100 protein-coding genes, 1 tRNA gene and 5 pseudogenes (2 of these 106 running past the window's edge) are annotated in these 115,343 nt (G+C 61.0%); 46 read left to right on the top strand and 60 right to left on the bottom strand.

Annotated elements, in window-relative coordinates:
• The 7 genes from CO660_RS01595 to xylF form a co-directional block, all read right to left on the bottom strand.
• On the bottom strand, positions 1-538 hold the start of the coding sequence (locus CO660_RS01595; protein ID WP_097597069.1) for an acyltransferase family protein. Its footprint begins 1,445 nt before the window's first position; only the first 538 of its 1,983 coding nucleotides appear in the window; the start codon lies at positions 536-538; the stop codon falls past the left edge of the window.
• A 290-nt stretch (positions 539-828) separates the two neighbouring features.
• Positions 829-1,074 (bottom strand): hypothetical protein, encoded by a 246-nt coding sequence (locus CO660_RS01590; RefSeq protein WP_141504768.1) that lies wholly within the window; start codon positions 1,072-1,074, stop codon positions 829-831.
• Positions 1,075-1,552: 478 nt separating this feature from the next.
• Positions 1,553-1,882: a hypothetical protein gene (locus tag CO660_RS01585; RefSeq protein ID WP_097597137.1), complete on the bottom strand. Its 330-nt coding sequence runs from the start codon at positions 1,880-1,882 to the stop codon at positions 1,553-1,555.
• Between the two features lie 253 nt (positions 1,883-2,135).
• Positions 2,136-2,212: transfer RNA gene (locus CO660_RS01580), tRNA-Arg, on the bottom strand.
• Between the two features lie 204 nt (positions 2,213-2,416).
• Positions 2,417-3,199 carry an ATP-binding cassette domain-containing protein gene (locus CO660_RS01575; protein WP_088393066.1) on the bottom strand — a complete coding sequence of 261 codons (783 nt, stop codon included), beginning with the start codon at positions 3,197-3,199 and terminating at the stop codon, positions 2,417-2,419.
• 14 nt (positions 3,200-3,213) lie between these two features.
• Complete coding sequence (locus CO660_RS01570; protein ID WP_097597067.1) at positions 3,214-4,527, bottom strand: sugar ABC transporter permease; 1,314 nt, start codon at positions 4,525-4,527, stop codon at positions 3,214-3,216.
• A gap of 260 nt (positions 4,528-4,787) precedes the next feature.
• Positions 4,788-5,828, bottom strand: a complete 1,041-nt coding sequence (xylF, locus tag CO660_RS01565) for a D-xylose ABC transporter substrate-binding protein (protein ID WP_003581351.1) — start codon at positions 5,826-5,828, stop codon at positions 4,788-4,790.
• A 273-nt stretch (positions 5,829-6,101) separates the two neighbouring features.
• Here xylF and CO660_RS01560 point away from each other — a divergent pair, with 273 nt between their 5' ends.
• Entirely contained in the window at positions 6,102-7,325 is a 1,224-nt protein-coding gene (locus tag CO660_RS01560) for an ROK family protein (RefSeq protein WP_097597066.1), read from the top strand.
• 312 nt (positions 7,326-7,637) lie between these two features.
• Here the strand turns inward: CO660_RS01560 and iolG are convergent, their stop codons facing one another.
• Positions 7,638-8,630, bottom strand: coding sequence for an inositol 2-dehydrogenase (iolG, locus tag CO660_RS01555; RefSeq protein ID WP_097597065.1), 993 nt, complete (start codon positions 8,628-8,630; stop codon positions 7,638-7,640).
• A 157-nt stretch (positions 8,631-8,787) separates the two neighbouring features.
• Between iolG and CO660_RS01550 the strand changes: the two genes are divergently transcribed.
• The gene (locus CO660_RS01550) at positions 8,788-9,072 is read left to right on the top strand and encodes a hypothetical protein (RefSeq protein ID WP_097597064.1); all 285 of its coding nucleotides are present in this window, start codon (positions 8,788-8,790) and stop codon (positions 9,070-9,072) included.
• A gap of 182 nt (positions 9,073-9,254) precedes the next feature.
• Here CO660_RS01550 and CO660_RS01545 read toward each other — a convergent pair whose 3' ends face one another.
• The 7 genes and pseudogenes from CO660_RS01545 to CO660_RS01515 form a co-directional block, all read right to left on the bottom strand.
• Positions 9,255-10,106 carry a Hint domain-containing protein gene (locus tag CO660_RS01545; protein ID WP_097597063.1) on the bottom strand — a complete coding sequence of 284 codons (852 nt, stop codon included), beginning with the start codon at positions 10,104-10,106 and terminating at the stop codon, positions 9,255-9,257.
• A 302-nt stretch (positions 10,107-10,408) separates the two neighbouring features.
• Positions 10,409-10,648, bottom strand: a pseudogene (locus CO660_RS01540) (hypothetical protein); the annotation flags it as partial.
• Between the two features lie 182 nt (positions 10,649-10,830).
• Entirely contained in the window at positions 10,831-12,057 is a 1,227-nt protein-coding gene (locus CO660_RS01535; RefSeq protein ID WP_097597062.1) for a biotin/lipoyl-binding protein, read from the bottom strand.
• Positions 12,058-12,059: 2 nt separating this feature from the next.
• Positions 12,060-12,539, bottom strand: a complete 480-nt coding sequence (locus tag CO660_RS01530; protein WP_245421270.1) for a hypothetical protein — start codon at positions 12,537-12,539, stop codon at positions 12,060-12,062.
• A 65-nt stretch (positions 12,540-12,604) separates the two neighbouring features.
• Positions 12,605-14,755 (bottom strand): mechanosensitive ion channel family protein, encoded by a 2,151-nt coding sequence (locus CO660_RS01525; RefSeq protein WP_097597061.1) that lies wholly within the window; start codon positions 14,753-14,755, stop codon positions 12,605-12,607.
• A 35-nt stretch (positions 14,756-14,790) separates the two neighbouring features.
• Positions 14,791-16,005: an alpha/beta hydrolase gene (locus CO660_RS01520; protein WP_245421278.1), complete on the bottom strand. Its 1,215-nt coding sequence runs from the start codon at positions 16,003-16,005 to the stop codon at positions 14,791-14,793.
• A 240-nt stretch (positions 16,006-16,245) separates the two neighbouring features.
• Positions 16,246-18,042 (bottom strand): hypothetical protein, encoded by a 1,797-nt coding sequence (locus CO660_RS01515; RefSeq protein ID WP_097597060.1) that lies wholly within the window; start codon positions 18,040-18,042, stop codon positions 16,246-16,248.
• 260 nt (positions 18,043-18,302) lie between these two features.
• On the opposite strand from CO660_RS01515, the gene CO660_RS01510 reads away from it, so the two are divergent.
• Complete coding sequence (locus tag CO660_RS01510) at positions 18,303-18,767, top strand: hypothetical protein (protein WP_085779046.1); 465 nt, start codon at positions 18,303-18,305, stop codon at positions 18,765-18,767.
• A 35-nt stretch (positions 18,768-18,802) separates the two neighbouring features.
• Positions 18,803-19,330 carry a CYTH domain-containing protein gene (locus CO660_RS01505; RefSeq protein ID WP_085779045.1) on the top strand — a complete coding sequence of 176 codons (528 nt, stop codon included), beginning with the start codon at positions 18,803-18,805 and terminating at the stop codon, positions 19,328-19,330.
• Here CO660_RS01505 and CO660_RS01500 read toward each other — a convergent pair.
• The 3 genes from CO660_RS01500 to CO660_RS01490 form a co-directional block, all read right to left on the bottom strand.
• Positions 19,293-20,231, bottom strand: coding sequence for a DUF2950 family protein (locus CO660_RS01500; RefSeq protein ID WP_097597135.1), 939 nt, complete (start codon positions 20,229-20,231; stop codon positions 19,293-19,295). The two genes, CO660_RS01505 and CO660_RS01500, sit on opposite strands and share 38 nt — an antisense overlap.
• Positions 20,232-20,259: 28 nt before the next feature.
• The gene (locus CO660_RS01495; protein ID WP_245421276.1) at positions 20,260-21,624 is read right to left on the bottom strand and encodes a DUF3300 domain-containing protein; all 1,365 of its coding nucleotides are present in this window, start codon (positions 21,622-21,624) and stop codon (positions 20,260-20,262) included.
• Positions 21,625-21,741: 117 nt separating this feature from the next.
• Complete coding sequence (locus CO660_RS01490; protein ID WP_097597058.1) at positions 21,742-22,056, bottom strand: hypothetical protein; 315 nt, start codon at positions 22,054-22,056, stop codon at positions 21,742-21,744.
• Positions 22,057-22,623: 567 nt separating this feature from the next.
• On the opposite strand from CO660_RS01490, the gene CO660_RS01485 reads away from it, so the two are divergent.
• From CO660_RS01485 to CO660_RS01475, 3 genes are read left to right on the top strand one after another with little or no spacing between them, the layout of a single operon-like run.
• A complete protein-coding gene (locus tag CO660_RS01485) occupies positions 22,624-24,345 on the top strand; it encodes a SulP family inorganic anion transporter (RefSeq protein WP_097597057.1) in 1,722 nt (573 codons plus the stop codon).
• Between the two features lie 17 nt (positions 24,346-24,362).
• Entirely contained in the window at positions 24,363-25,205 is an 843-nt protein-coding gene (gene ppk2, locus CO660_RS01480) for a polyphosphate kinase 2 (RefSeq protein ID WP_097597056.1), read from the top strand.
• A gap of 38 nt (positions 25,206-25,243) precedes the next feature.
• Positions 25,244-26,386, top strand: a complete 1,143-nt coding sequence (locus CO660_RS01475) for an AI-2E family transporter (protein WP_097597055.1) — start codon at positions 25,244-25,246, stop codon at positions 26,384-26,386.
• Between the two features lie 16 nt (positions 26,387-26,402).
• On the opposite strand, the gene CO660_RS01470 is transcribed toward CO660_RS01475, so the two are convergent.
• Positions 26,403-26,639: a hypothetical protein gene (locus CO660_RS01470; RefSeq protein WP_097597054.1), complete on the bottom strand. Its 237-nt coding sequence runs from the start codon at positions 26,637-26,639 to the stop codon at positions 26,403-26,405.
• Positions 26,640-26,919: 280 nt separating this feature from the next.
• On the opposite strand from CO660_RS01470, the gene CO660_RS01465 reads away from it, so the two are divergent.
• On the top strand, positions 26,920-28,695 hold the full coding sequence (locus CO660_RS01465) for a hypothetical protein (RefSeq protein ID WP_097597053.1): 1,776 nt from the start codon (positions 26,920-26,922) through the stop codon (positions 28,693-28,695).
• Positions 28,696-28,700: 5 nt separating this feature from the next.
• Here the strand turns inward: CO660_RS01465 and CO660_RS01460 are convergent, their stop codons facing one another.
• From CO660_RS01460 to CO660_RS01425, 8 genes are all read right to left on the bottom strand, one after another.
• The gene (locus CO660_RS01460; RefSeq protein WP_097597052.1) at positions 28,701-29,660 is read right to left on the bottom strand and encodes a hypothetical protein; all 960 of its coding nucleotides are present in this window, start codon (positions 29,658-29,660) and stop codon (positions 28,701-28,703) included.
• A gap of 165 nt (positions 29,661-29,825) precedes the next feature.
• Positions 29,826-30,131, bottom strand: coding sequence for a potassium channel family protein (locus CO660_RS01455; RefSeq protein ID WP_097597051.1), 306 nt, complete (start codon positions 30,129-30,131; stop codon positions 29,826-29,828).
• A 153-nt stretch (positions 30,132-30,284) separates the two neighbouring features.
• A complete protein-coding gene (gene cax, locus CO660_RS01450) occupies positions 30,285-31,379 on the bottom strand; it encodes a calcium/proton exchanger (RefSeq protein WP_097597050.1) in 1,095 nt (364 codons plus the stop codon).
• A 104-nt stretch (positions 31,380-31,483) separates the two neighbouring features.
• Positions 31,484-32,410: an amino acid ABC transporter substrate-binding protein gene (locus tag CO660_RS01445; protein ID WP_097597049.1), complete on the bottom strand. Its 927-nt coding sequence runs from the start codon at positions 32,408-32,410 to the stop codon at positions 31,484-31,486.
• A gap of 16 nt (positions 32,411-32,426) precedes the next feature.
• A complete protein-coding gene (potE, locus tag CO660_RS01440; protein WP_097597048.1) occupies positions 32,427-33,785 on the bottom strand; it encodes a putrescine-ornithine antiporter in 1,359 nt (452 codons plus the stop codon).
• 105 nt (positions 33,786-33,890) lie between these two features.
• A complete protein-coding gene (gene speC, locus CO660_RS01435) occupies positions 33,891-36,254 on the bottom strand; it encodes an ornithine decarboxylase (protein ID WP_097597047.1) in 2,364 nt (787 codons plus the stop codon).
• Positions 36,251-38,512 carry an Orn/Lys/Arg decarboxylase N-terminal domain-containing protein gene (locus CO660_RS01430; RefSeq protein ID WP_097597046.1) on the bottom strand — a complete coding sequence of 754 codons (2,262 nt, stop codon included), beginning with the start codon at positions 38,510-38,512 and terminating at the stop codon, positions 36,251-36,253. The genes speC and CO660_RS01430 overlap by 4 nt, the downstream gene beginning before the upstream one ends.
• Before the next feature lie 160 nt (positions 38,513-38,672).
• Entirely contained in the window at positions 38,673-39,599 is a 927-nt protein-coding gene (locus tag CO660_RS01425) for a cation transporter (RefSeq protein ID WP_097597045.1), read from the bottom strand.
• 194 nt (positions 39,600-39,793) lie between these two features.
• On the opposite strand from CO660_RS01425, the gene CO660_RS01420 reads away from it, so the two are divergent.
• Positions 39,794-41,161, top strand: coding sequence for an amino acid permease (locus CO660_RS01420; RefSeq protein ID WP_097597134.1), 1,368 nt, complete (start codon positions 39,794-39,796; stop codon positions 41,159-41,161).
• A gap of 12 nt (positions 41,162-41,173) precedes the next feature.
• Here CO660_RS01420 and arcC read toward each other — a convergent pair whose 3' ends face one another.
• From arcC to CO660_RS01395, 5 genes are all read right to left on the bottom strand, one after another.
• Complete coding sequence (gene arcC, locus CO660_RS01415) at positions 41,174-42,112, bottom strand: carbamate kinase (protein ID WP_097597044.1); 939 nt, start codon at positions 42,110-42,112, stop codon at positions 41,174-41,176.
• A 1-nt stretch (position 42,113) separates the two neighbouring features.
• On the bottom strand, positions 42,114-43,118 hold the full coding sequence (locus CO660_RS01410; protein ID WP_097597043.1) for an ornithine carbamoyltransferase: 1,005 nt from the start codon (positions 43,116-43,118) through the stop codon (positions 42,114-42,116).
• A 35-nt stretch (positions 43,119-43,153) separates the two neighbouring features.
• Positions 43,154-44,383 carry an arginine deiminase gene (gene arcA / locus CO660_RS01405; protein WP_097597042.1) on the bottom strand — a complete coding sequence of 410 codons (1,230 nt, stop codon included), beginning with the start codon at positions 44,381-44,383 and terminating at the stop codon, positions 43,154-43,156.
• A gap of 156 nt (positions 44,384-44,539) precedes the next feature.
• Entirely contained in the window at positions 44,540-44,749 is a 210-nt protein-coding gene (locus CO660_RS01400) for a hypothetical protein (protein WP_097597041.1), read from the bottom strand.
• Positions 44,750-44,920: 171 nt separating this feature from the next.
• Positions 44,921-45,271, bottom strand: coding sequence for a hypothetical protein (locus tag CO660_RS01395; RefSeq protein WP_097597040.1), 351 nt, complete (start codon positions 45,269-45,271; stop codon positions 44,921-44,923).
• 266 nt (positions 45,272-45,537) lie between these two features.
• Here CO660_RS01395 and CO660_RS01390 point away from each other — a divergent pair, with 266 nt between their 5' ends.
• The 4 genes from CO660_RS01390 (at position 45,538) to CO660_RS01375 (ending at position 48,638) form a co-directional block, all read left to right on the top strand.
• Positions 45,538-46,785, top strand: a complete 1,248-nt coding sequence (locus CO660_RS01390; protein WP_097597039.1) for an ATP-binding protein — start codon at positions 45,538-45,540, stop codon at positions 46,783-46,785.
• On the top strand, positions 46,751-47,419 hold the full coding sequence (gene fixJ / locus CO660_RS01385) for a response regulator FixJ (RefSeq protein ID WP_097597038.1): 669 nt from the start codon (positions 46,751-46,753) through the stop codon (positions 47,417-47,419). Before CO660_RS01390 ends, fixJ begins: the two co-directional genes overlap by 35 nt.
• A gap of 121 nt (positions 47,420-47,540) precedes the next feature.
• On the top strand, positions 47,541-48,185 hold the full coding sequence (locus CO660_RS01380) for a helix-turn-helix domain-containing protein (protein WP_097597037.1): 645 nt from the start codon (positions 47,541-47,543) through the stop codon (positions 48,183-48,185).
• A gap of 108 nt (positions 48,186-48,293) precedes the next feature.
• Positions 48,294-48,638, top strand: a complete 345-nt coding sequence (locus tag CO660_RS01375; protein WP_085779022.1) for a hypothetical protein — start codon at positions 48,294-48,296, stop codon at positions 48,636-48,638.
• A gap of 196 nt (positions 48,639-48,834) precedes the next feature.
• On the opposite strand, the pseudogene CO660_RS01370 reads toward CO660_RS01375, so the two are convergent.
• The 3 genes and pseudogenes from CO660_RS01370 to CO660_RS01360 form a co-directional block, all read right to left on the bottom strand.
• Positions 48,835-49,149, bottom strand: a pseudogene (locus CO660_RS01370) (calcium/proton exchanger); the annotation flags it as partial.
• A 123-nt stretch (positions 49,150-49,272) separates the two neighbouring features.
• The gene (locus CO660_RS01365; protein WP_097597036.1) at positions 49,273-49,734 is read right to left on the bottom strand and encodes a hypothetical protein; all 462 of its coding nucleotides are present in this window, start codon (positions 49,732-49,734) and stop codon (positions 49,273-49,275) included.
• Positions 49,735-49,841: 107 nt separating this feature from the next.
• Positions 49,842-50,849, bottom strand: a complete 1,008-nt coding sequence (locus tag CO660_RS01360; protein WP_085779019.1) for a LysR family transcriptional regulator — start codon at positions 50,847-50,849, stop codon at positions 49,842-49,844.
• A gap of 271 nt (positions 50,850-51,120) precedes the next feature.
• Between CO660_RS01360 and chvE the strand changes: the two genes are divergently transcribed.
• From chvE to araD, 6 genes are all read left to right on the top strand, one after another.
• Positions 51,121-52,185: a multiple monosaccharide ABC transporter substrate-binding protein gene (gene chvE / locus CO660_RS01355; RefSeq protein WP_085779018.1), complete on the top strand. Its 1,065-nt coding sequence runs from the start codon at positions 51,121-51,123 to the stop codon at positions 52,183-52,185.
• Positions 52,186-52,281: 96 nt separating this feature from the next.
• On the top strand, positions 52,282-53,820 hold the full coding sequence (mmsA, locus tag CO660_RS01350) for a multiple monosaccharide ABC transporter ATP-binding protein (RefSeq protein WP_097597035.1): 1,539 nt from the start codon (positions 52,282-52,284) through the stop codon (positions 53,818-53,820).
• Positions 53,817-55,028, top strand: coding sequence for a multiple monosaccharide ABC transporter permease (gene mmsB / locus CO660_RS01345; RefSeq protein WP_085779016.1), 1,212 nt, complete (start codon positions 53,817-53,819; stop codon positions 55,026-55,028). Before mmsA ends, mmsB begins: the two co-directional genes overlap by 4 nt.
• 116 nt (positions 55,029-55,144) lie before the next feature.
• Entirely contained in the window at positions 55,145-56,140 is a 996-nt protein-coding gene (araD1, locus tag CO660_RS01340; protein ID WP_097597133.1) for an AraD1 family protein, read from the top strand.
• Between the two features lie 66 nt (positions 56,141-56,206).
• Positions 56,207-57,640 (top strand): aldehyde dehydrogenase family protein, encoded by a 1,434-nt coding sequence (locus CO660_RS01335; protein ID WP_097597034.1) that lies wholly within the window; start codon positions 56,207-56,209, stop codon positions 57,638-57,640.
• Between the two features lie 59 nt (positions 57,641-57,699).
• On the top strand, positions 57,700-59,439 hold the full coding sequence (araD, locus tag CO660_RS01330) for an L-arabinonate dehydratase (RefSeq protein ID WP_097597033.1): 1,740 nt from the start codon (positions 57,700-57,702) through the stop codon (positions 59,437-59,439).
• A gap of 474 nt (positions 59,440-59,913) precedes the next feature.
• On the opposite strand, the gene CO660_RS01320 is transcribed toward araD, so the two are convergent.
• Genes CO660_RS01320 through CO660_RS01310 form a run of 3 tightly spaced genes read right to left on the bottom strand, consistent with a single transcriptional unit; the run spans position 59,914 to position 63,101 of the window.
• Complete coding sequence (locus CO660_RS01320) at positions 59,914-60,738, bottom strand: transglutaminase family protein (protein WP_085779011.1); 825 nt, start codon at positions 60,736-60,738, stop codon at positions 59,914-59,916.
• A gap of 12 nt (positions 60,739-60,750) precedes the next feature.
• Positions 60,751-61,692: an alpha-E domain-containing protein gene (locus CO660_RS01315; RefSeq protein ID WP_085779010.1), complete on the bottom strand. Its 942-nt coding sequence runs from the start codon at positions 61,690-61,692 to the stop codon at positions 60,751-60,753.
• On the bottom strand, positions 61,692-63,101 hold the full coding sequence (locus tag CO660_RS01310; RefSeq protein ID WP_041678724.1) for a circularly permuted type 2 ATP-grasp protein: 1,410 nt from the start codon (positions 63,099-63,101) through the stop codon (positions 61,692-61,694). Before CO660_RS01310 ends, CO660_RS01315 begins: the two co-directional genes overlap by 1 nt.
• A 518-nt stretch (positions 63,102-63,619) precedes the next feature.
• On the opposite strand from CO660_RS01310, the gene CO660_RS01305 reads away from it, so the two are divergent.
• A complete protein-coding gene (locus CO660_RS01305) occupies positions 63,620-64,519 on the top strand; it encodes a DMT family transporter (protein ID WP_097597032.1) in 900 nt (299 codons plus the stop codon).
• Positions 64,520-64,652: 133 nt separating this feature from the next.
• On the opposite strand, the gene CO660_RS01300 is transcribed toward CO660_RS01305, so the two are convergent.
• From CO660_RS01300 to CO660_RS01280, 5 genes are all read right to left on the bottom strand, one after another.
• Positions 64,653-65,861, bottom strand: coding sequence for an MFS transporter (locus CO660_RS01300; RefSeq protein ID WP_097597031.1), 1,209 nt, complete (start codon positions 65,859-65,861; stop codon positions 64,653-64,655).
• 58 nt (positions 65,862-65,919) lie between these two features.
• Positions 65,920-66,909, bottom strand: coding sequence for an AraC family transcriptional regulator (locus CO660_RS01295; RefSeq protein ID WP_085779007.1), 990 nt, complete (start codon positions 66,907-66,909; stop codon positions 65,920-65,922).
• Between the two features lie 309 nt (positions 66,910-67,218).
• Positions 67,219-68,952, bottom strand: coding sequence for a DEAD/DEAH box helicase (locus tag CO660_RS01290; RefSeq protein ID WP_097597132.1), 1,734 nt, complete (start codon positions 68,950-68,952; stop codon positions 67,219-67,221).
• Between the two features lie 247 nt (positions 68,953-69,199).
• Complete coding sequence (locus tag CO660_RS01285) at positions 69,200-70,315, bottom strand: DNA alkylation repair protein (RefSeq protein WP_097597030.1); 1,116 nt, start codon at positions 70,313-70,315, stop codon at positions 69,200-69,202.
• Positions 70,316-70,383: 68 nt separating this feature from the next.
• Entirely contained in the window at positions 70,384-70,692 is a 309-nt protein-coding gene (locus CO660_RS01280) for a hypothetical protein (RefSeq protein ID WP_097597029.1), read from the bottom strand.
• 322 nt (positions 70,693-71,014) lie between these two features.
• On the opposite strand from CO660_RS01280, the gene CO660_RS01275 reads away from it, so the two are divergent.
• Positions 71,015-74,434 (top strand): response regulator, encoded by a 3,420-nt coding sequence (locus CO660_RS01275; RefSeq protein WP_097597028.1) that lies wholly within the window; start codon positions 71,015-71,017, stop codon positions 74,432-74,434.
• Positions 74,435-74,460: 26 nt separating this feature from the next.
• Here the strand turns inward: CO660_RS01275 and mnmD are convergent, their stop codons facing one another.
• Positions 74,461-75,189, bottom strand: coding sequence for a tRNA (5-methylaminomethyl-2-thiouridine)(34)-methyltransferase MnmD (gene mnmD / locus CO660_RS01270; RefSeq protein WP_097597027.1), 729 nt, complete (start codon positions 75,187-75,189; stop codon positions 74,461-74,463).
• On the opposite strand from mnmD, the gene CO660_RS01265 reads away from it, so the two are divergent.
• The 8 genes from CO660_RS01265 to CO660_RS01230 all read left to right on the top strand — a co-directional run bounded on the left by CO660_RS01265 (position 75,188) and on the right by CO660_RS01230 (position 80,685).
• Positions 75,188-76,366: an FAD-binding oxidoreductase gene (locus CO660_RS01265; protein ID WP_097597026.1), complete on the top strand. Its 1,179-nt coding sequence runs from the start codon at positions 75,188-75,190 to the stop codon at positions 76,364-76,366. The two genes, mnmD and CO660_RS01265, sit on opposite strands and share 2 nt — an antisense overlap.
• A 114-nt stretch (positions 76,367-76,480) precedes the next feature.
• Positions 76,481-77,188: a DUF1045 domain-containing protein gene (locus CO660_RS01260; protein ID WP_097597025.1), complete on the top strand. Its 708-nt coding sequence runs from the start codon at positions 76,481-76,483 to the stop codon at positions 77,186-77,188.
• A gap of 114 nt (positions 77,189-77,302) precedes the next feature.
• A complete protein-coding gene (puuE, locus tag CO660_RS01255) occupies positions 77,303-78,226 on the top strand; it encodes an allantoinase PuuE (RefSeq protein WP_085779000.1) in 924 nt (307 codons plus the stop codon).
• Entirely contained in the window at positions 78,226-78,726 is a 501-nt protein-coding gene (gene uraD / locus CO660_RS01250; RefSeq protein WP_097597024.1) for a 2-oxo-4-hydroxy-4-carboxy-5-ureidoimidazoline decarboxylase, read from the top strand. Before puuE ends, uraD begins: the two co-directional genes overlap by 1 nt.
• Positions 78,723-79,085 carry a HepT-like ribonuclease domain-containing protein gene (locus CO660_RS01245; protein WP_097597023.1) on the top strand — a complete coding sequence of 121 codons (363 nt, stop codon included), beginning with the start codon at positions 78,723-78,725 and terminating at the stop codon, positions 79,083-79,085. The genes uraD and CO660_RS01245 overlap by 4 nt, the downstream gene beginning before the upstream one ends.
• A 5-nt stretch (positions 79,086-79,090) precedes the next feature.
• Positions 79,091-79,591 (top strand): ureidoglycolate lyase, encoded by a 501-nt coding sequence (locus tag CO660_RS01240; protein WP_097597022.1) that lies wholly within the window; start codon positions 79,091-79,093, stop codon positions 79,589-79,591.
• The gene (uraH, locus tag CO660_RS01235; RefSeq protein WP_085778997.1) at positions 79,588-79,944 is read left to right on the top strand and encodes a hydroxyisourate hydrolase; all 357 of its coding nucleotides are present in this window, start codon (positions 79,588-79,590) and stop codon (positions 79,942-79,944) included. Before CO660_RS01240 ends, uraH begins: the two co-directional genes overlap by 4 nt.
• Complete coding sequence (locus CO660_RS01230; protein ID WP_097597021.1) at positions 79,945-80,685, top strand: metallophosphoesterase family protein; 741 nt, start codon at positions 79,945-79,947, stop codon at positions 80,683-80,685.
• A gap of 22 nt (positions 80,686-80,707) precedes the next feature.
• Here CO660_RS01230 and CO660_RS01225 read toward each other — a convergent pair whose 3' ends face one another.
• The 4 genes from CO660_RS01225 to CO660_RS01210 form a co-directional block, all read right to left on the bottom strand.
• On the bottom strand, positions 80,708-82,474 hold the full coding sequence (locus CO660_RS01225; protein WP_097597020.1) for a flotillin domain-containing protein: 1,767 nt from the start codon (positions 82,472-82,474) through the stop codon (positions 80,708-80,710).
• Positions 82,471-83,118 (bottom strand): OB-fold-containig protein, encoded by a 648-nt coding sequence (locus CO660_RS01220; RefSeq protein WP_097597019.1) that lies wholly within the window; start codon positions 83,116-83,118, stop codon positions 82,471-82,473. Before CO660_RS01220 ends, CO660_RS01225 begins: the two co-directional genes overlap by 4 nt.
• Positions 83,119-83,123: 5 nt before the next feature.
• Complete coding sequence (locus tag CO660_RS01215) at positions 83,124-84,260, bottom strand: PspA/IM30 family protein (RefSeq protein WP_097597018.1); 1,137 nt, start codon at positions 84,258-84,260, stop codon at positions 83,124-83,126.
• A gap of 193 nt (positions 84,261-84,453) precedes the next feature.
• Complete coding sequence (locus CO660_RS01210; protein ID WP_097597017.1) at positions 84,454-85,065, bottom strand: CDP-alcohol phosphatidyltransferase family protein; 612 nt, start codon at positions 85,063-85,065, stop codon at positions 84,454-84,456.
• Positions 85,066-85,267: 202 nt separating this feature from the next.
• Between CO660_RS01210 and CO660_RS01205 the strand changes: the two genes are divergently transcribed.
• Genes CO660_RS01205 through CO660_RS01195 form a run of 3 tightly spaced genes read left to right on the top strand, consistent with a single transcriptional unit; the run spans position 85,268 to position 88,829 of the window.
• Positions 85,268-87,052, top strand: a complete 1,785-nt coding sequence (locus CO660_RS01205; protein ID WP_097597131.1) for a bifunctional alpha/beta hydrolase/class I SAM-dependent methyltransferase — start codon at positions 85,268-85,270, stop codon at positions 87,050-87,052.
• 53 nt (positions 87,053-87,105) lie between these two features.
• The gene (locus tag CO660_RS01200) at positions 87,106-88,392 is read left to right on the top strand and encodes a phosphatase PAP2/dual specificity phosphatase family protein (protein WP_097597016.1); all 1,287 of its coding nucleotides are present in this window, start codon (positions 87,106-87,108) and stop codon (positions 88,390-88,392) included.
• A complete protein-coding gene (locus tag CO660_RS01195; RefSeq protein ID WP_097597015.1) occupies positions 88,389-88,829 on the top strand; it encodes a hypothetical protein in 441 nt (146 codons plus the stop codon). The genes CO660_RS01200 and CO660_RS01195 overlap by 4 nt, the downstream gene beginning before the upstream one ends.
• A 69-nt stretch (positions 88,830-88,898) precedes the next feature.
• On the opposite strand, the gene CO660_RS01190 is transcribed toward CO660_RS01195, so the two are convergent.
• The 3 genes from CO660_RS01190 to puuD form a co-directional block, all read right to left on the bottom strand.
• Complete coding sequence (locus CO660_RS01190; RefSeq protein WP_097597014.1) at positions 88,899-90,041, bottom strand: alpha-hydroxy acid oxidase; 1,143 nt, start codon at positions 90,039-90,041, stop codon at positions 88,899-88,901.
• A 125-nt stretch (positions 90,042-90,166) separates the two neighbouring features.
• Complete coding sequence (gene guaD, locus CO660_RS01185) at positions 90,167-91,474, bottom strand: guanine deaminase (RefSeq protein ID WP_097597013.1); 1,308 nt, start codon at positions 91,472-91,474, stop codon at positions 90,167-90,169.
• Positions 91,471-92,715 (bottom strand): urate hydroxylase PuuD, encoded by a 1,245-nt coding sequence (gene puuD, locus CO660_RS01180; RefSeq protein ID WP_097597012.1) that lies wholly within the window; start codon positions 92,713-92,715, stop codon positions 91,471-91,473. The genes guaD and puuD overlap by 4 nt, the downstream gene beginning before the upstream one ends.
• 352 nt (positions 92,716-93,067) lie before the next feature.
• On the opposite strand from puuD, the gene CO660_RS01175 reads away from it, so the two are divergent.
• The gene (locus CO660_RS01175) at positions 93,068-93,400 is read left to right on the top strand and encodes a hypothetical protein (protein WP_085778989.1); all 333 of its coding nucleotides are present in this window, start codon (positions 93,068-93,070) and stop codon (positions 93,398-93,400) included.
• 54 nt (positions 93,401-93,454) lie between these two features.
• On the opposite strand, the gene gcvA is transcribed toward CO660_RS01175, so the two are convergent.
• Positions 93,455-94,351, bottom strand: a complete 897-nt coding sequence (gcvA, locus tag CO660_RS01170; protein WP_085778988.1) for a transcriptional regulator GcvA — start codon at positions 94,349-94,351, stop codon at positions 93,455-93,457.
• A 101-nt stretch (positions 94,352-94,452) separates the two neighbouring features.
• Here gcvA and CO660_RS01165 point away from each other — a divergent pair, with 101 nt between their 5' ends.
• Complete coding sequence (locus CO660_RS01165; RefSeq protein ID WP_097597011.1) at positions 94,453-94,656, top strand: hypothetical protein; 204 nt, start codon at positions 94,453-94,455, stop codon at positions 94,654-94,656.
• Here CO660_RS01165 and xdhC read toward each other — a convergent pair.
• The 5 genes and pseudogenes from xdhC to CO660_RS01140 form a co-directional block, all read right to left on the bottom strand.
• Entirely contained in the window at positions 94,632-95,447 is an 816-nt protein-coding gene (gene xdhC / locus CO660_RS01160; protein WP_097597010.1) for a xanthine dehydrogenase accessory protein XdhC, read from the bottom strand. The genes CO660_RS01165 and xdhC overlap by 25 nt on opposite strands.
• Before the next feature lie 295 nt (positions 95,448-95,742).
• Positions 95,743-96,114, bottom strand: a pseudogene (locus CO660_RS01155) (DUF559 domain-containing protein); the annotation flags it as partial.
• A gap of 24 nt (positions 96,115-96,138) precedes the next feature.
• Complete coding sequence (gene xdhB / locus CO660_RS01150; RefSeq protein ID WP_097597130.1) at positions 96,139-98,478, bottom strand: xanthine dehydrogenase molybdopterin binding subunit; 2,340 nt, start codon at positions 98,476-98,478, stop codon at positions 96,139-96,141.
• Positions 98,479-98,674: 196 nt separating this feature from the next.
• Positions 98,675-100,138 (bottom strand): xanthine dehydrogenase small subunit, encoded by a 1,464-nt coding sequence (xdhA, locus tag CO660_RS01145; protein ID WP_097597009.1) that lies wholly within the window; start codon positions 100,136-100,138, stop codon positions 98,675-98,677.
• A 26-nt stretch (positions 100,139-100,164) separates the two neighbouring features.
• Positions 100,165-100,941 (bottom strand): 3-hydroxybutyrate dehydrogenase, encoded by a 777-nt coding sequence (locus tag CO660_RS01140; protein ID WP_097597008.1) that lies wholly within the window; start codon positions 100,939-100,941, stop codon positions 100,165-100,167.
• Positions 100,942-101,096: 155 nt separating this feature from the next.
• Here CO660_RS01140 and glpK point away from each other — a divergent pair, with 155 nt between their 5' ends.
• The 9 genes and pseudogenes from glpK to sbmA all read left to right on the top strand — a co-directional run bounded on the left by glpK (position 101,097) and on the right by sbmA (position 110,388).
• On the top strand, positions 101,097-102,590 hold the full coding sequence (gene glpK / locus CO660_RS01135) for a glycerol kinase GlpK (RefSeq protein ID WP_097597007.1): 1,494 nt from the start codon (positions 101,097-101,099) through the stop codon (positions 102,588-102,590).
• Between the two features lie 110 nt (positions 102,591-102,700).
• Positions 102,701-103,075 (top strand): YciI family protein, encoded by a 375-nt coding sequence (locus CO660_RS01130; protein ID WP_008530596.1) that lies wholly within the window; start codon positions 102,701-102,703, stop codon positions 103,073-103,075.
• Positions 103,072-104,331: an RNA polymerase sigma factor gene (locus CO660_RS01125; protein WP_097597006.1), complete on the top strand. Its 1,260-nt coding sequence runs from the start codon at positions 103,072-103,074 to the stop codon at positions 104,329-104,331. The genes CO660_RS01130 and CO660_RS01125 overlap by 4 nt, the downstream gene beginning before the upstream one ends.
• A 90-nt stretch (positions 104,332-104,421) precedes the next feature.
• A complete protein-coding gene (locus CO660_RS01120; RefSeq protein WP_097597005.1) occupies positions 104,422-104,889 on the top strand; it encodes an SRPBCC family protein in 468 nt (155 codons plus the stop codon).
• Positions 104,890-105,066: 177 nt separating this feature from the next.
• Positions 105,067-105,355: pseudogene (locus tag CO660_RS01115) on the top strand (GIY-YIG nuclease family protein); the annotation flags it as partial.
• 260 nt (positions 105,356-105,615) lie between these two features.
• Entirely contained in the window at positions 105,616-106,677 is a 1,062-nt protein-coding gene (locus CO660_RS01110) for an LLM class flavin-dependent oxidoreductase (RefSeq protein WP_097597129.1), read from the top strand.
• Between the two features lie 81 nt (positions 106,678-106,758).
• The gene (gene map / locus CO660_RS01105; protein WP_085778980.1) at positions 106,759-107,517 is read left to right on the top strand and encodes a type I methionyl aminopeptidase; all 759 of its coding nucleotides are present in this window, start codon (positions 106,759-106,761) and stop codon (positions 107,515-107,517) included.
• Positions 107,518-107,786: 269 nt separating this feature from the next.
• Complete coding sequence (locus tag CO660_RS01100; protein WP_097597004.1) at positions 107,787-109,001, top strand: YbfB/YjiJ family MFS transporter; 1,215 nt, start codon at positions 107,787-107,789, stop codon at positions 108,999-109,001.
• A 121-nt stretch (positions 109,002-109,122) separates the two neighbouring features.
• Positions 109,123-110,388 carry a peptide antibiotic transporter SbmA gene (sbmA, locus tag CO660_RS01095; protein WP_097597003.1) on the top strand — a complete coding sequence of 422 codons (1,266 nt, stop codon included), beginning with the start codon at positions 109,123-109,125 and terminating at the stop codon, positions 110,386-110,388.
• 65 nt (positions 110,389-110,453) lie between these two features.
• Here the strand turns inward: sbmA and CO660_RS01090 are convergent, their stop codons facing one another.
• A complete protein-coding gene (locus tag CO660_RS01090; protein WP_097597002.1) occupies positions 110,454-111,443 on the bottom strand; it encodes a polysaccharide deacetylase in 990 nt (329 codons plus the stop codon).
• A gap of 121 nt (positions 111,444-111,564) precedes the next feature.
• Here CO660_RS01090 and CO660_RS01085 point away from each other — a divergent pair, with 121 nt between their 5' ends.
• The 3 genes from CO660_RS01085 (at position 111,565) to der (ending at position 114,375) form a co-directional block, all read left to right on the top strand.
• Positions 111,565-112,149: an NnrU family protein gene (locus CO660_RS01085; protein ID WP_097597001.1), complete on the top strand. Its 585-nt coding sequence runs from the start codon at positions 111,565-111,567 to the stop codon at positions 112,147-112,149.
• A gap of 104 nt (positions 112,150-112,253) precedes the next feature.
• The gene (locus CO660_RS01080; protein WP_097597000.1) at positions 112,254-112,937 is read left to right on the top strand and encodes a tetratricopeptide repeat protein; all 684 of its coding nucleotides are present in this window, start codon (positions 112,254-112,256) and stop codon (positions 112,935-112,937) included.
• A 16-nt stretch (positions 112,938-112,953) separates the two neighbouring features.
• Complete coding sequence (gene der, locus CO660_RS01075) at positions 112,954-114,375, top strand: ribosome biogenesis GTPase Der (RefSeq protein WP_097596999.1); 1,422 nt, start codon at positions 112,954-112,956, stop codon at positions 114,373-114,375.
• Positions 114,376-114,438: 63 nt separating this feature from the next.
• Here the strand turns inward: der and CO660_RS34435 are convergent.
• Positions 114,439-114,736, bottom strand: a pseudogene (locus CO660_RS34435) (MarR family transcriptional regulator); the annotation flags it as partial.
• A 73-nt stretch (positions 114,737-114,809) separates the two neighbouring features.
• A protein-coding gene (locus CO660_RS01070; RefSeq protein ID WP_097596998.1) for a glycosyltransferase family 1 protein crosses the window boundary here: on the bottom strand, positions 114,810-115,343 show its 3' portion. 648 nt of this gene lie beyond the right edge of the window; only the last 534 of its 1,182 coding nucleotides appear in the window; its start codon lies beyond the right edge, outside the window — the gene reads right to left on this strand; it ends in the stop codon at positions 114,810-114,812.

Genomic DNA, 115,343 nt, shown 5'->3' with positions numbered 1-115,343 from the left:
GGGCTGCCGCCACCAACACGCATGGCAAAAAGTTCGATTTCAAGTATCGGCGCACGATCAGCAACAAGATCGGAAAGGCGATATAAAACTGCTCTTCGACGCTCAACGACCAGGTGTGCAGAAAAGGCTTGAGAAGGGTGTTGGGCTCTCCGTACTGAGCCGCAGTAAAATAAAAATAGATATTCGATCCAAACAGGAGCGAAGAACCTACGGAGTTGGCGTAGTCCGTGAGTTCCAACGGCAATAAAAAGTAATAGGCGAAAGGCATCGTCGCGAAAATGACTGCGAACAACGCTGGCAGAATTCGGCGCGCACGCCGGGCATAGAATTTAAGGAAATCGATACGCCCCGTCGCTTCGATCTCCGTCAGCAAAATCTGGGAAATGAGGAAGCCGCTGATCACAAAAAATACATCGACGCCGATATACCCACCGGAAAGCAGCGTGTGGCCAGCCACCGTGAACTCGGCGTGATAAAGGATAACCGCGATCACCGATATGGCCCTGAGGCCATCAATCTCTGGTCTGTAAGCCTTCAATGCCCGCGGCCTTCATATCGAGAGCGTACTTGGTCGTGCGCAAGATTGGCGCTTTTGGGGCTGCCTAACACAGAGATCTCGGAGGGAGAACAGTATGGCCCGATAAAAGATTTGCGGGCGGGGTCGATTTCAGTCGTTATTTTATGCGCTGTTGTAAATCAGCATTCAGGGGCGCTCATTTGTTTTCCCGGTCGGCCCGCGCAGCGCGGCTCCCCGTCTGGCGTGCCTGGACTCGTTGAGTTGGGAGGCAGCAGTGGCAGGGCGTCCTCCGGCAGGGGCACGATACTGTTCTACTCGTAGGCCATTCGCTCGGCGGTAACATTGCCATCCAGCTTGCCGCCGAAAGAGATCGAGACATAGTCGGTCTGGTTACGGTCAATGCTGTCGCGCCCGTTGTGGCGTTTGTCCCCGCCTATATCTGCCGCTTCGTAACAGATCGATTTGAAGCAGCTCCCAAAGCTCGGCTCATTACGGTTCCATGGACAATCGCGCACGATATCGGTGATCAGGTCGTGCCACTTACGCAGGATTGGCACTTTGCCATCATGCATTTCAGAACGTAAATATACGTTGGTAACCCCCAATAATCGGCGACACGATTTTGTCGTTGAGTCTAATGCTCCACTTATTTCCAGCTTTCGATCTTGGCTGAGGGTAGCCCTGTTCAGGCATGGAGTCTCTTACTTGAAAAGCGCGGCGGTCGCCGCCTGTTTTCAACAAGTGCCGCGACGGTGTACCTCCGGCGCGGGGGCGGGGAATCGTGGGGATTGAAAGCCTTAGCGATCACGAATAATGTCAACGAAATCAAGGGTGATTTCACACTTCCAATCCCCGCCGGGAGGTAAATGGGGTATTTCTGGAGCAGGCGTCGCACTGTTTTCGGGAGATCGTTTTCCAAGGGTTCGCGGACACCTGGACGGTCTTGAGGCCCGGGCCGACCGGTCGCGTCGTCCGATGCGCTATGCAATCAGTTGCCGGAGCCAGTTACTGCGAGAGTCGGCTTTAACCATGCCCTCAGAAGTTCGGGCTTTCCTCATAGCCTTCCAACTCAGGGCATCCCCTGATGTTGCCGAAACCGATCGTTCGCCGGTCGCCCGATTCATCCAGACCTCTGAGCACGATGATATTCTCATCCTGCTGCATGATCTCGCTGCGATAGATGCCGGCCCGACGCGCACGGTTTTTCGCCTGACTTATATTGCATTGCCCGGGCGGCGGGGTGACATGCCAATATCTCGTGCCTTGCCCATCCGACTGCCATCCGCCAGAAGCGGCAAATCCAGACGCGCTGGATAGCAGCAGCATTGCAGACGACAATATCAGGCTGGCTAGAACCGGTTTCATGCAATCTCCGTAAGCCGTGGCGTTTCCGGGATCCCCAGCGTCCATTTGTCCCTGTTGCAACGGACAAACCGGTTTTCCGATAGTGTCGCTATGGTAGATGACTTACGCTAACACCGTGCTAACGCCGGCTGCGGCCGCTATTCGCCGATATTGAAAATAACGAGTTTTCCGGAGCGGTTAGCATTGCGCTGCCGATATTGCCGTTATGAGGAAGAGCGCAAAAGCCGATAATTCAACAATTTCGATAAGATGATGGCGCACCCGACAGGATTCGAACCTGTGACCTTTGGAATCGGAATCCAACACTCTATCCAGCTGAGCTACGGGTGCATGCCTGAGGCGGTTTGAATCGCCTGTCCGATGGGTGGTTCTTAGCCTAGCTTGCGGCCGGCTTCAATCGCGAAATCTCGGAAATACCGATGCTTGCGATTTGACGGGCGTTTTTATCCGTCAGCCTGAGGAATGCCACATAAAAAACTCCGCCGGCCTTGCGGGCGGCGGAGCTTGGTTGTCTGGGGCAGGGCGCAGGAGGCGTCAGATCTGCATGGCGCCGGGGCCGGGGATGGCTTTTGGGGGCACCTTGCCGAGGATGATCATGCCGAGCACCTCGTCCTTGGTCACGTCCTCGGTGCGGGCGTGGCCCACCACCTGGCCGTTCTTCATCACCGAGACGCGGTCGGCGAGGTCGAAGACGTCGTGGATGTCGTGGCTGATGAGGAAGATGCCGATGCCTTCCTTCTTCAGCTGCTTGATCAACTCGCCCACCTGCGCCGTCTCCTGGGGCCCGAGGGCCGCTGTCGGCTCGTCCATGATCAGGATGCGGGCGTTGAAGAGGATCGCGCGGGCGATCGCCACCGATTGCCGCTGGCCGCCCGAAAGCGCCTTCACCGGCTCCTTGAAGCGCTTGAAGTTGGGGTTCAACCGCCCCATCACCTGGCGGGCCGAGGCTTCCATCGCCACGTCGTCGAGCGTGCCCCAGCGGGTCTTCAGCTCACGGCCGAGATAGAGGTTGGCGGCAGCGTCGACATTATCGGCCACGGCAAGCGTCTGGTAGATCGTCTCGATGCCGTATTTCTTGGCATCGCGCGGATTGCGGATTTCGGCCGGCTCGCCATTGATCAGGATCTCGCCGCCATCGCGCTTGTAGGCGCCGGAGAGGATCTTGATCAGGGTCGATTTTCCGGCGCCGTTGTGGCCGAGCAGGGCCACCACTTCGCCGGGGTAGAGATCGACCGAGGCGTTGTCCACGGCGTGGATGCCGCCGAAGGAGATCGAAATGTTTTTCAGTTCCACGAGGGGAGTGCGTTGATCAGCCATATCTGGAGCTCCTCTCACTTGGCACGGGCGCGGTAGACGGTGTCGAGCCAGACCGCCACGACAAGGACGGTGCCGACGACGACGCTCTGCAGCGGTGTGTCGACATGCGCGAGCACCATGCCGGATTGCAGCGATTGCATGACGAGCGCACCGAGCATGGCGCCGGCGATGGTGCCGGTGCCGCCTGCGAGCGACGTCCCGCCGATCACGGCGGCGGCGATGGTGTAGAGCTCGTCGAGCGTGCCTTGCGAGTTCGTCGCCGCATTGAGGCGGGCGGTGGAAATCGCCGCCGCAATGGCTGCGAGCACGCCCATCAGCGCGAAGATGCGCACCGTCACCCAACGTGTCTTGATGCCGGCGAGTTCGGCCGCTTCCGGGTTGCCGCCGATCGCGAAGACATAGCGGCCGAAGCGCAGGCGGGTGGCGATGAAGGTCATGATGATGCCGACGACGATGGCGATCAGCACCGGCACGGCGATGCCGTAGGGAATGTCGAGGCCGGTTTCCGGCCAGGGGATATTGTTGGTCTCGGCATATTTCTTGGCGATGTTAACAGGCCAGTAATAGCTGTTGGCGATCGAGACGGCGCCGAGGATCAGCACGCAGCTCAAGGTCGCCAGGAAATATTCCGCCCAGATCGGCCGGCGCGGAAAGCCGAAGCGGCGGCGCTGGTGGCGCGAGCCGATGATGCTGGCGATGACGAAGAGGCAGGCGGCGATGCCGACGACCCAGCTCCAGGTGGCGCCGATCGAGCCCTCCGCGCCCCCGCCCATGATGCGGAAGGTCTGGTCCATGGGGGCAACCGTCTGGCCGCTGGTGACGAGCCAGGTCGCGCCGCGCCAGACGAGCAGGCCGCCGAGGGTGACGATGAAGGACGGCACGTTGAGGAAAGCGATGATCATGCCCTGAAAGGTGCCGATCAGGCCGCCGGCGATGACGCCGATCAGCAGCGTGATCACCCAGGTGAAGGGGCTGTCGAAGCCGATATATTCCGGCAGGATCTTCGCCTGCATCACGCCCATGATCATGCCGCAGAGGCCGAGCACGGAACCGACCGAAAGGTCGATGTTGCGGGTGACGATGATCAGCACCATGCCCGTCGTCATGATCGCGATGTCGGTCGTCTGGACCGAGAGGTTCCAGAGATTGCGCGGGGTCAGGAACAGGCCGCCGGTGATGATGTGGAAACCGATCCAGATGATGACGAGCGCGCCGATCATGCCGAGCAGGCGGGTGTCGATCTCGGTCGCGCGGAAGAAGCGGGTCACCGGATTGGCTTCCGCCGTTCGCGGCCCGCTTGAAGTCGTTGATTTTAGCATGTCGGCCATGGGTTTGCCGTTCCCCCATTCTTGTTTAGACGGGCGCCTGCGTGCTGGAGCTTGGCCAAAGGCGTCATTCGTCTGTCTTCAACTGACCACCGCGATGCTTCCGGAAGCCGGTCGCGTGGCGTCGCGACGCTCTTCCGGCAGGGAATGCAAGTCTGCGATGGTGTGGCGAGGCGGAGAAAACTTCGTCTTGGAATTCCCGTCCGCATCCGGCGCCGCAGCGGTGTCCGCTGCGGCGCCGGTCATTCTAGTTCAAAGCTGGCTTACTTGCAGGCGGCAACCGTGCCGGCCTTGACGCCCTGGCAGGCTTCAGCCTTGGAGATCCAGCCGGCGTCGATGACGACGTTCAGATTGTCTTTGGTGATCGCAAGCGGCTTCAGGAAGACCGACTGCATTTCCACGCCCTTCGGTCCCCCCTTGAAGGCCTGAGCGCCGTCGATCTTGCTCATGTCCTTGCCGCCGGCGAGGTCGAGAGCGATTTCAGCGGCGCGCTTGCCGAGTTCGCGGCTGTCCTTCCAGACGGAAACCGTCTGCGTGCCGAGCGCGATGCGGTTCAGCGCCGCCTTGTCGCCGTCCTGGCCGGAGACCGGAACGGAGCCGGCGAGGCCCTGGGCGTCGAGCGCTGCGATCGCGCCGCCGGCCGTGCCGTCGTTGGAGGCGACGACGGCGTCAACCTTGTTGTTGTTGGCGGTCAGGAACTGCTCCATGTTGCGCTGAGCATTCTCCGGCAGCCAGCCGTCGGTATAGGCTTCGCCGACATTCTTGATCTTGCCGGCGTCGATCGCAGCCTTCAGCACTTCCTGTTGGCCCGAGAACAGGAAGTCCGCGTTCGGGTCGGAAGAAGAGCCCTTGATGAAGACGTAGTTGCCTTCCGGCTTGGCCTTAAAGACGCCCTCAGCCTGCAGGCGGCCGACTTCCTTGTTATCAAACGTGATGTAGAAGGCAGCCGGGTTTTCGATCAGGCGGTCGTAGCCGACGACCGGAATGCCTTCGGCGGCGGCCTTTTCGATCGCCGGGCCGATAGCGTCGGAGTCCTGGGCGAGAATGATCAGCGCGTTGGCGCCCTGCGAGATCAGCGATTCGACGTCGGTCAGCTGCTTGGCGGCAGAGGACTGCGCGTCAGCGGAAATATACTTGGCGCCTTTGGCTTCCAGAGCCTTCTTGATGGCGGCTTCGTCGGTCTTCCAGCGCTCCTCCTGGAAATTCGACCAGGAAACGCCGACGACGAGATCAGCAGCCATGGCGGCGGTATGCACGGAAACGAGAATGGCAGCACCTGCCATCAGTTTCAAAATAGACTTCATAAATTGTCCTCCCGAGTGAGTTGCGACCGGCCCAGCCCATGCTTCCTCCGGCCACCGCGAAAGCTGTCGAGATTTTTTTCTCGACAGTCGAGAAATTAACTGTCAGAGATTTTTTCAACTGTCAACTCTGCATCGCCGGCTTAATTCGCTTGCGCGAGAGCGGCCGCAGATGCAGTGGAAGGTGAGGGCGATGAAGGCATGATGCCGAAAACCGTGAGCGGTTTTTCGGGTAACATCATGCTCTGACGAAAGCAGGAGGAGAGGGCGGCATCCATGCTGACCAAGTCGAGCACGGAGCTGGTCCGGCAGAGAAACAGCGTGCTCGTGCTGTCCGTGCTGCGGCGCCACGGTGCGCTCGCCCATACCGAAATATCCGATTTCACCGGCCTTTCCTCGGCCACCATTTCGGCGATAACAGCCGATCTGGAACGCGCTCAGATCATCGAAAAATCCGAGCAGCAGGCGGCAAGCGGCCGCGGCCGGCCGCGTGTGCTTTTGCGCCAGCGGCGCGATTGCGGCTATTTGATCGTCGTCATCATCTCCTCGGATGCCGTGCAATATTCGCTTGTGGATTATGCAGGCAAGCTGATCGACCGTTTCAGCGAGGAGCGCTCGCGTGATCCGTCCGGTGCCGCCCGGTTCGTCGCCGGGGTGCAGGCCGGGCTCTTGCGCATTCTCGATCGCTCGAGGATTTCGCAGGAAAGGGTGCTGCTGATCTCGATCAGTTCCAAGGGGCTGGTCCATTCCACCGAGCCGGTGCTTCTGTGGTCGCCGATCTTCGGCAGCGACCAGATCGATTTCGAATCGGCGCTGCGGCCCTCCTGGCAGGCGAAGGTCATTCTCGACAACGAGACGCTGCTCGTCGCCGCCGCGCTCGGCGCCCGCGAGGAGATCGCCAAGGGCGCTGATTTCCGTTCGCTCGCCGCACTGTCGCTCGGCCACAGCATCGGGCTCGGAATCGTCCGGCGCGGCGGCCAGGCCGGCCAGGAGATCTCCGCCCCCAATTTCGGCCACATGCTGCATATGGCGGGTGGCGGTCTCTGCCGTTGCGGCACTCGCGGCTGCATCGAAGCCTATGCCGGCTTCTACGCTATCCTGCGCAGCGCCTTCGAAGTGCCGCTCGATACGATCCCGGCCAAATTCGTGCCGGTCGCCGAACTCGACAAGATCGCCGCCCGCGCCCGCCAGGGCCACCGCACCTCCGCCTTCGCCTTCCGCCAGGCGGGGCTCGCGCTCGGCAACGGCCTGTCGCGCATGCTCAGCCTGACCGAACGCATGCCGATCGCCATCACCGGCCCCGGCACCCGCTATTACGACCTGCTGCGGCAGGGCATCGAAGAGGGCCTCGGCCAGTCGCATATCGTGCGCATGGAAGGCATGCCCGAAATCCGAGTCGTCCCCGACGAACCCATCCTCGTCTTCGAAGGCCACCTCAACCGGGCGCTCTCGGTGATCGACCAGGACATCGTGCTGTCGGGGGGGCAGGGGACGGATTAGGGATAGATGCTGTCGGCGCCTCGGCGTTAATGGCTGCCCCTCACCCTAACCCTCTCCCCGTAAAAAACGGGGCGAGGGGACGTGCCAAACGCAACGTCGAGATGGAGAAAGAGGGCGCGGCATGTCGCTTCGCCCCGCCTGCGGGGAGAAGGTGCCGGCAGGCGGATGAGGGGCAGCCACAGACACGAATTTTAGCAACCGTGGCTCGGCGGGGAAGGGTCTTGGTTCACGCACCTGCGAGTGCCATCAAACGCAAAACGGCCGGGCAGAGCCCGGCCATCTCATGCACGACTTCCGGTCGGGAGAGGACCGTCAGCCGATCTTGATCAGCTTGCCTTCCTTGACCGACTGGACGGCGGCGTCGGCGAGAGCCAGCGCTGCCAGGCCATCCGCGCCGGAGGGGGTGATCTTCGAACCCTTTTCGATCGCGGCGATGAAGGCGGCGATCTCGTTGGCGTAGGCTTCGGTGTAGCGGGTCATGAAGAAATCATGCAGCGGCGGGCGGGTATAGCCGTCGCCGTTCGCCACTTCGATCGAGACCGGGCGCTGGTTTTCGGCTGCCGCCATGCCCTTGGAACCGTGCACTTCGATGCGCTGGTCGTAGCCATAGGTGGCGCGACGGGAGTTGGAGATGACGGCCTGCTTGCCTGAAGCGGTCTGCAGGATGACCGACACGCTGTCATAATCGCCGGCTTCGCCGATCGCCTTGTCGACCAGCACGGCGGCGGTCGCCAGCACCGAGACCGGCTCTTCGCCGAGCAGGAAGCGGGCCATGTCGAAATCGTGGATCGTCATGTCGCGGAAGATGCCGCCCGAACGCTTGATATAATCGACAGGCGGGGCGCCGGGGTCGCGCGAGGTGATCGTCACCATTTCAACGTCGCCGATCTTGCCGTCGTCGATCACCTTGCGCACCGCCATGAAATGCGGGTCGAAGCGGCGGTTGAAGCCGACCATCAGCTTGGCGCCGGTCTCTTCCACCACCTTGATGCAGGCCTTGACGCGGTCGACGTCGAGATCGATCGGCTTTTCGCAGAAGATCGCCTTGCCGGCGCGGGCGAAGCGTTCGATCAGGTCGGCATGGGTGTCCGTCGGCGTGCAGACAACGACGGCGTCGATGTCTTTGGCGGCTTCGATTGCCTCGATGGTGCGGACTTCGCAGCCATAGGCCGAAGCGATGGCTTCCGCCGCCTGCGGAAAGGCGTCGGCGACGGCGACCAGCGTCGCATTGGCATCGCCGCTGACGGCCTTGGCGTGAACCTTGCCGATACGGCCGGCGCCGAGCAGACCAAATCTTACAGTCATTTCAATCTCCCTTGAATTCGGAACAAATAAACCGAATTGCCAACAATCTGGAATTTTCATTCCATCATCTGCGCGTCTCGTCAAGCCCGCGACTCTTTCACATTTGCAAGATTCAAACTAAAGGACAGTGCGACAAAATGCGACCGCGGGGACAGACATGCAGCTTATCGATCCGAACCATCCGGCATACCAGCGCCTCTGGGTGCGTGTCGGCATCGTTGCAGTCTGTTTCGGCTGGGCGGCGATCGAGATCATCGGCGGCGATCCCTTCTGGGCGGTAATCTCCGCTGCAGCCGGCGCCTATGCCTTCTATATGCTGTTCTGGACCTTCAAGCCGCAGCCGCAGTCGGCCGAGCCGGTTGCGCAGCCCGACGCCGGGGGAGAGGACGAGGCCGATGAGACATCAGCCGAAAAGCCTTCGAAAGACGGGCAGGCGGAATAGTAGCGGGCGATTCGCCGATCAAGAGATCGGCGAGTATCATCGGCTTCGTCGCAGCCGAACAATCGAAGCGCGCCGCGCTCTTTCCGATGCGCGCCGCACTTGACATCTTTGTTCGATATTATCGCAAAACCGGCGCACGGCTTCGCGTGCAGCGAGCCTGGTCTATGCGCATTCCCGTCCCGTCAGAGCGACAATTCCCTGGCCTGCGCGTCGATCTTTTCGCAGGCATCGCCGAATGGATCGCTTGTCGGTACCAACGGCGAAACGCCGAGCAGGAGAAGCGCTTTCAAGTGTGACCAGCCACCTCCGAGCAACGGCGCAAAGGGTGTCATCATGCTGTGTTCACCGCCATAGAGACGCTGGTACTCTGCAAAGTTGCAGAAGTTCTCGTGATTGCTGTTCTTCAGATGGAAGGACTCGGCCGCAGCACCTTCGGCTAGGATAACCTCGTGCGCATCGAGCATGACGGCATAATAGTCGATCGAGGCGTCGGGCGCGGGAGCGACCGGTGCGATCGTCGTGCCGTTCACGAGCTCCTTCACCTGGATCAGAATGCCGTTCAGGTACAGCCCATGGCCAGGCGACAGGTAGAGATCCGAATGGGGTGTGTGCCCGTCCAGCGCGTGGCGGCAAACCCGGATCGGCACCACGTCTTTCTGCCAGCGTGCGCCGCTCTTCTTGAAGCTTTGGCGGCCGACCCACTTGACCGCACGGGTGCTGCCGTCCGGAAGGGCAACGCGATCGCCGATGCTGAGATCCTCGACGGGCTTCTCACCGCAATCGGTGAGGATCGCCGTTCCGCGCAGGAAGCAATTTGCGCCGCTGCCGCCATGGCCACCTCTTCCGCCGGAGCCTCCGTGTCCACCGGAGCCGCCCCGCCCCCAGCGCCGACCCATCGCTTTGGCCGGAGAGATTGAAATTGCCGTGGCCATGGCCGCCGCGCCGGCGAGACGAGCGCCGGCGGCCGCAACCACTCCTAGAAAATGTCTGCGCGCAGTGTTGCGTGGCTGCTTCGGATCTTCCGTAGACGACATGTGGGCGATCTCCTGAGAACATTAAACCGCCCGATGCTACAACATGTTGTATCGCATTCAATTTCGCCAGTTAGCGCTGTGCCTTACTGAAAAGGACGTAGGCATGGGTTAGGGGGTCCCGAAATACGCTATGTCAGATACCAAAAAGCGGGAGGTTTATCTGCTACCCCAACGCGAAAGAATCGAACTGAGTACCCTGGTGGGCGGTTGAATCGCTGGAAAACAGCACATATAGCGTGCGCGGACCAAGCCGGATGGCGGCTCCTCCGTGGCGTCGGAGTGTTTACCCGCTCGAGATAGCTTCAGCTACGCGGCAGGCGGCGCATTGCCTCGTCGATCAGCAGATTGGCGATCATCATGCGCCTGTTGGCATTGTCGGGGAAAGGCGCTGCGACACCATCAGGATGGTTGGCCTTGGCAAAGGCGCGCCGCTTCTCGTTCACCGTCTGTTGCGTATCGGCGGCAGCGATCGCCAGTTCGATGGCGATCTCTTCGGGGGCAATGCGGGCGAGATGATCCGGCATGACGGGTTCCTGCGGCGGGAACCAAGGCCTTTGTGCGGGGTTGATTAAAGATCGTAAAACCTGACCCTCGTTGAAACGGTCGAGCCCATGAAGGGCGTTCGCGGGTTCGCCCTCCATGAAATCTCAACCGCCTGATATCCGCCAAGCCATGTTTCAGAGTCCCGAGCGAGGGCGGGAAACTGGAGAAGCTGACTTCGAACTCAATGTCCGGCGAATACCAGAGTCTGAACCGGCAGCAACATCGCCTGTATACGCAGGATCATCGCATGCACGACACCCACCGTGTCGACGACATGCAGGAACATCCAGCGCGGCGTGCTGATATTGGGATCGGCGAGCGCGTCGTGGTTGTTGGTATAGGCATTGGCAATGCAGCTGCTGCCCGGCGGCACATCAGCGAGGCCGCCGTCGAAGAGCGGCTGCAGGAACACCGTCAGAGTGCCGGGTTTTGCCATCTGCTGAACATCGACCAGCTGGTCGGTGGGGCGCAACTGGCCGGCCGCGATCACGTCCTGCACGTCGGTCACGACGAGCGGGATGATGGTGAACGGCTTGCCGACACAGACAGCCTCCGCGACCATTCCGGGTTTCATCACCTGCGCCTCGATCTGCCCGAAACCGGCGATCAGCGTGCCGCGGCCCGCTTCGCTCGGCACCAGGATGCCGGCAGGACGCAGCATGGTGTTCAGCACATCCCCGGGCCGCAATGTGAATTGCTGGACAGTGCCCGAAACCCCAGCCTTGACGATTGTCTTGTCGAGTTCCACCTGCGCTTCGGCCCGGGCCGCCTCGGCGCTCGCCTTCTGCGCGGGTAGGAGAACGCTGAGCTTGGTTTCCAGCGTCTGTTTCTTGGCGAGCGCAGCACTCACGGAACCCTTGCGACTGTCGACCGTATTGGTGAGGCGGACCACTTCCCGGCGAGCGACGGCATCGTTCTTCAGGAGCTGGGTCTTCATCTCCAACTCGTCCTCAGCCACTTTCAGGGCGCCTTCGGCCTCCTGGATCTGGCCGTCCATGCTCGCAAGCTCGGTCTGCGCGACCTTCGCTTCGGCTTCGACTTCGGCGATTTGGCGGCTGGCAGTTTCGAATGCTGCCTTCTGCTGTGAATCGTCGAGGCGGAAGAGCGGCGCGCCGGCGGCGACCTTTTGGTTAACGCCGACAAAGACTTCATCGACCCGGCCGGAGGCCTCCGGCAGGATCGTGACGGTGCGGAAAATGGCCGTGACCGTTTTTGTCGAGGGATGGAAATAGAAGATCATGGTGATCAGAGAAACGGTCAGGATCAGGCAGGCCGAGATTCCCCAGCGCAGTTCGTACCACATGCTGTAAAGGGTGATCTCCTGGCCGATGCGCTTGCCCTGGACATAGCGCCTGTAGAGATAGTCCGGAAAGATCGTCAGCATTGAGCAGAGCAACAATTCGAGCATGATCAGATCCCCTCTTCGTGCAGTGTCTTGGCGGGCGCCCGGGCGGCAGGTGCATCCGCCACCGGTTCTGGCGCCGGCGCTTGGACTGGTTCAGGGCGATCGGCTGCAACCGGCGCCTCCTCCTGCTCGAGTTCAGCCGGGTTGCGACCGGCAAGCCTGGCGAGCGACCGCGCGATCGAATAAAGCGGCGTCGCAAAATCGGGAAACCGAACGAAGGCCAGGAGCAGACCGAGGATCCAGTAGAGATGGTTGTGGGTGAAGAGCGAGATCAGCGCCAGAACCGCGACGATCTCCATCTGCACCTTGTTCGTGTGATGGGCGATGCGTTCGGGAACGGCGTGCAGCTGAAAGTAGAGGTTGCCGACCACGAGAATCACCAGGAGCAGAAAGACGATGACGCCGACGAACAAATAGTCCGTCTGACCCGGCGCGGTGATGAAGCCGGGCACGTGATCGGTGAGAGCGGAGTGATAATCATTCATCGAAATCTCCTTTCCTGAACGCCATATTGGCCAGGCCCGCCTGCCGGCAGGCCGCGTGGATCATGTCAGCCAGCGCCTGCCGCCAGGGCCTGCTTGTGCGCCGTCAGTACCTGCTGGGCGGCCGCGGCCGTATCGGCAACCTTGTCGCCGGCAACCTGGACGGTCGGAACGGCGATCCGGATGCCGTTTTCATTGAAGGCCTGATAGATCATCCGCAGCGCCCGGCGCTTCAGCGTGAACTGTTCTCCGGGAAGCGTCATGACCTTCATGCGCAGCAGCAATCCGGAGTCGCCCAGGCTGTCGATGCCCTGCATCTTCAGCGGCTCGATCGTGATGGGCTTGAACTCGGGGTCGGCGAACAGTTCCTGGCCGATCTTCTTGATGATCTTCCGGGCCTTTTCGACATCGGCATCATAGGCGACGGTGATCGTCATCTTCTCGATCACCCAATCGCGGCTCATGTTTTGAATCGCGCCGAGTTCGCTGAAAGGCACGATGTAGACGGCGCCGCGGTGATGCCTGAGTTTCACCGACCGGAGGCTGAAGGATTCAACGCTTCCCTTGTAATTGCCGCTCTGAATGTATTCGCCGACGCGGAAGGCGTCGTCGAGTAGGTAAAACACACCGCTGATAATATCCTTGACGACGGTCTGGGCGCCGAAGCCGATCGCAACGCCGACGACGCCGGCGCCGGCGATCAGCGGCCCGATCTCGACGCCGAGCGAAGACAGCGCCATCATCACCGCAATGGCGGCGAAGAGGATCATCAGCACGTTGCGCAAAATCGGCAGCAGCGTACGGATTCGCGCCCGCCGGCGTGCCCTGTCGGTGCCTGCCTCTTGGGTCGTATCGGTCTCGCGAAGCTTGCGGTCGATGACAACACGCACGAGGCTCCAGGCGAGATCGATGACGAGAAGGATGATACCGGCGCTCAGCATGCCCCTGACGATCCGCAGCATCGGGGTGTCCTGCATCGTTATGCGGGTCAACTCGACATCGAGAGCCTTGGCAAGCAGGAGGATGGCCCCGACGATGACGGCTGCCCGTACGCCGCGCTCCACCAGCACTGAGGTGACGCTCGCCTGCTCGGCCTTTTCCTCGCCGGCAGGAGAGGACAGAATATTGGCGATGGAGACGCGAGTGAGCGCAAGGATGGCCGGCACGGCAGCACATACCGCGACGATCCAAAAGAGTCTCATCGCACCGACCACCCAGAGAGCCCAGAGACCGATGAAATAGGCGGTCCATAGCGAGTTGCGGATCGTGTGGCCGATGCGGGGCGTTTGGCTCTCGGCCAGCTCTTCCACGGGTCGGCGCCACAGGCTTTCGATGGCGATGGCCAACAGTACGACACCCAGCATATAAGCGACGAGCAGCCGCGAGGCGGGGGGAAGGCCGAGCGTTGCAAGCAGCCGCACCGTCACCCAGCCGAAAGCGAACCAGCCGCAGAGATAGGCGAGGCGGCGCGCCCAATAGGTCGCGACCGGATCGCTGACGGGGACCACGCGAAATGCTGGCTGTACGGCGGCGGGGGGCGCGAGCCAAGCGCGCAGAAGCGCGGCCGCGAGCCGGAAGGCGACGAAGGCGAAGAGGTAGCCGACGACGATTTCGCGCACGAGCGGCGGCCAGTCAAAGGCGAGGAAAAAGCCGATGCTGCCGAGCGCGAAAGCCAGCACATGGCATGCTTCCCAGAGAAGCTTGGCGCCGAGAAGGACAAGCCGCTCCCGGACGGTCGAAAAGGGCGCCCCCTCCATCCAGGCGCGCCAGCCGCCGCTGATCCGCCGGAAAAACCATTGGGCGGCAAAACCTGCCGCCATGAAGGCGATCAAGAGCACTACCGGCCGGGTGCCGCCGTTCGCCTGGATATCACGCTCGAGCACGGCCGCAGCAGCCATCAGCTGCGATGGAAACGAGGTTGCAGCCTCCATCAGATCCGAAGAATGCCGGCGGAAGCGTGTGGCGAATTCGGCGAAAGAGGGATCGCTTGGCTTCGCCTCGCCTGTTTCGGCAGCCGCTTTTGCCGCCGCCTGCTGCTTCAGCCATTCCTGCACCGCAGGATCGGTGGACAGGGTTATGAACTGCTCGATCCGTTCGGCCGGCAGTCCGGCCGGCGGCGTCTGCGACATCGCGGGAATGGCCGTCAGTGCGGCGGCGAGGGATGCCATCACCGCCAGGAGCAGCGTGCGAAGACCATTCCTTGATGATACTATCGGCATGATCCCTCCCAATCCCGAGTATCGAATACGGCGCCCTATGGCCGGCATTCCGTCCTGAACGCATTGCCACATGCCGGTTTCGACTTGCCGCCGGGCCCGGCAACCGCGCTGACATCGGCGGCATAGGCGTCGCGTGTGTCCTGATCGACGACGGCGGCAGGCGCCGCCAGTACCAGGCCCGCAGCACTGCCCGCGGCGGCCGCCGTTTCAGTCGTCGCCGCAAGAATTCTCTCGCCGAGGCCGACGCGGCTGTCGGTCAGCGTCTGTCCTTCCGAAATCCGGGCGCCGATCAGCTGGACGATCGCGGGCGAGGCTGCGAATTTGGCGTGGTTGAGCCGGTCGCTGGTCTTCACCTTCGTCAGGTCGATGACATTGATGTCGTATTCCTCGAGCTCCTGCTTGTAAGGCGCCTGTTCCGGATCGATTGAGCCGAGACGGGCGACATCGCCCCAGACCCTTCGGGAGACGGCGAGCGCCTTATCGTCACGCGATACGAAGAGGGTGAATTGGGGGTGCTGCTTTCCCATGTCGGCGATCTGCTGGCGGAACACGTCGACATCGACGTCGGGAGCCGCGAGCATGACATTCTTGAATTTCGCTGGCAGGCGGCCATTGCGGATCGCCATCTGCCGCAGGCCTTCCATGGCAAGCCAATTGCCCATCGAATGGGCAAGGATCGAGACTTCCTTGATCTCCGGATCATGGTAGAGATACTGAAACAGCTTCTCCAGCGCATTGCGGGTGTAATTGGTACTCTCCCGATCATAACCATAGGCGAGCAGCCGGCCGCGCGAGGGCCACGTCACCAGCACTGGCGCGCTGTGCACGCCGGAATCATGAACGATCTGGGCAAAACGGTAGACGGAGTCCTCGAAGCGGGTGTTGTAGCCGTGGATGAAGACGAAAACGCTCCTGTCGGGGCTTTTGCGCACGCTGGCGCTGAGCCAGGCCTTTGCGGCGTCGACATCCAACTCCGTTGCCTTGAGCGTCGCAAAATCGGTCTTGGGGTTGGACGGCAACTTCTTCGGCCAGGCGACTTCACCGGCTTTGCGGCCAGGCGGAATCGATACGGTGATATCGGCAAAGGTGGGCTGGCGGGCGCGCTCGCCGCTGAACATCTCTCCGGGAACAGGCGAGCGGCTGCGCGTCGTGGCGACCAGCATGTCGACACGATCGGCGCGAGGAGCAGTCTCTGCGACCGGGGTCAGCACGCCTTTCGGATGCCCGCCGCAGCCTGACAGGCACATCATCGTAACGCAGATCAGAAGCCGTCGCAGCGTCTGCCGAAAAGCGGCCTGACTGCCGCGCATGTTGCTTATGTTCACACTGCTCCCCACCCTGACGCATGCTGCCGGGGGCTGACCCGGTCCTGCATGGAAGAGATTGGGCCAAAGACGAAGCCGCAGGCATGTATGATCCTGTATGTTACAGGTAACAGCACCCTGCGCTTCGTTTGGTCGATGGCGAGGACAGCCGGTCGCACACCGCCGTCAATTCGCCGGCCGGTCGGTTGGAACGGGCAGGCCGGCAGCCTCCAATCCGGCAAAAAAACGTTCCTGGTCCTCGATCCTTGCCAGCCGCCGGACGACCTCACGCCGGACATTAAGGATCAAGGCGGGCGATCGGGCCTCGATCCAGTCGATTTGCTCCTTTGCCTCCGCCGATTTTCCGAGGGTGCCGAGGATCGAAAGCAGGACGAGGCGATGCATCGGATTGTAGTTGAGGTCCGACATGCGGGACCATAATTCGGCAGCCTGGGTATCGCCCCGCATGAAGGCACAAAGCGCCATCCCAACTTCATAATATCCCTGCGGTCCCGCATTCTTGCTGACCGCCTGCGAAATCAGCTCGCAGCCCCTCTCCCAATTCCCCGACATTGCCAGGCGCAGGCCGTATTCGCCGGCAACTTCGGTGTCGTTCGAATTGCTGGCGTAGGCCGCTTCGCCGGCGCGCAGGGCCTCGGTCGGGTCATTGCCGAAAAAATTGGCAAGCATCAACGCCTGCAGAGCTCGGGCATTCTTCGGATCGAGCCGCACGGCTCGTTCGGCAAGCTCCATGGCAGTTGCCAGCGTGGCAGCGGTCGGTTTCGTGTCCAGCTGATATGGAAAGCGGAATTCGTCGAGATAGGTGAGCGAAAGAAAAGCCGCGATATTGGAATCATCGGGCATCTTTTCGGCAGCATGCTTCAGGCAGGATTTTGCCGTTTCCTGCGCCTGCGGGTTCATTTCGCTCCGGTAGCTGTAGTAGGACAGGATGCAGGAAAACGCGTCTGCGTTTCCTGCGATGCTGGCGGTGTCCGCCTGAAATATCACGCCGAACGGTCGCGCAACTGCCGTCGCAATGTCCTCGGCAAGACTTGCCTGCGTTTGCAGGAGACCCTGGACTTTCATGTCGGCGTCGTAATTATTGGCCCAGATGACGGTCCCATCGGCTCGCCGCACAAGCCGGGCCGTCGAGCGCAGCGTTTCGCCTTCCAGCCTGATACTGCCCTGCAAGGCATAGATCGGTTGCGACGACAACTGACCACCGCGATTGCGCGGCAGAACGGCGGCGACGACGATATCGTTGAAGGGAACCAGTTTTTCGATGATGTCGTCGGTGATGCCCTGGGAGATGTCGGATGCTACCCCGCTGCCGGAGGCGCTTTCGAAGCGCTCGACGACGATGATTGGGCGGCCGACAGCTCCGGACGGCATCTCTTTCCCGGTATCGAACAGCCTCACATGCTGAAGCGCCGCGGCAGCGGCGACAAACACGACCACCGCGCCTCCGGCGAGCCAATATCGGGACCATGACACACGCCGGTCCGCCTTATCCCGGCGGCGCCCATCCGCTGCCGGAGGGACCTGCTGCGCGTAGTCTGGGGAGGGCCGCAGCTCAGCGGACTGTCCCGTTTGCGGCCTTTCTGCAGGCTCGGCTCCTCGCCTTACCTCGAAGATGGGCGCATAGCCGCCTCTGGGAATTGTGATGATAACCCGGTCGCTGGCTCCGGCGGTCAGGTAATAATGTTCCAGTTCCCTGCGCAGTCGTCCTGCTTCGATACGGACACACGGATCCTGCTGAGCATCGAAACTTGCATCTCGGCCGAAAACGGCCTGTGCGATGGTAAACGCCTTCAGGTAGTCGCGATGGCCGGCAAGCGTCTCGGTCACCACGAATTCAAGGAACCTTCCTGCCCGCTCCGGAAGACGAAACTCCGGACTGGACAGAATACGCTCAAGTTGCTGCTGCACCTCTTCAGGTGAAGAAATGTCGCTGCCTGCCCTGTCAGCGCCTGCATTTTGCATCGGCTCCCCCAGGACTCCGATTGCGATCAACCTGCGGTATTAGCCATCGACGATAGACCTGAGTCGGCATAACGGCAATGCGATTTGCAAGAATGTGCTAATTAAGGATCACCTTAGTCGATGGTCGCCAATAGCCAATGCAGGCCAGTATAACCCTGATCAGCGTAGGATACCGTATCCTACCGGCGCGGACATGTATTTTACTGCCATCGTCACCCCGTGCGCTCTATCATCGCCTAAACATTCTGGAGGAGGCGACGATGACATCACCCGAAGCGTCCACATCATCCATGACGAGCGCTGAGGACTTGCGCAAACGCGCTTTGGAACTCCAGCTTCTGGAAATCGAGCGCAGCGAAAAGATCAAGTCGCGCGAAGCGAAGAAGCATGCTGACTTCGTCGAGGATTTCTTCCGCAAGCAGATCGGAGAAGCGGAACGCGCTGTCATCAAACGCCTCGTGATGAAGGCGGCCGCGGACGGCAAATACGAGGCGCTGATCTACAGCTTTCCATCGACGTTCTGCACGGACAGCGGCCGGGCCATCAACAATAACCTTCCTGGGTGGCAGAAGACGTTACAGGGAAAGGCGAAGGAACTGCATGGACTGTTCGAGGAGGTCGCCAAGCCGCAAGGCTACGGGCTCAAGGCGATGATCATCAATTTCCCCGACGGCATGCCCGGCGACGTCGGCTTCTTCCTCACCTGGGAACCCCCCGTCGAGTAACGGCAAAGAGCAGGCGTGAGCAAGGAAATATCCTATTGAAAGCGATAGAGATCGAGCGAAAGTTCCTGGTCCGGGACGACAGTTGGCGCGCTTGCGCCGACGAGCCGCACGTTCTGCAGCAGGCCTATCTCTGCCTCGATCAGAACTGCATACGCGTCCGCCTGATCGACGGGCATTCCGCGCGCCTGACGATCAAATTCCGCTCGCCAGGCCTCGCTCGCGAGGAATTTGAGTATGACATTCCGGTCGAGGAGGCACGCGACCTCCTGCTCCATGCAGGTCATGTCCTTGAAAAGACGCGATACCGCGTCCTGCATGACGGCCGGAGCTGGGAGGTGGACGTATTCGCCGGCGCTTACCAGGGATTAACGCTCGCCGAAATCGAAATGGCGAGCGAGAATGACCGGTTCAATCTGCCGCAATGGCTGGGGCGCGAGGTCACGGGCGAGAAGCGATACTCAAACCGCGCCATGGCAGCTGCTCCCCGTACTCAGCTGGCGGCGCAGGGCACTGCTGGCTGGCCTCTCAATCCTTTACCACAGTCCAGCTTGCGTCCGGATTGAAATCCTTGATCGCCGCGGCACGCTCTTCCGTTGTCGGACCCAGATCGCGCTGGTAGATGACGCTCATCCCGTTGACCATGAACGTCTGCACGCCGGTGACCCTGTATTTGACCGGCCAGGCGATCAGTGCAAAGCCGCCGGTCATATAGCCGTTGATGATATAACTTTGCTTGCCGCCAAGCACGTTGTCGCCCTGGGATGTCAGAATGCGGTAGCGATATCCGTAATAGCCCTCGCCGCGTTTGGCGGCTCCGAAAGCGGCCGTTTCGACCAGCGCGCTTGCCGGGCTTTCCTCGGGGTATACGCTGGGATCCCAGTAAAGACCATCGAGCTTGCCGGGGCTGCTGATCAATTTCTTCGCGAACTCGTAGATGCCGTCGCCGTCACGATCCTCGGATGCGAACCAGTACTGGGCAGCCACATATTCACGCATGGTATCGATGGTGGCGAGCTCGTTCTCGCCGACGCGGCGATTGATGATTTCTTCAAGGCCACGCTGAGTATCGAAGAACCATTTGCCATCCTTGTCTTCGGTCAGCGGAAACGGCAGCGGCCAAAGCCGATCGCCGATCGCAGCGACCTTCAGATTGCCGAGATCCTTCAGAACCACTTGGCGCTCTGCGCCCTCGCGGATCAATCCGTATGCGATCATCGCCTCGTTGCTTGAACGGAGCTTGTCGGCGTTGAGGCCCAGCAAGGCGGCAAGATCGTCGATGTTGTTGGAAGCCAGCACCGACTTCAGTTTGTCGATCGCAAGCTGCGCACTGTCGAACTTGGGCGAGGACATCGCCGCCTTGTAGGCGGAGAGATCCGCCTGCGCCAGTGAGAGCGTCGGCGTTGCCGAAAAAGCGCAGAGCGCTGCTGCGAACATGAGCGAAATTACAGTCGATTGGCGTCTCATGATGTCACTCCCTGAGCTGAAACAGGTGTTACCGCCGTCCACCGCCGCCACGGCCGCCGCCGCCACGACCACCGCCACCGCCACCGCGGCCACCGCCGCCGCCTGGCGGGCGGCGATACTGAGGTGGACGGGCCGAAGGACGCTGGCCCATGCTCTGCGAGCCGCGGTGTGAGGAGACGGCCTCCCGGCGACCCGACTGCGGGTTGCCGAGAGCGCTTGGCTGGCGTCCGCGATTGTCTGGTCTCGCAGCCATTTGCGGCTTGTTGGCTTTCTTGACGGATTTCTGGGCCGGTTTGGCGGGGCGATTGGCGGCCTTCTGAGGACGGGCCTCAGGCCTCGACGCTCCCTGCCGATCGCTTGCCGCCGGTCGATTGGAGGCGGGCTTGGCCTTCAAACCTTGCGCCGTGTTTCTGCGGATGTCTTCAGCGCGTGCGGCGTTACCGCGATTGCCGGGCCTCTGGCTTGCCTGGATATCGTTGGCCCTGTTGCGCAGCTGGTTGCGATTGTCGCTCTGGAGACTGGATTTGATCGACGACCGGTCCAGCTTCGAAAACTGGTCCTTGCCTATACTCAGTTTGCTGCGATCGACATTGCTCCAGTCGACGTCGTTAAGCTTGAGCTTCCCATTGAAATTGCGGTCGTTCAGGCAATTGTTGCAGTCGATGTCGATATCGCCGCCATCCCAACGGCCGCCCCAGACGCCCCAGTCGTCCCAGTTGACGATGGCCGCCCACGTCAACCCGGTTACCGCAGCCGCAAAAAAACCCGCCCCGGGGTAATAGTAGCTGTCGTAATAATCCGGATAGTAGGAGATAGGCTCCGAGGCATAACCCGGTTCGTAGAGCATTTCCGGTGGATATTGCGGGATATAGATCTTCTCGGGATCGGTCGGCCGGATGATGATATTCTCGTTGTCGGTAACGACGGTCACCTTGTCATCCGTCTTGATGATGTTCTTTTCCACCGCTTCGTCGCGAAGCTGCTGGATGGCAATCAGAACATCCTTTTGCTGATTGGTGAGCGCATCCGCCAACGATTGCGTCCAGTCGAGGTCCTCGCTCATCATCTTGACGATATCGGGATAGTTGAGCAGCGAAATGACGCTGCCGTCCCACTCGCTCTTCGGCTTGAGGTCGGAATTCTTCTTTTTTGTCTCCAGGAAACGCTGCGCCTCGATAATCTGCAGCGGAAAGAGCGAGGCAGCCGAGATTGCTGCGACCAACTCGTCCGGATAAAGGGCAATGCGCGCCACGAGCACTTCCAGTTCATCGTCCGACAGAAGCGCCGCAGCGGGCTGTTCGGCAGCAGTCTGGGTCGGCGCGGCCGCTGGTGCAGGCGCCTGGGCGCGCGCGGGCAGGGCCGGCTGCAACGCGATGATCGCGACAGCCGACAATCCAGCAATGACTTGGCCAGCGAGGAGTTGGCCAAGTGGGAACCGGCCCCCAAACACTTTGCGGGAAATGGCTTTCATCGCATCGACCTCCCTTAGATCAAACAATGACGGATGCCTTTATGAAGACTTCGGCCTGATGAGAGGCGGTCGCCCCAGCACGACGACTTTCGATTGGGCGATTGCCTCCCCCATCTCTTTCAGCAGAGCCTCTAGCAGGCTCGCATATTCCTGCCGCCGCGCCTCTCGAACCGCCTCCGGCAGACCTTCGAGATGCGCCAGAGCCTGGGCGGCGGCCGCGAGATCCTCACACATGCTGTGAAAGGACTCGTCGACGTAGAAAAGCCGCTGTACCAGCCGCGTCTGGTTGGGAAAATAAGTCTCGGCCGTCTCAAGGGCGGATAGATATGTCGAACCTTTATCTCCCGACGCCATCTCCACCCCCGCCGCCGACTGCGCTCAGCAGATGTTAAGACTATACAACAGCCGCACCCGCGGCTGACGTAAAATACGCGATCCTCTACGGTAGCCGGCTTTTGAGTCACCGGGGGAATTCGAGGCTGCGGCCGAATGGCAGGAATCTAGACGATCGAGTCGCGCCGCTCCTCAGGCGCTGACGATCACCGCAAGGGCCTGGCGGCTAGCGATCCGATAGAGATTACACGATGCTACGAGCCTCCACGCCGAAACGGGCCTAATATCGACCGTTGATAGAGATAAAGGGTGAGGCCAGACCGGTCGGAAGGAGCGGCCGTGTTTCGACTATCTTGCCTTGAGCCTCCCTGATTTCGTCGTCACCATCCTTGTCTGAGACGTGATGGCGATCGGCGTTCAGATCTGATTGCTAACGTATCAAACCACCCTCATCAGCACGCCGCGAACGCTGCCAAACGGGCGGTCTCAACTCGCGGTCTTGCGATTTGGCTATCGTAGTTGACGCCACCGTGCGGCCAAGCAGCGCGATGATCGGGAAGAACAACGGTAAGAGCATAGGAGCCAGCGGTGATAGGTAGCATTCCGATGTTGCGAGGCCTGAGCGGTTTCAGCTGGGATTGGCTTCGCAGCGATATCCCGGCCGGGCTGTCGGTCGCTGCCGTCGGCCTGCCAAGCGCCATCGCCTACCCGGCGATCGCCGGTCTGCCGCCGGAAACCGGCATCTATGCCAGCATTCTTGCGCCGATTGCCTATGCGATTTTCGGGCCGTCGCGGTTGCTGATCGTCGGGCCGGATGCCGCGACGATGACGGTGCTTGCCGCTGCCATGGGCGCCATCATCGCGGCCTTGCCTGCCGATACCGCTGTCGATCGGGTTGCGATCGCTTCGGCGCTTGCCATCGGTGTCGGCCTCTTCTGCATCGCTGCGAAACTATTGAAGCTCGGCGTTCTCGCGAGCTTCCTGTCCCGGCCCATTCTGGTCGGGTTTTTCGCCGGGGTGTCGCTTTCGATCCTGGTCGGACAGATCGGCCGCTTCACCGGAGTGAAGATCGAATCCGACGGGCTGATCGCACCGCTCGTCGAAATGCTCGCCAAGAGCGGCCTGATCCATTGGCCTTCGCTCATCCTCGGCCTTGCGATGTTTGCGCTGCTATGGATCGTCCGGGCGCTGCACTTGAAGGTTCCCGGCCCGGTTCTCGTCGTAGTGGTGTCTGTCCTTCTGTCGGCGATCTTCGATTTCCGCGGGCAGGGCATCGCCGTGGTCGGCGACTTGCCAAGCGGCCTGCCGGCCCTCTCCCTGCCCGCGTTTCATCAGATGCCTCTCGATAAGATCGTGCTCGGTTCAGCCGCGATTTTTCTCGTGAGCTTCGGTGCGGGCATAGTGGCGGCGCGCAGCTTCGGCTCGCGCACCGGCGAGGAAGTCGATGCAAACCAGGAATTGATCGGCCTTGGCGCGGCCAATATCGCACCTGGTCTTTTCGGTTCATTTCCGATCAGCGTGTCGGATTCCCGCACAGCCATAAACCTGTCGACGGGAGGTGTCTCTCAACTTGCAGGTCTGGTCTCTGCCGCGACGCTGGTTGCGGCGCTGGTCTTCCTGAATGATGCGCTGCGCATTCTCCCGATCCCGGCGCTGGCGGCGATCCTTGCAACGGCGGCGATCAGCCTCATCGATATCGATGAGCTCAGGAAGATCTGGCGCATCAGCCGCATCGAATTCATCTTCGCGCTTATCGCCATGTGGGGGGCGATCAGCTTCGGCGTCCTCAATGGCGTGATCGTCGCCATCGCGGCAACCTTCGCCTATCTCCTGCGGCAGACCATGTTTCCGCGCGACGGCCTTCTTGGCCGCATCGAAGGGCGGCACGGATTCTTCGATTTGCAGCGCTTTCCGGAAGCTCGTCCCATCGAGGGCGCGGCCGTCTTTGCAGTCCAGGGCAGCATCCTGTTCTACAACGCCGATTATGTGCGCTTGCGCATGATTTCGGTGATCAAGGGGCTGGCCGCCGAGACCAGATGCCTGGTGCTCGATGCAAGCGCCATCACATATATCGACAGCACCGGGGCGACCGCGCTCGAGGCCGTGGCTGAACTGCTTGCCAAACGCAACATTATCTTCGCGATTGCCGATCTCAGCGATGAAAGCCGCGCCATTCTTACCCGTGCCGGGGTCATCGAGACGATCGGCGCCGACAATCTCTTCAACGGCAGGGAAGAAGCCTTGCGGGCGCTGATCGGCGATATCCCCCAGCCCGACCGCACCGTTCAGGCCAGCAATAAATCTCAGTGACAGAAGGAGGGAGAGCCATGGACGAAAATTATGAGCCGAGAGAGGCCGACGCAGAGCCAACCCGCAGCGGCAAGGATAAAAAGAAAAAGAAATCTTGGGATTATGACAAGGAGATCAACCGGCTGCAGGTGGAGCTGGCGCATCTTCAGGCCTGGGTGAAAAAGTCGGGCGCAAGGATCGTCATCATCTTCGAGGGGCGGGACGCCGCCGGCAAGGGCGGCATGATCAAGCGGATAACAGAGAGGGTCAGTCCTCGGGTTTTCCGCGTCGTGGCGCTGCCCGCGCCCACCGACCGCGAGAAGTCGCAGATCTACATGCAGCGTTATATCGCTCATCTGCCGGCGGCCGGTGAAATCGTGATATTCGATCGCAGCTGGTATAACCGGGCCGGCGTCGACCGTGTCATGGGCTTCACCAGCGAGAAGAAGGCGCAGCGCTTTCTCGAGCTTGCCCCTCGCTTCGAAGCGGCGATCGTCGAGAGCGGCGTCATTCTGCTGAAATATTTCCTGACGGTCAGCGAGGAGGAACAGGAGCGCCGCTTCAGGCGCCGGATCGACGATCCCCTGCGGCAATGGAAGCTCAGCCCGATGGATGTCGAATCCTACCAGCGCTGGTGGGATTATACGCGCGCCTATGACGATATGCTGCGGATGACCGACTCCAAACACGCTCCGTGGTGGATCGTGCCTTCCGACGACAAGAAGCGCGCCCGGATCAACTGCATCTCGCACATCCTGCAGTCCATTCCTTATGAACGGCTGAAGTTCGACGAGCCCGACCTGGGCAAACGGCAAAAACGGCCGGCCGATTTCACTGAGGATCGCAGCGTCCGCCATGTCGTGCCTGACATGACATCGTAGGGCATGACGGTCCGGCCTGTAACCCGACGGATGCGACGATGGAGCAGACAGCCGATACGACAACGCAAGGGACCGGCGCAGGTCAGATTTCGATAGAGGCGAGAGTAAGCGATCTCGTCCGTCTGGGCATTATCGGCCTTTTCGCATATTGGACGATGACGCTGATTGCTCCTTTCGCGCTTATTCTCATCTGGGCCGCCATCCTCGCCGTCGCTCTCTTTCCGATGTTTGCGACGCTCTCGCGACTGATCGGAAACCGGCCGGTGATCGCCGCCATCGTCATCGTCGCCGGTTGCCTCGTCCTGATCATCGCGCCGCTCGCCCTTGTCGCGGTCAATTTCGCCGACACCGCAGAGGCGTTGATCGGCAAGTTACGATCGGGAGAATTTACCCTGCCGGCAGCGCCTGACGCCGTCAGGGATTGGCCGGTTGTCGGTGAGCGGCTCCATGACATTTGGAACCGCCTTGCCGGCGATCTGGCTTCGACGATCATCAAGTTTCAGGCGCCAATCCGTGAGGTCATGGGCGCAGTGGTCACAAAGCTTGCCTCGATCGGCGGCGGTGTATTGAGTTTCGTCGTCTCTATCATGCTCTCCGGCCTGTTCCTCACCCAGTCAACGCGCCTGGCGGCAGCGATACAGATTCTGGCAAGCCGGGTCGCGGGCGACAAGGGCGTCGGTTTCGCCCGGCTGTCGGGAACCACGGTCCGGAATGTCTCACGCGGTGTCATCGGCGTGGCTTTCCTGCAGACCCTGCTTTGCGGACTGTGTTTTGCCATCTTCGACGTTCCAGCGCGTGGAGCGCTCACCTTCGTCGTCTTCATCCTGTGCGTCATGCAACTCGGGCCAGCGCTGGTGCTCCTTCCCCTCGTCATCTGGGCCTGGTTCTCCTGGCCATTCGCCAGTGCCTTTGCCTTTACCTGCCTTGCCGTGCCGATCTCGATCGTCGACAACATCCTGAAACCCATCTTGATGGCGAGAGGCCTCTCGACTCCGATGCCCGTCATCCTGATCGGCGTGATCGGCGGCACTCTGTCCCACGGGCTGCTGGGGCTTTTTCTGGGGCCGGTAGTGCTCAGCGTCTTCTACGAGCTGCTGAGAGCCTGGGCCTGGCCTGCGGCAATGACGGAAGGATCAGAACATGATCGCGCGCCGGCCTTTGAGGTCGAGCGCGCCGAATAGTCTTCTTCGGGCGTGTCTACCTGTTGGTACAGTAGACCACGACCTCCTGCTCTATGTCGCGACAGAGCTCCTCATATTCCGCAACGAGCCTGTCTTCTCTCGGGCTCTGGGTCCGGAACCGATCCAGCGCATCGACTGCAAGATCGTAGGCCTCGAACAGTTCTCCGAGGGTCTCGTTGGTTATGTCCGCAAGCAGATGGCGGATATCCGGAAGCCGCAACATCAGTTTTCTGCGGCCGCGTTCTTGGCTCATGAACTAGCTCCGCATTGGTACCGCGTCCTGCAATTGGTACGAAGTCAGAAAGGTGCCGGATTGTTCCCGAGGTAACATTGCGTATCAGACCGGAAGACAACATTGCCAGATTAGTTCGGTAGCGGACAATCGGCGCCCCTCATCCGCGCCAAGAACGGTCCGCGCCCAAATTTGGGACGTTCTGCGCGGATCCCGAAGGCAAAACTTGCAACCAAGGGCTAGCGCGGTATGATGTATTAGAACGGGCTTAGATAATTGCGTGACTTGTCGTGGGGCGATCATGAGGTACGCAAAAGTCAATGTTTTGGGCAGTCTCGAGCCGACGGTTGATGAAATCTGCCGTCAGGTCGAGCGAATTCTCGCAAGCGAGGAATTTCATGCGCCGAAGCGGGGGCGGGATTTCCTCGAGTTCGTCGTCAACGAGACGCTCGCCGGCCGATCGGGGTTCCTGAAAGCTTTTACGATAGCGAATGTTGTTTTTGGCCGCGAGGCTTCATTTGACCCGCAGAATGATCCGGTCGTGCGGATCGAGGCCGGTCGGATCAGAAAGGCGCTCGAGCGTTATTACCTCGTCGCAGGCCGCACGGACGAGGTCGTCATTACCGTGCCCAAAGGCGGATATGTGCCGCATTTCGAATATGCACAGGAAGTCCCGCCTCCGTCCTCGATAAATCCGGAAGAACCTCAGGCTGCAGAGCTCAACGTCCAAGACAGCCCTCGTAGCACGATGCGTGCTCCGACGCTGTCGGCAGCTCGGGGCTTCGGGATCGTCATATCAGTGGGGTTTGGGGTCTTCGCCTTGGCCCTTGCAATTGCGCTGTCTGTTTGGAACGGGCGACCGACTGCGACGCTGCCGCTGGCGAGCGCCCATCCGAAGGTGCTCGTCGAATTCTTTTCTGAAAGCGGCTCCGCCGGCGCCGGTTCGGACATCGCTCGCGGCCTGAGGGATGATGTAATCGGTCAGCTTGCCCGGATCGACGACATCATCGTCGTTGCCGATCCGCTACGCGGCGGGCAGGCCGCCGTTGCCGACTACTCGCTCCACGGCAATGTCCAGCTCGACAAAAGCAGGTTGCGCGCCTCAGCGAGGCTCGTGCGCCAATCGGATGGCGCGGTCATCTGGGCCAGAAATTTCGATGCCGATCTTCAAGTCGAGAACAAGCTCGTCATCCAAGCCAACATCTCCCGGCAGATTTCCACCGCTATCGCGCATCCTAATGGCGCCATCCTTCAAACCGAGACGGATAAGATCGTCGGACCAGCGCAGAATGGCGACCAGGATGACTATGCCTGCACGCGCGCCTATTACAGCTACCGTCAGGCCATGACCGCGCAAAGCCACGCTGCCGCACTGGAATGCCTCCGGCAGGCGACACAGCGTTTCCCCGATAACGTTGCTTCCTGGACATTGCTTTCCATGGTCTATCTTGATGAGGTGCGGTTTCGCTACAAGCTCAGCACCCCCTCTTCGGTTCGACCGCTCGAAATGGCAAACGCTGCGGTGGAGAGGGCGGCATCACTCGCGCCCAGCGATCCCCGGGTTCTGCAGGCACTGATGTTGGTGGGCTTCTTCCAGGGAGATGTCGACAAGGCGCTGAAGGCTGGCACGGCGGCCTACGCCGCCAATCCCAGCGACGTCGAAGTCGCGGGCGAATATGGCTATCGACTGGCGCTTTCCGGGAAATGGCAGTCAGGCTGCGAACTACTCTCGATCGCCCTCAATAGAGGCGTCGGTCCCAGCGGATATTATGAAGCCGGCATGGCGCTCTGTGCATTCATCAAAGGCGATCTCGAACAGGCGGAGCGCTGGTCGCGAAAATCCGATCTCGGCTCGAACCCTGTCCATCGTCTCGTCCTGCTATCCATTCTCGGGGCCGCCGGCAAGACCGAGGAAGCCGAAGCGGAAAAGCGCTGGCTTTATACCCATTCGCCGGCATTGATGGTCAATATCCGCGAGGAAGTTTCGCTGCGCTTGCAACGGCCTGAAGATCAGGAGCGCTTGCTGAACGGATTGCGTGCCTCGGGGCTTGATATCGACGCCACCGCGGCAAGATAACGCGCTTATCGATCGGGCGGTGTGGTGCTCTGCTTGCGGCTTTCCGAAATTTCCAGAGCGATTTGCATGGCGATCTCGTCCTCGATATCGAGAATGGTCCGGCCTTGGAGCTCGCGATCATATCGATTTGCCCATATGACTGTGCCGTCGGCGCCATTGATCAGGCGGACATGCATATGAAGGGCCGGTCCCTCGATAACCACGCTTCCCTGCAGATTGAACTGTGGAACGATCGGTTGGGCACCCGGCCGATCGGGCCCGAGCACGACAAGATTTTCCGCTTTCATCAGCTTCGTCAGCAGCTGGTCTGCTAAGCCTTTCGCAAAATTTAAGCCTTCGGAGCTGCCGCCGAGAGCCGCGAAGGGCTCGACGACGATGCTGGCCTTGCTTGCAAGCGTCGACGCGGCGGGCGCCGGCGGCGCCTTTGGCCTTGAAAAATATTCTTCCAACGGGCGGATGATAGCCAGAATCGCGATCACGCCCAACAGCGCCGGTAGGCCAATCGGCAGCAGAAGATCGCGATAGGCGATCGGCCGATCAAGACCGCCCTGCTTGTTTCCGGGGTTTTGGGAATTCGTTCCAACGCCGGAATTCGAGGTGCCATTGGTGCTTGAAAAATGCGGCGAATAGCCTCCTTTGGGGATGGTTATCCCGATCGGATCGCTTCTTCCGCTGACGAGGTAATATCGCTCGAGCGCGCGGCGGATCCGCCCCGCCTCGATGCGCACGACCGGGTCATTCTGAGCATCGAAAGAGGCGTCGCGCCCGAAAACCGCCTGCGCAATCGTATAGGCCTTGAGCTGTTCGCCGCGTCCTTCCAGCATCTCTTCGACGATATATTGCAGGAAACGCCTCCCACGCTCGGGAGCATGAAATTCGGGACTGGCGAGGATGCGATCGAGCTGCTCGCGAACGGCTGCGGGATCGTGAGGTGCGGGGCTGGTTCTTCCCTCATCCGATACCATCGAGCCCTCCCGCGACCCTACCTGTTGCCTTATACACCCGCTGATGGCTCTGGACTTCCGTAGCAATACGTAACTGAGCGGCACTCCCGGGCGCGTCTTGCGCACTGATTGAGAACTAAGTCCGGCCGCCGGCGACGCCGTTGCAATAGCGCAGCAGAGCAGGAATCAAGGCTCCTGGTCGTCCGCATTCAGCGCTTTCACCGTAACGGCCGCGACGACGCCGGTCAGCACGATGCCCGCAAAGCCGATCACCAGCGCCAATATCCGCGACGTGACATGTTTGGGGGTAAAATCGCCGTAGCCGATCGTCAAGCCGGTGACGAAAGTGAAATACATGGCTTCGTCAATGCGCCAGTTTTCGATACGCCAGATTGCAAGCCCGGATCCGACCATCAGGGAGACGATCCCTGACACGATTGGCCAGATCACACGAAGCTGCGTTGCGAGCGCGATGAAAAACAGGCGCCGCATCCGTCTATGGCTCGACTTTCGGCCAGCTCTTACCGACACCTTCCGGCCTTCCTGCAGTTGGATCAGGGCATTCGTCAGACTTACGCAGCATTATCGCCGGCAACCGAGCCTCACGTCGATCTCGCAGTTTGTTTGCCAAGCCATTATGCGGCCTCAAGACCCCCGATCGGGCAAAACATACAAAGTCGTGGCGAAGATCATGTAAACCATCAGCACCAATATGCCGACGAACCACGCTGAACGCCCGCTGTTGGTGACGAACATCGCCGTCATGGTCGCCAGCAAAACCATGACGACCACGCCCGGAGAAAACTGCAGATCCATCGGCGTCGGCCCGATGACGTAGCTCAACAGCACCAGCACGGGCGCCACGAAAAGGGCTATCTGCGAGGCGCTTCCAAGCGCTATGCCCACGCTCAGGTCGAGGCGGTTCTTGCGTGCACCGGAAAATGCCGAAGCCATTTCGGCTGCGCCGCCCACCAGTGCTACGACGATGAAACCGACAAAGGCGGGCGTCATTCCAAAAACCTTGGCAGCCTCCTGCACCGACTCGACGAAGACTTCGCTGACCAGCGCGACCAGTATCGTCACACCGGCGAGTGTGGTCAGCGCCACCCCGATCGGCCACGGGGTTTCGTCGGTCTCGGCGTGCTCGGCGGCAGCAAAAAACTCCCGATGCGTCTTGAGGGTGAACAGCAGTCCCAGCGCGTATCCGACGATAAGCAGGATGGCCAAGCCTAAGCTGAGCTTGTTGATCACTTCCATTGCCGAGGTCGAATCCATTGACGCAACCGCCGAAGGCATCAGCAGGCCGATGGTGGCGAGGAAGAGCAGGCCGGCCTGAAGCCGCGCATTGGCGCGGTTGAATTCCTGACTGTGATGTTTGAGACCGCCGAGCAAAAACGATGCCCCAAGCATGAACAAAGTGTTGGCGACGATCGCACCGGCAACCGATGATTTTACCAGCGTATATTGTCCGGCACGCAAGGCGGTCAGCGCGATGACAAGCTCCGTCAGATTGCCAAGCGTGGCATTGAGCAGTCCGCCAGCAGCGTCGCCGGTTTTCGCCGCAACGGACTCAGTCGCGTGACTGAGGAGCCCGGCTAGGGGTATCACGGCAAGCACCGACAGGATGAAGAGCAGCGTATGAGCCTCGGGGGCAACGCTCGCAGCGACGAAGACCACCGGCACCGCAGCGAGCAGCCACAGCATGGGGTTGTGACGGATTTCTTTCCAGAGAAGACTCACCCCATCGCTCCCGTTCAGTTGCTTCAGCCGTTCAGCGGGTTTGCAGATCAATATGTCCAGCTCCGGAGCACGCCACGTGTTTGGCGGCTCGATCCGTTGCAGTGCTATTCCGGCAGCGCTGTTTGCCGGAAGAATGTCACGGTCGCTTCGTCCGGCGGCCCGAACCAGGTTGTGAAGAATGTCCGGAAATCCGGCCCGGCATAGGCCTGGCTGAGCGCGCGATCGACGGCAAGGCGGAAGTCCTCATCGCCGCGCGCGAGCTCAAGGCCGAGCGGTTCGTAGGTGAAATGGCGCTGCAGGACGATCAGATTGCCGGAATTGTCACTGCGGGCGGCGGCATCCATCAGGATCGGCATGTCGCCGAAGAGCACCGCCGAACTGCCATCTACGACGCGCTCGATCCCCTGCTGGTAATTGTCGACCGGCGCAGCCGTCGCAGCGAGCTGAAAAGTCTTGATCCTGTCGCTTAGCCAGCCTTCGCTCGTCGTGCCGGCAATCGAGGAGAAGGTCTTGTGCTCAAGGATCGTGCGCGCCGGTGAACCGCGCCAGACGGGACGGGTCGAAGGTTCACCATATTGCAGCACTTCCCGCAAAGCCAGCGGCGAGCTGGCGCTCAGGAGCGCGCCGGTGCCGCTCGGGAAGATCGGGATGGAAAACGAGACCTGCTGCCGGCGCGTCAATGTCACCGGCTCCGCACCGCAGACAATATCAGCCGTGCCGCTCTCTACCGCTCGTGTCTTGACGTCGCCTGAAAGCGAAACCCATTCGACATCGAGCTTCGGCAGGTTCAGCTGTGCCCTCAGGCTATCGGCAATCTTGTTGCAGAGGGCGACGGCAAAGCCATCCGGCCGTCCCTGTTCGCCATTGAAGGAAAAGGGCCTCGCATCCGGATCGTAGCCGAGCTTCAGCGCGCTGCTTGTTCTGACGCGATCGAGCGTCTGAGCCTGCGTGGGCGTGCTGAGGGCAAACAAAGCCGTTGCGGCGAGGACAGAGGCGGTGATACCCGCCCACCGAGCATTTTTTCGTGACATGTCTGATCCTCCTCTGTTACTCGGCCGGAAGCCGGTTCGTGCCGCTGGCGAAACGCGGGGCGATCAAGCCGTAGATGATGAAGCCGATGCCTGTGACGATCATGCCGCCGAGCACCGCATCCTTTCCGGAGGCATAGATGGCGAAGACGCTGTAGGCCATCCCGACCAGGGCGATGGTCGCATTCAGCCGGTATTTCGGCTGTGGCACGCGGGCAGCCTTCATCATGACGAACAGCGACGAAAGCGCGATGATATAGGGCAGCACGTTGGTGACGACGGCCAGATTGACCAGTGCTGAGAACTGTTCGCTCAAGGTCGGCGATATGGTCATCAAGGCAAGGCATGTCTGCACGATGCCGAGAATGATCATGCCGGCCATGGGTGCCCCCATATCGTTCACCCGCGAGAATATGGATGGGAACATTCGCTCGTCGGCGGCGGTTTTCGCCGTCTGCGCGATCGTAAACTGCCATCCGAGTAGCGAGCCAAGGCAGGCCAGCACGGCAAGCGCCATGACGATGGAACCAATGGTGGAATTGAACATGGTGGCATAGGCGAGTGCGAAGGGTCCCGTGGAGGTAGCGAGATCCGCATTAGGCACGATGCCTTGAATGACCGTCGTCGACAGGATGTAGATGACGGCGGCGCCCAGCGTGCCGAACATGCAGGCGAGCGGTACGTCACGCTTGGGATTTTCGACGGCATCGGAATTCTGCGCCGCAGACTCCATGCCGAGAAAGGCCCAGAGCGTAAGCGAGATACTCGATCCCATGCCTTGCGCAAGCGTCAGGCCTTGCGGATTCCAGGCGGCAGCGAAGGTGCTGGAGCTGAACCACAGCCAGCCGAGGATCGACAGCAGGCCGACGGGAAGGATGACGCCCCAGACGGTGACCGAGCCGATGCGGCCGGTAATGCGCGGTCCACCGAAATTGGCCGCCGTGGTCAGCCATAAGAGCACGATCAGCGCCAGACAGGTCATGATCGGGGTCGAGGTCAGCACCGGAAAGAAACCGGCCAGGTAGCCGACAGCCGAGATGCCGATCGCCACGTTGCCGACGGCAAGCGACAGGAAATACAGGAAGAACACCATGAAGTAGCCGTCCTTCCCATAGGCATCCTCTGCGTAGGCGGACATGCCGCCGGGGCGCTGGTTGAACAACCCGGCTTGGGCGAAGCCATAGGCGATCGCCATCGAGCCGATCGCGGTCACGAGCCAGGAAAGCAGCGAGATCGCGCCGACCTGCGCCATATTGGCAGGCAGCATGATGATCCCCGACCCCATCATGTTGACGGCGACGATAAAGGTGAGCTGCACCAGGTTCATCTTTTTCTTGGCCGTGGCCTCGGCCGCAAGATGCATCGTGTTGTCGGTCATGACGTAATCCTCCCTAAAGCGCGTCGCGATCCTGCAGCTTCGCTTGGCTCACACTTTAACGCTCTGTTTTCACACATGTCGTCATCGCGAAACCGCTTTGCAGCCCTACTCGCGCACGACATATGTGTGGAACTTGATCCGCCCATCGATCCGCTCCTGGAACACGCCTTGGACCTCGTAATTGAAGCCGGGGAAGCGGTTGAAGGATTCTTCGAAGGCGAGGAAATAGTCCCGCATCGGCCGCGCCCGCTCGTCCCAGCGCTCTCCGGGCACGATCACGCCGATACCGGGCGGATAGATCAGCGCCAGGGTGGCCGAGATGCGGCCGGCGGCTTCCGTCAGCGGCACATAATCGACATTGTTGGCAACGAGCGCCTCATAGGCCTGTTTGGGTGCGATTGCCGGTTCGGGGAAGCTTTCGGAGCGGAAGCACAGGCGCTGCAGCTCCTTGACACCCGCCTCGCGATAGAAGGAATGCATTTCCCCGCAGACCTGGCGGACGCTATAGCCGGCATAACGCTCGCGATTGGCCGCAAAGACGGTCGGCAGCACTTCTGGCAAGGGTGCGTCACGATCCCACAGGTTTTTGAACTTGACGAGCTTGGCAACCAGCGTGTTCAGCTTGCTCTCGTCTTCAGCCGGCGTCAGCAAAAAGAGCAGGCTGTTCAAGTCGCATTTTTCCGCCACGACCCGCTGCTCGCGCAGATAGTTGGCGACAACGGTCGCCGGGATGCCGAAGTCGCGATATTCGCCGGTCTTACGGTCGATGCCGGGTGTCAGTATCGCAAGCTTGTTGGGATCGACCATGGTGTAGCCTGGCGCGTAACCTGAATAACCGTGCCAGCTCGCCTCCGGATCGAAACGCCAGCATTGCTGCTCGCGTTTCAGCACCTCCGTCGGGACATCTTCCCACTTGGCGGCGGCAAGGTCGCTGGTGTGCTTCGAGCGCGAAACCGTCACCCTGTCCGGCACGAACGGATCGAAGAACCACTGCTCTTCCGGGGGCGCGGCCTTGGTTTCGTAGTGCTCCACGAAAGCGCGCAGCTTCTTGCGAACCTCGATTCCGAGCTCGATGCAGCGGTCCCAGAGCATCTCGCCGGCCTTTCCCTCGTGCACCTTGGCATTGACATCGAGCGAGGCAAACAGCGGGTAGAAGGGAGAAGTCGAGACATGCATCAGCAGTGATTCATTGAAGCGCTTATGTTCGACGAAGCGGCGCTGGCCGCTGATATGTTCGTCGCGTTTGTGGATCTGCGATGCCTGCGAGAAGCCGGCGCCCTGCTTGTGCACCGATTGCGTGGAGAACAGCCCGGGCATGTCAGCCCTGAGGTCCTTAAGACGCATCGGGCTGTGACCCTCAAAGAGGGGGTGGAAGGCGTTGTAGCCGATCCAGGCCTCGTCCCACAGCACGTAGTCGCAGAGATGGCCGAGCTTCTCCATCACCTGGGCGACATTGTAGATCGTGCCGTCATAGGTCGCGAGCTGGATGCAGGCCAGACGGAAAGGCCTCTCCGCCTGCGCACGGCTCTTGTCGGTGACGAGTGGATGTTCCTCTATCTTTTGCCGCAGCCAGGCCTCGTCCCAGGCTGCCCAGTCGACAGCGCCGATCATGCCGAAGGAATTGCGGGCGGTCGGCAGAAAAATCGGGATCGCCCCGGCCTGTACGAGGGCACCCTGGTGCAGCGATTTGTGATTGTTGCGATCGAAGAGCACGAGATCGCCGCTGCGCAAGACTGCGTTCGCTACCACCTTGTTGGAGGTGCTGGTGCCGTTCAGGATGAAATAGGTGCGGTCGGCGCCGAAGATGCGCGCCGCCGCTTTCTGAGCTTCGACGGCAGGCCCTTCATGGATGAGCAGATCGCCGAGATCGACATCTGCATTGCAGAGGTCGTTGCGGAAAATGCTTTCGCCGAAATATTTGAAGAAGAGCTGGCCGGCCGGTGACTTTCGATAGAACTGGCCGCCCTGGTGCCCTGGGCAATCAAAGGCGATATTGGCTTCGCCATCATAGGCCATCATGCCGCCGAAGAATGGCGGGAGCAGCGATTTGCCGTAGTTGACGGCGCTGGACACGATCTGCTTGGCATAGAAGACTGGTGTCTGCTGACCGAGGTAGACGAACCCGTCCACTTCGCCAGCCATTTCCACGACATCCATGTCCCCGATCGTTAGTGTATCGGCCATCGCCCAGATGGGCGTGCGAAAGCCGATATCCCTGACGGACCGCAGGAAACTGCGTGCCGGAAGCAGCAGGCCGCCTTCGACCGAGCCGATATAGGCACCGACGTCAGCATCCTCGGACACATCGGCTGAATAGTCGCCCCGCACTTCCACCTCGAAGCCCTGGGCGGTGATCTGCGCCACGAGCTCCTGCGCTTGGGGATTGTCGCGGTCGACGACGGCGACGATTTTCAGCAGCTTGTGGAACGGTATGGCGACCGTTGGAGACTTCACATCGCGCGGGATCATTCTGGCGCCTCCTCTGCAATGCAATCGACGAGATAGCGGCGTCCGCCGTCGCCGGGAGCGAAGCGAAGACCATGGATATCGGTTTCGAAACCGGGGAACTTGCGATCGAAATCGCGGGCGTAGAGCAGGTAATCCTGAATCGATTTCGTCGATTGGGTGATCCTCTCGCCGGGCATGATCAGCGGAATTCCCGGCGGATAGGGAACGATCATCACGGCGAGGATGCGGTTCATGAGATTGTTAATCTCGACGCTCTCGATCCTGCCTTTGACCAGCCGGTCATAGGCGTCCGCCGGACGCAATGCCATTTCGGGCAGGACAGTGTACATCTCGCGCTGCGCCTTCGGGACGTCATCTTTGCGGTAGATCGCATGGATCTGCGCGCAGAGATCCTTCAACCCCATGCCGGCATAGGCTTCCTGATGCGCGGCGGCGAGCGCGGGCAGCGCTCGCGTCAACGGCGCGTTGGCATCATAGAGATCCTTGAAATTGAGGAGCTCAGTGATGAGCGTGCTCCATTTGCCGCGGGTAATACCCATCGAGAAAAGCACGAGGAAGGAATAGAGACCGGTTTTTTCGATCTCGATGCGCCGCGACGACAGGAACTTGGTGATAACGGCAGCCGGTATGCCGTGCTCATCCATCACTCCGCTCGCCGACAGGCCCGGCGACAGGATGGTGACCTTGATCGGGTCGACCATGACATGGTTTTCGGCAAGGCCGGCAAAACCATGCCAGGCATCATCCGGCTTCAGGACCCAATCGGCACGGGTATCGCTCGGCGTCTGCCCGGCAGCCGTCGGCTCCCAGACGTCAAACCACCAGGTGCCTTCCGTCTGTTTCCTCACCGCGTTCATCGCCCGGCGGAAGCTGATCGCCTCATCAATCGTCTCCTGCACCAGGGCGCGGCCGGCTGGCTGTTCCATCATGGCGGCCGCGACATCGCAGGAGGCGATGATGCCATATTGCGGCGAGGTCGAGGTATGCATCATGAAGGCTTCGTTGAAGCGGGTGATGTCGAGACGCTTGGTCTCGGCATGCTGGATATGGATCATCGATGCCTGGGAAAGGGCGGCCAGCAGCTTGTGCGTCGAGTGCGTGGCAAAGGTGATGGCGTTCTTCGACCGTGCCGGCTGGTTTGACGATATCCCGTGGAAACCGTCGTAGAATTCGTGGAAGTTGCCATAGGCATACCAGGCCTCGTCAAAATGCAGCACTTCGACCGCGTCGCCCAACGATGCCTTGATCGCATCGACGTTGTAGCATAGTCCGTCATAGGTTGAGTTGGTGATGACCATCAGCCGGACCTTGCCGCTGGTCTGTCCCGCGAACGGGCTGGCGGCGATCTTGCCGGCGATCGCTTCAGGCGTGAACTGATCCTTCGAGATCGGACCGATGATGCCGAGTCCATTGCGCGACGGCGTCAGATAGATTGGGGTGGCGCCCGTCATGATGAGGGAATGCAGGATTGATTTGTGGCAGTTGCGGTCGCACAGCACGAGATCGCCGCGCCCGACCATGCCGTGCCATATGATCTTGTTGGCAGTCGACGTGCCGCCGACGACGAAGAGAGTTTCGTCGGTACCGAAGATGCGCGCGGCATTGCGCTCGCCCTCGGCGATCGGCCCGACGTGATCGAGAAGCGAACCGATGCTGCCGACCGATACGGAAATATCGGATCGCAGCGTATTTTCGCCGAAGAACGCGTAGAAGAGCTGGCCGACAGGGCTCTTGCGAAACGCGACGCCGCCGCCATGGCCCGGCGTGTGCCAGGAATAGGCGCCTTCCAGCGTATAATCCATCAGCGCCTTGAACATCGGCGGCGGCAGCCGGTCGAGATAGTTGCGGGCGGCCTGCGCGATGGCGCGCGCCATGAATTCCGCCGAATCCTCGAACAGCCGGAAGAAGGCATTGGCGTGGCGCAAAACCGTGGCCGGAACGTCTTCCGCCGTGGTATCGTCGCCGAATAGGAAGATCGGCAGGCGGTCGTTTCTTTGCCGTTTTGCGGCGAGAACCTCCCCCAGTACCAGCCAGCGCGTGACCCTGTCCTCGGTGCCGTCGACCGAAACCAGCCAGCATGACTCGGTGTTGAAGACATGCACGAGACGGCGGGCATCCTCATAGGAAATACCGGAGACGATCCGGAACCCTTCCTTTTCAATGGCTGCGGCCAGATCGCGCATTCCGCGTCCGGCAGCACTCTTGCCATCGAAATCCTCGTCGATGACCGCTATCGGAAATGCCATCTGGAATTCCATGCGTTCCTCCAGAAACCGATATCAAAGGCTGCGGCCGCCATGCAGCCCGCTGCATCTCAGGTCGAAGGATCGTACATGAGCGGTCGTGGAGCGTCCTTGATTGCAATCAAGGTGACGCCAAGCATTTCGACGTCGTAGGCCGAACTTGGATTTTGACTGCCTATTCAGCCCATTCCGCATCGGCGGTGAAGGCGATGGTCAGCCAGCGATTCGCGCTTTCGTCACCGATCGCGTTGCCGATCTCGTCGCGGAGCGTGTCCCATTCTTCCACGGTCTTGGCAGGAAGACCTTCGGGGACGATGAAATAAAGTTCGATCTGCATTGCGCGGCCGACCCGGGCAACATAGGCGCGATGGGAGAGGAAGCCGAGACGGCGAACCGTCTCCAGGGCGACACGGTCGACATGTTCCTGCAGGTCGACGGGGGCGATCAGCAGGATCTCGCTCAATGCCTTCCAGACGGTGCCCACCGGAAGGGGAATCATGACAAGGCAGACAAGCGCCAGAACTGCCGGGTCCATATAGCTGGCAAGCCACGCTGCCGGGGTTGCCTGCACCGCCATGCCGATCAGGAATGCGACGAGCAGCGCAAGCGCAATGCCGCCCGACATGATCCACGCCTTGACGTCGAGCGAGATGAAATCCGATTTGATGCGGGCGTTCAGCCTGATGCCGAGGAAGGCCATGACCGCGCAGACAAGCAAGGTCGCTGCGGAATAGGCGACCGCCATGCCGAATTGCAGTTCGTGGCCGCCATTCAGGATGCTGATGATGGCGCTGATCAGCGCATAGACGCCGACCGTCATCAGCAGGCAGCCGTTGAGCATCAGCACGATCGGCTCCAGATGCCAGAATCCCATGGTGAAGCGGTTACGAATTCTGCCGGATCGGGCATCGCTCTGCGTGGATTGAATGATCAGGTTCGAAACCCGGAGCGCAAGCCCGGTCATCGCGGCATCGGCCAGCGAGTAAACGCCATCGAAGGCTATCGAGAAAGAGCCGGAAAGAATGCCGAAGACGACGCCCAGCGTTGCGACCACGACGGTCGCTGCAATCGATATCCTGAGAAACCCCTGCTCGCTCAGCATCGTCGACTTCACCTCCGCTCCGCCCCTCATCCGACGTGCTTTAGCAGCTTTATCTCGATGACGAAGGCTACACCAGCCCGCCAGACTACGCATTGATCCGGATTGCGGCAGCCGGTTTTTGCTACGACAATTACGGCTTGAAGGCGGTCCGCAGAGACATCGGCTCCGGGCAGCCGGCTCGCGGGGGGAAGCTCATGACAACGTCGCAAAATGGCAAGAGCCTCGGACTTGCTGCCTGCACCGCCATCGTGGTCGGCAATATGGTGGGCTCGGGCTTTTATCTTTCACCGGCCGCGGTCGCGCCCTACGGCAACCTTGCGATTGTCGTCTGGATCATCATGGGCGCCGGCGCGATTTGCCTGGGCCTGACCTTCGCGCGCCTGGCGAGCCTCGTGCCCGCTGTCGGCGGCCCCTACGCTTATACACGGCTCGCCTATGGCGATTTCGCCGGCTTTCTGATCGCCTGGGGCTATTGGATCTCGATATGGACATCGCTGCCCGTTATCGCTATTGCCTTCGCCGGCGTGATGGTGGATCTCTTCCCTACCCTTGCCAACCGCTTCGCCGCGACCGTCCTGACGCTCGGCGTAATCTGGGCGATCGTGCTCGTCAATCTTCGCGGCGTTCACGCGGCCGGTGTCTTCGCGCAGGTCACGACGTACGCTAAACTGCTGCCCTTCGGCGCCGTTGCTATCATCGGCCTTCTCTACATCGATACCTCGCATTTCGCCGAATTCAATCCGAGCGGTCAGCCGTTGCTGCAGTCCTTTGCGACACTGGCGCCTCTCACCATGTTTGCCTATCTGGGGCTGGAATCAGCGACCGTTCCAGCCGGCGACGTGGAGAATGCGGAGCGGACAATCCCGCGATCGACCGTCCTCGGCATTTCCATCGCCGCTGCCCTTTATGTGCTTGGCACAATCGTGGTGATGGGCCTCGTGCCCCGTGAACAGCTTGTTCAGTCGGTTGCGCCATTTTCCCAGGCGGCTGGGATCATGTGGGGACGGCCCGGCGAACTGGCGATCTCGCTTGCGGTTCTGGTCTCCTCGATCGGCGCGCTCAACGGCTGGACCTTGCTGATGGGGCAGGTTCCGATGGCTGCTGCCCGAGACGGGCTGTTTCCGCCGCTGTTTGCCCGGCTCTCCCCACGAGGCGTGCCGGCGTGGGGCATGATCATCTCGGCCTCGTTCGCAACGCTCCTCGTGCTCGTCCAGGCGCTCGGTTCCGAAGGCTTTGCCGCCGTCTATCGGCTGATGGTCGGGCTGAGCACCATGGCCGCCGTCGTTCCCTATGCTTTCTGCGCGCTTGCCGGAAGCCTTGTCGCGGGCATGACTGAAGGGCGAATGCCGCGGGCAAGCGCGATCGAGCTCATCGCGTTCATCTTTGCGATCTTCACCCTTTACGGCTCCGGCGCCGAACCGGTGCTCTACGGCCTCGTGCTGCTGATGCTCGGCATCCCCGTCTATGTCTGGCAAAGACGCAATGCGGCTGGCGCGACAGACAAGGAGACGGCAGCGAGCGCCGTAACGCAACCGCTCCCGTCTCAGGATAAGTTTGCCTGACGGACCACGCCGTCAGGCGTGCCAACTCAAGGTGTCAATACGCTCGTCGATGATCGTCCCGCGGTCGCCGCGCACCATCCCGGCAATTTCGGCAAGAGAGCCGATTGCGGCCGTCTTGCCGTTTGCCCGGGCAAAATGGCAGGCAGCATCGACCTTCGGGCCCATAGAGCCGGCCGGGAAGGAGAACTGGGCGAGATCGTCAGGACGAGCGCGGTGGATCGCCTTCTGTGACGGCTTGCCCCAATCGATGCACACAGCCTCGGCATCCGTCGCCATGATCAAAAGATCGGCCTGGAGTTCACGCGCCAGCAGTTCCGAGCACAGATCCTTGTCGATGACGGCCTCGACGCCGATCAGCTTCCGATCGGCGCCCTTCTCGTACATGGTCGGAATGCCGCCGCCGCCCGCACAAATGACGATGGTGCGCTGCTCCAGAAGCCAGCGGACCGGCCGGATCTCGAAAATGCGCTTCGGCGCCGGCGAGGCAACGACACGTCGCCATTTTTCGCCGTCCTGCTTGAACACCCAACCCTTCTCCGTGCGGATCCGATCCGCCTCGCCCTTGTCGTAGACCGGCCCGACGAACTTGGTAGGGTTCCGGAAACCGGAATCCTCGGCGTCGACTTCCACCATGGTAAGAAGCGTTGCCAGAGGTTGCTCGAACGGCAGGAGATTGCCCAGCTCCTGTTCCAGCATATAGCCGATCATGCCCTCGGTCTCGGCGCCGAGAACATCGAGCGGATAGGCCTCCTCTGGTTTGTAGGCCGCGCCCTGGAGCGCGAGCAGCCCGACCTGCGGCCCGTTGCCGTGGGTTACGACGATCTCGTGTTCGGCCGCCAGGGGCGCGATCGCCTCAGCGGCGATGCGCGCGTTCCGCCTTTGGGTATCGGCGGTCATCGCTTCCCCGCGCCGGAGAAGCGCATTGCCGCCAAGCGCAATGACCACACGCATGCTAGTCTCCCAGGGTTGCAACGAGTAGGGCCTTGATCGTGTGCAGGCGGTTTTCTGCCTGTTCGAAGGCGACGTTGGCTTCGGATTCGAAGACGTCGTTGGTCACTTCGAGCCCGTTCTCCATGCCGTAATCTTCGGCAATCTGCTTGCCGAGCGTTGTCTCGGTGTCGTGGAATGCCGGCAGGCAATGCATGAACTTGGTCTGCGGATTGCCGGTCGCCTTCATCAGGTCCTGATTGACTTGGTAAGGGGTGAGCAGCTTGATGCGTTCGCGCCAGACGTCCTTCGGCTCGCCCATCGAGACCCAGACGTCGGTGTGGATGAAATCGACGTCCTTGACCGCCTCTCTCGGATCTTCGGTAACCAGGAGCCGCGCGCCCGAGGCCTGCTGCAAATCCCTGGCGATCTTCATGTATTCTTCCGAAGGCCACAGCGATCTCGGGCCGCAGATGCGCACATCCATGCCGAGTAGACAGCCCACGATCAGCAGGGAATGCCCCATATTCGAGCGGGTGTCGCCGACATAGGCATATTTGATCTCAGCGATCGGCTTGTCGCTGTGCTCGCGCATGGTCATGACGTCTGCGATCATCTGCGTCGGATGATACTCATCGGTCAGGCCATTATAGACCGGGACGCCGGCATATTTTGCCAGCGTCTCCACTCCCTTCTGGGCGGAGCCGCGATATTCGATCGCATCATACATGCGCCCCAGCACCCGCGCCGTGTCCTTAAAGGATTCCTTGTGGCCGATCTGTGAGCCGGACGGATCGAGATAGGTCACGTTGGCGCCCTGGTCCGAGCAGGCGACTTCGAAGGCGCATCTCGTTCTTGTCGAGGTTTTCTCGAAGATCAGGCAGATTTCCTTGCCCTTCAGATGCTCCTGCTCGGTGCGGGCATATTTGGCCCGCTTCAGATCGCGGGCGAGATCGAGGAGATAGCGGAATTCCCGCGGCGTATAGTCCTGCACGGTCAGAAGCGATCGATTGCGCAGATTGAAACTCATGGTCTTGCTCCGTCGTCTGGTTCGTGGATGGAAGGTCAGTAAGCGGGGTCGCGCCAGATTGGGCACGTCATGCAGTGCCCGCCACCACGGCCACGTCCGAGTTCGGAGCCGCGAATGGTGATGACCTCGACACCCGCCTTGCGCAGCAGCGTATTCGTGTAGGTGTTTCGGTCGTAGGCGACGACAACGCCGGGTTCGAGTGCAACGACATTGTTGCCGTCGTCCCATTGTTCGCGTTCGGCCTGATAGGAATTGCCGCCGGTCTCGACGGTTCGTAGCTTCGGCAGGTCGAGCGCTTCGGCGACGACATCGAGCATCGGCGTATTTTCGGGATGGATCTCGAATGTGCCGTCGTCGTCCTTGGGATGCATGCTGTAGCAACGGATCTGATCGACGACCTCGGCAAACAGTGTGACGACGTCGCGGTCGCAGAAGCTGAAAACCGTGTCGAGATGCATTGCCGCGCGGCTCTTCGGCATCAGGCAGCCGATCACTCGCTTCGCCGCCTTGCTTCTGAAAAGGGCCTGAGCCACCTGGCCGACCGCCTGATAGGTGGTGCGCTCGCCCATGCCGATCAACACCGTGCCGTTCCCGATCGGCATGACGTCGCCGCCTTCCATCGAGGCATTGGCGAATTGATGATCGGCGTCACCCCACCAGATCTGGAAATCGCCGCCCTGGAAGATCGGATGAAACTTGTAGATGGCACGCTGAATCAGTGTCTCGGCGCGTCGCGCCGGCCAGAACATCGGGTTGCAGGTCACGCCGTTATAGATCCAGCAGGAGGGATCGCGCTGGAATAGTGTGTTGGGAATGGGCGGGATGACGAAATCGCTTTCCGGCAGGGCGCTGAGCATCAACGCCTTGGCCTTGACGTCAGGTAGGTCGGAGATCGCGATGCCACCGATCATGAAAGCGGCAAGTTGCGTAGCCGGCATTTCATCGAGCCACGGACGCATTGCTTCGGCAACCTGCGAGCCAAGCACATTCGGGGTGATGCGCCGGTCCAGGATGAAATCGCGCGCCTGCTTGTTGGCGAGGGCCTGACCGAGCAGATCGTGGAGTTCGAGGACCTCCACTCCTCTTTCCTGCATCTTCAGGACGAAATCATAATGGTCCTTCTGGGCCTCATGGACCCAGAGGACATCGTCAAAAAGCAGATCATGGCAGTTTGCAGGCGTCAGGCGCTGATGAGCCAAAGATGGTCGGCAGACCATGACGGTTCTCAGTTTTCCGACCTCAGAATGAACACCGAAACCACGCATGTGGTCCTCCTTCCAGCAACGGGGATAGCGGCCGCGCCGCCGGCTCTTTGAACAGCGTCAGATTATTTTGGCCGGTCCACTCATGTCATTGATTGCAGACAAGGTGCGGTGCAGCATTCGTGACTCCGGCCCTCAGCACCCGGAATATGCCGTCGCTCAGTGAAGATCGGACCCATCGTCTGGCCGTATCTGCCATGCGCGCCAATGGGTGGGATGAACGTCCAGGATCTCGCCCGTCAAGGCATTGGCCCATCCGCGCGCCAGGCGCTGGCATGGAAAAACCAGGGCGTGGATACCATCGCCGTCGATGACTGCGAGTTCGATATCCTCTTCGAATGGAGCTTCGACGACCAACCGCCACTTCACCGAACCCTCCCCGATGGTGCACGAGCGTCGACCGGATACGGGGCTGTTCTTAGGCAGGCCGGTCGCACGTCCAGCATTGGTTCCCCAGCCGGCGCTTTGCAGGCGGCGGCGCAACGACATCATTGTTCCGCCCTTCCGTTAGACGATGAGGCCCTGTGGCTTCGGCAACACTCACTCAATATAGAAGGTCAGGTTACCGTTACGGGCGCGCGTCACCCATTCTATTTGATTGGGCGTCAGCTTCTTGGCCTTCAATTGCTGGACGAGCCAAGGGTTGGAACGGATAGCCGCCCGGATTTCCTTCACATGTTCTTCGCTGCCAGGCGAAGGCATGGCGCCCACTTCAACCGCCGTTCGAAAGCTGACGATTGAAAACCGCTTGTCATGATAGGTTTTGATGTGCCCCGGCAGGTTCTCGGCCCAGTTCATGCGCCGGTATTCCTTGCGGGTCTGCTGGGCGTCGACAGGCGCCGCAACCAGCGCGGCGGTCGAAATGGCAATAGCAAGGGCAATCTTCTTCATCTTCCTGCTCCTCAAGTGGCCGTGAGCCCATTTGCTGCCAGAGTAGCGGAAGAATAGACCCGCGGCATTGAGCCGGATCAATGGAGGGAGCGGAGGCAAAACACAAGGAAGACTAGGGTTTTCGACCAGCAATCGGCACGGGACACCCATAGAGGCTACGCGATACTACACCGTCCCATTTCCCAAAGGTGTTAATGTCTCAAGTCATTGTGAGAGGCTAAGCCCATCAAGGGCCGACTGGTCCTCAAAGGGCGGAGGGAACCATCATGTCTATCAAGATGGAGGCGCCGCATGTCGACGAATGCGATCGCGTTGACCCGGACGTCGCGGGACGAACCTCATTCATGGAAGCTCGGATGACAGGCCGCGACCGGCGGGGAAATTTGCGTGAGGACGACAGCGGACCGTCGGTGGACTGGATCCGGCAATTCTATGAACACCTCCCGGACGCTGTGTTCTTCATTACCGACCACCACCGGATTTCGGCCTGCAACAGGGCTGCCGTGGCGTTGTTCGGTTATGAGGAAGACGAATTGCTCGGTCAGGACATCGACTTCGTCTGGTATCCGACACCGGATGTTTCGTTGAAGGGACGCTGGGCGGACCGGGGCGTGGTGCGGTCCGGCGTGGCGATCACCAGGAGCGGCGCTCAATTTCCGACGGCCCTGACGATCATCAGGGAGCAGGACAGCAAAGGACACTTCTCTGCGGTGATCTTCGAGGACTTCCGCACCGAACGCGAGACTTTGCAGCGTGTCCAGGAGCTTCAGCGGGAGCTTGCCCGCATCGCCAGAATAGTTGCGCTCGGGGAAATGACATCGACCCTGGCTCATGAACTTGCCCAGCCGCTGGCGTCGATCGCCGCATACGCGCAAGGTTGCGGGCGGCTTCTGACCAAGGATCATCGCGGCCATGGCGAAGACCTCCGTGAAGCCCTGTCCGAGATTACGCAGCACGCCCTGTGGGCGGGAAAGATCGTGCAGAACATCAGGGAATTCGCCAAGCGTGGCGCCGACGAGAGAAAGATCGAGGCGATGCACGCGCTTATTCATGAGGCGACGGCATTCGCGCTTGCCGGATCGCAGCGAAAAGGCCTTTGCGCCGAGTTTCAGCTCGAAGCGGAGCGGGACGCTGTGCTTGCCAACCGCGTCCAGATCGCGCAGGTGCTGACCAACCTTGTTCGCAATGCCGTGGAGGCTACCGACGCTATTGCGCAGCCGCATATTGCCATCCGAACCAGAACCGACGATTTATCCCGCCTCATTGTCGACGTAACCGACAATGGCTGCGGAATTGCGATCGACATCGAAGAGGCGCTGTTTCGTCCCTTCGTGACTAGCAAACCGCGTGGCCTCGGCATGGGCCTGGCATTGTCCAAGCGCATCATCGAGGCGCATGGCGGTCGCATAAGCGCGCGCAATCGAATGGATGGCGGTTCAATCCTTTCGTTTTCCCTTCCGCTGGTGGAGACAACAACCAATGGCAAACGACCTCACGATCCATCTCGTCGATGACGAGGAGTCGCTCAGGCGATCTTTGACGTTTCTGTTGGTCTCGGCAGGTTTCGCGGTTCGCACGCATAGCTCTGCCCAAGCCTTTCTGGAACTATTGCCGCTTTCGGGACGAAGCTGCCTCGTGACGGACCTGCGCATGCCCGATGTCGATGGCATCGAACTGCTCCAGCGTCTGCGCCGTTTCAGGCTAAACGTTCCGGTCATTGTCATTACCGGTCAGGGCGACATCGCCGCCGCCGTCCGGGCGATGAAGGCGGGCGCATCCGAATTCCTTGAAAAACCCGTCGGAGACGAGGCGCTTATAGCGGCGATCAACGCGGCGGTGGGACAGAGGCGCCCGGGCGGAGCCATCGCTGATTCCGAGAGCGTTGCAGCGCGTCTTCGCCAGCTCACGGAGCGCGAACACCAGGTTCTGACCGGTGTGCTTGATGGCCTGCAGAACAAGATGATCGCCTATCATCTTGGTATCAGCGCACGTACGGTCGAAGTCCACCGCGCCAACGTGATGGCCAAAATGGGCGCACGTAATCTGGCGGAACTCATGCGGATGGCCATCACACTGGACACGGCAGCACAGCCGGTCGAAACCGCCAAGGCCCTGTCCGATCATGGAGCTTGGACGCATGCCCGTTAGGCCCGTCACCGCCTCACACAACTCTCGGGGTCTGGCTTCAGTAGCGATACTTAAGGGGTGTCTCGAATATCGGGGCAAACGGCGATTGGTTATGTTGCCAGACGATTGGGGGGCGATGCATATGCTTCAACACCACGCGGCCATGAGGCAACCGGCAGTTCCTGGCCGTCACCCTGGAACTTCTGTCGCAACAACCAAGGATCAGTCGATCAGGCTGAAGGCCAACGAGACAATCTACAGCGAAGGCGAATATGCACTCGCAATCTATCAGGTCGAAACCGGCGCGGTGCGGATTTACCGCCTGACGTCCAGCGGACAGCGATATATCCTGTCATTCTGCGGCGAGGGCGAATGGTTCGGCCTTGAAAGCGGGAAAGTTCGCACCGACTTCGCGGAAGCCGTCTGCGAGACCTCCATCAGACCTTTTCGAACCAACCAGAACGCGGTCGTCCCTGTCGACCTTCTTCACATCGCGTTGACGAACCTGGCAAAGGCGCAACACAAGCAGCTCGTCATCACCGAGCAAAGCGCGCTGAAGCGGGTCGCGGCCTTCGTTTGCGAAATGGCGGATCGTCATCCGGAAGATCCGGAATTCGATATGATGATGTCGCGCAGCGATGTCGCCGACTATCTCGGGCTGACAGTCGAGACGGTTGCCCGCTGCTTCACGAAACTCCGCGAAAAAGGCGTCCTTTGCCTGAAAGGCAAGCTGCAGCGTGTCGTTCGCCTTCTGGATCGTGATGCGCTCATCGCGCTCACCACCTGACGCATTTCGCCCGGACGTCGGGGGCGCTTCGGGAATAAGGTAATGCAGAAGCACGGAAGCAAAAGCCGCGATGGATTGAAGCTCGATCGTTCAAAGAGGGGTTGAACAATGAGATACTTATTCGGCCGGAGATCGAATGCCGCGGTCACTACATGCGTTGCGGGTCTGCTGTGGCTGGTGACCTTTCTACTCGCCGTACAGGCGCAGGACGATCTGTTTGAGCAATTTCCTTTGGTCATCCAGTGCAAGTACAATGAAACCTACCACACCTTCTACTTGTCACGCATCTCGCAGGATGGCGTTGCAACCTATCAGGCGTCCGAACGCATCGCCGGCACGATCACGCTTGACGGCAAGGCCAAGGCGATCGGCGGCGAAGGTGGAGGCACCTGCGTCGGCAAAACCTTGGCTGAGCTTCGCGCATCCCATCAAACATATGATCTGAAACGCTAGGCTATGGAGACATCCTTGATGGGCTTCGTCAGACTCCAGGAAAGGCCGATCCCTCGATAACCACGCGTCCCTGCAGATTGAACTGTGGAACGATCGGTTGGGGGCACCCGGCCGATCGGGTCCGAGCACGACAAGATTTTCCGCTTTCATCAGCTTCGTCAGCATCTGGTCTGCTAAGCCTTTCGCAAAATTTAAGCCTTCGTGCACCGGAAAATGCCGAAGCCATTTCGGCTGCGCCGCCCACCAGTGCGACGACGACGAAACCGGCGAAGGCAGGTGTCATTCCATAAACCTTGGCAGCCTCCTGCACCGACTCGACGAAGATCTCGCTGACCAGCGCGACCAGTATCGTGACACCGGCCAGCGTGGTCAGCGCCAACCCAATCGGCCAAGGGGTTTCGTCGGTCGCGGCATGCTCGGCGGCAGCAAAAGACTCCCGATGCGTCTTGAGAGTGAACGGCAGCCCCAGCGCGTATCCGACGATAAGCAGGATCGCCAGGCCTAAGCTGAGCTTGTTAATCACTTCCATAGCCGAGGTCGAATCCATTGACGCAACTGAAAAGCAGCCCATATAGCTGTCGCAAATCGACGGCTCCTCAAAGCCCGGAAAATTTGCCTGCATGGGAGAAAGTTTTCAGCTACGCGGCAGGCGGCGCAGCGCCTCGTCGATCAGCAGATTGGCGACCATCATGCGCCTGTTGGCATTGTCGCGGAAAGGCGCCGCGACACCATCAGGATGATTGGCCTTGGCAAAGGCGCGCCGCTTCTCGTTCAGCGTCTGTTGGGTATCGGCGGCAGCGATCGCCAGTTCGATGGCGATCTCTTCGGGGGCAATGCGGGCGAGATGGTTCGGCATGACGGGCTCCGGCTGCGGCGGGGGAGCCTCCTCGGCCGCAGGCCCGCTTGCCAGATTATCGAAATAGGCTTCGCCAATCCGCTGCGAGGCGACCGAGATGCCTTGCATGACATCGAATGCGAGGCCGGTGGCGAGCCCGGATACGCGGTGGGCAGCCGGCGCTTGCGTCTCTTCGGCCGGTTCTTCCTCCGCCCTCAGCCGCTCGAGCACTGATTGAAATACCGATTGTCCGAACAGCATGCGCCTTCCTCTCGAAGACATTAGATCCTGGCAAGATGGCGCAGGGCTTGCCGGGTTTAAATCGGTGGAGCATCTGTCGTCCGAGAACCGCGGCCCGGCGCCGGGATCTAACCGCCCTGCTTGCGGCTCTCCTCGATGATGATGTTATAGAGCAGCTTGGCGCTCGGCGGCAGGGCCCGTTCTCTCGCGGTGATCAGGCTGTAGGGCTTGACGTTGATGTCGAAATCGATCGGCAGCATGCGCACGTCGGACGCCCTTGCGCCTTGGCTTGCGAGGAAATGGGCGACGTCGACAGCCACGGGGGCGATCGCATCGGTTTCGCAGACGATGGCGCAGGTGAGCAACAGCGACGAGGTGTTGACGATGTTCTCCGGCAGTGCCACGTCGTGTGACAGGAAGATGTCCTCGATCGTGCGGCGGAGCAGCGTGCCCGGCGGCTGGAACACCCAGTCGTAATCCCGGACATCGATAAGGCTGCTCGTCTTCTTCCTTTTCAAGAGCGGATGGCGGTTGCGCACGATCAGGCAGGCCCGTTCGATGCCGATCTCTTTCACCTCGAACAGGCGCGGGTTGAGGTCGTCGGGAATGCGGCCGATGATGAAGTCGTGACGGGCGGCAAGCAACTCGCGGGCGAGCACGTTGCTCGTCTCCACCTGGATGTTGATCTCTATTCCAGGATAGGCCTTGCGCACCCTGTCGATCGCCGGCACGACGAGGCTCATGGCCGGCGCCGTCACCGCACCGATGAAGACCGAGCCGCCCTTGCCGCTCTTCAATTCGCCGATCTCGCGGCTCGCCTCTCGCAACTCCAGAAGGATCTTGCGGGCGCGCCTGGCAAGCGCCGCACCGAAGGTCGTCAGCACCACGCCGCGGGCGACGCGCTCGTAGAGCGATGTCTTGGTAATCGCCTCCATTTCCGACAGCATGCGCGATGCGGCGGGCTGTGAGATGTTGAGAACTTCTGCGGCTGCGGAAATCTGTCCACTATCTTCGATTGCGACGATGATGCGCAGGTGATTCAGCTTAAGTCCCGAACGGAGAAAGCTGTCGTCGCCAAAATTGTCACTGTGGATGTCGACATGATCCATCAAAACGGGCTCTGAAACGATCGTCATGGTTGCAGCCTCCCCACTGCGCTCCATCAAAAGTAATACTTTTTAACGATATACCAAAATTGTTATGCACATTACCACTTATTCTATTTGACAGTTATAGGAATCCATACCAGTTTGCCGCCGTGTGCTGGTTGGCACTCAACACGTGTGAGATCGTGGAGGAGACCTACTTCGTTTCTCACCATCTGAAGTAACTATCCAATACGGAACCTGCCACAGTTTCGGGGCGGGCGATTTTTCGTCCGCTGCTCTATTAACAAGGGAGAGAGAAATGAAATCCATTATCTCATTGATGGCTGCGGCTGCCTTCGGCGTCGCTTCATTCGTTGCACCGGCGATGGCCGCGGACAAGGGCACCGTCGGCATTGCAATGCCGACCAAGGCTTCGGCTCGCTGGATCGACGACGGCAACAACATTGTCAAGCAGCTGCAGGCTGCCGGTTACGGCACCGACCTGCAGTATGGCGACGATGACATTCCGAACCAGCTGTCGCAGATCGAAAACATGGTGACCAAGGGCGTCAAGGTTCTCGTCATCGCTTCGATCGACGGCACGACGCTGTCCGACGTTCTCCAGAAGGCCCATGATGCCGGCATCAAGGTCATTGCTTATGACCGCCTGATCCGCGATTCGGCAAACGTCGACTACTACGCCACCTTCGACAACTTCCAGGTCGGCGTTCTTCAGGCCAACTCCATCGTTGACGGTCTCGGCCTCAAGGACGGCAAGGGCCCGTTCAACATCGAACTCTTCGGCGGTTCGCCGGATGATAACAACGCCTTCTTCTTCTATGATGGCGCCATGTCCGTCCTGCAGCCCTACATCGACTCGGGCAAGCTCGTCGTGAAGTCCGGCCAGACCGGCATGGACAAGGTCGGCACGCTGCGTTGGGATCCGGCAACGGCCCAGGCCCGCATGGACAACCTGCTCTCGGCCAACTACACCGACGCCAAGGTCGACGCCGTCCTGTCTCCCTATGACGGCCTCTCGATTGGCATCATCTCCTCGCTGAAGGGCGTTGGTTACGGCACTGCCAGCCAGCCGCTGCCGATCGTCACCGGCCAGGACGCTGAAATCCCGTCGGTCAAGTCGATCATCGCTGGCGAACAGTACTCGACGATCTTCAAGGACACCCGCGAACTCGCCAAGGTCACGGTTTCCATGGTCGATGCCGTCATGTCCGGCAAGGAGCCCGAGGTCAACGACACCAAGACCTACGACAACGGCGTCAAGGTCGTACCGTCCTATCTGCTGAAGCCGGTTGCCGTCGACAAGACCAACTACAAGCAGGTCCTGATCGACAGCGGTTACTACACCGAAGACAAGCTGAAGTAAGTTAAGCTGGAGGCCGGAGCCTGCGCTTGCGGGTTCCGGCCTTCGATTTTATGATTACCCACCCATTGACGGGCTGGGGACGCTGGAAATTTGACTATGGACAATACCATCCTCGAAATGCGGAGCATCACCAAGACGTTCCCGGGCGTCAAGGCGCTGGAGAACGTGAACCTCAAGGTTCGCAAGGGTGAAATTCACGCATTGGTAGGCGAAAACGGGGCCGGCAAATCGACGCTGATGAAAGTGCTATCGGGTGTTTATCCCACCGGAAGTTATGACGGCGATATCGTCTATGAAGGCGAGACGCGCCACTTCAAGGCGCTGAGGGACTCCGAAGAAATCGGCATCGTCATCATCCACCAGGAACTGGCGCTCGTGCCGTTGCTGTCGATCGGCGAAAACATCTTCCTCGGCAACGAGAACGCCAAGAATGGCGTCATCAGCTGGGATGAGACCTTCAACCGCACCAAGCAGTTGCTCAAGAAGGTCGGCCTGTCCGAATCTCCGAACACGCTGGTGACCGACATCGGTGTCGGCAAGCAGCAGCTCGTCGAAATCGCCAAGGCGCTGTCGAAGAGCGTCAAGCTGCTCATCCTCGACGAGCCGACGGCCTCGCTCAACGAAAGCGATTCCGATGCGCTGCTCATGCTGCTGATGGAATTCCGCAAGCAGGGCATCACCTCGATCATCATTTCCCACAAGCTGAACGAAATCCGCAAGGTTGCCGACCAGATCACCGTCCTGCGCGACGGTATGACCGTTAAGACGCTCGACTGTCACGCCGACGAGATCAGCGAAGACATTATCATCCGCAACATGGTCGGCCGCGATCTCGAAGACCGCTATCCCCCGCGTTCGGTGCCGATCGGCGAAACCATTCTCGAAGTGAAGAACTGGAACGCCTATCACCAGCAGCACCGCGACCGTCAGGTCCTGCACAATATCAACATCACCCTCCGCAAGGGCGAGGTCGTCGGTATCGCCGGGCTGATGGGGGCAGGGCGCACCGAATTCGCCATGAGCCTGTTCGGCAAGTCCTATGGCCACAAGATCTCGGGCGAAGCGTTGATGCACGGCAAGCCGGTCGATGTCAGCACCGTGCGCAAGGCGATCGACGCCGGTCTCGCCTATGTCACCGAAGACCGCAAGCAACTCGGCCTGGTGCTCAACGACACGATCCTGCACAATACGACCCTCGTCAATCTGAAGGCTGTGTCCAATGCCTCGGTCATCGACAGCGTCAAGGAATCGCGCGTTGCGGCCGACTATCGGTCGAAGCTGCGCATACGCTCCTCCAGCATATTCCAGGAGACGGTCAATCTTTCCGGCGGCAACCAGCAGAAGGTGGTGCTGTCGAAGTGGCTGTTCTCCGGCCCCGATGTCCTGATCCTGGACGAGCCGACGCGCGGCATCGATGTCGGCGCGAAATACGAAATCTATACTATCATCAACCAGCTTGCCGCCGATGGGAAAGGCGTTCTGATGATCTCGTCGGAAATGCCCGAACTGCTTGGCACTTGTGACCGCATCTACGTGATGAACGAAGGACGCATCGTCGCTGAACTGCCGAAGGGAGAAGCAAGCCAGGAAACCATCATGCGCGCTATCATGCGCTCAGGGGAGAAGAAACAATGACGCCGATCAATCAACCCATCGCTGAGCAGGGGCGTGTCGTCTCGATCGGAGACTACATTCGCGGCAACATCCGCGAATACGGCATGTTCATCGCACTCATCGCGATCATGGTGTTCTTCCAGTTCTCGACCGGCGGCGTTCTCTTCAGGCCGCTCAACCTGACCAACATCATCCTGCAGAACTCGTTTATCGTCATCATGGCGCTCGGCATGCTGCTCGTCATCGTCGCCGGCCATATCGATCTGTCGGTCGGCTCCGTCGTCGGCTTCATCGGCGCCATCGCCGGCGTGATGACGGTGCAGTGGCACATGAATTATGTGCTGGCAGGCGTCGTCTGCCTGGCGCTCGGCGCGCTGGTCGGCGGTCTGCAGGGCTATTTCGTTGCCTATCACAAGATCCCGTCCTTCATCGTCACACTCGCCGGCATGCTGGTTTTCCGCGGTCTGACGCTGTTCGTGATGACGGCATCGGGCACCGGCACCAGCATCGGTCCGTTCCCGCCGGAGTTCCAGCTGATCAGCATCGGCTTCCTGCCCAACCTCTTCGATATGGGCGGCATCAACTCGACCTCGATCATCCTGACCGTCGTCGGCGCCGTCACCCTGTTCTACTTGGCCTGGCGCAAGCGCCTGTCGAACGAGAAGCACGGCAATGACGTCGAGCCGATGGGCTTCTTCCTCGCCCAGAACATTATTGTCTCGCTCGCTATCCTGGGGCTCGGCTACCAACTGTCGATCTATCGCGGCTTCCCGAACGTGCTGGTCGTCATGCTCGTTCTCGTCGCCGCCTATGCCTTCATTACCCGCCGTACGACGATCGGCCGCCGCATCTACGCCATGGGCGGCAACGAGAAGGCGACGAAGCTTTCCGGTATCAATACCGAGCGGCTGACCTTCCTGACCTTCGCCAATATGGGCCTGCTTGCCGGTCTTGCCGGCCTCATCGTTGCGCTGCGCCTCAACTCGGCGACGGCCAAGGGCGGTTTCGGTCTCGAGCTCGACGTCATCGCCGCCTGCTTCATCGGCGGCGCATCGGCCCAGGGCGGCGTCGGCAAGGTGACGGGTGCGGTGATCGGCGCGCTTATCATGGGTATCATGAACAACGGCATGTCGATCCACGGTCTCGGCACCGACTCGCAGCAGATGGTCAAGGGTGCGGTGCTTCTCGCCGCCGTGTTCTTCGACGTCTACAACAAGAACAAGGGCTGAGCGCCTAAGCGCAGTCCAGGCATTCGCAGTCATATGAATGATGGATTCCGGCTCCCGTGGGAGCCGGACAGGCGGAGCTTTTTCTGAGACTCGCCGAAACGAGAAGGATTGAAGTCGTGCTTATTTCCCAGATCAAGGGTGCCAACGGAGAGATCGTCGTCGCCGTGCGCGAGCAGGGCGGCGCGGCAAGGTCGGTCAAGAATGCCGGCAGTGTCTATGCGCTGGCGATGGAAGCCGCCGACGGCGGCAAGTCGCTTGCAACGGTTATCGAGGCTCATGGTTACGGCGATGCCGTCGATCTCGAAAAGGCCTATGCGGAAGGCCGCTTCCTGCCGCCGATCACCCATCCCGACGCCGCCCACCTGCATCTGACCGGCACTGGCCTGACCCATCTCGGCTCCGCCGCTACCCGCGATTCGATGCACAAGAAGACCAGCGAGGCGGCCGAGGAAACGCTGACCGACTCGATGAAGATGTTCAAGATGGGCCTGGAGAACGGCAAGCCGAAATCCGGTGAAAAAGGCGTGCAGCCCGAATGGTTCTACAAGGGCAACGGCTATGGCACGGCTGCCCCCGGCGCTCCGCTCATCTCGCCCTCCTTCGCGCTCGATGGCGGCGAAGAGCCTGAAATGGCCGGCATTTACGTCATCGCCAAGGACGGCTCGCCGTTCCGCATCGGCTTCGCCCTGTCGAACGAGTTTTCGGACCACGTCACCGAACGGATGAACTATCTCTATCTGGCCCATTCGAAACTGCGCCCGGCCGCCTATGGTCCGGAAATCCGCATCGGCGCCGCACCCGACGATATCCGCGGCACTTCACGCATCAAGCGCGGCGACAAGGTGATCTTCGAAAAGCCCTTCCTGTCGGGCGAGGCGAACATGTCGCACACCTTCGCGAACCTCGAATATCACCATTTCAAATATGGCCTCTTCCGTGTTCCCGGCGATGTCCATGTCCATATGTTCGGCACGGCGACCCTGTCCTTTGCCGACGGCATCAAGACGGAAGAGGGCGACGTCTTCGAGATCGAAGTCGCCGAATTCGGCCTGCCGCTCAGGAATCCGCTGAAGATCGCGGCCGAAGAAGAAATCGCCGTCAAGCAGCTCTGATTTTTGAGATCCGGCCGCCTGGTGGCCGGATCGTGATGTAAACGGTAAAGGAGGCTTGTTCAGCCCATGACCATTTATCAAAACCTGATCGCCGGCGAATGGGTCGGCACGAACGCGACGAAGAACATCAATCCGTCGGATACGAACGAGGTCGTCGGCCTCTATGCCGACGGCAGCGCGGAAGATACGAGAAACGCCATCGCCGCCGCCAAGGCCGCCTTTCCGGCCTGGTCGCGCTCGGGCATCTGGGAACGCCACGTCATCCTGAAGAAGACCGGCGACGAGATCATGGCGCGCAAGGACGAGCTCGGCGCGCTGCTTGCCCGCGAAGAGGGCAAGACCTTGCCTGAGGCGACTGGCGAAGTCATCCGCGCATCGCAGATCTTCGAATTCTTCGCTGGTGAAGCCCTGCGGCTGGCCGGCGAGGTCATCCCGTCGGTTCGCCCGAACATCGGTGTGGAGATCACCCGGGAGGCGCTCGGCGTTATCGGCATCATTACGCCGTGGAACTTCCCGATCGCCATTCCCGCCTGGAAGATCGCGCCGGCGCTCTGCTACGGCAACACCATCGTCTTCAAGCCGGCCGAACTGGTGCCGGCCTGCTCCTGGGCGATCGTCGATATCCTCAACAGGGCAGGGCTGCCGAAGGGCGTCCTGAACCTCGTCATGGGCAAGGGCTCGGTCGTCGGCCAGGCCATGCTCGAAAGTCCCGACGTGCACGGCATTACCTTTACCGGTTCCACCGGCACCGGCCGTCGCGTGGCTGCCGCCTCCATCGAGCATAACCGCAAGTTCCAGCTCGAGATGGGCGGCAAGAACCCGATGGTCGTGCTCGACGATGCCGACCTTAACGTCGCCGTCGAGGCAGCCGCCAATTCAGGCTTCTTCTCGACCGGCCAGCGCTGCACGGCGTCCTCGCGCCTGATCGTCACCGAAGGCATCCACGACAAGTTCGTCGCGGCGCTCACCGACAAGCTGAAGACGCTCGTCGTCGACAATGCACTGAAGGCCGGCACCCATATCGGTCCCGTCGTCGACGAGCGGCAGTTGAAGACCGATACCGACTATATCGAGATCGGCAAGAAGGAAGGCGCCAAGCTCGCCTTTGGCGGCGAGGTCATCTCGCGCGAAACACCCGGCTTCTACCTTCAGCCGACGCTGTTTACCGAAGCCACAAACCAGATGCGCATTTCGCGCGAGGAGATCTTCGGACCCGTGGTCTCGGTGATCCGGGCTAGGGATTACGACGAGGCGCTTGCCATCGCCAATGACACGCCGTTCGGCCTTTCGGCCGGCATCGCCACGACCAGCCTGAAACATGCGACGCATTTCAAGCGCAATTCCGAAGCCGGCATGGTCATGGTCAACCTGCCGACGGCAGGCGTCGATTTCCACGTTCCGTTCGGCGGCCGTAAGGGCTCGTCCTATGGCCCGCGTGAGCAGGGCAAGTACGCCGCCGAGTTCTACACAACGGTCAAGACCGCTTACACGCTGGCTTGAGATATCCGATGATCCGGGCCGTACGAGGCGGCCCGGCAGTCACCTGAAGGACAGAGATTATGAAGAAGAAAGCGGAATGGCCGCGCAGGCTGAGGTCGCAGGAATGGTACGGCGGCACGAGCCGCGACGTGATTTATCATCGCGGCTGGCTTAAGAACCAGGGTTATCCGCACGACCTGTTCGACGGACGGCCGGTTATCGGCATCCTCAACACCTGGTCGGATATGACCCCCTGCAACGGCCATCTGAGAGAGCTCGCCGAGAAGGTGAAGGCGGGTGTGTGGGAGGCCGGCGGCTTCCCGCTCGAGGTGCCGGTGTTCTCGGCATCGGAAAACACCTTCCGCCCGACCGCGATGATGTACCGCAACCTTGCGGCGCTGGCGGTAGAAGAGGCAATCCGCGGTCAGCCGATGGATGGCTGCGTGCTGCTCGTCGGCTGCGACAAGACCACGCCGTCGCTGCTGATGGGTGCTGCCTCCTGCGACCTGCCGTCGATCGTCGTCACCGGCGGTCCGATGCTCAACGGCTATTTCCGCGGTGAACGCGTCGGCTCCGGCACGCATCTCTGGAAGTTCTCCGAGATGGTGAAGGCCGGCGAGATGACGCAGGCCGAATTCCTCGAAGCGGAAGCGTCGATGAGCCGTTCGTCGGGCACTTGCAATACGATGGGCACGGCCTCGACGATGGCGTCGATGGCCGAGGCGCTCGGCATGGCGCTGTCAGGCAATGCCGCGATCCCGGGCGTCGATTCCCGCCGCAAGGTCATGGCGCAGTTGACCGGCCGCCGTATCGTGCAGATGGTCAAGGACGATCTGAAGCCCTCAGAGATCATGACGAAGCAGGCCTTCGAGAACGCTATCCGCACCAATGCGGCGATCGGTGGATCGACCAATGCCGTCATCCATCTGCTCGCCATTGCCGGCCGCGTCGGCATCGATCTGACGCTCGACGACTGGGACCGCTGTGGCCGCGACGTGCCGACGATCGTCAACCTGATGCCGTCGGGCAAGTACCTGATGGAAGAGTTCTTCTATGCGGGCGGCCTGCCTGTCGTGCTGAAGCGCCTCGGCGAAGCCGGCCTTCTGCACAAGGACGCGCTGACGGTCTCCGGCGAAACCGTCTGGGACGAAGTCAAGGATGTCGTCAACTGGAACGAGGAGGTCATCCTGCCCGCCGAGAAGGCGCTGACGTCGTCCGGCGGCATCGTCGTGCTGCGCGGCAATCTCGCGCCCAAGGGCGCAGTGCTGAAGCCCTCGGCGGCTTCGCCGCATCTTCTGGTGCACCGGGGCAGGGCGGTCGTGTTTGAGGACATCGACGACTACAAGGCCAAGATCAACGACGACAATCTCGACATCGACGAGAATTGCGTCATGGTAATGAAGAATTGCGGGCCCAAGGGTTATCCCGGTATGGCCGAGGTCGGCAATATGGGGCTGCCGCCGAAGGTGCTGAAGAAGGGTATTCTCGACATGGTGCGTATATCGGACGCCCGCATGTCCGGAACGGCCTATGGAACCGTCGTGCTGCACACCTCGCCGGAAGCGGCAGTCGGTGGGCCGCTCGCAGTCGTGAAGAACGGCGACATGATCGAGCTCGACGTTCCGAACCGTCGTCTGCATCTCGACATCTCAGACGAGGAACTGGCGCGCCGTCTCGCCGAATGGCAGCCGAATCATGATCTGCCCAAATCCGGCTATGCCTTCCTGCACCAGCAGCATGTCGAAGGAGCCGATACCGGCGCCGATCTCGACTTCCTCAAGGGATGTCGCGGAAATGCTGTCGGCAAGGACAGCCACTGAGCGAAAACGCATTCAGAGATTGGAATCTTTGAAAAGGCGGGGTGAGAGCCCCGCCTTTTTGTTGCTGACAAGTCGCGAACGCCTCTTTCGTCATGCTCGGGCCTATCCCGAGCATCTGCCTCCGTTCGATAGGGCAGCAGATCCTCGGCACAAGGCAGCACAAGGCCGAGGATGACGTCGAGTGAAGAGCTGAAGGCGGGTGAGAGCCGCCTTCCCAGTCGCACTTGTTCGATAAGGATATGCTGGCGACGATGTCAGGCGATGGATCGACAGAGCGCTGTCGTTGCCTGGCTTCAGCTCGCGCCCATCGAGCCTTCCATCGCGATAGACAGCGGCCGGCTAACCTGGCGAGTTTCATACCTACCCGGCCGACCGCATCATTGACGCAACGGCCCGGTTTCATCGCGTACCGTTGCTGATCGCCGCTTCTAGCCAAGTTTCCGGAATGGCGGGCTATGGGCTGTGAGATGCCGCTCAGCTTTGGCTCTGGCTCTGCATCTGTCCGCCGTCCTCGACCTTCACGGTGACCGACAGCGTTTCGCCCGGCGTGCCGATGCGCATGCCTGAGATCGGGGCGGCGTCGCGATAGCATAGGCCAGAGGCGATGCGGACGTATCGTTCATCCGGGCAGATCTCGTTGGCCGGATCGAAGCCGACCCAGCCGAGGCCGGGAATATGGGCTTCGGCCCAGGCATGGGTCGCCGCCTGTTCGACCTTTTCTTCCATCATCAGATAGCCGGAGACATACCGCGCCGGCACCTGCAGGGCGCGGGCGGCGGCAACGAAGATATGCGCGTGATCCTGACAGACACCGCTCTTCTTCTCCAGCGCCTGTTCGGCCGTCGTCGCAGCGTCGCTGGTTCCTGGCCTGTAGATGACGGTCTCGTGAATGGCTGCCATCAGCGCATGCATGCGGGCGAGCTCGTTATCGCCGTTGACGGTTCTGATCAGTTCCTTCACCAGCTTGCCGCTCCTGGTGAGCGGCGTTTCGCGCAGGAAGAGCCAGAGTGGACAGAAACCGGTATGCGGCCCGGTGACGCCGTTCTGATCCATGGTTTCGACCTCGCCTTCGGCGAGAATGCGCGTCACCTGCTGCTCGCCTTCCAGCGAGACCAGGTTGACGTGGTTGCCGAACTGGTCGTCATATTCGACTTCGGGAGTCGCACCCTCGACCTTCAGCGACCAGCCGAGCACAGTCTGGCCATTGTTTGTCGGCGGTGTCAGTCTCAGCCGTTGCAGGGAGAATTTCGCCGGATCGTCGTAGCGGTATTCGGTGAGGTGGCTGATCTTCAGTCTCATATTCTGATCCGCTTAAACGTAGAACCGGTAGCCGTCGGAAATTTCCATGCCGAGCTGGTTGTTGCGCGCGACGAAATCCTCGAGGAACTCATGCAGGCCTTGATCCATGATGTCGCGGATCGCCCGCGTTTGCAGGGTGGTGCGGATCGCGTCCGCCGTATCGTGGGCGGGAAGCCGTTCCTCGTAATCCTGGGCGAGATAACCGAGATTGCTGACGATCTTCTCGTAGCAATAGGCCAGCGAGCGGGGCATCTGCACATTCAGGGTGAGGAAGTCGGCGATGTTCATTGCCCGGTACTCGCCGTCATAGGCCCAGCTATAGGCGCGGTGCGCGGAGACCGAGCGCAGGATCGATTCCCACTGCACGTTGTCGAGTGATGAGCCGACGGCCGAAACCGAGGGCAGCAGCACGTAATATTTGACGTCGAGGATGCGGCTCGTATTGTCCGCCCGCTCGATGAAAGTGCCGATGCGGGCAAAGTTATAGAGTTCGTTGCGTAGCGTCGAGCCGTGGAAGGCGCCGCGGATGAGGCCAGCGCGGCGCTTGATGACGTCGATCACCTCCGGCATGTCGGCGGCTTTCACGCGCTTTTCGAGCAAAGATTTCAGATCGATCCAGCATTCGTTGGTTGCTTCCCAGGTCTCCCGCGTCAGCGCGGTGCGCACCATGCGGGCATTGTTGCGGCCGGAGTCGATGCAGGACATGACGCTTGACGGGTTTGAGCGATCGCGCAGGAGATAATCGATCGCATCGGCATTGGTCAGCTTGGCGTGGCCCTCGTCATAGGCCTCGCGCACGCCGGCACTTTGCAGAACGCCATCCCAGTTGTCATCGCCGGCGCTGCTGCGGGTCAACGACATGCGCAGCCCGGCGTCGATCAGGCGGGCGATATTTTCGGCGCGCTCGATGTAACGGAACATCCAGTAGAGGCCGTTTGCAGTTCTTCCGAGCATCAGTCCTCCAGTACCCAGGTATCTTTGGTGCCGCCGCCCTGACTGGAGTTGACCACCAGCGAGCCCTGCTTCAACGCCACGCGGGTGAGACCGCCCGGAATGATCTGGACCTTGTCGGAAACGAGTACATAGGGACGAAGGTCGACATGGCGCGGCGCGATCCCTTTGTTGACGAGGATCGGCACGGTGGAGAGCGACAGGGTCGGCTGGGCGATGTAATTGTTCGGTTTGGCCTTCAGCTTTTCGGCGAAATCTGCGCGTTCCTTCTTCGATGCCGTCGGTCCCACAAGCATACCGTAGCCGCCGGAGCCGTGCACTTCCTTGACGACGAGCTCCTCCAAGTGCTCCAGCACGTATTTCAGGCTTGATGCTTCCGAGCAGCGCCAGGTCGGGACGTTTTCCAGAAGCGCCTTGCGGCCGGTATAGAATTCGACGATCTCCGGCATGTAGGAATAGATGGCCTTGTCGTCCGATATGCCGGTGCCCGGCGCATTGGCGATAGTGATATTGCCGGAGCGGTAGACATCCATGATGCCAGGAATGCCGAGGGCGGAGTCGGCCCGGAATGTAAGCGGATCGAGGAAATCGTCGTCGACACGGCGGTAGAGCACGTCGATCGCCTCGTACCCGCGCGTCGTTCTCATCTTTACCTTGCCGTCTATGACGCGCAGATCCGAGCCCTCGACGAGCTCGACGCCCATCATGTCGGCGAGGAAGGAGTGCTCGTAATAGGCCGAGTTGTAGATGCCGGGCGTCAGCACCGCAACACGCGGCTTGCCAGTGCAGCCAGGAGGCGCCAGCGAGGCGAGGCTCTGGCGCAGCAGGTAAGGATAGTCCTCGACGCGCTGCACCTTGTTCTCGTGGAAGAGCTCCGGAAACATCTGCATCATGGTTTCCCGGTTTTCCAGCATGTAGCTGACACCGGAAGGCGTGCGGGCATTGTCCTCCAGCACGTAAAACTGGTCTTCGCCTGTTCGTACGATGTCGGTGCCGACGATATGGGTGTAGACGCCGCCAGGCGGCCGGAAGCCGATCATCTCGGACAGGAAGGCGACGTTGTTTTCGATCAGTTCACGCGGGATGCGGCCGGCGCGGATGATCTCCTGCTTATGGTAGATATCGTCCAGGAAGGCGTTGAGCGCGATCACCCGCTGCTCGATGCCCTGGGCCAGCTTGCGCCATTCGCGGGCGGAGATGATGCGGGGGATAATATCGAAGGGGATGAGCTTTTCGGAACTGTCGGCATGGCCGTAAACGGCGAAGGTGATACCGGTCTTCCGGAAGATGTTTTCCGCGTCGCGGGACTTGGCAATCAGATGCGACCGGTCTTGGCTGTTGTACCACTCGAAATATTTTTCATAAGGCGGGCGGGGGCTTTCGTCCCCGGTAATCATTTCATCAAATGCCAAAGGTGCGGCTCCCCTTTTTTGTTCATTTGAATACAACGTAAATTGCAATGCAAGAACCATGCGCAGTTCGAGGAAAAGTTTTTGCGGTGCGGGAAAGGGGTGAAAATCCGGGCATTCGGAGTGAGGTGTCGCGGCGGAGAGGGTGTTCACTCTGCCGGGGCTGCGCAAAATGTGGGCAGGTGATGGTTTTTCGGTCAAGCGGTTTAAAGGGTGCATGCGCTTCCTCCCTCATTTCTGTGCCTGTCACAGGAACCCAGCCACCGCGCGTCTGCGCGGTGAATGACTCTGTGACGATGATGAGAGTCTCCCGCGCCCAAGGACTTGGGCGCACTGGATTCCTGTGACGAGCACAGGAATGAGGGAGATTGGGAAAGCGCCTGCGATTCTTCGCCGTGGTGGCATGGCCCCGCCTGTCGCCCGCAACATCAGCGAAATTTCACGTAAGCATCAACGCTTCGCCTTTGACTGCGGTGCCCGGGTGCCGTTATCAGCACGGCGAATCTTTCTTGCGAGCCCCCATGTCCCTCGATCGCCTTGCCCCCGCTCTCTTCGTTCTGCTCTGGTCCACGGGATGGGTGGTGGCGAAATATGCGGCGCTGCATTCCGAGCCCTTCACCTTTCTTTCGATACGCTACGCGCTGTCGGCCCTGGCATTCCTGGTGCTCTGCCTGTTGATGCGGGCGCAATGGCCGACAAGCTGGGCGACGTGGCTGCGCGCCATCTATTCCGGCTTCTTCCTGCATGGTTTCTATCTCGCCGGCCTCTGGTGGGCGATTGCCAATGGCGTGCCGGCCGGCATATCGGGGATCATCGCGGCGCTGCAGCCGCTGCTGACCGCAATGGCGGCGCCCTTTCTCGTCGGCGAGCGGTTGCAACAGACACAGAAGCTCGGCCTCGGGCTCGGTTTCATCGGTATCGCCATCGCGATTTCGCCGAAGCTCTTCGATCCGGCGACGGCCGATCTCAGCCATGCGGCGCTGCCGCTGGCGATCAACCTCATCGCCATGGGCTCCGTCACTTACGGCACGCTTTACCAAAAGAAACACTTGCAGTCGGGTGATCTCAGAAGCATCGCGACGCTGCAGTATGTCGGTGCGCTAATTCTCACCCTGCCGTTGTCGCTGATCTTCGAGAACCAGCATTTCGATGGCACCGCGCAGGCCTGTGGCGCGCTTCTCTGGTCGGTCTTCGGCCTCTCGATGGGCGGTGTCGGGCTGCTGCTTTACCTCATCCGCCGCGGACAGGTCTCGCGCGCCGCCTCGCTCATCTACCTGATGCCGCCGGCGGTGGCGTTGGAGGCCTTCGTTGCCTTCGGGGAACTGCTGACGCTGCCGTTGATCATCGGCACCGCGATCGTAGTGATGGGCGTATATATGACAAACCGTAGGGTCGTTCAGCAAGCGCAGGCGAGCGTATAGGCTGATGGCTGGGCCAAGGTCGAACAATCGGATGGCTTGAACCTCAACTGAGCGAGGTCGCCGGCGATTGCCGACGACCTCATATCTAGAGCGCCGTAGAGCGCTACTCGGCCCATCAAGCAGCAAGCGACGATCAGCTGCGGGGCTGCAGCAGCGCCAAGGCAACCGTCGACGCCGCCAGGAGAGCGGTGAGCGTCAATGGTCCCGCAGCGCCGTAGTGGTCGACGATATAGCCGCCAAGAATCGCGCCGCTACTGATGGCCACCTGAAAGGAGACGACCATCAGGCTGCCCGCCGCCTCCAGAGCGTCGGCGGCCGCGCGGGAAAGATTGGTCGGCAGCACTACCGGCGCCATGCCGAAGGCAAAGCCCCAAAGCGCGACGAGCGCAAACGCGACGGCGGTATGAGCGCCCCAAAGCAACAGAGCGAGTGCGGCAAAAGCCATCAACACCGCCGTGACTGCGAGCGCTATGCGGATGCTCGCGTCGGCCATCCGGCCACCGGCAAGATTGCCGATCACCGAGGCGATGCCAAACCCGAGCAGTGCCAGGGCGATCGATCTGGTTTCAAGGAGCGTCACTTGTTCAAGGAAGGGACGCACATAAACCGATCCGGCAAAATGTCCGGTCATCAGCAAAAGGATAGCAAGCATTCCCAGTTGAACACCGCGCCGTCGTGTCAGCCGGAAAACATCAGCGAGACTGTTGCTTGTGCTTGCCGGGAGCGTCGGCAAGCTGAGCACCTGCAGCAGCATGGCAACCGTGGCAAGCCCGGCTGTCATCGCCATGGCGCTGCGCCATCCCAGCCAATCGCTGATCAAAGCACCCATTGATGGTGCAGCTATCGTGGCGAGCGAAACGCCGAGGGTGACGATAGCCATGCCCCGACCTGTCGCGTTGGCGCCGACCAGCCTCGCCACGACCGCCACGGAAAGCGCCCAAAAGCCGCTCAACGCGATGCCCAGCCCAGCCCGGCCCAACAACAAAAGCCAAAAATCGGTCGCTAAAGATGCGAGTATATTGGAGCCGACTGCCAACGCACTGAGACCGACCAGCACCACCTTGCGGTTCACTCTGCCGATAAGAACATTGCTCAAAAGGGCCGTCACAGCTCCGACGGAAGCGGTGGCGGTGACGACCTGTCCGGCCGTTCCCTCGGAAATGCCGAGATCGCGCGCCATTGGCGTCAACAGTCCCGCCGGCAGGAACTCAGCAGATACCAGTGCAAAGCTGGTGGCCGCCATCGAAACAACGGCAAACCAAGTCGCCGCGCTCCACGCGGATGGTTCAGCCGTCTCCAGGCCGATTGCAGCCTCGTCGAATTGTGATGTTGTGTCCGTCATAGATGGATCTCCTGTGTTCGGAGATTTCATAGACGAAGTTTTCAGGATGATATGTGTCTTAAAATCCGAAATCCATGTCCGTTCGTCCGGAATTTGTGCGACGCACAATCCCCGGTGAAAGATTGGTGACCCGCTTGAAGGCACGCGCGAAAGACGCCTCGGACTCATAGCCCAATCGTGAGGCTACCTCGGCGACCGACATGCCGTTCTGCGCCAACAAATCGCGGGCAAGCTGCATACGCAGACGGGCGAGATAATGTGCCGCGCCTTCTCCCAAGATAGCGCTGAAGCGCTCGGCGAAGATCGAGCGCGACTGGCCTGCCACACCAGCGAGGCTTTCAAGGGTCCAGTTATGGCCGGGATCTCGGTGCATGGCCGCCAGCACACGACCGATCTGGGGATCGCGGATGGCAGCGAGCCAGCCTGTGGTCGAGGCTCCGCTGCAGTTGACCCAGCAACGGATAAGCCGCGCAGCGAGCAAGTCCGCCATACGCGACAAGACCGTCGCACTTCCCATCTGGGGTTGTGTCGCCTCCGCCGACATAGCGGCCAGCAGGGGGCCTACGATCGGGTCGTTGCCGGCCACATCGCAGCCCTTGATGATTGGGGGCATCAAGGCGATTAAGGGATTAAGCGCATGGGCGCCCAAAGCCATGGAGCCGCAGAAAAGGGTGCTGGTGGCGCCCGTTCCTTCCCGCACGACGTCGCAGACGTTGCTGCCCAATTTTGTAATCTGGCAACTTTTAAGCGAGTCGCCCTCAACATCAGGCGCGCTCGCCAACCGGTGTGCGTTACCTTGCGGCAGCAGCACCAGATCGCCATCGTTCAACGCCTGCCATCCGTGGGTTTCGGTATGGATCCAGCATGGACCCTGGCTGACGAAGTGAAAACGAAGCAGCTGTTGTTGCGGAAAGGCGATGCTCCATGGGTGCCTGAGCTCGCAGCGTCCATAATTGACTCCACTCAAGCGAAAGTCTTGCAGGACTTCGCTCAGGGCATCCATTGGGATAGTTGGCGGCGACAATGGCCGGGACGGATGGTCAAGCATGGAGCCAATTTAGGTCTCAAACGTCCGGGACGCAAGCGGTCCGGCTTCGCGGCGCGGTTCTTTGCGGCGTCACGCTGCCCGTCGACGGCGGGTTCACAGCGCATTGATACCGCAAGGCTCCCGCCGGCGCTGCGAAAGGCTTCGATCTCGTCAACTGGGTGCGTTCAGAACCGGGAAACGTGACCGAGTACTGCCGTCGCAGTGTTGTCGTCACTACGATGAGAAAGGCCGGGCATCCCACCAGATGCTCCGGCCTCCTAATATTCAAGGCCGAAGGTCCGGCCTTTTCTCCTTTGAATCAATCGGCGCTCAGGCGCGTTCGCGGCGCTGGCCGCCGCCATTGCGAGAGCCCGAGCCGCCGCGGCGGTTGCCGCCATTGCCGTCGCGGCGCTGTTCGCCGCCCTGAGCCTGATGCGGTCCACGGTCTTCGCCGTGCTTGCGGGCCGGGCGGCCGTGAGCGTGGCGGCCGTTGCCGCGGTGATGGCCGCTCGGTTCGCCATTGGCATGATGGCCATTGGGGCCGTTATGGGCAGGGCGCTGCGGCTTTGCCGGGCGGAAATCGGAGGTCGAGGCCAGATCGTTGTCGGGGCCGAAATCCGGGGCTGCTTCGCCGCGGCGCTGACCGCGGAAGTCCTCGTTACGGCCTGAGCGTTCGGGACGAGGACGGCGCTCGCGGCGCTCCTCGCCGCCGGCGCGGATTTCGCTGCCTTCGCCTTCGCGGCGCGGGCGGCGTTCCTGGCGGCTGCCGCGATGCTCCGAGCGGTTGGCATCGCCGCGGCCTTCGCCGCGACCCTGGCTGCCGCCCCGATTGCGGTTGTTGCCATTGCCGTTGCCTCGGCGCGGGCCGCCGGCGCTGATATGTGCCGGCGGTTCACCGCTGGCAACTGATATGTCGATGCCCATCAGGCGCTCGATATCTCGCAGCAGCTTGGCTTCGTCAGGGGCGCAGAAGGCGATGGCAATGCCGTCGCGGCCTGCGCGCGCCGTGCGGCCGATGCGATGGACATAGGCATCCGGCACTTCGGGCAGGTCGTAGTTGTAGACGTGGCTGACGGCCGGGATGTCGATGCCGCGGGCGGCGACGTCTGTCGCGATCAGCGTCTTGATGCTGCCCTCGCGGAAGGCCTTCAGCGCCCGCTCGCGCTGACCCTGGCTCTTGTTGCCGTGGATCGAGGCGACGGAATAGCCGATATTGTCGAGGTGCTTCATCAGCTTCTCCGCACCATGCTTGGTGCGCAGGAAGACGATGGCGCGGCCGTCCGGATTTTCGGTCAGCGATTTGCGTAGCAGTTCCGTCTTGTCGTTCTTGCCGCCGACGAAATGGACATACTGCTCGACCTTGTCGGCAGCCTTGCCGGGAGGCGTGACTTCGACCTTGACGGGATCGACGAGATAGTCGCCGGCGAGATCGGCGATCGCCTTCGGCATGGTGGCCGAAAACAGCATGGTCTGACGCTTTTTCGGCACCAGTTTGGCGATCTTGCGCAGGTCGTGCACGAAGCCGAGGTCGAGCATCTGGTCGGCCTCGTCGAGCACGAGATAGCGCACCGTCGTCAGCGTGATGGCGCGGCGGTTGACGAGATCGAGCAGGCGGCCGGGGGTCGCGACCAGGATGTCGGTTCCCTTTTCGAGCTGCAGCTGTTGCTTGTTGATCGACACACCGCCGACGACGACGTTGATGCGCAGCGGCGACTTGCGGATGAACTTCTTCAGGTTCTCGGCGATCTGGTTCACCAGCTCGCGGGTCGGCGCCAGGATCAACGTCCGCGTCGTGCGGTTGTCGGGGCGGCGCTCGTCAGCGAGCAGCTTTTCGATGAGCGGCAGGCCGAAGGCGGCGGTTTTGCCGGTGCCGGTCTGGGCAAGGCCGATCAGATCGCGGCCTGAAATGAGGAGGGGAATGGCCTGTTCCTGGATCGGCGTCGGCGTTTCGATGCCGAGCTGGAACAAGGTGGCGACGATCGGCTTGGAGACACCAAGCGATTCAAAATTAGTCAAGGCATAACCTTTCGGGGCGCCACAACGACTAGCGCCGGAACGCACCATGCGATCCGGTTTCATTCTGGCGTCAAGAACCCCGCGTGAAGTGGGAACTTGCAAGTTGGAAAAAGCTTTCCAGCGCTTCTGGCCGCTCTTGAGAGTGCGGCGCTCTGTCGAAATGCGCTTTTGTCCCTTCTTCCTGCGTTTCGTATTTTCGAGCAGGGGCACGCTCACGCGGCGGCCGGAAGGGTGAAAGCTGAGCCGCATTTGGGCTAGTTTGCGTGGAAAGTCAAGTGCAGCGCACAAAAAGGCATTAGCCCGGGTCAGGCGACGGCATTCTGAGGACGAAACTTTCCGATGCGCTTTCGGCGCCATTGACGAGCACGGCGATGCGGTGCTCACCGGGATAATAGCGCCGCGTCGTGATCGGCCGCATGGCATGGCGGCGCTCGATTGCGTGGCTCTGCCCCGGCGCGAGCGTGACCGTCTTGCATTTGAAGACTTTTGGCGAGAGCGAGCCGTCGGCCTTCATGTGGTGAATGGCGTAGTCGATCATTAGTGAGTGCGCGGTTTCGCCTGAATTGGTCAGGCGGATTTCAAAATCCAGCTCTTCGCCGAACACCACTTCGCCGTTCTGAAGGCGCAGCTCGCATGTCAGCGCGGTTGCCGCGTCGAAACCGAAATTGGCAAGCGCCTGCGCATGGCCTTTCTTGAGCATCGTGCGAGAGGCGTGTTTCAGCAGCCGGCGGCGCTCGGCGGACGCGCCGTCGATATGGCCGGCGATAAAGGCGGCGACCAGATCTGGATGATCCTTGGCGATGTCGTTCAAGCTGTTGGCGACGGAGCGGCGCACATAATCCTCCGGATCATCCATCAGCGCGGTCAGGATCGGCAGGATCGGTGCGGGGTCTTTCACAAGTTGCGGCAGGCGCATGGCCCAAGGCAGGCGCGGCCGCGTTCCCTCGCTCGCAAGCCGGCGCACATGCTGGTCGGGATCGCCGACCCAGGTGGAAATTGTGGCGAGCGCACGTTGCTGGTCGCGATGGATGAATTGCCGGATGCCGAATTCGCCGGTGAAATGCGGCGTCAGCGCCTTGAGGAGGTCGAGGCCGAGATCGAAATGATCGGTGCCGCGGGCGGCGATGAACTGATTGACCGGCAGCAGCATCCAGCCGGAGAGTCCCGGCGTGTCGGCGGCCGGCAGGCTTGCCTTGAGGATAGAGGCTGCTTTAGGAAAATCTCCGGGAAGCGTGGCAAGCAGCGCGTCACGGATCAATGCGGAGCGCTCCATCAGTTCCAGGGCTGCGAGGCCATCGGTCGCCAGAGTTACGAAACGTTCCCGGTCGAAGGCGGGCGCATGGGCCGCAATGTGATCGGCCATATCACCGACGAGCTCTTCATGCAGCAGTTTCTTGAGCGGTTCCGGCATGCTGATCCTCCTGCGGGAGGATTGGACCAGCGCCGCCGGGAGGTCAAGCGGCGCCGGATGCGGTCTTGCTATTCCGGGCAGACTTTCACGCGGTAGGGCTCGCCCCAGCGGTCGTAACGCCATTCGAGGTGGCAATAGTGCGGCCGGTAATAGGTCCGATAGACGGGGTACGGACGGTAGACCGGGTAAGCCGGATAGACGGGGTAGGCGGGGCGGGCGGCCTCCGACAGAAGGGCGCCGCCGACGACGCCGGCCGCAAGGCCGCCAAAGAAGGCATCGCGCGGACGGGCATCGGCGGTGGTGGCAGTGGCGAGCGAGGCGCCGGCAAAGGTCAGCGCGATCAGGCCCGTCGCCATGGTCTTATGAAGAACGGACATGGTAACTTCCTTATCTAGACTGGCTTCTATAAAGCCATGGCCAGACTCCGCCCGGATCGCGGCGGAGCGATGGCCGCACAAGGGCGGCCCGCATTAAATTTTAGTCATGATTTCAACGGCCAGCCATGAGTAAAGAGCGGATTGCGGCCGGCCGCAGTTGCTGCAGTCATCCCTTCGGTTTCGTGCAGCATACGGCGCCACTCCGGTCCGTACGCCGATTGTAAAATTCCGCCTTCGAAATTTATGGTTAAAACCTTGTTAAAAGCCTTGGCGTTATAGTCTTTGTCGTTGATATTCCATTCATTGCGGGAGCGACGATTTCTTGAAATCAGCCGGGGACATTCTGGAATTGGCTTGCCGCCGGATCGCCGATCTGGACACCCCGGCCTATGTCAAGAACAGCGAGCTGCGTTATGTCGCCGTCAACGAGGCCTATGCCGATTTCCTGGGCCGAGAGATTTCCGATTTCATCGGCAGGCGCAGCCGCGAACTCTTCGACCGCCCCGAGGAAGAGGACCGCGAGGACAAGGAGCGCCGCGCGCTGGTGTTCGGCACCGAGGAAAATGCCATCTGTTTCGATGCCGCTGGCCTCGATCACGAGCGCATTCAGATCGAAAGCTTCTCGCCGTCGCCGGAGCGGATTTATGTGCTCGGCATCTTCGAAGCGCGCGAACGCAGTGCCGTTGCTCTTGGGAGGATTGCCGGCAAGCCCGGGATTGCCGGTAGCTCTAAGACTGTAAACGATTTCGGAAGTGCCGCCGATCTCGCCCAAGTGCGCGAGGCACTAGAGAACCTCGATCACCCGATCGGCATCTTTGCAGCCGACGGACGCCCGCTGGTCGTCAATGCAGCCTATCGCAACGGCGCGACGCCTGTGGCCGCCGAGGAATCGGCCTGGGGAGAGAGTGTCAATGAACTCGACGTTCTCCGCACCGTCCTGGAGGATCTGCCTGTGGCGGTCTTCGTCCGCGACGACAAGCACCGCCTGGTCTATGCCAACAAATATTATGAAACCTTCAGCGGCCGCGCCCGCTCCGAATATCTGGGAATGACCGAACACGAAATGTTCGGGCCGGAAGGTGCTGAGGCGATCTACCAGGAAAACCTGCTGGCGCTCAGGGACGGCATTTCGGTGGAGCTCGAAAGCGAGATGCCGAGCAATAGCGGCCATGTGTATCCCGTCATCTCGCGCGTCAACCGTGTCATAACGGGGGATGGGCGAACCTATGTCGTCGGCTCCTTTTCCGACATCTCGCCGCTCAAGGAACGCGAGAAGGCGCTGATTGAATCGCGCAAACAGCAAGAAATACTGCATCGGGACATCGAGAGCATTCTGCGTTCGCTGCCGATCGGCGTGCTGATCCTCGATAACGACCACCGGATTCTCTACGTCAACGACGAATTTTACAGCATCTGGGAACTGCCGCTCGACGATCGCTTCGACGGCCGCCCGTTCATCGACGTCATCCGCCGTAATGACGAGCTCGGCCGCTACGACGGGACACAGACGCCGGAAGAGATCTACGCCTTCCGCAAACATCTGTTCGAAGCCGAGGAGCCCGAGCCGATCGAGCTTGGCTGGGCGGGCGGCAAATCCGTGATCTTCGACAGCCGCCGCATCTCCAACGAGCGCATTCTGCTCACCTATGCCGATATTTCTGCGGTGCGCGAACGGGAAAAGGAAATCCACGAGACGCGCGCAGCCCTCGAGCGGCTCGGCGAAATGATGCGGGATGCGACGCATGCCATGTCGCAGGGCCTTGCCATCGTCCAGGACGGCATGATCAAAATGTCCAACGAGGCGATGGCCGAGATCCTGCAGATCCCGGCGCACTATATCGAGGCCGGCCAGGGCTGGCTCGGCATGTTCGAATTCTGCGCGGCACGCGGCGATTTCCACGATGCGGCGGATGAGATCCTGCAGGAGTGGCGGGCGAATATCGCAGCCAGGCAGCCAATTTCCACCGTCTTCCATGTCGGTGGCGAGCGCTGGGTGAACATGGATGCGACGGTCAGCCAGGGACAGCATTGGGTGGCGCTGTTCACCGACGTCACCGAGCTCAAGAGCCGCGAGGAGGAACTGCGCCAGCTCCTGTCGCGCGCCGAAGCCGCCGACCGCGCCAAATCCGAATTCCTTGCTAATATGAGTCACGAGATCCGCACGCCGATGAACGGTGTGCTCGGCATGGCGGAACTGCTGGCCAAGACTAATCTCGACACGCGCCAGAAAACCTTCATCGACATCATCGTCAAGTCGGGAAATGCCCTGCTGACTATTATCAACGACATCCTCGACTTTTCGAAGATCGATGCCGGACAGATGAAACTGCGCAAAGCCGCCTTCGATATCACCGAAGCGGTGGAGGACGTGGCGACACTCCTCTCCTCGCATGCCGCCGAGAAGAACATCGAACTGCTGGTGCGGGCTGCACCCGATCTGCCGGCCGCGGTGATTGGTGACGCCGGGCGTTTCCGCCAGATCGTCACCAATCTCGTCGGCAACGCCGTCAAGTTCACCGAGCGCGGCCATGTCTTCGTCGATGTCGGCTTCGAGACGATCGCCGGCGGGGAGATCATGGCGATCATCCGCATCGAGGATACCGGAATTGGCATTCCCCGAGAAAAGCTCGAATCGGTCTTCGAAAAGTTTTCGCAGGTCGACACCTCGTCGACCCGCCGGCATGAGGGAACGGGGCTCGGCCTCGCGATCACCGCCGGCCTCGTCGATCTCTTCGGCGGCTATATCAATGTCGAGAGCGAATGGGGTAAGGGCTCGGTCTTCACCGTCAACCTGCCTTTTGCGGTGGCGGCCGCCCGCCTCGAACCGAAGCCGCTGCCGATCAATGTGCAGGGCGCGCGCATCCTCGTCGTCGACGACAATGAAGTGAACCGGCGCATCCTGACCGAGCAGCTCTCGCTCTGGGGCTTTGACGGAGTGGCTGCCGAAGGTGGCGGCACCGGTCTGGCGATCCTCGAGGCAGCGGCCGATCTCGGGGTCACCGTCGACGCCGTCGTGCTCGACTATCACATGCCCGACATGAACGGCGCCGACGTCGCGCGCCGGCTGCGCGCCGATCCCCGCTTCGTCGAGCTGCCGATCATCTTCCTCACGTCGATGGATATTTCGGGCACGGAAAAGGAATTCGCCGCGCTGAACGGCCATGCGCATCTGATGAAACCGGCACGCGCCAACGTGCTGCGCAATACTGTCGTCGAGGTCGTCCGCGCCCGCCGTGTCAAACAGGCGTCGGAAGCCGATATCGCCCGGCTGCGGGCGGAAGCGGCCGTGCCGGCGTCTGCACTTGCAACTGCGCCCGAGCCGCAAAAGCGGGCGGCCGAATTCGTCGACGTGCTGGTTGCCGAAGACAATGAGGTCAACCAGATCGTCTTCACCCAGATACTGCAGTCGACGGGCCTCTCCTTCCTGGTCGTCAACAACGGGCAGGAGGCCGTCGCCGCCTGGGAAAGCCACACGCCACGCATCATCATGATGGACGTCTCGATGCCCGTCATGAACGGCCATGAAGCGACCCAGACGATCCGCGAAAGGGAGAAGGGGCAGGGCCACCGGGTGCCGATCATCGGCGTCACCGCCCATGCCCTCGAAAGCGACCGCGAAGCCTGCCTCGACGCCGGCATGGACGATTACATGTCGAAGCCGATCAGCCCGGAACTTCTGGAGGAGAAGATCCGGCAATGGCTCGGCAGGGATGAGCTGCAGCCGGAGCGCACGAGTTACTGATCTCCATCGAATGGAAGTCGTAGGGCTTACCGAGCGGTTGCCTTAATGCCGCAGAGCATTTCGCGCTTGCCGGCGAAGCCCTGGCGGCGTTCGACCGCAAAGCCGGCGGCGATGAGGTTGCGGCGCACGAAGCCGGCTGCGGCGTAAGTTGCGAAGGTGCCGCCGGTCACAGTCTTTTCGGCGACCTCACGCATCAGCTCTTCCGACCACATGTCGCCGTTGCGCGAGGGCGCGAAACCGTCGAGATACCAGGCGTCGAAGCCAGGTTTTGCCGCGGCGACGCCGTCAAGTGCCGCGCCGCAGACAACGCTGAGCCGCGTCTGGCCATCGAGATCGAGCGAGACGGTACCAGCAGGTGTTTGAGGCCAGGCTGCGGTCAGCGCCTCGCGTTCCGCATCAATCTCCGGCCAATGCGAGAGCGCCCGGCCGATCTCTTCACCGCGCATCGGATGGAGTTCGAAGGAAATGAAATGCAGGTGCCGGCCGTCTGCGCGATGGAGCTTCCACTGCCGCCAGGTCTCGGCGAAGTTCAGGCCGGTGCCGAAGCCAAGTTCGCCGATGGCAAAATCCCGCTGGCCGTGCCAACGCTCCGGCAGGCCGTTGCCGGCGAGAAAGACATGGCCGCATTCCAGACGGCCATCGGTCTGGCAATAAAAATGATCGCCAAAGGCGGTGGAATAGGGCATATCGCCGTCGCGCCATTCGAGCGGCTGCGGCGCGCCCGCGCCAATCTCATCGGGGTTCACGTCTCTCATGGAAAAAGCCGATAGTCCTCAGCCGACGTCCGGTCAATCTTCTTGCGACTTGCTGATCGTCGGCGGCGGCATCATGGGTCTCTGGGCGGCCATTCATGCCGAACGCCGCGGTATCAGCACCGTCCTCGCCGACGCCGGCAGACTGGGCGGAGGCGCGAGCGGCGGACTGCTCGGCGCGCTGATGCCGCATATGCCGGACCGGTGGTCGGAGAAAAAGCAATTCCAGTTCGATGCGCTGGTCTCGCTCGAAACCGAAATTGCGGCGCTTGAAGCAGAAACCGGGCTGTCGGCCGGCTACAACAGGTCGGGGCGGCTGATCCCGTTGCCGAAACCGCATCTCAACCGCATCGCCCGCGGCCATTCCGAAGATTCCGAGCGCCATTGGCGGACCGGCGAACGCCGCTTCCACTGGCATGTCATCGACAGGCCGCCGGTCGATGGTTGGCCTGACGCATCTGCCGGCGAAAGTGGCTTCGTGCACGATACGCTCGCCGCCCGTGTTGCGCCCCGCTCCTTGATCTCAGCGCTCATCGCATTGCTGCGGCGGGCAAAACATGTGCGCATCATGGAAAATGCTGTTGTCGCTGATCTCAATCCCGATCGCGGGACGGCCGAGATCGGCGGCGAAATCATCACGTTCGGCCGCTGCATCCTGGCCGCCGGCCATCAGTCCTTTCCCGCGCTGCAGCGGCTGACGCCGGGCTTGAAGCAGCCGCTCGGCCAGTCGGTGAAAGGGCAGGCGGCTCTATTGAAAGCAGATGTCGACCCGGCGTTGCCGACGATCTTCCTCGATGGACTCTATGTCGTCGCGCATGAGGGGGGGCATGCGGCGGTCGGCAGCACCAGCGAGAACCGTTTCGACGACCCCCTCTCGACCGATGCACAGCTCGACGCGTTGATCGAGGCGGCGCGGGCGATCGTGCCGGCGCTCCGCAGCGCCCCTGTCATCGAACGTTGGGCGGGGCTTCGCCCGAAAGCCATCGACCGCGATCCAATGATCGGCCGCCATCCCATCCATCCCCGACTAATCGCACTGACCGGCGGTTTCAAGGTGAGCTTCGGGCTGGCCCATCGGCTGGCGGAGGCTGCGGTTTGTATGGCAGGCGACACAGATTGCGAATTTTCGCTGCCGGAAAGCTTCGCGATATCAAGCCATATCGCTGTCGCTTCACGTTAAACGTGAATTAGATACAGCTGCGTTTCGTTATTCTGTCATGCAAATCACCTATCTGCTTGCGCATCGGCAGCGCCGGATTTCCCCGGCGCTCACTTCCTTCATGGAGGAAATTGCATGCGCTATGCCATTTGCTTTACGCCTCCGGCGAGCGACCCCTTGTCGCTCGTGGCCGCTAATTGGCTTGGCCGAAACGTGTTTTCAGGCGATATGGTGGAGCCTCCGGCCGTCCGCGGCCTCGGCATTCATGAGATCGCCTTTTATACTGCGGTGCCGCGGCGCTATGGTTTTCACGGCGTTCTGAAAGCGCCTTTTCACCTCTCCGCCGAGACGTCCGAATCGCAACTCCTGCGCGACCTCATGCGTTTTGCCGGAACATATGCTCCCTTCCAGATCCCAGGTCTCGAAATCGCCCGGCTCGGCAATTTCTACAGCCTGGTGCCGAGCGCCCCCTGTGAGCGGATCCAGTATCTGGCTTCGGCGATCGTTCAGGAGTTCGATCGTTTCCGGGCGCCGCTGAGTGAAGCCGATATCGAACGCAGCGATCCAGACGGGTTGTCGGCGGCGCAATTCGCCAATCTGCATCGTTGGGGCAATCCCTATGTGATGGAGGAGTTCCGCTTCCATATGCCGGTGACAGGCCCCATCAACACGATCGACATGCCCCGCATCGAGCCAGTGCTGGGAACGATCTTCGAGTCCGTCTTGAGGGAGCCGGTGATCGTTTCGAATGTGGCTTTGATGATCGAGGAGGGCACTGGCGGTCCCTTCCGCGTTCACTCGCTCCACCCGATGGGCAAGGTCAGCGCGCGCAGGATCGCCTGAGCAGATGTCGATCTAAGTCGTTGTGTTGAAAAGAGAAATTCTCCTATGCAGTTTCCGTCTCGACATTCCGGCTGCGGATGATACCGTTCCTTCGTCTTTTCAGAAGGTGATTTGATGGTATCCGAGACCTACCCGCGCAATCTCGTCGGCTACGGGCGTCAGACGCCCGATCCGAAGTGGCCGGGCGACGCCCGCGTCGCCGTGCAGTTCGTCATCAATTACGAGGAGGGCGGCGAAAGCTGCATCCTCGAAGGCGATCCGGCTTCCGAAAACCTGCTGTCGGAGATTGTCGGTGCGGCGGCCTGGCCGGGGCAGCGCAATCTCAACATGGAATCGATCTACGAGTATGGTTCGCGCGCCGGGTTCTGGCGGCTCTGGCGGATGTTCACGGGTCTCAAGGTGCAGGCGACCGTCTATGGCGTGACGCTGGCGATGGCGCGCAACCCCGAAGCCGTCGCGGCCATGAAGGAGGCCGGTTGGGAGATCGCCAGCCACGGTTATCGCTGGCTGGAATACAAGGATTTCCCCGAGGATCTCGAGCGCAAGCATATCCTCGAAGCCGTGCGCCTGCACACCGAACTCACCGGCGAGCGGCCTTTCGGGATGTATCAAGGAAAGCCTTCCGACAACACGCTGCGACTGGTGCAGGAAGAGGGCGGTTTCCTCTATTCCTCCGATTCCTATGCCGACGACCTGCCTTACTGGGTGAAGGGCGTCGACGGGAAACCCTTCCTGATCATCCCCTATACGCTCGAAACCAATGACATGCGTTTTGCCACACCGCAGGGTTTCAATGCCGGCGACCAGTTCTTCACCTATCTCAAGGACGCTTTCGACACGCTTTACGAGGAAGGCAAGGACGGCAGCCCGAAGATGATGTCGGTCGGCCTGCATTGCCGCCTCGTCGGGCGTCCGGGCCGGGCAGCCTCTCTGAAGCGCTTCATCGAATATGTGTTGAAGCATGACAAGGTCTGGATTCCGCGCCGCATCGAGATCGCCGAGCACTGGCACAAGAATCATCAGCCGGATGCGCTCTGATGTTGTCGCGCGAGGATTTCGTTTCCCGCTTCGGCGGCGTCTTCGAGCATTCGCCTTTCATCGCCGAACGCGCCTATGACGCCGGGGGTCTGAGGGAGCCTTTGACGACATCAGGCGTGCATGCGGCTCTTGCCGCCGTCTTCCGTGCAGCAAGCCGGGAGGAGCGTCTCGGCGTGCTGCGTGCCCATCCCGATCTTGCCGGGCGTCTGGCGATAGCGGGCGAACTCACGGAGGACAGCCGCAAGGAGCAGGCCGGCGCCGGTCTCGATCGGCTGAGCCCGGCCGAACATGCCCGCTTCACCGAACTTAATGCAGCCTATGTCGAAAAATTCGGCTTTCCCTTCATCATCGCCGTCAGAGGGCTCGACAAGGACGATATCCTTTCGGCCTTCGAAAGGCGGATCGGCAATGACCTGGATGAAGAATTCGCGACCGCCACGACACAGGTCGAACGGATCGCGCTGCTGCGCCTGACATCGATGTTGCCGGAGGGCAAATGAACGAGCCTCGTGCTATCGACTATCTCAATGAAATGCAGAAGGCGGCAGCCGAAGCACTATACTTCGTGGGCGGAATGGATGAGGCGGCCTTCGCCGAGGATAATCTCACCTTCAAGGCGGTCGCCTTCTGCCACTTCACTATCGGCGCGGCTGCTTCCCGACTGCTCGTAGCCCATCCGGAATTCGCAACCGAGCATCCCACTCTGCCGTGGACGAAAATCTGCGGAACGGGCAACCGTATCCTGGAAGACGTCTTCGCCCTCGATCCCTCGGACATCTGGGATGCAACCTATCGCACGCTGCCGGAACTTCTCGTCGAGATCGACGCTATTCGTCACTGGCACGCCGAAGGTGAGTGAACCCATTGGCTGATTTTCTCGATCTCCGCCCGCTTACCAGATCGGCCTTTGCTCCTTTCGGCGAAGTGATCGAAGCCGATCCAGCCTCGATGCGGCTCATCAACGGCGGCACGACCGAACGCTTCCATGCGCTGGCCACGGCGGAGGCGGCGGGCGAGGGCGCGCGCGTCATCATCAATCTCTTTCGCGGCCAGCCGCGCAGCTTCCCTTATGACGTCGACATGATGGAACGCCATCCCTTCGGCAGTCAGAGTTTCTCGCCGATCTCCGGCCGCCCATTCCTCGTCGTCGTCTCCGAGGACGATGGCGGACGTCCGGGCAGGCCGCAGGTGTTTTTCGCGCGCGGAGACCAGGGTGTAAACTACCGCCGCAATGTGTGGCATCATCCGCTGATGGCGCTCGGCCAAACCTCCGATTTCCTGGTCGTCGACCGCGACGGCCCTGGCAATAATCTGGAGGAATTCTTCTTCGACCCCCCCTATGTCATCAAAGAGCCAGCCCCATGACCGGACTGACGACACATGTGCTCGACACCGCCCTTGGCAAGCCCGCCAATGGGCTCAGGATCGATCTTTTCCAGCTCGACGGCGAGATCCGCAGACATCTGAAAACGGTGGAGACCAATGCGGACGGCCGAGTCGACGGTGGCCCGATCCTTGCGGGCGAAAATTTTCACGTAGGCATCTACGAGCTGGTCTTCCACGCCGGCGAGTATCTCAGGGCCTGCGGCACGCCGCTGCCGCATCCGGCCTTCCTGGATCTCGTGCCGATCCGCTTCGGCATCGCCGATGTCACGGCGCATTACCATGTGCCGCTCCTGCTTTCGCCTTACGGCTATTCAACCTATCGCGGCAGCTAAATGAGGTTTGCTGCAATCGCCGATATTCACGGCAACCATCTTGCACTCGAGGCGGTGCTTGCCGATATCCGGGCTCATGGAATCGAGGACGTCGTCAATCTCGGCGATTTCTTCAGCGGGCCGCTGGAGGCAGGCCGAACGGCTGACCTGCTGACACCTCTCGGGCTGACCTCGGTTCGGGGCAATCACGACCGCTATCTGATCGAGCAGGATCCCGCCTCTATGCATGCCTCGGATGCTGCCGCCTACCGGCAGCTGACGCCGTCCCACCTCGAGTGGCTGCGGGGTCTACCGTTCGATGCCGTATATCGCGGCGAGGCCTATCTCTGCCATGCGACGCCGAAAGACGACAATCTCTACTGGCTGGAGTCCGTTTCGCCGCAGGGGCAAGTCTTCTTCAAGCCGTTCGAAGCGATCGAGGCGCTCGCCGAAGGCATCGACCTGCCGCTGATCCTCTGCGGCCACAGCCACATTCCCCGTGCCGTCCGACTCTCGGACGGCCGGCTGATCGTCAATCCCGGCAGTGTGGGCTGCCCCGCCTATGACGATGTGCTGCCCTATTATCACAAGGTCGAAGCCGGCCATCCGCTGGCGAGCTACGCTATCCTGGAAAAGACGGCAGCCGGATGGATGTGGCAGTTCCGAACTGTCGCCTACGACCACATGGCCCAGTCGGCACTGGCCGCCGAAAGGGGCCGTGCCGACTGGGCCAGTGCGCTTGCAACGGGCTGGGTGAGATAGCCCGGCCCTACCTGCGCTGCGATCAATCCTTCTCGGGCGCGTGAGGAGCGATCGTTTGTACGGGAGCCGCGGCCGATGCTACGGGCTTTACCGGAGTGGCGGGCGGGATTGCCTGTTTTGCCGGAGCCGCGGCTGGGATTGTCGGTTTTGCTCCATCGAGAGTTCCAAGCAGGGATGAGATGGCGTTGTCGCCGTCGAAGCCGGCCTCCTTCAATAATTTGTCGAGGATCGGCTTGTTGGCCTGATAGGAGAGCAACTGGCCGGCCAGTCCGTCGCCGAGACCAATGCCGTTTTCACCGTTCGCGCCGTTTCCGCGGCCGAGCATGCCGCCGGTGTCGAAGATGCGGATATCGGAGATCTTCTCGATCGGCTTGACCGCTTCGGCGAGCGCCTCGGGAATGATGCGGATACGCTCGCGGGTGATTTCGAACTCGATGATGGTCTGGCTGAGCTTGTTGCGGGCCTCGTTGAGCAGCGCCTCGCTTTCGGCCTGAGCCCGGCCGGTTTCGAGAATGCCCTTGGCCTTGATGATCGCCGCATCGGCTTCCGCGGTCGCAAGCGTCTTGATGGCTTCCGCCTGGTCGATCGCCGCCTGCTTCTCGGCTTCGGCGCCGACGGTGACGGCGGTCGCTTCGGTTTCGGCGGTCTTGCGGGCATCGATCACGGCGATCTGTTTTTCTCGCTCGGCGATTTCGATCGCCTTGGCGGTGCCGACCTTTTCCTCCGCTGCGATCGCCCGGGCGCGGGCCATTTCGGCGGTGGCCTTGGCTTCGGATTCTTCACGGCTCTTGTTGGCGACGGCAATCGCGCTTTCCTGCGCCACGATCTGAAGGTCGCGCTTGGCTTCGGTATCGCGCTGCTGGACGGCGCGGGCGGCATCGATGTTTGCGCTTTCGCGGGCCTGCTTGGCGGCTGCCTCGCGCTCGGCGATCGCCTGTTCGGCGGCGATGCGGGCTTCCTCCTCGGCGCGTTTGGCCGCCTGTTCCTGTTGTGCGGTTTCGGCGCGGGTCGCCGCGGATTTGTTGGCGATGTCGCGTTCCTGGTTGAGTTCAGCTTCGCGCTTGGTCCGCTCGATGGCCAGCGATTGCTGGCGGGCCTCCAGGTCCTTCTGGGCGATGGCGACTTCGGTGTCGCGGACGATTTCGTTGCGCTCCTTCTTGCGGCCTTCGGTGATGCGGGTCAGCGCCGCCAGCCCCTGCGCGTCGAAGAAATTGTTAGCGTTGAAATGCTTGATGTCGGTCTGGTCGAGGCGTGTCAGCGACACGGATTCAAGCTCGAGGCCGTTCGACTGGAGGTCGGCGCCGACGGCTTCCTGCACGGCCTTGACGAAATCCATGCGCTGTTCCTGCAGCGCGTCGAGATTCATGGTCGCCGCCACCGAGCGAAGGCCGTCGACGAATTTCGCTTCGATCAAGATGCGAAGCGCCTCGGCGTCGTTGGTGCGGCTGCCGAGCGTCTGGGCGGCCAGCGCGATCGACGAAGCGTCGGGTTTAACGCGGACGTAGAATTCGGCGCCGATATCGACGCGCATGCGGTCCTTGGTGATCAGCGCATCGCCTTCGCCGCGGCGAACCTCGAGGCGCAGTGTCTTCAGATTGACCCTGGCGATGGAGTGGAAGATCGGCAGGACGACGGAGCCGCCGTCGAGCACGACCTTCTGGCCGCCGAGGCCGGTGCGCACATAGGCCTCGTCGCGGCTGGAGCGCGTATAGAGAGAGGCGAGAACAAAACCGATGCCGAAGATCAGAACGATGCCTATGCCGGCCGGTAGAATAATGTCATACATCATGGCTGCTCCCTGAAAGATTGATTGTCCGCTGCGGCGGGGTCCGCCAGTGCGGGAATGGCGATAAATACATCTGCCGTGCGATCGACGAGGAGAACCTCCGTGCCAACCTTGAGAGGCTCCTGATCTCTGGCGGCCTTGGCTCTCAGCACGTGCCAGTTTCCATGCTGGTCCTTGACGCGGACGCGCCCCGGCAGTCCCTGATCAAGCGGGCCGAGCGATACTTCGGCGGTCCGGCCGATCAATGTGTCGAGATCGACGGCATAGGTCTCGTCGTGTGGAACGAGCCGCGCCACGGTTCTGCTCGACGCCCTGACCATGGGCACGGCGACCAAGATGGCGGGAACGGCGGCGACGGCGGCGGGAAGCGGCGCCCAGAAGGCGTTGGCGACGGCCTGTATGGCAAAGCCCGTCATGGCGAAGAAGCCGAGCGCCAGCATGATGAGGATGAGCAGGGGAACGCCGCCGACGTTGAGCCAGGACAGATAGCCCGAAAACCCGTCATGGCCATGAAAATCCGGTTTTCCCAGAAATTCCATGATCGAAAAACCCATGACGGTCGCGAGCATCTCGATCGCGGTCAGGCCTGCGAGCACGGCGGCGGCGATGGCGAAGGGGGCACATTCAGGGGCGAAAAGAAGTGCCATCGGCGTTACCGGTTATCCGCCTTGAAGCGTGCGAGGCGTGCTTCGATCGCTTGTTCGCGATGCAGCCGGTCGAGTTCATCCAGTTCGGAGCTGTTGATATGGTCGCCTGATGGAACGCCGGTCAGCCGCGACACCGCCGCCGCAGCCCGGGCAGCATCGGCGCCCGGCGCGGACCGGCTATGGCCTGTAGCGGCGTCCTCGGGATGTCTGGCGATGCTGCGCTTGAAATCGGCAAGGCGGGCGTCGGCCTCGCGGCGCGTGGCGAGCACGGCCTGTAGGGCTTTCTGGCCTTCGTCCAGCTGCTGCCTGGCATCGGCCAGCGCCTTGTCGAGCGCGGCGATCTGGGATTCGAGATCGATCTGGCGGGCGACGCCGGCCTTTGCCAGATCATCGCGCCCGGAAGAGACGGCGAGGCGGATCTTTCCGTCGAGCGCGTTCATATCTCCGACGATCTCGTCCCTGCGGCTCTGGATGCGATATTCCTCGGCGCGCGCCTTGCCGAGATCGGTGCGGGCCTCATCAGCCGCCGCGTCGATCTCGCGGATCGCCTGTTCGATGACGGCGATCTTGTTGATGCCTTCCGCCTTGTCGACCGCTGCATTCGCGATGCCCGCGATCAGACGGCCCATGCGGGATAGAATGCCTTCATTCGTCATGTTTTCCTCCATCCGAGCGGAATTCGGCGTGACGCCGATGTGGATCTCGTAATCCGGCTCTGCAACGAGGTAGGCCGGAAAAATGCTCTCCCATCCCCGTGAATAACCGGCGACATCGAAGGGCACGGCAACGCGTCCATGCACGGTGGCGATGGTCAGATCCGAAGGGCCTTTGATGGCGAAGAGCTTGTCGTCGAGTGGCATTTGCGGCGGGTCGACGATCATGCCGCGATTGGCAGCGAAATCGCGAAGGCCGAGTGTGACCAGCCGTGCAGGCAGGCCCGTTTGTTCGCGCACGGTTTCATAGGCAAGGTCGTGCAGGACGACGAGATTGGCGCCTGCCTTGTCGTCGATGATTTCAGCGAGGATGTCGATCATCCTGCGGTAGGCGGCGATGGTGTCATCAAGCGCCTGGCGGGCATGATCATCCGGTGCCAGCACGTAGCGCAACTGCGATGGATGCTGTGTCTTGCTCACGTTTGCCATGACTAAGACATAAAGCACCGCTTTTGTGCTTTCAAGGGAGCGGAAAAAAATAGAGGCTGTATTTAATAGGTCGTTAGGAGGAGAGTGGCTTGGAAGAAGCGCCAACCAAGCAACTCGTAAGAAGCAGCGTTCAACACTAGTTTCGAAATACAGTGCCAGTGAAAGAACGGGCGGCCGATCGGCTCCGCGCTTTCTATCGGGTGGCCGTTTGCGACTCCCGAATACCGGCGCTGATACGGTTGATGGTGGTCCATACGAGAAGCAGGGCCACCACGGCCCAAAGCCATGAGGTCCATGCGGCAAACGTGCCGCCAACGGCGACAAAGATGCCGAGCGCGCCGAAAAGCACCGCACGGTCGCTCTTGCCCAGCGGCCCGTCATAACGCCGGCTTGCCCCAACCGTTTGACCCAGGACGCCGGCAAATTCCGTCAGTGCCGAGAGGAATATGACAGCCATGACCGGCATCAGATCGTTCGGATCGATGAGCGCAAACGGGAAATAAAGGGCGGCATCCGACACGACGTCACCGATCTCGTTGAGATAGGCGCCCAAAATGCTCTTTTGCCCATGTTCGCGCGCGAGCATGCCGTCAATGGCATTGAGGCCCATGCGCAGTAGAAACCATGCAGGCACCAACACGAACCAATGCGGAAGCGGGGCGACGCTGAGGAAAAGCCCAAGTGCAACCGAGACGGCGGCAGCAACAGAAGTCACCTGATTGGCGGTAACACCTCGTGTCGCAAGCGAGCGCACCAGGGGGCGAAGAATATTCTGAAACCGGGACTTCAATTGATAAACAGACATGGTACCTCAGTGGAATTTCGCGGCATTTGAACAGTCTATCCCGGCTGGGTCCGTGCGGATCATCGTAGCTGTGGGAAAGCCCGCACTTCAAATCGGCTCACCCAAAGGACTTATCATTTGCAGCTAGACTTTTGCAATGAAAGCAACTCACTGTTGCCGGCAATAGATGCAACCTATCCACTGATCAGAATTGGAGACGACCGTGCTGCAGACTACCGACAGCGAGCAACCGTCCTCGACGACCAGACCCATGCATGAATCCGAATTCGCATCGCATGACGGGACTCGACTGTTTTATCGGACGTGGCCTGCGACCGGTGCTTCACCGAAGGGCGCCATCATTCTTCTCCATCGCGGCCACGAGCATAGCGGCCGCGTCGCTCATCTCGCCACCGAGCTCGGCCTCGATGATTTTGCCTTCTACGCCTGGGACGCGCGCGGTCACGGACGTTCGCCGGGAGAGCGCGGTTATTCGCCATCCTTCGCTGCCTCGGCGCGTGATCTCGATTGCTTCGTCCGCCATGTCAGCGAGACCAGCGGTACTGCGGTCGAAGACATCGCCGTCATTGCGCAGAGCGTCGGCGCCGTCCTTGCCGCCACCTGGGTGCACGACTATGCGCCGCCGATCCGCGCGCTGGTGCTGGCCTCACCGGCTTTCAGCGTCAAGCTCTATGTGCCTTTCGCCAAGGAAGGCATTGCGCTCTGGGAAAAGTTCAAGGGGACATTCTTCGTCAATTCTTACGTCAAGGCGAAGTTTCTGACGCATGATCCCGAGCGTATTGCCTCTTTTGAATCCGATCCATTGATCACGCGGCCGATTGCCTCCAACATTCTGCTGCAGCTCTACGAGGCGGCGGCCCGCGTCGTCGACGACGCCCGCGCCATCACCGTTCCGACCCAGTTGCTGATCTCCGGCAGCGACTGGGTGGTACGACACACGCCGCAGCACCGGTTTTACGAAAACCTCGGCAGCCGCATCAAGGAACGGCACGTGTTTGCCGGCTTCTACCACGACACGCTCGGCGAAAAGGATCGCGCGATTGCGCTGGCCGAAATCCGTCGTTTTATCGATGCGCGTTTCGCTGAGCCCCGGGCGCCTGCCGACCTGCGCACCGCCCATGTCCAGGGCTATACCAAGGACGAAGCCGACCGGCTCGCGAGCCCGTTGGATGCAACATCCGCACGCGGCATGTACTGGGCGCTCAGCCGTCTCAACATCAGGATCGGCGCGCTGCTGTCCGAAGGCATAAGGACCGGCGTCAAGACGGGTTTCGATTCCGGCTCGACGCTCGATTACGTCTACGAAAACAAGCCGCGCGGGCTCGGTCCCGGCGGGCGGTTGATCGACCGGGTGTTCCTCGAGGCGGTCGGCTGGCGCGGCATCAGGCAACGCAAGCTGCATTTGCAGGAACTGATCGACCACGGGCTGCAGCGCCTGAAAGCCGCCGGCCGCAGCACTCATATGCTCGACATAGCGGCCGGGCACGGGCGATATGTCCTTGATGCTATCGAGACCGCTGCAGTGCGTCCCGATAGCGTGCGGCTGCAGGATTATTCCCTCATCAACGTCGAGGCCGGCCGCAACAGCATCGCCGCGCGCGGCCTCAGTGATTTTGTGAGCTTCCGCCAGCAGGATGCCTTTGACGGCGGGGGGCTGGCCGCAATCACGCCGGCTCCGGACCTCGCGATCGTCTCCGGCCTGTATGAGCTGTTTTCCGACAATCAGATGATCGCCGCTTCGCTCGAGGGGGTCGCCAGCGCGATGCAGCCCGGCGGTCTGCTCGTCTACACCAACCAGCCATGGCATCCACAGCTGGAGATGATTGCCCGCGCGCTCACCTCTCATCGCGGCGGTCAGGCATGGGTGATGCGGCGGCGCACGCAAGAGGAAATGGACCAGCTGGTCACCGCAGCCGGTTTCCGCAAGATCGAACAGCGCATCGACCAGTGGGGCATTTTCACCGTCTCGCTGGCGGAGAGAGTTTGAGGGCAACGCCGTTGGGGCAGGCACATTCTCCTCTTTCCCGAACAGCGCCGGTTATGAAGCGGGCGGCGTTCTGGCTCGCCTTCCTGGCGCCGTTCTTCTATCTGACCTATGGCGGCGCCAACTGGCTGGCGTCGCAACGCGCTGATGTGTCGAACATTGCCTTCGCATGGGAAAGCGCCATTCCGTTCTTGGGATGGACGATCATTCCATATTGGTCGATCAATCTGTTCTACGGGCTCTGCCTGTTCATCAACACGACGCCGCGCGATGTGGATATGCTGGCGAGGCGTTATCTGACGATCCAGTTAATCGCAGTCGCCTGTTTTATCGCGTTTCCGCTCGAAGCAATCTTCGTGCGGCCGGCCACGAGCGGCCTGCCCGGTTTCATGTTTGCTGTCCTCGGTGGCTTCGACAAGCCGTTCAACCAGGCGCCGTCGCTGCATATCGCGCTGCTGGTGGTGATCTGGGACCATCTGCGCAGCCGGCTGCCGCGCAGGGCCCGGCTTCTCTGGCACTGCTGGTGCTTCCTCATCGGCGCCTCCGTGCTGACGACGTGGCAGCATCACGTCATGGACATACCGACCGGCGTGCTGCTCGGTCTGTTTGCCGCCTGGCTTTTCCCACGCGATGCCGGTTCGCCTCTTGCCAATTTTGCGTTGAGCGACGATCCGAAGTCGCGCCGTCTCGGCATCTATTATCTGTGCGGTGCTCTCGCATTTCTCGGCCTTGCAGCGCTCTTTACTCCTCTGTCGGCCGCAGCGCTTCTGTTGCTCTGGCCGGCGGTTGCGCTGGCGATCGTCGCAGCCGGATATCTCGGCGCCGGCCCGCAGATATTCCTGAAACGCGCCGATGGCCGGGCCGCGCTTGCCAGCCGCTGGCTACTGGCGCCCTACCGGCTCGGCGCTATCATCAACGTTTGGCTCTGGACACGCAAAATGCCGGCATCCGTGATGATCATTGACGGTGTCCATCTCGGCCGTTTTCCGCGCCGCCACGAGGCCGACCATTTCGCCACGGTGATCGACATCACCGGCGAGTTTCAGCGCCCAAGCGGGACATCAAGGCGCTGGTGCAGTTTTCCCACCCTCGATCTGACAGGCCTCGACGAGATCCAGACGCGAGCCGCGGCGAACCTCATCGAGATTGCGCGCCACCAGGGACCGGTCCTCGTCTGCTGTGCGCTCGGTTTCCAGCGGAGCGCCGGCGTCATCGTGCGATGGCTGCTCATCAGCCGACGTTGCGAAACTCCAGCAGAAGCGCTGCGGCTGATCGAAAGGGCAGGGCGGCGTGTTCATCTGCCCGAGGAAAGCATCCATGCCGTGACGGAGGGCTTGCAATGACGCAATGGAATGCCAAGGCCTCGGCTGCTGCGCGAAATCTCGGCCGCAATTCGATCGTCTGCGGGCTGACAGCGCTGTTGCCGCTGATTATCGGCCCGATCACTCAGGGATATCGAGGTTTCGCTCCAGCATTCGGCTGGCTGTTGACGCTCGTCTTCTGCGGGATCGTCCTTGCGCTGGCGATCCATCTCCTTTTCGATGCGCTGTTGTTTCGCCTCGCGTCGAGCCATGAGACAGAGGCCGCCGGTCTTGCCGCCGTCGACGACCTGCTCTCCCGGATGCAGCTTCGCAAGCCTGACGGGACACCGCCCGGCCTCGAGAGGCGGATTGCCGGATCGCGCCGCATCGTTTGGCGGCAGCGTTTGGCGCTCGCCATCTGTCTCGTGATTTTTGCGATCCTGCTGTTCACCGCGGGTGACGGCCGGCCGCTGTGCTGAATCGCATGCCGTTGCGCAGGTCGAAGATCTTGCCGACCCATCGGGGCGTTCAGCAAATGCCGACTTCTCTCAGCCGCGCCCCGATATGATCGACGCATCCACGTCGTTGATGTCGCGCTTGCCGCAGAGGGCCATCGTGATGTCCATCTCCTTGCGGATGATGTCGAGCGCCAGCGTGACGCCTTCCTTGCCCATGGCGCCAAGCCCGTAGAGGAAGGGGCGGCCGATATAGGTGCCCTTCGCGCCGAGCGCCACGGCCTTCAGCACATCCTGGCCGGAGCGGATGCCGCCGTCGAGGTGGACTTCGATGCGGTCGCCGACGGCGTCGACGATCGCAGGCAGCATGCTGATCGAGGAGGGGGCGCCGTCGAGCTGACGGCCGCCATGATTGGAAACGATGATCGCATCGGCGCCGGTATCGGCGGCGGCCTTCGCGTCTTCGGGATCGAGGATGCCTTTGATGATCAGCGGGCCGCCCCATTGCTCCTTGATCCAGGCGATATCAGCCCAGGACAGCCGTGGATCGAATTGCTCGTGCGCAAACTTGGGCACGGAGGCAACGTTGGCGACGTTCTTGGCATGGCCGACGATATTGCCGAAGTACCGGCGCTTCGTCTGCAGCATATCAAGGCACCAGAGGGGCCGGGTCGCCATCTGCCAGATATGTTTCGCGGTCAATTTCGGTGGGGCCGAGAGACCGTTGCGCAGGTCCTTATGGCGCTGGCCGAGGATCTGCAGGTCGGCGGTCAGCACCAGCGCGGAGCATTTCGCCGCCTTGGCGCGACGGATGAGGTCGAGGACGAAATCCTTGTCCCTCATCACGTAGAGCTGGAACCAGAAGGGACGCGTCGTCACCGAGGCGACGTCCTCGATCGAGCAGATGCTCATCGTCGACAGGGTAAAGGGAACGCCGAATTCTTCCGCCGCCCGCGCCGCCAGCATCTCGCCGTCGGCGTGCTGCATCCCGGTCATGCCGGTCGGTGCGAGCGCTACCGGCATCGATACTTTCTGGCCGATCATCGTCGTTTCGAGCGTGCGGTCGCTCATGTCGACCAGCACGCGCTGGCGCAGCTTGATCTGACCGAAATCGCTTTCATTCGCCCGATAGGTGGATTCCGTCCAGGCGCCTGAATCCGCATAGTCGAAAAACATTTTCGGCACGCGGCGCTGCGCGAGTTTTTTCAGATCGTCGATGGTGAGCGGAGTTGCCATGAATCGAACCTTCTACAGGTTTAAATGCGACCATCGCCCATAACATGAATCCCAAAAGAAGGGTTACGGGAAACATCCGCCTCAGACGGTCTTCACTGTACCTCGTTGGGGGGGAACCGATATCGTCAAAGCCCTGTTTTCAAGGCAATGCCGGAAACGTAGGTCTCGGCGATCGCTCTGTCGTCGCCCATCGTCTGAAGCAGGAAGAGTTCCTCGGGCAGGGTCTTTACCGTTTCCATCTTCAGCGCCATGGCCGGGGTCGCGGCCGCGTCGAGGACGACGAGGTCCGCTTCGGTGCCGGGGTCCAGCGTGCCGATCCGGTCGGCGAGCGACAGCGCCTCGGCATTGCCGCGCGTCATCAGGTAATAGCTTTCCAGCGGGTTCAGCCGCTCGCCGAGCAACTGCTGGATCTTGTAGGCCTCGTCCATTGTTTTCAGCATCGAATAGCTGGAGCCGCCGCCGATATCGGTTGCGACACCGATGCGGACCGGGTTTTGGCGCCGCGTCAGCGCCTTCAGCGGAAAGAGACCGGAGCCGAGGAAGAGGTTTGAGGTCGGGCAATGGACGGCGACGGCGCCGGCCTCGCTCATGACATCGGCCTCGCGTTCGGACAGGTGGATGGCGTGGCCGAAGAGGCTCTTCGGCCCGAGCAGACCGTAGCGGGCGTAAATGTCGGTATAGTCGATCGCCTCGGGATAGAGCTCGCAGGTGAATTTAATCTCGTCGTGGTTTTCCGAAAGATGCGTCTGGATGTGAAGATCGGGAAATTCGCGGGCGAGCGCCGACGTAGCCTCCATCTGCGCCGGCGTCGAGGTGATGGCGAAGCGCGGGGTGATGGCGACATGGTTGCGGCCCTTGCCGTGCCAGTCCGCTATCACCTGGCGGGTCTCGTCATAACCCATCTCAGGCGTGTCGAGCAGGCCCTGGGGGGCGTTGCGGTCCATCATCACCTTGCCGCCGACCATGCGCATATTGCGCTTCATCGCCTCGGCGAAGAAGGCGTCGGCCGAGGTCTTGTGCACGGAGCAATAGGCGACCGCCGTCGTCGTGCCGTGGCGGATCAGCTCGTCGTAGAAATGTGTGGCGATCCTTTGCGCATGCGCACTTTCGACGAAGCGGCATTCCTCGGGGAAAGTGTAGGTATTCAGCCATTCGAGCAGGTTGGCTGCATAGGAGGCGATCACCTGCATCTGCGGAAAATGCAGATGCATGTCGATGAAGCCGGGCAGGATCAGATGCGGACGATGGTCGATCTCGGCCACACCAGCGGCTGCCTTTGCCTTGATGTCGGTATAGGAGCCGACTGCGGCGATCAGCCCGTCCTCGATCAGCAGGCCACCGTCTTCCTCGTAGAGATAACTCTGGCTGTCGGCGAGACTCAGCGGCGCGCGATGGAAAGAGAGGAGGCGACCGCGGAGAAGTGTCGTCGTCATTGTTTCTTGCCTTCGACTGCGCTTTCGAACCAGGCGACGAGCAGTCTGCGTTCGTCCGGGGTAATATCGGTCACGTTGCCGGGCGGCATGGCATGGCTGCGGCCTGCCTGTATATAGATTTCTCGGGCATGGGCGGCAATTTCCGCGTCGGTTTCGAGCATCACGCCTTTCGGCGGCCGCACGACGCCTTCATAGGCGGGCTCGGCCGCATGGCACATGGAACAGCGTGTCGAGACCAGTTGCTTGACGGCCGGAAAATGCGGATCTCCGGCGAATTGCTGGAAGGCCGGCGCCACTGCCGTCGCATGCGCATCTGTCTCGCCGGTCAGCAGCTTTGGCGCCGTCGAAAGCCACATGATCAGGATGAAGAGGATGACGGTAACGATCCAGGTCCAGGTTGGGCGGCCTTTCCTCGCATGGGTGGTGTTGAACCAGTGGCGGATGGTGACGCCCATCAGGAAGACCAGCGCCGCAATCACCCAGTTGAACGCCGTGCCGAAGGCCAGCGGATAATGGTTCGACAGCATGAAGAAGATGACGGGCAGCGTCAGGTAGTTGTTGTGGAGCGAGCGCTGCTTGGCGATCTGCCCGTATTTCGGATCGGGCGTGCGCCCGGCGATGAGGTCGGCGACGACGATCTTCTGGTTCGGGATGATGATCATGAAGACGTTCGCCGACATGATCGTCGCGGTAAAGGCGCCGAGATGCAGGAAGGCGGCGCGCCCCGTGAAGAGCTGCGTATAACCCCAGGCCATGAAGACCAGCACCACATAGAGCACTGCCATCAGCCCCCAGGTGTTGCGGCCAAGCGGGGATTTGCACAGCAGGTCATAGACGATCCAGCCGAAGGCCAGCGACGCCAACGAGATCAGGATCGCGACGGGCGGACTGATATCGAGGACGTGGCGATCGATGAGAAACAGGTCGGCGCCGCCATAATAGACGATGCAGAGCATGAGGAAGCCGGAGATCCAGGTGAAATAGCTCTCATATTTGAACCATGTCAGGTGTTCCGGCATCTGAGCGGGCGCCACCAGATATTTCTGGATATGATAGAAGCCGCCGCCATGAACCTGCCATTCCTCGCCATAGGCGCCGGGCGGCAGATGCGGGCGTTTCACCAGTCCCAGATCGAGTGCGATGAAATAGAAGGATGATCCAATCCAGGCGATCGCGGTGACGACATGGAACCAGCGGGCCGCGAAGGCGAGCCATTCCCATGCTATGGCATATTCATACATCGAGTTCCCCTATCTTCCTCCGACTCGCGACATTGCGGAAATTTTGGCGGGGAGGAAAGAGGAGAATGATGAACCGCACAGGCCCTTCGCAAGGCGGCGGGCCGGGGCGGGGCGCTGGCAGTCGCCATTGGTTTCGCCTATGTCGGCGACCGCTGACGCATCGCCGATCTGTCGTCCCGTGCCTAAAAGCTGCCGAGAAGGCCATGCATTATGACTGTCTCATACTGGATTGGCAAAGATTTGCCGATCTTGAAACTATGATTAGCAGATACAGTTAGGTTTGCAGGCCGCCGGCATGAAATAAAAAGAAACGTTAGATATCGGCGGCGCATTCATCGACGGAGAGATGCCCATGCGCAGCATTCTGACGTGTGTGATGATGGCATACGCATCGTTGGCGACGGCTCACGACGCACCTTCGGGGTGGAGTTATGACCCCTATTGTTGCAATGGCGACAGTCATAATGGCGATTGCCAGATGATTCCGTCGAAAAGCGTGGCGGTGACACCAAACGGATATCGTGTGACGCTGATGCCGGGCGACCACCGGCTGGTCACGCATGCTCACGTCTTTCTGCTGCCGATGACGAAGGCAATGCAGTCCGGCGATGGTGATTATCACCTCTGTCTGTTTCCCAACGAGAACACGCCGCGCTGCTTCTATGCGCCGGAAATGGGGTTTTGAAGCCGAACCTAGCAAGGCCTATTCAGCCTGATTGGACCTGATCTGTTTGCCGGATCAGTTTCCGGCGGCTTTCATCTCTTCCAGGATCCAGTTGCGGAAGGCCTTGATCTTCGGCACGTTGCGGCGATTTTCGGGATAGGCGAGCCAGTAGGCCTTGCCGTCGCTGCGGGTCAGGTCGAAAGGCTGATAGAGCCGGCCGAGCGCGATCTCCGCCTCATAGAAGGCGGGGTGGAGGATGGCGACGCCGTGACCGGCGATCGCCGCGTCGGCTTCCATCGCCTGAGAGCCCAACTGGTTGCGCGGGCGCCGATCGAGATCCGTATCGGTAACGCCGGCAGCTTCGAACCATTGCTTCCACCAGATGTCGCCGGCGTCGAAGAGGTCGAATTTCAGGAGATCGCGCGGCTCCTTAATGCCGCCTGCCGATTCCGCCAGCTTCGGGCTCAGCATCGGCGTGAACTCCAGGCCCATCAACCGGTGCAGCGCGAGCCCCGGCCAGTTGCCGTCGCCCCAGCGGATGCCGACGTCGATCTGTTCGCGGGCGAAGTCGATGATGTCGGAGGTCGCCTGAAACCGCACCGCGATCGCCGGATGCTTCAAATGGAAGGAGCCGAGGCGGGGCGCCAGCCATTTCGAGGCGAAGGTATGGGTCGAGCTGATGGCGAGCGTGCCTTCGACGCTGTCGCGCGCCGTTGCCATCGCATCATGCAGCATGGCAAAGGCCTCGGTCACCTTCGGGGCCAGCCGCTCGCCGGTCTCCGTCAGCGCGATCTGGCGGGGGCGGCGCAGGAAGAGCGGCTCGCCGACATTCTCCTCCAGGAGCTTGATCTGATAGCTGACGGCCGTCTGCGTCATGCCGAGCTCATCACCTGCCCTGGTGAAGCTGCCGAGCCGGGCGGCGGCTTCGAAGACGCGCAGCGCATTCAGCGGAAATTGCTTCGACAGCTTCATGGATAAGTTCTCTTGATGCAGGCAGACGATCGTTCGATTGGAATAGCAGCATTTTTAGCGGCAAGCTGCAACTCATACCATCAATCTAATGAGGTGACGTCATGGATTGCCAAGCTATCGAAGAGAGCCGGCCGCAACGGAATAGCAGTGTTTTCCTGCGTCTTGCCAGTTGGCTGGCGGGAAGCGCCAATCGCTTCTGCCGTTTGCCGCGGCTCGACCTTTCCGCCACGCCAGACCGCGTCAAGCGCGACCTTGGTTTCCTCGACGGCCGCGATCCCTATTATGAAGACGAGCGCATGCGGTAGGCTGCGAGTGCCGTCAGGATTTCGGCGGCCGTCATCGCGGCGATCACTTCCGGGCGCTTATCCCTGACGGCCGAACCGCCGATCGGCAGCGTCAGCCGCTCTATCCAGGCGCGGTCGCCGCCGGCCTCACGGGAAAGCCAGCTTGCGAAGGTGGCGCGTTTGGTCGCCGAGCCGATCATGCCGATATAGGCGAGGTCGGTTCTCTCAAGCGCCTCGCGGGCGATGAGGAAATCCAGCGCGTGGTCGTGGGTGAGGATGACGACCGCTCCGCCGGCGGAAATATCCTTCACCAACGCTTCCGGCATTGGCACGAGCCGGGTGTTGATTTCATCCGGAAGGTTAGCAAGCTCTTCCTGCCTCGTTTCGACGACCGTCACGGACAGCGGCAGCGGCGCAAGGGCCGACGCCAGCGCCCGGCCGACGTGGCCGGCGCCGAAGAGAAAGACCTCCGGCAGCCTGTCGATCTCGCCGGCAAGCCTTGCCTCGAGCTCATCCTTCAGCGCCTGCGTCAAGCGCCGAAACCGCAGTTGCGTGCGCCCGCCGCAACATTGGCCGATTTCGGGGCCGAGCGGGATGTCCATGGTAATCGCTCCGCCGGTTCCAGCCAGAATCTCACGCGCATTTGCAATTGCCATGAACTCGAACTGCCCGCCGCCGATCGTGCCCCAGAGGGCGTTCACCGAAACGAGCATGAAAGCGCCGGCCTCGCGCGGAGTGGAGCCTTGCGTGCCGGTGATGTCGACGAGGATTGCGTCGGGGTGGGCAGTGAGAAAGGTCGAGAGGTCAGTCATCAGGGATGGACCTCGCGACCTTGGGAGTATGCCGCGAAGACCCCCTCATCCAACCCTTCGGGCCACCTTGTCCCCGCTGGGGAGAAGAGGGAGATCGCCGCTTCGCCGTTGATCCCATCATCCGTTCTAAAAGGGCGCTCTCCGGTGTAACCGTTCGGACGGGCAGTGCGCGAGCGGCTTGCTCCCTCTTCTCCCCGGCGGGGAGAAGGTGGCCCGAAGGGTCGGATGAGGGGGCCTGATTCAAGTGCATTACGTTTTCACACCCTCGGAACGAACGATCGCAGGATAGAAGCGAAAGGATATCATTTCGCTGGAATATTCGCCCTTCAAGTGCCGTAAGGATCGTGTCGAGGACTGCTCTTCGCTCTCGGGTTATTTCGTGATTCCAAAATCGGAGGATCGGGGCCTGGTTTTGCCACAAGGTGCAAGCCATGTCAGACATATTGTCGGCATGTTGAAATCCATCGATTTCGACAATCAGTCGCTCTTCGCGACAGAGAAAATCGGCGATGTAGGTCGTCCCGAGCGGAGCTTGTCGCGTAAACTTATATCCGTTCAGCCGTCGATTTCGCAGATCGCCCCAAAGCCGATACTCCACTTCCGTTTCGGTTTGACGCAGTTTGCGGGCCTGACGAGTTTTGCCTGGACGTCTCTTCCTAATATCTTCGGGATCGGACACCTCAGCCGTCATCTACACCCGCTTCATCCGCTCCACCGCCATCAGCACCCGCTCCGGCGTCGCCGGCGCGTCCAGTCTCGGGCAGACCTTGTAGTCCGCGACGCTGGCGACCGCCATCGACAGGGCTTCCAGCACCGAGATCGCCAGCATGAAGGGCGGTTCGCCGACGGCCTTGGAGCGGCCGATCGTCGCTTCGGCATTCTCCGACCATTCGGCAAGCCGCACGTTGAAGATCTTCGGGCGGTCGGAGGCGAGTGGGATCTTGTAGGTCGACGGGGCATGGGTGCGCAGCCGGCCCTTGTCGTCCCACCAAAGTTCTTCTGTCGTCAGCCAGCCCAGGCCCTGCACGAAGCCGCCCTCGACTTGGCCCATGTCGATCGCCGGGTTCAGCGAACGGCCGACATCGTGGAGAATGTCGGTGCGGTCGATCAAATATTCGCCGGTCAGCGTATCGATCGAGACCTCGGTGCAGGCGGCGCCATAGGCGAAATAGTAGAAGGGGGTGCCGCGGCCGGCCTTGCGGTCCCAGTGGATCTTCGGCGTCTTGTAGAAGCCGGCGGCGGAAAGCTGGATACGGGCGAAATAGGCCTGCTTGATGAAATCTGGAAAGGGGATCTCGCTCTCGCCGACGCGCACGCGGTTCGGCAGGAAGACGATCTCGGAAGGCGCCACTTCCCATTTCTCCGCAGCGAAGCCTACCAGACGTTCCTTGATCTGGCGGGCGGCATCGAAGGCGGCCATGCCGTTCAGATCCGAGCCTGATGAGGCGGCGGTGGCCGAAGTATTCGGCACTTTCGCCGTTGTCGTCGCTGTGATCTTCACGCGGTCGATGTCGACCTGGAAACTGTCGGCCAGCACCTGCGCCACTTTGGTATAGAGGCCCTGGCCCATTTCGGTCCCGCCATGGTTCAGGTGGATCGAGCCGTCCTGATAGACATGGACGAGGGCGCCGGCCTGGTTGAAGGCGGTCATCGTAAAGGAGATGCCGAATTTGACCGGCGTCAGCGCGATGCCTTTTCTGATGTAGCGGCTGTCGCGGTTGAAGCCGATAATGGCGTTGCGCCGCGCCCGGTAGTCGGCCGTTTCCTCCAGCTCTTCGACGACGCGGGCGATGATATTGTCCTCGACCTCCTGATGGTAGGGGGTCAGCGTGCGCCCGGAACCCGGCTGTCCGTAGAAATTCAGCTTGCGGATATCGAGCGGATCCTTGCCGAGGGCATAGGCTATCTCCTCGATGATGCGTTCGGCGCCGAGCATGCCCTGTGGCCCGCCGAACCCGCGGAAGGCGGTGTTGGAGACGGTGTGCGTTTTCAAGGGTTTCGACTGCAGAAGCACATGCGGATAGAAATAGCTGGAATCGGCGTGGAAAAGCGCTCTGTCGGTCACCGGGCCCGAGAGGTCGGAGGAAAAGCCGCAGCGGGCCGCATAAGTCGCATCGACGGCGTGGATACGACCTTCGGCGTCGAAGCCCACCTCGTAATCAACGAGGAAATCGTGGCGCTTGCCGGTGGCGCTCATATCTTCGTCGCGATCCGGACGGAATTTGACGGCGCGGCCGAGCTTCTTGGCGGCGATCGCCGCGAGTGCGGCGAACTGGTTGCCTTGGGTTTCCTTGCCGCCGAAGCCGCCGCCCATGCGGCGCACGTTGACGGTAACGGCATTAGACGGGATATCCAGCACATGGCCGACGATGTGCTGGATCTCGCTCGGATGCTGTGTCGAGGACCAGACGGTGACCTCGTCATCTTCGCCGGGGATCGCCACGGCGATATGGCCTTCGAGATAAAAATGCTCCTGGCCGCCGATGCGCATCTGGCCCTTTAGCCGCATCGCGGCGTTCGACATTTCCGTTTCCGGCTCGCCGCGCTGCAGCGTCATCGGCGTTGTGACCAGCGGGCTGCCATTGGCAAGCGCGCCGTCGATATCGTGCCAGTGCGGCAGGTCACGATAGTCGATCTTGGCGAGCCGCGCGGCGCGGCGGGCGGCCTCGCGCGTCTCGGCGATGACGGCAAAGATCGGCTGGCCGTGGAACTGAACCAAAGTTTCGGCCAGCAGCGGTTCATCATGGCTGCCGTTGGAGCTGGTGTCGTTGACGCCGGGCACTTCCTTGCCGGTGAAGACCCAGACGACGCCGGGATAGGCGGCGACCGCGGAAAGATCGATGCTGAGGATTTCGGCATGTGCCCGGTCGGAGAGGCCGAGCGCGCCGTGCAGCAGGCCGGCGGGTTCGGGAATATCGTCGATGTAGTCGGCGGTTCCGGTGACGTGTTTGTGCGCGGAATCATGGCGCAGCGAGCCGTGCATGGGGCCGGAGATGACGACTTTAGGGTCCTCGAAGGTGGACTTGTCCATTAGATCAGTCCTCCGTGACCAGCCCTGTGCGCGCGGTGGCCCCTCATCCGGCTGCCGCCACCTTCTCCCCGTTCTGACGGGGAGAAGGGATATGCCGCACCGCCTCTTGCTCTCGCAAACATTGCGCGAGGCACGTTCCCTCTCCCCGCAAGCGGGGAGAGGGTTAGGGCGAGGGGCCAATTTGCGAAACAACCCATCATGCCACCTCCTCGAACCGCTTCAGTTCGGCCGGCGCCCCCACCGTTTCCAGATAGAACCGCGTCAACAAATTCTTCGCCGTCAGCTGGCGATATTCCGCCGTGGCGCGCCAGTCGGTGAGCGGCTGGAAATCGGCGTCGAAGGCGGGGCGGGTCGCCTCGATCGTTGCTTCCGTCCAAGGTTTGCCGATCAGTTCTCCCTCCACCGTGCGAGCGCGTTTCGGCGTTGCAGCCATGCCACCGAAGGCGACACGGATGTCGGTGACCGTCTCGGCATCGTCAAGGGTCAGCAGGAAGGCGCCGAGAACGGCGGTGATGTCCTCGTCGCGGCGCTTGGTGATCTTGTAAGCCGCAAAGCGGCTGGCCTTGGGATAGGGCACGAAGACGTTTTCGACGAACTCGCCTGGCCTGCGGTCTTGTTTGCCATAGGCGATAAAGAAATCCTCGAGCGGCATTTTGCGCTGGCCTTCCAGGGAGCGCAGCGTCAGCGTCGCACCGAGCGCGATCAGCGGCGGCGGGCTGTCGCCTATCGGCGAGCCGTTGGCGATGTTGCCGCCGATCGTGCCCATGTTGCGCACCTGCTCGCCACCAATGCGGTCGATCAGCCGTCCGAGCGCCGGGATCTTTTTCGCGATCGCCGCAAAGGCGCCGGTATAGCTGACGCCGGCGCCGATGGTGACACCGTCCTCGTTTTCCGTGACCGACTGCAATTCGCTCAAGTGATTGATGAAAACGACGGGGCTCAGCCGGCGCATCTGCTTGGTCACCCAGAGACCGACATCGGTCGAGCCGGCGACCACGATCGCATCCGGTTCCTGCGAGAGAACTTCAGCCAACGCCTGGACCGAAGCAGGTACGATCAACCGGTCTTCGCTCCTGGCAATGCGGATGGTGTCGCTCGCCTGCATGGCCCAGAGCCGCGCGATGATTTCCGAACGCGCGCGCTCCAGCGGATCGAACAGCGCGCTCGGCCGCATCAGGCTCACCTGCTCGGCGGCCTTGACGATCGGCTCATAGCCGGTGCAGCGACAGAGATTGCCTTGCAATGCCTTTTCGATTTCGCGGCGGCTTGGTTTTTCCTTCGTCAGCCATAACCCGTAGAGCGACATGACGAAGCCCGGGGTGCAGAAGCCGCATTGCGAACCGTGGCAATCGACCAGCGCCTGCTGCACCGGATGCAGCGCGCCATCCCGGCCGGCCAGGTGCTCGACCGTCACCACGTGCGTGGCGTGCAGCGAGCCGGTGAAACGGATGCAGGCATTGACGGATTCATAGGCAAGCTTGCCGTCGACAAGCCGGCCGACGAGCACGGTGCAGGCGCCGCAGTCGCCTTCCGCGCATCCCTCCTTGGTGCCGGTGAGGCGCCGCTGCAACCGCAGAAAATCGAGAAGCGTCTCGGTCGGTCCGACATCGGTGAGTTCGATGTCCTCGCCATTCAGGATGAAGCGAATGCTGTCGTTCATGGTATTCCCGGTTGTTTTTCCAATGGTTAAGCCGCCGTCCAGCCACCGTCAATCGAGATGTGGGTTCCCGTCACCTGGCGGGCGGCGTCACTGGCGAGGTAGAGCGACAGCGCGCCGATCTCCTCGGCCTTGACGAATTCACGCGTCGGCTGCGCCTTGAGGATGACTTCGCTTTTCACCTGCTCCTCGGTTATGCCGCGGGCCTTGGCGGTATCGGGTATCTGCTTTTCGACGAGCGGCGTCAGCACGTAGCCGGGGCAGATGGCGTTGACCGTCACGCCGAATTCGGCAAGTTCCAGCGCCGCTGTCTTCGTCAGGCCTAATATACCATGTTTTGCCGCCACATAGGCGGATTTGAAAGGCGAGGCGACGAGGCCGTGAGCCGAGGCGATGTTGATGATGCGGCCATGCTTCTTTGCCTTCATCAGCGGAATGGCGGCGCGCATGGTGTGAAAGGAGCTCGACAGGTTGATGGCGATGATCTGGTCCCATTTTTCGATCGGGAAATCCTCGATCTTCTCGACATGCTGAATGCCTGCATTGTTGACGAGGACATCGACGCTGCCGAAGGTTTTTGCGGCCGTTTCGATCAGGTCGGCGATCTCGGGGGGCTTGGTCATGTCGGCCGGATGATAGATCGCCCGGCCTTTCGATACCGATTCAAGTCGCTCGACGATCGCCTTGATTTCATCGGCATTTCCAAACCCGTTGATGACGACGTTGTCGCCGGTTTCGGCGAAGGCGGTGGCGATCGCAAGGCCGATGCCGCTGGTGGAACCGGTGACGACGACTGATCTGCTCATGCTGCTTCTCCCTGAATGCCGATGCTGCGTCGCAGCGTTAGCCGCGAGGTTATTCCCAAAGCCGGCTGGCTGGCAATTGCGCTTTATTCGCTTTTCTCGCCCGTATCCGTGTCCTATTGATTTGCTACGATAATCACACGTTTGAGGAGGATTTCATGGGTGGATATGTTCTGGCTATCGATCAGGGGACGACATCGACGCGGGCCATCGTCTTCGATGGCGACATGCAGGTCGCCGGAAAGGGCCAGAAAGAATTCACCCAGATTTATCCGCGCTCCGGCTGGGTCGAGCATGATCCTGAGGAGATCTGGGATTCAGTCATCTCCACCATTCATATGGCGCTGCGCGAAGCCAAGGTGACGGCGAAGGACATCGCCGCCCTTGGCATCACCAACCAGCGCGAGACAGTTGTCGTCTGGGAGCGGGAGACCGGCCGACCGATCCAGAATGCCATCGTCTGGCAGGACCGGCGCACGGCAAGCTATTGCGACAACCTGAAACGGCAGGATCTGGAACGGGTTTTCACAAAGAAGACCGGACTCATCCTTGATCCCTATTTCTCGGGCACGAAGCTCTCCTGGATGCTTGCCAATGTGAAGGGGGCGCGGACGCGTGCGGCCAGAGGCGATCTCTGCTTCGGTACGATCGACACCTTCCTGATCTGGCGGCTGACGGGCGGCAAGAGCTTCGTGACCGACGCCACCAACGCTTCGCGCACACTGATGTACAACATTGCCGAAAATGCATGGGACGAGGATCTGCTCGACATTCTGAGAGTGCCGGCCGCTATGCTGCCGGAGGTCAAGGACTGCGCTGCCGATTTCGGCACGGTCGATCCGGAGATTTTCGGCGCTGCTATCCCCATCCTCGGCGTCGCCGGTGATCAGCAGGCGGCGACTATCGGTCAGGCCTGCTTTGCGCCCGGCATGCTGAAATCGACCTACGGCACCGGCTGTTTCGCGCTGCTCAATACCGGCGCCGATATGGTGCGTTCGAAAAATCGGCTGCTGACAACAATTGCCTACCGCCTGAACGGCGAGACGACCTATGCGCTCGAAGGTTCGATCTTCATCGCGGGTGCTGCCGTGCAATGGCTGCGGGACGGGCTTCGCATCATCGATAGTGCTGCCGAGACCAATGCGCTTGCCGAAAAGGCCGATCCCACGCAGGAGGTCTATCTCGTCCCGGCCTTCACCGGGCTTGGAGCGCCATATTGGGATGCCCAGGCGCGCGGCGCGATTTTCGGGCTGACGCGCAACAGCGGCCCTGCGGAGCTTTCCCGGGCGGCGCTCGAAGCCGTCTGTTACCAGACCCGGGACCTGCTCGATGCCATGCAGAAGGACTGGAAGAATGGTGCTGAGGATACGGTGCTCCGCGTCGACGGCGGCATGGTCGCATCTGACTGGACGATGCAGCGCCTCGCCGACCTGCTCGACGCTCCTGTCGACCGCCCGGTGATCCTGGAGACCACCGCCTTGGGTGCGGCCTGGCTCGCCGGCAGCCGGGCGGGGGTGTGGCCGGATAGGGATGAGTTTTCGGCAACGTGGAAACGCGACCGGCGGTTCGAGCCCGACATGGACGAGAAGGTGCGGACGGCAAAGACCAAGGGCTGGAAGAATGCAGTCAGGCGGACGTTGAGCGAAGGCTAGCCTTCGGTAAGAGCCGTGGTTCCTGCAATCGCCGCTGAGCTGGGTAATTTTTTGATGCGGCCTGTCGGGTAAGCGGTTACTCCTTCGTCATTCGGAAAGAGGAGTGACCGATGCTTTATGCAATCCTTTGTTACGCCCATGAGGAAACCGTCTTCGCCTGGAGCAAGGAGGAAGAGGCTGCCGTCATGGAGAAGCTTTACGCTGTGCAGGAGCCGCTTGCCAAAGCCGGCAAGCTGGGCCCCGTCGGCCGGCTCATGCCGACGACGGCGGCGACGACCGTGCGCAAGGGCAAGGACGAAGCTCTGGTGATTGACGGGCCGTTCGCGGAAACGAAAGAGGCGCTTCTCGGCTTTTACGTGGTTGACTTCGATACGCTCGACGAGGCGGTCGCCTTCTCGAAACAGCTATCCTCGGTCAATCCCGGCTCCACCTCTTACGAAATTCGGCCTTTCTACGTGTTCCGGCCGGGAGATGCTGCATCATGACCGACATTGCCTGGATCGACCTCGCGCTTGCCTCTGCCCGGCCGAAGGCGCTCGGCGCGCTGCTGCGCTATTTCCGCGATCTCGACACCGCGGAAGAAGCGTTCCAGGAGGCATGCCTGAGGGCGATCCGGACATGGCCGGAAAAGGGACCGCCGCGCGACCCGACGGCATGGCTCATTTTCGTCGGTCGCAACAGCGGTATCGACGCGGTGCGCAAACGCTCGAAGCTTCAGGCGCTGCCGGACGAGGACCTCATTTCCGATACCGAGGATGCCGAAAGCGACATTGTCGAGCGGCTGGATGATTCCAATTATCGCGACGATATCCTGCGGCTTCTCTTCATCTGCTGCCATCCCGATCTGCCGGCGACCCAGCAGATCGCGCTGGCGCTGCGCATCGTCTCCGGCCTTTCGGTGACGCAGATCGCGCGCGCATTCCTTGTCTCCGAAAGCGCCATGGAGCAGCGCATCACCCGGGCCAAGGCGCGTGTCGCGAAGGCCGGCGTGCCTTTCGAAACGCCGAGCCCCGAGGAGAGGGCCGAGCGTCTTTCGATCGTCAGCACGATGATCTATCTCATCTTCAACGAGGGCTACAGTCAGGCGGATCCCGAACATGGGGCGGCCGCCTTCAGCGACGAGGCGATCCGGCTGGGACGCCTGATGCTGCACATCTCTCCGTCGGAACCGGAGTTGATGGGGTTGCTTGCGCTCATGCTTCTGCAGATATCGCGCCGCCCGGCGCGCTTCAGCGCCGGAGGAGAGATCGTGCTGCTCGAGGATCAGGACCGCTCTCTCTGGAACCAGCTTTTCATCAATGAGGCCCTGGCGCTGCTCGACAAGGCGCTGCGCCACCGCCAACCTGGCCCCTACCAGCTTCAGGCTGCCATCGCCGCCATCCATTCCCGCGCGAAACGGGCCGAAGACACCGACTGGACGGAAATCGATCTGCTTTACCGCGCGCTGGAGCGTGTTCAGCCGTCGCCTGTCGTAACGCTCAATCGCGCGGTCGTCGTTTCCAAGCTGCACGGGCCCCAGGCAGCGCTGGATCTCATCGATCCGCTCGGCGAGAAGCTCGGGGGCTATTTCTATTATCACGGTCTGCGGGGCGGGCTGCTGAAGCAGCTTGGCTTGACCAGCCAAGCGCGCGAAGCCTTCGACCATGCCATCGCGCTTGCCCATTCGGCGGCGGAAGCCGCCCATATCCGCCGGCAGATCGACAAGATGCAGGAAGAGGCGGCGCAGCCGATTGCAAATTAATTTCGGCGTGCTGTCGGAACGGCGAAGTTTGACACGTCCTTGTAACAACCTGATACGAACCGGGTTTCACTCAAACGGAGAGATGTTGAAATGACCGCCAGCACGCAACATGAACTCGTCCTTGTTCGCGAATTCGACGCTTCGCGCGAGAAGATTTACAAAGCCTGGACCGATCCGGACCTGCTGAAGCAATGGTTCGTGCCGCGCCCCTGGGGTGTGGCGGAAGCAACGCTCGACGTGCGGCCCGGCGGCTCCAGCGCTGTCGTCATGCAGGATCCCGAGGGCAATCAGTATCCGAACCGCGGCGTCTATCTGGAGGTGGTCGAGAACGAGAAGATCGTCTTCACCGACGCCTATTGCAGCGCCTGGGTGCCGGCTGACAAGCCTTTCTTCACCGTCGTCATCCTGCTGGAAGACCTCGGCAACGGCAGGACGAAATATACGGCCAGGGCGCTGCACTGGCGCGCCGAGGACAAGGAAGCGCACGAGAAGATGGGCTTCCATGAGGGATGGGGCAAGGCCGCGGACCAGCTGGCGGAACTGCTGGCGACGATGTGATTGCTGGGGACGGCGAGGGGTAGGCCTCGCCTTCCCGACGCTTCAAGTGCGGCGTGAGGTTGCTTGGAAGATGATTCCGCTGGGGCTTAGAAGTCGTTGAATTCAGATTCGAATTGGGGATTCGGGCGCGTCGGTGTCTCTGTCGACGTGGGATCTATCCTGTGCCAATCTGCTGTTATGAAAGGGTACGTCTATATCCTCGCATCCGCACGCAACGGCAAGCTCTATACCGGCGTGACGCGTGATCTTGCCGGCCGGCTATTCGAGCATCAGAATGAGCTGACGCCGGGTTTTACGTCGAAGTATGGTGTCAAGACGCTGGTGTGGTTCGAAGAACATGATCTGCTGACGACAGCGATCACGCGTGAAAAGACGATTAAGAAAATGGCCGCGACTGTGGAAGCTCGATCTGATCGAGCGGGAGAATCCCGAATGGGAGGACATTTCGTTTCATCTCTTGGGCCTGGAGAGGATGAGTCTCCTGTCGCGCGGACGACGACTGCTGGATTCCTGTGACAAGCACAGGAATCCAGCAGCGCCGTGTCTACGGCGCAAAGACTCTTTAAATCGTCCTGTCTTCACCCAATCATACCGCGCAGTTGGTGCCCGTCGAGCCCGTGAAAACTAACGCCTATCAAGATTCTCGAACGATCCGTTCCACAATTTGTGTTTGCGCTCCATCACCTCCATCCTTATCTCCGGATCGAGTTCAACAGGATGCCGATGATGGAACTGGGGCTTTACACATTCGCCGATGTCAATCCTAATCCCTCCCGCAGTAAGGGAGCTGAGGGGGCCGAGCGGCTGAAGCATCTGATCGAGGAGATCGAGCTTGCCGATCAAGTGGGGCTCGACGTCTTCGGACTCGGCGAACATCATCGGCCGGATTATGCGGTATCGGCCCCCGCCGTGGCGTTGGCGGCTGCGGCCGTCAAAACCAAAAACATCCGGCTGACCAGCGCCGTGACGGTGCTCTCCTCGGACGATCCGGTGCGGGTGTTCCAGCAGTTTTCGACACTTGATCTCATTTCCAACGGCCGTGCCGAGATCATGGCAGGGCGTGGCTCTTTCATCGAGTCCTTCCCGCTGTTCGGCTACAATCTCGAGGATTACGACCAGCTGTTCGAGGAGAAGCTCGATCTGCTGCTGGCGTTGCGCGACGACGAGACTGTCACGTGGAAGGGGGAGCTTCGCGCGGCGATCAACGGACGCGGTGTCTATCCGAGGCCGCTGCAGGATCCGCTGCCGCTGTGGATCGCGGTTGGCGGCACACCGCAGTCGGTGGCGCGCGCCGGCGCACTCGGACTGCCGGTGGCGCTCGCGATCATCGGCGGCGAGCCGCGCCGGTTTGCGCCGCTGTTCGATCTCTACCGCGAGGCGGCGCGCCGGGCGGGGCAGGATCAGGCGAAACTGAAGACCAGCATCAATGTCCATGGCTTCATCGCCGACACGACCGAGAGAGCGGCTGACCAGTTCTACGGCCCACAGGCCGAGGTAATGAACCGTATCGGCGGCGAGCGCGGCTGGGGACCGACGAGCCGTGCGCATTTCGATCTGTCGCGCGGGCCGAACGGCGCGCTCTTCGTCGGCGGTCCCGAAGCGGCTGCGGAAAAGATTATCGCCCATCACGCGATATTCAAGAACGACCGCTTCCTGCTGCAGATGGCGATCGGCTTGATGCCGCATGATCAGATCATGCGCGGCATCGAGCTCTACGGGACGAAAGTCGCGCCGATCGTCAGAAAGGCATTGACTGAAAGGGGCGAAGGGGCGAAAGCCACGGCTTGATTAGCGCAATTCCTCAGCGCGTCCTGCCGGACGCGTGCTCTAAGGCGGCCGCGGCCGTCGCGTGCAGGCCGGAAGAGACGAATGGTAATCGCAAACGACGATGAACTGACAAAGCTCAAAGAGATCGGCCGGATCTGCGCCAACGCCATCCAGGTGATGGCGGCGGCGATGGAGCCGGGCATGACGACGCTGGAGCTCGACCGGATCGGCCGCAAGGTGCTCGAGGATTCCGGCGCGCGCTCGGCGCCGGAGTTCTGTTACCAGTTTCCCGGTGCCACCTGCATCAGCGTCAACGAAGAAATCGCCCACGGCATTCCAGGTGCGCGTGTCATCCAAGCCGGCGACCTGATCAATATCGACGTCTCGGCGGAAAAGGACGGCTTCTTCGCAGATACCGGCGCTTCCTTTGCGATGCCGCCGGTCAAGCCGAAGATCGAACGCCTCTGCCGCGACGGCAAGCGGGCGCTCTGGGTGGGGCTCAATCAGGTGAAAGCGGGCGAACCTCTGGCAAAGATCGGCACCGCCGTCGGCGCTTTCGCGCAGAAGAACCGCTATACGCTGGTCGCCAATCTGGCGAGCCACGGCGTCGGCCGCTCGCTGCACGAGGAGCCGGCCGAGCTCTCGACCTGGCCGGATCCGTCGGAAAAGCGAGTGACGACAGATGGCCTCGTCTTCACCGTCGAGCCGTTTCTTTCGCTCGGCGCGACCTGGGCCGAAGGCGGGGACGATGCGTGGACGCTTTATGCCGATCCGAAGGCGCCGACTGTGCAATTCGAGCACACGGTGGTTGCGACGCGGAATGGGCCGGTGATTTTGACGCTGCCGGATGGGCGGGTGTAGGGTTTCATCGTCAGCGCGCCCGCCTCGTCCTTCGAGGCCCCTGCGGGCGCCTCAGGATGAGACTCTCTTGGAGGCTGTGCCCATATTCCTGCGCCCGCGGTCATAAGCGCGGCATCCTCCAAAGCCGCTCATGCTGAGGTGCGCAGCCCATAGGGCGAAGCCTCGAAGCACGTCGTAACGCCGCTCCTTGCATCCATCGAACTCGGAGCGCTCACCTCATCCATCGACTTTCGCAGAATTGATCAATCAATCAGAAATAGTCGTTTGCGATGCCGGTGCTGCAGGGCGATAAGCGCTGCATGCTTTCTCGCCCACCCCATTCTTTACCAAACTTAGTTTCGACGGCCGCCGCCGGCGCCGTAGCCATGGCGGCGGCCATGGGCTTCGGGCGCTTCTCCTACACGCCGATCCTGCCCGGCATGATGAGCGGCGTGCCGCTTTCTGCGGCCGATGCCGGTTTTATCGCGTCGGCGAATTTCGTCGGCTATCTCATCGGCGCCGTGCTGGCGGCCTATGGCTGGGCGACGGGGCGCGAACGGCTGGTGGCGCTTGCGGCATTGCTGGCCAACGCAATCCTGCTCGCCGCAATGGCCGCCACCGATTCCGTTGCGGTCTTTGCCGTCATCCGGTTCTTCGCCGGTCTCGCCAGCGCTTTTGCGATGGTCTTCACCTCGTCGATCGTGCTGAGCCACGGTGCTGCTGCCGGCAATGACCATGTGCAGGCGGCGCATTTCGGCGGGCCTGGAGCGGGCATTGCGCTTTCGTCGGTCATGGTGCTCCTGATTGGTCTTGGCTTTCACGATGAGCCGGGCGGCTGGCGCGCCGATTGGATCGGCGGAGCGCTCTATTGCGTGGCAAGTCTCGCCGTCGTCTGGTGGCTCTTGCCCACGGCGCCGGCACAAACAGCGCGAACGGGCAAGGAACCGGCGCTCAACTGGAGCCGGCCGATGTTGCTTGTCACGCTCTCCTACGGCCTGTTCGGCTTCGGCTACGTCATCACGGCAACGTTTCTCGTCACCATCGCGCGGCTATCTGCGACGGGAGCTTTCATCGAGTTTCTCTGCTGGTTTATCGCCGGGGTGACGTCGGCGGTTGCCCTCTTCGCCTGGAAGCCGCTGGTGAGGCCGCTTGGGCTCGGCGGCGTCTATGTTGCGGCCCTTGTGGCCGAGGCTGTCGGCGTGCTTGCGACCGTGGCGTTGCCGCCCTCGGTCGCGCCGCTGATCGGCGGGGCTCTGTTTGGAGCAACGTTCCTCGCGATCACGGCTTACGGGCTGCAGATCGGCCGCAAGCTTGCTCCCGAGAGTCCGCGGCGGATACTGGCAATGATGACGGCCGCCTTCGGAGTGGGCCAGATTGTTGGGCCGGCCGTCGCCGGCCGGCTAGCCGAACGCTCAGGCAGCTTTACCGTGCCGACGATAATCGCCGCCGCAGCACTTCTTGTCTGCGCGGCGCTCGTGATGCCGGTCATCAGGAAAATCGTCTAACCGGTTACATCTGCGTAACAATCGGTCAAACCCATTGCTGCTTCCTTCGAACTGCCGTAGTTTCCGGCACAAAGTGTTCCGACACTCCCGAGACTCACAGTTCAGGAAAGCAAAGCCCCCCGTGTTTCATTCCTTCTTTCCCCAGCCGAAGCTCTTTTTCATCTCTGCGGCCGTTTGGACGCTCGCATGCATTTTCTTTTGGTATTTCATCGGGATCGAGCTAGCGACCAGTCTCGGCTTTCCTCCGCTGGCTGAAGATGCTCAGCCGGTCGGAGCTGCGTTCTTCGTCGCACCTGCCAATTTATCGTTCTATGTATTTTTTATCATCTGCTCGGCCTTATTCTGCGGTGCGTGGCACATACTCGCCAATGATCACCCTTGGAAAATATGGTCCGTCTGGGGGTCGGCACTTATTATTTTCATCACTTATTTCGGCGTCCAGATGGACGTCGCAATCAACGTCTGGCGCGGACCTTTCTTTGATCTTCTTCAAAATGCATTGGCTGGAAAACCAGGTATCACTAATGAGAGCTTCTATGACTTGATCTGGAAGTTCTTTGAGATTGGTACAGTGAGCGTGATTGTATCCGTTTTGTCCGCGTTTCTCATTAACCACTATGTATTGCGCTGGCGGATAGCGATGAACGATTTTTACATGTCGAAGTGGCAAAAGCTTCGTCACATCGAAGGAGCGTCGCAACGTGTTCAAGAAGATACAATGCGGTTTGCCAACATCCTTGAGGGGCTCGGCGTGAGCCTTATCGGCTCGGTTATGACTCTTATTGTTTTCTTGCCGATCCTATCGGCGTTATCTAATCATGTAACCGATCTGCCAATCCTAGGTGCGATTCCAAATTCCCTCGTCTGGCTCGCGCTTGGCTGGTCGGTTTTAGGCACCATCCTCTTGGCAGTCGTAGGCGTAAAGCTGCCGGGTTTGAATTTTCGCAACCAACGTGTTGAGGCGGCCTATCGTAAAGAGCTTGTTTATGGCGAAGATCACGAAGACAGAGCCCAGCCAGTGACTGTGGCGGGACTGTTTGCGAACGTTAGGCGAAACTATTTCCGCATGTACTTTCACTATCTTTATTTCAATTTTGCGCGTTTTTCATATGGGCAGCTGGATGCAATATTTCTTTATTTCGTCTTGGTTCCGACTTTTGTTGCGCATAAGATCACGCTTGGGATATGGCAGCAGATTGCTACGGCTTTTGGTCAGGTCAGCAATTCCTTTCAGTATCTCGTAAGCTCTTGGACGACGATTATCGAGCTGCTCTCCATCCACAAGCGCCTTAAAGCCTTCGAGGCGGCAATCGACGACGCACCGCTGCCTGCGATTGATCAGCACTATCTGGAGCGCGAGGCGGGTGTCGTGCATGCGGATGGTTGATGGGTAAGGCTTCTACGGGTGGGACGGTGGCATCACGGCGGCACCTCTCGTCCCAGAAACTCTTGTCAGAGCCCTGACGTCCGCTCCAGTTTTCCGCGCGCCTCAAGTATCGGAATCGCTTCGGAATAGCTTACACAGGCGACATCCGCCCGATGGCAGACAACGCTGACGAGGCGGTCGAGCGCGCGCCAGTAGGCGCCGCCGTTCATTTCGACGAAATGGAAGCCGAGTTGGAGAGGGATGCGGTCGCCGTTATACTGGCGGTCGAAGGCTTGGGAGAAGGCGGCGTAGGCGCGGTCCTCGAATGCCTTCGTATCCGCGCTGTCCTCCTCACCCTTGGAATGGCGAACGAAGAGGTTGTAGTCCATGCCAATGACCGGCTTTTCGCTGGGGCCTTCGGGAATCAGGGGGAGGCCGAAGCGGTGGATGCCGTCTTCCTCGACAGGCATCGCCGGGCCTTTGGTCACGAGGCTTGCGTCATAGGTGAAGCCCGCCTTCTTTTCGGCGGCGATCATGTCGGCGCCCGCCGTCGCCGAGAGATAGGGGGCGCGAATGCCTTTGATGCCATGGTCGACTAGATCCTGCCAGCCGGCGGGTTCTTCGAGGCCGACGCTCTTCCAGGCATTTTTCAACGTAGCATGGAAGATCGCGTATTCGGCTGACCAGTCGGCTGCGGTCCAGAGGCGGCCGTCAAAATGGCCGCAGGCATGGCTTGCTATGTCGTGCCCTTCAAGATGTGCATGCCAGATATTGCCAAGGCGCTCGCGGATCTCGTCGTCACTCTGGGCAAAACCGACATTGGATTTGCCGCGTTTCTGGTGCGGCGCCTGGTAGGCTCTCTTCGCCGCCTCGTTCATCAGGAAGGTGCAGGAAAGGAAATAGGTGAAGTGGGCGCCGTTCTTCGCCGCCATCTCGCGGCTCTTCAGCCAGAGCGCGTTGTCATGGGCGCCGTCGAAAGAGATGATGACGAGTTGCTTCGGCAGATCGGCCGCCTTTGCCGCCGCGGGAAGAACGAGGGAGGCGACCAGACACGTGGCGAGGAGAGGACGAGACATGGGCACCGCGACAATTTGCTCGCGGTTTCCCTCCGATAGAATTGCGGCGAAGCTGCGGTCACAACTGGCATTTTTTCCCGCCAGCCGCTAAGCAATGTCAATCTGCACGGAAGGGACCGCAATGGCACTGCTTATCATCGGCATCATACTTTTTCTCGGTGTGCATCTGGTGCGGGTGGTGGCTCCTGGCCTGCGCCGCTCGATGATCGCAAGCCTCGGCGAAAAGGGTTGGCGGGCCGGGTATTCGATCGCGAGCATTCTCACGCTGATCCTCCTGATCTACGGTTTCGGCCAGGCGCGGCAGGTGACCGGCATGCTTTACAATCCGCCAGTGTGGACGGCGCATATCGCCATCACGCTGATGCTGATCGCGATGATCTGTCTCGTCGCCTCGCTGCTGCCGGCGGGGCATATAGCTACCAAGACCAAACATCCGATGGTGCTGTCGGTGAAGATCTGGGCTCTGGCGCATCTGCTCGCCAATGGCGAGACGTCGTCGGTCCTGCTGTTTGGGGCGTTTCTTGCCTGGGGCGTGATCGTGCGCATTTCGCTCAAGCGCCGCGAGCGGGCGGGCGAAATCACGCTTCGGCCCTTCGTCTCGGCCAAGTACGACCTCTATGCTGCCGTCATCGGTATCCTCGTCTGGGCGCTGATCATCTGGAAGCTGCACGAATGGCTGATCGGCGTTTCACCGCTCGCTACGTGACGAATCTTTCACATCCCCCTTACAACGGCGGCAAAATGGAGTAGAAGGCCGGGCAATGCGCATTTTGCGCAAAGTTATGGGTATTTCCGCGGCCGGAGACGAGAATGGCATTTAACGACGACAGCTTCATCCGTGAAGTCAACGAGGAATTGCGGTCCGATCAGATGAAGGGCGCCTGGCGCCGGTTCGGCCGCTATATTATTGTCGTCGCCATCCTGATCGTCGCCGGCACCGCCGGCAAGGTTCTCTATGAATATTGGGACGATACCCGCTCCTCTGGCGCTGGCGACCAGTTTCTGGCGGCGATGAAGCTTGCCGACGAGAACAAGAACGACGAGGCGCTGGCCGCGCTTGAAAAGCTGGAAAAGGAAGGCCATGGCGCCTATCCGGTGCTGGCGCGCATGCGGTCTGCGACCGTCCAGGCGCAGAAGGGCGATGCTGCTGCTGCAATCGCCGCCTTCACCGCGATCGGCAAAGACAACGGCGTGCCGGCTGCCGTGCGCGATGTCGCCAAAATGCGCGCGGGCTGGCTGCTGATCGAGAACGGTTCCTATGAGCAGGTTTCAGCCGCGATCGAAGAAATGGCCGTGCCGAGTAACGCCTTCCGTCATTCGGCGCGCGAAGCACTCGGTCTGGCCGCCTACAAGGCCGGCAACATGGCGCAAGCGCGGCAATGGTTCCAATCGATTGTCGACGACACCGGCAGCCCGCGTCCTGTTGCCAATCGGGCTCAGATGATGCTTGATCTCATTACCGCATCCGGCAAGGCGCCCGCCGCGCAGGGCTGAGTTTTAAGGAAAAAGAATGAGTTTCACGGTCGCCATCGTCGGTCGTCCGAATGTCGGCAAGTCGACGCTTTTCAACCGTCTGGTGGGCAAGAAGCTTGCGCTCGTCGATGATACACCCGGCGTGACGCGCGACCGCCGGCCGGGTGATGCGCGGCTGATGGGGCTGACCTTTACGATTATTGACACGGCCGGTCTGGAAGAAGCCGACGAGGAGAGCCTGCAGGGCCGAATGCGCGCGCAGACCGAAGCGGCAATCGACGAGGCCGATCTTTCGCTTTTCGTCGTCGACGCCAAGAACGGGCTGACACCGGTGGATACGGCGCTTGCGGAAATGCTGCGCCGGCGCGGCAAGCCGGTCGTGCTCGTCGCCAACAAATCCGAAGCGCGCGGCTCCGACAGCGGCTTCTATGACGCCTATACACTGGGGCTGGGCGAGCCGACGCCGATTTCGGCCGAGCACGGGCAAGGCATGCTCGATCTGCGCGACGCGATCGTCGAGGCGATTGGCAAGGACCGGGCCTACGCCAAGGACGATGTTGCCGTCACGGACGTCGATATTCCCCACTCGGCTGATGAGGGTGAGGACGAGGACGAAGAGCCAGCTTATGACGAGACCAAGCCACTGCGAGTGGCAATCGTCGGCCGTCCCAACGCCGGCAAGTCGACGCTGATAAACCGCTTCCTCGGTGAGGACCGGCTCTTGACCGGGCCTGAGGCAGGCATTACCCGCGATTCCATCTCGGTCGAATGGGACTGGCGCGGCCGCACCATCAAGATGTTCGACACCGCCGGCATGCGCCGCAAGGCGCGGGTGACCGAGAAACTGGAGAAGCTTTCTGTCGCCGATGCGCTGCGCGCCATCCGTTTTGCCGAAACCGTCGTCATCGTTTTCGATGCGACAATCCCGTTCGAGAAGCAGGACCTGCAGATTGTCGACCTGGTGCTGCGTGAGGGCCGCGCGGCCGTGCTTGCCTTCAACAAATGGGACATGATCGAGGACCGCCAGGCGGTGCTTGCGGATCTCCGCGAAAAGACCGACCGGTTGCTGCCGCAGGCGCGCGGCATTCGCGCCGTGCCGATCTCCGGCCAGACCGGCTGGGGACTCGACAAGCTGATGCAGTCGATCATTGATACGGACAGGGTCTGGAACAAGCGTATTTCGACGGCGCGGCTCAATCGCTGGCTGGAGACGCAGCAGATCCAGCATCCGCCACCGGCCGTTTCCGGCCGCCGCATCAAGCTGAAGTACATGACACAGGTCAAGGCCCGTCCGCCGGCCTTCATGATTTCCTGCACCCGCTCGGACGCGCTGCCGGAATCCTATACGCGCTACCTGATCAACGGGTTACGCGCCGATTTCGACATGCCGAGCGTGCCGATCCGCATCCATTTCCGTTCGCCTGATAATCCGTACGAGTCGAAGAAGAGACGGACGTAGGGGCGCGCTTGCAATGATTGGTGGCCCATTAGGCCTGCGCCATGCGGCAGCCATCTGCAGGTGCTAAGCCACGCTTCTATTCAGCGCTTCGCTCAGCGCTAAGATCTCGGATAGCAGCCCGCTGAAATCGACTGCATCAGGGCCGATCTCGGCGGCGATGCAGTCGGTGATGATGGTTTTTTCTTGTAGGTGCTTGCCTTCCCCCGTCGGCCGAAGCACGACCACGCGTTGGTCATCCTCGCGCCTGATGTAGCCGGCGCCTTTCCAGGCGTTCGAGCAATGGGGTCCGGGAGTGTGATTCCAGGAAGAGCTTTTCGCAGAGGCTGCCGACGCTCCGGCCGTCCTCGCCTCACAGCGCGACCCTAACGCCGGCCGTCCGCAGCACGATTGTGGTCGCGAACGATACGCTTCTAGGCCTGCACAAAAGGGAACGCTCAATCTCCAGAAGGGAGAGGCCCGGCGTTTTCGCCGGGCTTTCTGCTTCTTGGAAGCGACTTGGCAAATTGCCACGCCTTCTTCCATTTCGGCGTGATCACGCCGTTGGCGGCGCGAATGTTGTTAATGAACTGCTGCGTCGCCGCTTCCCAGGAATATTGCATGGCGAGCGCATGCGCCTTCTCGCGAGAAGCCGAGAGGGCAGCAAGGCAGGCGGCGCGCAGGTCCGTGTCGAGCGCGCCGACTTCGCTGTCTTCACCGATGATGTCGAGAGGGCCGGTCACCGGGTAGGCGGCGACCGGCACGCCCGAGGCCAACGCTTCGAGGATGGTGTTGCCGAAAGTGTCGGTAACCGAGGGGAAGACGAAGACGTCGGCCTGGGCATAGGCTTGCGCCAGCTCCTCGCCGAACTTCACGCCGGCGAAGAAAACATCGGGATATTGCTTTTCGAGCTCGGCGCGCGCCGGCCCATCGCCGACGACGACCTTCGAGCCCGGCAGATCGAGCTCAAGGAAGGCCGGCAGATTCTTTTC

Origin of the sequence: Rhizobium sp. L9 (assembly GCF_002531885.1) — a bacterium.
In the GTDB taxonomy this organism is placed as follows: domain Bacteria; phylum Pseudomonadota; class Alphaproteobacteria; order Rhizobiales; family Rhizobiaceae; genus Rhizobium.
Note: the sequence above shows the minus strand (reverse complement) of the source record. Positions and strands in the feature narration are given on the sequence as shown.

Excerpts from the sequence above, each read along its gene's own strand:
- CO660_RS01585 (WP_097597137.1), bottom strand. The coding sequence starts at position 1,882 with ATGAAACCGGTTCTAGCCAGCCTGATATTGTCGTCTGCAATGCTGCTG.
- CO660_RS01575 (WP_088393066.1), bottom strand. The coding sequence starts at position 3,199 with ATGGCTGATCAACGCACTCCCCTCGTGGAACTGAAAAACATTTCGATC.
- CO660_RS01570 (WP_097597067.1), bottom strand. The coding sequence starts at position 4,527 with ATGGCCGACATGCTAAAATCAACGACTTCAAGCGGGCCGCGAACGGCG.
- xylF (WP_003581351.1), bottom strand. The coding sequence starts at position 5,828 with ATGAAGTCTATTTTGAAACTGATGGCAGGTGCTGCCATTCTCGTTTCC.
- CO660_RS01560 (WP_097597066.1), top strand. The coding sequence starts at position 6,102 with ATGCTGACCAAGTCGAGCACGGAGCTGGTCCGGCAGAGAAACAGCGTG.
- iolG (WP_097597065.1), bottom strand. The coding sequence starts at position 8,630 with ATGACTGTAAGATTTGGTCTGCTCGGCGCCGGCCGTATCGGCAAGGTT.
- CO660_RS01550 (WP_097597064.1), top strand. The coding sequence starts at position 8,788 with ATGCAGCTTATCGATCCGAACCATCCGGCATACCAGCGCCTCTGGGTG.
- CO660_RS01545 (WP_097597063.1), bottom strand. The coding sequence starts at position 10,106 with ATGTCGTCTACGGAAGATCCGAAGCAGCCACGCAACACTGCGCGCAGA.
- CO660_RS01535 (WP_097597062.1), bottom strand. The coding sequence starts at position 12,057 with ATGCTCGAATTGTTGCTCTGCTCAATGCTGACGATCTTTCCGGACTAT.
- CO660_RS01530 (WP_245421270.1), bottom strand. The coding sequence starts at position 12,539 with ATGAATGATTATCACTCCGCTCTCACCGATCACGTGCCCGGCTTCATC.
- CO660_RS01525 (WP_097597061.1), bottom strand. The coding sequence starts at position 14,755 with ATGCCGATAGTATCATCAAGGAATGGTCTTCGCACGCTGCTCCTGGCG.
- CO660_RS01520 (WP_245421278.1), bottom strand. The coding sequence starts at position 16,005 with ATGATGTGCCTGTCAGGCTGCGGCGGGCATCCGAAAGGCGTGCTGACC.
- CO660_RS01515 (WP_097597060.1), bottom strand. The coding sequence starts at position 18,042 with ATGCAAAATGCAGGCGCTGACAGGGCAGGCAGCGACATTTCTTCACCT.
- CO660_RS01510 (WP_085779046.1), top strand. The coding sequence starts at position 18,303 with ATGACATCACCCGAAGCGTCCACATCATCCATGACGAGCGCTGAGGAC.
- CO660_RS01500 (WP_097597135.1), bottom strand. The coding sequence starts at position 20,231 with ATGAGACGCCAATCGACTGTAATTTCGCTCATGTTCGCAGCAGCGCTC.
- CO660_RS01490 (WP_097597058.1), bottom strand. The coding sequence starts at position 22,056 with ATGGCGTCGGGAGATAAAGGTTCGACATATCTATCCGCCCTTGAGACG.
- ppk2 (WP_097597056.1), top strand. The coding sequence starts at position 24,363 with ATGGACGAAAATTATGAGCCGAGAGAGGCCGACGCAGAGCCAACCCGC.
- CO660_RS01475 (WP_097597055.1), top strand. The coding sequence starts at position 25,244 with ATGGAGCAGACAGCCGATACGACAACGCAAGGGACCGGCGCAGGTCAG.
- CO660_RS01470 (WP_097597054.1), bottom strand. The coding sequence starts at position 26,639 with ATGAGCCAAGAACGCGGCCGCAGAAAACTGATGTTGCGGCTTCCGGAT.
- CO660_RS01465 (WP_097597053.1), top strand. The coding sequence starts at position 26,920 with ATGAGGTACGCAAAAGTCAATGTTTTGGGCAGTCTCGAGCCGACGGTT.
- CO660_RS01460 (WP_097597052.1), bottom strand. The coding sequence starts at position 29,660 with ATGGTATCGGATGAGGGAAGAACCAGCCCCGCACCTCACGATCCCGCA.
- CO660_RS01455 (WP_097597051.1), bottom strand. The coding sequence starts at position 30,131 with ATGCGGCGCCTGTTTTTCATCGCGCTCGCAACGCAGCTTCGTGTGATC.
- CO660_RS01445 (WP_097597049.1), bottom strand. The coding sequence starts at position 32,410 with ATGTCACGAAAAAATGCTCGGTGGGCGGGTATCACCGCCTCTGTCCTC.
- potE (WP_097597048.1), bottom strand. The coding sequence starts at position 33,785 with ATGACCGACAACACGATGCATCTTGCGGCCGAGGCCACGGCCAAGAAA.
- speC (WP_097597047.1), bottom strand. The coding sequence starts at position 36,254 with ATGATCCCGCGCGATGTGAAGTCTCCAACGGTCGCCATACCGTTCCAC.
- CO660_RS01430 (WP_097597046.1), bottom strand. The coding sequence starts at position 38,512 with ATGGAATTCCAGATGGCATTTCCGATAGCGGTCATCGACGAGGATTTC.
- CO660_RS01425 (WP_097597045.1), bottom strand. The coding sequence starts at position 39,599 with ATGCTGAGCGAGCAGGGGTTTCTCAGGATATCGATTGCAGCGACCGTC.
- CO660_RS01420 (WP_097597134.1), top strand. The coding sequence starts at position 39,794 with ATGACAACGTCGCAAAATGGCAAGAGCCTCGGACTTGCTGCCTGCACC.
- arcC (WP_097597044.1), bottom strand. The coding sequence starts at position 42,112 with ATGCGTGTGGTCATTGCGCTTGGCGGCAATGCGCTTCTCCGGCGCGGG.
- CO660_RS01410 (WP_097597043.1), bottom strand. The coding sequence starts at position 43,118 with ATGAGTTTCAATCTGCGCAATCGATCGCTTCTGACCGTGCAGGACTAT.
- arcA (WP_097597042.1), bottom strand. The coding sequence starts at position 44,383 with ATGCGTGGTTTCGGTGTTCATTCTGAGGTCGGAAAACTGAGAACCGTC.
- CO660_RS01395 (WP_097597040.1), bottom strand. The coding sequence starts at position 45,271 with ATGAAGAAGATTGCCCTTGCTATTGCCATTTCGACCGCCGCGCTGGTT.
- CO660_RS01390 (WP_097597039.1), top strand. The coding sequence starts at position 45,538 with ATGTCTATCAAGATGGAGGCGCCGCATGTCGACGAATGCGATCGCGTT.
- fixJ (WP_097597038.1), top strand. The coding sequence starts at position 46,751 with ATGGCAAACGACCTCACGATCCATCTCGTCGATGACGAGGAGTCGCTC.
- CO660_RS01380 (WP_097597037.1), top strand. The coding sequence starts at position 47,541 with ATGCTTCAACACCACGCGGCCATGAGGCAACCGGCAGTTCCTGGCCGT.
- CO660_RS01375 (WP_085779022.1), top strand. The coding sequence starts at position 48,294 with ATGAGATACTTATTCGGCCGGAGATCGAATGCCGCGGTCACTACATGC.
- CO660_RS01365 (WP_097597036.1), bottom strand. The coding sequence starts at position 49,734 with ATGCTGTTCGGACAATCGGTATTTCAATCAGTGCTCGAGCGGCTGAGG.
- CO660_RS01360 (WP_085779019.1), bottom strand. The coding sequence starts at position 50,849 with ATGACGATCGTTTCAGAGCCCGTTTTGATGGATCATGTCGACATCCAC.
- chvE (WP_085779018.1), top strand. The coding sequence starts at position 51,121 with ATGAAATCCATTATCTCATTGATGGCTGCGGCTGCCTTCGGCGTCGCT.
- mmsA (WP_097597035.1), top strand. The coding sequence starts at position 52,282 with ATGGACAATACCATCCTCGAAATGCGGAGCATCACCAAGACGTTCCCG.
- mmsB (WP_085779016.1), top strand. The coding sequence starts at position 53,817 with ATGACGCCGATCAATCAACCCATCGCTGAGCAGGGGCGTGTCGTCTCG.
- CO660_RS01335 (WP_097597034.1), top strand. The coding sequence starts at position 56,207 with ATGACCATTTATCAAAACCTGATCGCCGGCGAATGGGTCGGCACGAAC.
- araD (WP_097597033.1), top strand. The coding sequence starts at position 57,700 with ATGAAGAAGAAAGCGGAATGGCCGCGCAGGCTGAGGTCGCAGGAATGG.
- CO660_RS01320 (WP_085779011.1), bottom strand. The coding sequence starts at position 60,738 with ATGAGACTGAAGATCAGCCACCTCACCGAATACCGCTACGACGATCCG.
- CO660_RS01315 (WP_085779010.1), bottom strand. The coding sequence starts at position 61,692 with ATGCTCGGAAGAACTGCAAACGGCCTCTACTGGATGTTCCGTTACATC.
- CO660_RS01305 (WP_097597032.1), top strand. The coding sequence starts at position 63,620 with ATGTCCCTCGATCGCCTTGCCCCCGCTCTCTTCGTTCTGCTCTGGTCC.
- CO660_RS01300 (WP_097597031.1), bottom strand. The coding sequence starts at position 65,861 with ATGACGGACACAACATCACAATTCGACGAGGCTGCAATCGGCCTGGAG.
- CO660_RS01295 (WP_085779007.1), bottom strand. The coding sequence starts at position 66,909 with ATGCTTGACCATCCGTCCCGGCCATTGTCGCCGCCAACTATCCCAATG.
- CO660_RS01290 (WP_097597132.1), bottom strand. The coding sequence starts at position 68,952 with ATGGTGCGTTCCGGCGCTAGTCGTTGTGGCGCCCCGAAAGGTTATGCC.
- CO660_RS01285 (WP_097597030.1), bottom strand. The coding sequence starts at position 70,315 with ATGCCGGAACCGCTCAAGAAACTGCTGCATGAAGAGCTCGTCGGTGAT.
- CO660_RS01280 (WP_097597029.1), bottom strand. The coding sequence starts at position 70,692 with ATGTCCGTTCTTCATAAGACCATGGCGACGGGCCTGATCGCGCTGACC.
- CO660_RS01265 (WP_097597026.1), top strand. The coding sequence starts at position 75,188 with ATGGAAAAAGCCGATAGTCCTCAGCCGACGTCCGGTCAATCTTCTTGC.
- mnmD (WP_097597027.1), bottom strand. The coding sequence starts at position 75,189 with ATGAGAGACGTGAACCCCGATGAGATTGGCGCGGGCGCGCCGCAGCCG.
- CO660_RS01260 (WP_097597025.1), top strand. The coding sequence starts at position 76,481 with ATGCGCTATGCCATTTGCTTTACGCCTCCGGCGAGCGACCCCTTGTCG.
- puuE (WP_085779000.1), top strand. The coding sequence starts at position 77,303 with ATGGTATCCGAGACCTACCCGCGCAATCTCGTCGGCTACGGGCGTCAG.
- uraD (WP_097597024.1), top strand. The coding sequence starts at position 78,226 with ATGTTGTCGCGCGAGGATTTCGTTTCCCGCTTCGGCGGCGTCTTCGAG.
- CO660_RS01245 (WP_097597023.1), top strand. The coding sequence starts at position 78,723 with ATGAACGAGCCTCGTGCTATCGACTATCTCAATGAAATGCAGAAGGCG.
- uraH (WP_085778997.1), top strand. The coding sequence starts at position 79,588 with ATGACCGGACTGACGACACATGTGCTCGACACCGCCCTTGGCAAGCCC.
- CO660_RS01230 (WP_097597021.1), top strand. The coding sequence starts at position 79,945 with ATGAGGTTTGCTGCAATCGCCGATATTCACGGCAACCATCTTGCACTC.
- CO660_RS01225 (WP_097597020.1), bottom strand. The coding sequence starts at position 82,474 with ATGATGTATGACATTATTCTACCGGCCGGCATAGGCATCGTTCTGATC.
- CO660_RS01220 (WP_097597019.1), bottom strand. The coding sequence starts at position 83,118 with ATGGCACTTCTTTTCGCCCCTGAATGTGCCCCCTTCGCCATCGCCGCC.
- CO660_RS01215 (WP_097597018.1), bottom strand. The coding sequence starts at position 84,260 with ATGGCAAACGTGAGCAAGACACAGCATCCATCGCAGTTGCGCTACGTG.
- CO660_RS01210 (WP_097597017.1), bottom strand. The coding sequence starts at position 85,065 with ATGTCTGTTTATCAATTGAAGTCCCGGTTTCAGAATATTCTTCGCCCC.
- CO660_RS01200 (WP_097597016.1), top strand. The coding sequence starts at position 87,106 with ATGAAGCGGGCGGCGTTCTGGCTCGCCTTCCTGGCGCCGTTCTTCTAT.
- CO660_RS01195 (WP_097597015.1), top strand. The coding sequence starts at position 88,389 with ATGACGCAATGGAATGCCAAGGCCTCGGCTGCTGCGCGAAATCTCGGC.
- CO660_RS01190 (WP_097597014.1), bottom strand. The coding sequence starts at position 90,041 with ATGGCAACTCCGCTCACCATCGACGATCTGAAAAAACTCGCGCAGCGC.
- guaD (WP_097597013.1), bottom strand. The coding sequence starts at position 91,474 with ATGACGACGACACTTCTCCGCGGTCGCCTCCTCTCTTTCCATCGCGCG.
- puuD (WP_097597012.1), bottom strand. The coding sequence starts at position 92,715 with ATGTATGAATATGCCATAGCATGGGAATGGCTCGCCTTCGCGGCCCGC.
- CO660_RS01175 (WP_085778989.1), top strand. The coding sequence starts at position 93,068 with ATGCGCAGCATTCTGACGTGTGTGATGATGGCATACGCATCGTTGGCG.
- gcvA (WP_085778988.1), bottom strand. The coding sequence starts at position 94,351 with ATGAAGCTGTCGAAGCAATTTCCGCTGAATGCGCTGCGCGTCTTCGAA.
- CO660_RS01165 (WP_097597011.1), top strand. The coding sequence starts at position 94,453 with ATGGATTGCCAAGCTATCGAAGAGAGCCGGCCGCAACGGAATAGCAGT.
- xdhC (WP_097597010.1), bottom strand. The coding sequence starts at position 95,447 with ATGACTGACCTCTCGACCTTTCTCACTGCCCACCCCGACGCAATCCTC.
- xdhB (WP_097597130.1), bottom strand. The coding sequence starts at position 98,478 with ATGGACAAGTCCACCTTCGAGGACCCTAAAGTCGTCATCTCCGGCCCC.
- xdhA (WP_097597009.1), bottom strand. The coding sequence starts at position 100,138 with ATGAACGACAGCATTCGCTTCATCCTGAATGGCGAGGACATCGAACTC.
- CO660_RS01140 (WP_097597008.1), bottom strand. The coding sequence starts at position 100,941 with ATGAGCAGATCAGTCGTCGTCACCGGTTCCACCAGCGGCATCGGCCTT.
- glpK (WP_097597007.1), top strand. The coding sequence starts at position 101,097 with ATGGGTGGATATGTTCTGGCTATCGATCAGGGGACGACATCGACGCGG.
- CO660_RS01130 (WP_008530596.1), top strand. The coding sequence starts at position 102,701 with ATGCTTTATGCAATCCTTTGTTACGCCCATGAGGAAACCGTCTTCGCC.
- CO660_RS01125 (WP_097597006.1), top strand. The coding sequence starts at position 103,072 with ATGACCGACATTGCCTGGATCGACCTCGCGCTTGCCTCTGCCCGGCCG.
- CO660_RS01120 (WP_097597005.1), top strand. The coding sequence starts at position 104,422 with ATGACCGCCAGCACGCAACATGAACTCGTCCTTGTTCGCGAATTCGAC.
- CO660_RS01110 (WP_097597129.1), top strand. The coding sequence starts at position 105,616 with ATGGAACTGGGGCTTTACACATTCGCCGATGTCAATCCTAATCCCTCC.
- map (WP_085778980.1), top strand. The coding sequence starts at position 106,759 with ATGGTAATCGCAAACGACGATGAACTGACAAAGCTCAAAGAGATCGGC.
- CO660_RS01100 (WP_097597004.1), top strand. The coding sequence starts at position 107,787 with ATGCCGGTGCTGCAGGGCGATAAGCGCTGCATGCTTTCTCGCCCACCC.
- CO660_RS01090 (WP_097597002.1), bottom strand. The coding sequence starts at position 111,443 with ATGTCTCGTCCTCTCCTCGCCACGTGTCTGGTCGCCTCCCTCGTTCTT.
- CO660_RS01085 (WP_097597001.1), top strand. The coding sequence starts at position 111,565 with ATGGCACTGCTTATCATCGGCATCATACTTTTTCTCGGTGTGCATCTG.
- CO660_RS01080 (WP_097597000.1), top strand. The coding sequence starts at position 112,254 with ATGGCATTTAACGACGACAGCTTCATCCGTGAAGTCAACGAGGAATTG.
- der (WP_097596999.1), top strand. The coding sequence starts at position 112,954 with ATGAGTTTCACGGTCGCCATCGTCGGTCGTCCGAATGTCGGCAAGTCG.